Below are 81162 nucleotides of genomic sequence, written 5' to 3' on the forward strand. Positions count from 1 at the left end.
TGTCTTCCCGATTGTATGGCGGTGTAGCTCAGCTGGCTAGAGCGTCCGGTTCATACCCGGGAGGTCGGGGGTTCGATCCCCTTCGCCGCTATAATGATCTTGTTGGACCTTTAGCTCAGCTGGTTAGAGCTCTCGGCTCATAACCGAGTGGTCGTAGGTTCAAGTCCTACAAGGTCCATGTTTTTTTGTATACTGGAGGATTACCCAAGTCCGGCTGAAGGGAACGGTCTTGAAAACCGTCAGGCGTGTAAAAGCGTGCGTGGGTTCGAATCCCACATCCTCCTTTTTGTTGAATAATACTATCGCGGGATGGAGCAGCTAGGTAGCTCGTCGGGCTCATAACCCGAAGGTCGTAGGTTCAAATCCTGCTCCCGCAATAAGGCTCGGTAGCTCAGTTGGTAGAGCAATGGATTGAAGCTCCATGTGTCGGCGGTTCGATTCCGTCTCGCGCCATATTATTGAATAAGCGGGTGTAGTTTAGTGGTAAAACTACAGCCTTCCAAGCTGTTGTCGCGAGTTCGATTCTCGTCACCCGCTTTGAACGAAAGGTTCATACCAAGTTTGTAATAACTTGGGCGCGTAGCTCAGGTGGTTAGAGCGCACGCCTGATAAGCGTGAGGTCGGTGGTTCGAGTCCACTCGTGCCCATTTTATAGTTGGAGAATTACTCAAGAGGCTGAAGAGGACGGTTTGCTAAATCGTTAGGTCGGGTAACTGGCGCGGGGGTTCGAATCCCCCATTCTCCGTCAATAGGGAGTTTAGCATTTGCTATCTCCTTTTCTTGTATTTTGTTGTGATTTTGTAGGTATTGTGATGAAAAAATTTAAAAAATCAAGATTAATTGTAATGATCATTGTTTTAATTTTAACTGCTTCAGCTTTGTTACTTTCTACCTATTCTACTTGGTTTGTAAATGGGACATCAAATGCTTTAAGCCTTGTTGATAATGTTTTGTCAAAGCCATTCCACTTACTTACTGATGTGAAAAGTGATTTGGAGCATTTGGTTAATACTTATCATGAAAATGAAGAGTTAAAAGCTACTTTAAATGAAATTGATTCAGCGTCAAATGAGGTTTCTGATTTAAAAGAAGAAAATGCCCAACTTCGAGAAATGCTGGATATGAAGAATTCTATTAATAGTAATGTGAAACTATCTGCTGATGTTATTGCTCGCACTCCTGCTTCATGGTCTAATGAGTTGACAGTTAATGTAGGATCAGAAAATAAAGTAGCTTCAACCATGCTTGTTGTTGGCAATGGTGGCTTGATTGGGAGTGTTGATCAAGTGAATGAACATTCTAGTAGAATTAGTCTATTAACGAATAAAAAGAATAGCGAAAATATATCTGTTAGAATACAAAGCGGCTCAAAAACTATTTATGGTATTATTGTAGGGTATAGTGAAAAAAAGTCAGCCTTTATTGTTAGTCAGCTGAATACTTCTGATGAGATTAAAGAGGGATCAAAAGTTGTTACAAGTGGCTTAGGATCTTATCCCGTTGCAAATATTTCTGTTGGGAAAGTATCTTCTGTAGCTTCAAGTAGTGACTATTTGACAAAAGAAGTATATATTAAACCAAGTGCTGATTTTTCTGACATTCGTGTGGTAACTTTGGTGGGGAATTGATATGCGACTTTTTAAACAATATGTGGGAATACCGTTGTTATTGCTTTTTTTAATGTTATTAGATGGCCAGATTTCAACCTTAATTGCTTCCTTTTTACCTATAAGTTTCCATTTAGTTTGCCATTTGGTGTTGATCTTTCTGCTATTTATTTCAGTAGAAGTGTCTGATGTAACAGCATTTACAATATTCTTAGTGATAGGTATTCTTTATGATGCTTACTATTTTCATGTAATTGGAATTGCCACATTATTACTTCCTCTATTGAGTGTATTAGTCAATAAATATAATACAATTATGATGGGCAATAAAATCACTAGATTCTTGTCCGTTTTAATACTGGTATTCTTGTTTGAATTTGTTTCTTTTTTATTAGCTAATCTAGTTTCTTTAACTAGTATGGAAATAAGTAGTTTTATAGTGTATAGTTTAGCTCCGACAATGGTTCTTAATTCCCTGCTTTTACTAATTTTGCAACCAGTTTTGGAAAAAGTTTATTTATGATAAAAAAGAAGAAATAAAAATGTAATAAAGGCGTAACATATTCTACGTCTTTTTCTGTTATACTTATTATTGTCTTATTGGATAGGAGTAGAATTATTTATGAAGAAAAAAATTATCACTTCGATGTTATTAAGTGCTTTGGTTCTTACTCAAGGTGCTAGTCTAGTGAATGTGCATGCCGATACAACAGATGACAAGATCGCTGCACAGAACAATAAAATTAATAGCTTAAATGCTCAACAACAAGCTGCACAAGCTCAAGTTGATCAAATTCAAAGTCAAGTATCAGCAATTAAATCACAACAAGAAAAGCTTCAAGCTGAAAACGAAAAGTTAACAGCAGAATCTGAAAAACTTTCAGCTGAAATCGATGAATTGTCAAAAAACATTGTAGCACGTAATGAGTCATTAGCAAACCAAGCTCGTAGCGCTCAAACAAGTGGAACTGTTACAAGCTATATTAATACGATTGTTAACTCAAGCTCTATCACTGAAGCAATTTCACGTGTGACAGCTATGAATGAAATCATCTCCGCAAACAATAAAATGTTGGAACAACAAAAAGCGGATAAAGAAGCAATTGCTGAGAAACAAATTGCTAATAACGAAGCAATCAACACAGTTATTGCTAACCAACAAACCTTGGCTGATGATGCTCAAGCGTTGTCAACTAAAGAAGCTGAACTGAAGGTTGCACAAATCAATCTTGCAGCTGAAAAAGCAAGTGCCGAAGGTGAGAAAAATTCTCTTTTAGAACAAAAAGCAGCAGCACAAAAAGCAGCTGAAGCAGCGGCAGCAGCTGAAGCTGCTTACCGTTCACAACAAGCTTCTCAACTTCAAGCAATTCAAGCATCTGGTAATACAAACCTCTCAGCACAAATACAAGCTGTTTCTGGAGGTACTCCTGCTGCAGCAGCACCTGCACCAGCAGCGACGGTGTCTAATGTATCTTATTCTTCAGACGCTTCTACTTACCCTGTTGGACAGTGTACTTGGGGAGCTAAAACATTGGCACCTTGGGCTGGTAACTACTGGGGTAATGGTGGTCAATGGGCAGCAAGTGCAGCAGCGGCAGGCTTCCGTGTAGGTTCTCAACCACAAGTTGGAGCGATTGCATGTTGGACTGATGGTGGTTATGGACACGTGGCTGTAGTAACAGCAGTTCAGTCTTCAACTAGCATTCAAGTATCAGAAGCTAACTATCTTGGTCAACAATCAATTGGTAACTACCGTGGTTGGTTTGACCCAACAACTGCACAAGGTACAGTAAGTTACATTTATCCAAATTAATAAATTTAGAAGGTTGGAATTTCCAACCTTTTTATATTTAGCACAAGATTAAGTATTTGTAAGACTATTCAAATATTTTTTGTAAAACGCTTTATTCTAAATTGAAATATTCCTTAAAAAGGGTTAAAATGTAAATGGAATAAATTTTCGGAGGCAAACATGTCATTTTCTGATTTAAAGCTCTTTGCTCTTTCTTCTAACCAAGAGTTGGCCAAGCGGGTAGCCAAAGGGATAGGAATGGAGCTTGGAAAGTCGACGGTACGTCAGTTTTCGGATGGGGAGATTCAAGTAAATATTGAAGAATCAATTCGAGGCAAGCATGTTTTTATTTTGCAGTCTACGAGTTCACCTGTTAACGATAATCTGATGGAGATTTTGATTATGGTGGATGCGCTTAAGCGAGCAAGTGCTGAATCTATCAATGTGGTCATGCCTTACTATGGTTATGCTAGACAAGACCGTAAGGCCCGTGCTCGTGAACCGATTACTTCTAAACTAGTAGCAAATATGCTAGAAATTGCTGGTGTTGATCGTTTGCTGACAATTGATTTACATGCTTCACAGATTCAAGGCTTCTTTGACATTCCGGTTGATCATTTAATGGGAGCGCCTCTCATTGCTAATTACTTTGAACGTCGTGGAATGATTGGAAGTGACTATGTTGTTGTGAGCCCTGACCATGGTGGTGTCTCACGTGCTAGAAAATTAGCAGAATTTCTAAAAACACCGATTGCTATTATTGATAAACGTCGTAGTGTAGATAAGATGAACACTAGTGAGGTCATGAATATTATTGGTAACGTTAAGGGCAAAACCTGTATTTTGATCGATGATATGATTGATACTGCAGGAACCATCTGTCACGCAGCAGATGCTTTAGCTGAAGCAGGTGCAGTTGATGTTTATGCTAGTTGCACTCACCCAGTCCTATCTGGTCCTGCAATGGAAAATATTCAGAAATCTGCTATCAAGAAATTAGTTGTTTTGGATACAATCTATCTTCCGCAAGAACGTTTAATTGATAAGATTGAGCAGATTTCTATTGCTGATCTTCTTTCAGAAGCAATTATTCGTATCCATGAAAAACGTCCTCTTTCTCCTTTGTTTGAAATTGGCAAAAATTAATATTATAAAAATGTTACAATATTACACATTTCTGAAATGCTTCCCCCTGACCACAAGATAAGGGGGATTTTTTATTGAAACGAAGCCGTTTCTACCATATGATGAATTTCAAAATAATAAAAAAAACTATTGACAAAAATAGGGCAAATATATATAATATAGGTAGTAACTCCGAGTTACGAATAATTTTTTTAAAAAGAAAAAGGAGATAAAACGATGAAAAAAGTTTTATTGTCAAGCGTGGTAGCACTTACATTATTTGCAGCTGCAGCACCAGTTTTCTCTGCTGATGAAGCTACTGATGCAGCTCGTAAAAACGACGGCGCATACTACCTTCAAACTCAATTCACAAATGCTGATAAAGTAAACGAATACTTGGCTCAACATGATGGTGAAATCCGTGCAGAAGCTGCTGCAGATCCAGCAGTAGTAGCTGCTAAAGCTGCTCTTGATGCAGTTGAAGGTGGAAGCCACAATTATGGTGAAGTTAAAGCAGCTTATGAAGCAGCATTCAACAACGCTTTCAACGCTGTACGTAACAAATATGTACAACAATTCCAAGCTACATACAACAACGCTACAGAACAAGAAGGCAAAACATACATCCAAGGTGAAACTCCTGAACAAGCTAACGCTCGTTACTTGAAACGTGTTGGTGCAGCTAACAACCAAAACCCAGCTGCAGAAGACAAAGGAGCTACTACTCCTGCTTCTAAAGAAGAAGCTAAAAAATCAGAAGCTGCTGCTAAAAACGCAGGTAAAGCTGCAGGTAAAGCACTTCCAAAAACTTCAGCAGTTAAATAATTCTTTATTGATACTGATGTAAACAATATCACTGGGCCATTGGTTCAGTGATATTTTCTTAGAAAAAAATGGGGAATACTTAAATATTATGAGTCAAAATGCTAAAAGACAAACTAAGAAGGCTCCAAATAAGAATTTAAAACTATTTGGTGCTTTATTAGGTATCATTGTTGTTGCTGTTGCAACTGCAATGCTGATTTTTAATCCATTTAAGTCAGCGCCTAAGTCGAATACGACTGCTTCTACTAGTCAAGTAACAAAAAGCTCTACAAAGAATACTTATCAACCAAGCAAGGAAGAAAAAGAGTATTTAGCGAAGCGCTTTGCAGATTTAAAGGCTATTAATAGTGAAGCTATTGCTTATGTTTATGCTCCAGGTACAAAATTAGATGAACCTGTTGTACAGACGAAAGATAATTCTACTTATCTTGATAAAACCTTTGAAGGCGGGAATGAGCCTTACATGGGAACAGTCTTTATGGACACAGATAACAAGAAGGACTTTAGTGATCGCTTGACTTGGCTTTTTGGTCATGCTCGTGGAAGCAAAGTAGCGGACAATCGTATGTTTAACGATGTCAACTTCTATGATAATCAGGAATTTTTCGATCAGCACAAGTATGTTGTTGTTGAAACACCTGAGCGTAAGTTCTACTATGAAGCAATGGGCTTGGTTATTGTACCAGAGGAGACTGCTTTCTATCGGACTAGCTTCGATGGAGATAAGGACTTTACAGATCAGCTGAGCAGTATCTATGAAGCATCTAGAACTAAAAACAAGGACATTAAGGTAAAAGCAAGCGACAAATATCTTGTGCTATCAACCTGTCGTGAAGAGGATGAGACAATTCGTTCTAACCTCTACCTACGTCAGATTCCAGATTCTGAAATGAGTGATTTCCTTGCGAAACATGGTTCAGAATTAACATATACTCCTACTAGATAGGCTATTAAAGAGGCGGAATTTGTTTTCGCCTTTTTTATATTTTTTAAACATGTTATAATGAAAGCAGAGGTGGACACTATGATTAAAAATTTGGTTTTTGATTTAGGAAATGTTTTGATTGAGTGGAATCCAGATAAGATATTCAGGCATTTTGAAGCGGATGAAATGCGACGACAATCCCTGAGAGAAGCGATTTTTGATTCACACCTATGGCACCAAACGGATTGGGGGTCCTTGTCTTTGGCGGAAGCTTGCAAATTAGCTCAACAGAATCTAGATCCATCTTTTGAAGCTGTAGTTGAAAAAATATTTTTTCACTGGTATGAGGCTGTGGATGTCTACCAAAATTTGCAAGAAAAAATAGAGCAATGGTCAAAGTTAGGCTATCATATTTACATTTTATCAACAACCTGTGAGATATTTTATAGGATTGAACAGGCAGGATTATTGCCAATTTTTCCTCTTTTGTCAGGTTATATTCTCTCTTCAGAAGTTAAAGTAGTAAAACCTTACAAAAAAATATACCAGGAACTCCTTGAGAAATATAATCTTAAACCAGAAGAGTCGGTCTTTATGGATGATATTCAGGTCAATTTGGATACGGCAAGGGAAATGGACTTTGAGACAATACTAGCTAAGAGCGAATTGGAAAATATTGAGGCGCTGGATTGTTTATTACTTTCTAAGGGAATGTTTGGTTCAGTGGGATTAAGCACAAATCTTGACATAGAGTCGTGATTGCGCTATCATAATATACATATATGGGAGTCTGTGTACAGTCTGAGAGGAAGTGTAAACTTCGACCGCACCTGATCTGGGTAATGCCAGCGTAGGGAAAAGTATTTGTAAAAACCTTGTGGTTTTACTAAAAGTGGCGAGCGATTCGCCTATCTTTAGGATACTGATGCATGCTACACCTTTTCCATATTGGAGAAGGTGTTTTTGTATGAAGTGCAAGGTTTTTATAAAGAGAGCTTGCGATCTCTTTCATTAGGGAAAGAACGGTCTGGTTAGTAAATGGAATCGTATCTGTATGCATCATTCTCAGATAGAGTTTGAATGCAGGGAGGTGAAGAGATGAAAGCGAGCATTGCTTTGCAAATTCTGCCTTTGTCAATTGATAAAGGACGGTTGGCAGTCATTGAAGACGTGATTGAGTATCTGCAGAAACAGCCCGTGAGGCAGTTGGTAACTCCTTTTGAAACAGTTTTAGAAGGAGAATGGGAAGATTTGTTTCCTATATTGGGAAAGACAATAGAATTGGCTGGCAGTCAAGCAGATAATGTATTTGCAAATGTGAAGATAAATTATGGAGAGATTTTGTCTATTGATGAGAAACTTGAAAAATATTCTGCGCCAGCAGATTAGTCTTTTAGGGATGGTGGTTTTACTTGCCGTTTGGCAGGTCATGGGCTGGCTCAAGCTCTTGCCTAAGTTTATTCTGCCAACACCTCTGGAAATATGTCAGGCTTTTGTTAGGGATGCAGAATTGTTGGCTATACACAGTTGGGCGACCTTAAAAGTAGCCTTGTTGGGTTTGCTGCTGGGAGTTATTATAGCTTGCTTGCTGGCAGTGCTCATGGATAGTCTGAGCTGGCTCAATGATTTGATTTATCCCATGATGGTTGTGGTGCAGACGATTCCGACCATTGCGTTAGCGCCAATTCTGGTTCTCTGGCTGGGTTATGGGATTTTGCCCAAGATTGTGCTTATTATTTTGACGACGACTTTTCCGATTATTGTCAGTATTCTGGATGGTTTTCGGCATTGTGACAGAGATACCTTGACTCTCTTTGAACTCATGCGGGCCAATCGATGGCAGATTCTCTGGCATTTTAAGATTCCAGCTAGTTTACCTTATTTCTATGCGGGTCTGAGGGTCAGTGTTTCCTATGCTTTTATCACGACCGTAGTTTCTGAATGGCTGGGCGGTTTTGAAGGACTGGGTGTCTATATGATCCAGTCTAAGAAGCTTTTCCAGTATGACACCATGTTTGCCATTATCGTTTTAGTATCAGTTATCAGTCTTCTGGGTATGAAGCTGGTAGCTATTAGTGAAAAATTTGTCATCAAGTGGAAATAGGGGCTTAGCTCTGCTATTTTCAAAAAAAGAAAAGAGGATTATGATGAAAAAAAGTTGTAAATTATTCCTTGCAGGTTTGGCTGCAGTATCGCTCTTTGGTCTGGTGGCTTGCGGTCAGTCGAAATCTACGTCTGAGAGCAAGGACAAAAAGATTGATTTTATTCTGGATTGGTCACCCAATACCAATCATACAGGGCTTTATGTGGCTAAGGAGAAGGGCTATTTCAAGGAAGCAGGAGTGGATGTTGATATTAAGTTGCCACCAGAAGATAGCACTTCTGACCTGATTATTAATGGCAAAGCTCCTTTTGGAATTTACTTCCAGGATTCTATGGCTAAAAAACTGGATAAGGGCGCAGAAATCACAGCTGTTGCGGCTATTGTAGAACACAATACTTCAGGTATCATGTCTAAGAAATCTGCGGGGATTAATGGCCCCAAGGATCTGGCTGGGAAGAAATATGGCACTTGGAATGATCCTGTGGAGTTGGGCATGCTGAAGACATTGGTAGAAAGCCAGGGTAGCAAGTTTGATGATGTAGAGAAGGTTCCGAATAATGATTCTAACTCTATCACACCAATTGAAAATGGTTTGTTTGACGCAGCGTGGATTTATCATGGCTGGGATGGTATTATGGCAGAGACTCAGGGCATGGACACTAATTTCTTTTATATGAAGGACTATGTCAAGGAGTTCGACTATTATTCTCCAGTCATCATTGCTAATAATGACTATCTGAAGAAGAATCCGGACGAGGCAAAAAAAGTCTTGCAAGCTATTAAAAAAGGCTACCAATATGCTATGGAGCACCCTGAAGAAGCAGCAGACATTTTAATCAAAAATGCACCAGAATTGAAGAATAAACGTGACTTTGTCTTGGCTTCTCAAAAATATTTGTCTGAGCAATATGCGTCAGATAAGAGCAAGTGGGGTCAGTTTGAGGCTAGCCGTTGGAATGCCTTTTACAAATGGGCCAAGGATAAGGGTCTTGTAAAAAATGACTTGAGTGACAAGGGATTTAGCAACGATTATATAAAATAATGACAGTAATTAAACTTGAAAATGTAAGCTATGCTTATGATGAACAGCAAATTTTAAAAGATATCAACCTAGAGGTGGAAGCTGGCCAAGTAGTGGCAATCTTGGGTCCTAGTGGCGTTGGGAAATCGACTCTTTTTAACCTCATTGCTGGGATTTTGGTGGTCCAGTCGGGCAGGATTGTTCTAGATGGGCAAGAAAATCTTAAGGGCCAGGTGAGTTATATGCTACAGAAGGACTTGTTGCTGGAGCATAAGACGGTGCTGGGTAATGTCATCTTGCCCCTATTAATCCGAAAAGTATCCAAAAAGGAAGCGACGGAGCAGGCAACTCAGATTTTGAAGGAGTTCGGGCTCTTTGATGTGGCAGACAAGTATCCACATGAGCTGAGTGGGGGGATGCGACAGCGCGTGGCACTTCTAAGGACCTATATGTTCGGCCACAAGCTATTTCTTCTGGACGAGGCCTTTAGTGCTTTGGATGAGCTGACCAAGATGGAGTTGCACGCTTGGTATCTGGACATTCATCGTAGGCTGGGTCTGACGACTCTTCTCATCACGCATAGCATTGAGGAGGCTCTGGCTTTGAGCGATAGGATTTATATTCTGAAAAATCGGCCGGGGCAAATCGTCGCGAATCTCCAGATGACTTGGTCAGACAGCGAGGATAAAGAACTGCAGAAGCTCCGTTATAAGCGGGAGATTTTAAAGCTCTTGGGAATGTGAAGTAAGTGACGGGATTCCTCATGAAGAGTTTTCAAGTAACAAAAAATCAAGTCTTTTGACTTGATTTTTTGTATGAGACCCTTTACTTTTGACTTTATTCATGGTACAATAGCCTTTGTGTGAAATAGCAGCGGGAAAGCATGGAGCTCGTCAACAGAACATCAGCTATAAAAGTAGCCTTAGCTGTTTGGGCGAAAATGTTCTGCACGAATCAGGGCTTTCTAAGTGACTATTTCCTCAAAAATATTTTTTATAGGAGGACATTTTTATGTCACGTTATACAGGACCATCTTGGAAACAAGCTCGTCGTTTGGGGCTTTCTCTTACTGGTACAGGTAAAGAATTGGCTCGCCGTAACTATGTACCTGGTCAACATGGACCAAACAACCGTAGCAAATTGTCAGAATACGGTTTGCAATTGGCTGAAAAACAAAAACTTCGTTTCACTTACGGTGTAGGTGAAAAACAATTCCGTAACTTGTTCGTTCAAGCTACTAAGATCAAAGAAGGAATCCTTGGTTTCAACTTCATGCTTCTTTTGGAACGTCGTTTGGATAACGTTGTTTACCGTCTTGGTCTTGCGACTACTCGTCGTCAAGCACGTCAATTCGTAAATCACGGTCACATCCTTGTTGACGGAAAACGCGTTGATATCCCATCATACCGCGTAACTCCAGGTCAAGTGATCTCAGTTCGTGAAAAATCATTGAAAGTTCCTGCAATCCTTGAAGCTGTTGAAGCTACTCTTGGACGTCCAGCATTCGTATCATTCGACGCTGAAAAATTGGAAGGTTCATTGACTCGCTTGCCAGAGCGCGACGAAATCAACCCAGAAATCAACGAAGCACTTGTCGTTGAATTCTACAACAAGATGTTGTAATATTTTATTGAATAAGATAGGCTGTAAAGCCTTGAAACTAAGCACTTTGGGGCGCTTTCCCTTAGTGCTTTTTTGATTTTACTAACCTTTTAGTTACCCATAACTAATTTTAGGTATAGTAATAGGTTAGTCTAACGGGGCATCTGTTGTACTTTAGCAAGCAAGATATGCTATAATGCTTTTATTAGAGGGTGGGCGATGAGATACAGTCAACAAGTATTAGATATGCTATAGATAGCAGTCACTGGTCAGATTGATAATTTTGGTGACTTTTCTTTTAAGTTTAACGTTCTTTTTGGAGAAAATTAGGAGTTTTCTGAGGCTTGGGATAATGAAAATCTTGAATGTTTGATGCTCTTAATGACTTTGAACTAATGATGTTTTTAGAGGGGTATGACCCAAGTGATTAGCAAGGATTTATCAACTTCCTAGCGCCTTACTACGAAAAGGCAAAGCAATTCGCCAACATTGAAAGGAGGAAGTAAAATGAAGCTCTGGGAATTCAACCGAACATATGTAGTTATATCACTAAAAAGTGGCGAGCTAGTTAAAGGATTTGTGGAGGACTATTGTGACGCATCTGACAATGCCGAGGAGATGTACTCCTTACTTGTGGATGTCAACTGCACTCTTTATGAATATTTTGAAGATGAAATCGTCAGCGTTTTAGTAGCTTAGCGTATAGAACAGTCCGGGCGCTTTTATCGACTAAATATCAAAAGCATAAGAACTATCGAGAAATTAGTAGAGAGGAAAATAAATGAGTAAGCAACTTTGGAATTATTTGCGCTCAAGAATTCAGGTGGTAACTGATGATTGCAAGATAATCAAGGGGCTTGTCATAGACTTTGTTGATGAAATGGACAATGATGAGCAAGATGAAATCACTATCCTCATTGACAATCCTAGCCCTGATGAAGCAACTGAAATTTCTCTCTTTGAGAGTGAGATTATCTCGATTAAAACAATCTCATAGCGCTTAGAACAATCTAGGTACTTTTATCTACCTTATTTGAAAGAAAACACTATGGAAAAGGATTTAGATTTATATGGCAATATTAGATGAATTACAATTATTGTATGACAATGGTTGGGATGCCTCTTTTGATTATAATGGTCAAGTATGTGGGATTTTTCCTAATTCTGTTAATGACATTATAATAGTGATTGGAGAAAAGGAGTATAGAGCGTCGTCATTTGATGAGCTGATTTCTCTAAAAATTGACGATAAGACTTTAATAAATATTATGGATGAAATTGAAGTACAGTATTATTAAAATAAAAAGCACCCATTTTACTGAACTCATCAATTTTGCTCCCCTTAAAGTGCTTTTAATGCAGTCTCATAGAATGTGACTGCTTTTTTGTCTTCTCTTTTGAGAGGTATGCATCCATAGTCATGGGTAAGGTGAAGTTACCTAGAAATGGCTGTTTAAGAAGCATTTCCATTAGCTGATAAATGTGTTAGGAGTCGAGTCATGCCAGAGTGATTTTTAAGAATCTAGTGAGAAAGCCAGCTGTCATCTGACAAAAAGTTCATGACATTTTAAAAAAGAGCAATTAAAAATGAGGAACATCTGAGAAAAAAAGTTTGGCAAGTCGCCAATAGACTATCATTCAGGTAGGTTTTTTTATTATCATAAATTCATCAAGTATAAATGCATATGGAGAAAGGTTTTTATGAAATTTAGGAAACGGCATTACAGAGCACAAGTTGATACTAGGGATTGCGGAGTGGCAGCTCTGGCTATGGTTTTTGGTTATTATGGATCGTATTTTTCCTTGGCTACACTGCGAGAAAAGGCAAAAACGACTAATGATGGCACAACAGCTTTGGGTTTGGTAAAAGTTGCTGAGGGCTTAAATTTTGAGACAAGGGCTTTTAAAGCTGATATGGGAATCTTTGATCTGGAAGATGTATCTTATCCTTTCATCGTTCATGTACTTAAGGAAGGGAAGCTCCTGCATTATTATGTTGTGACGGGCCAAGATAAACACACGATTCATATTGCAGACCCAGATCCTCAAGTTAAGATGACAAAGATTTCGCGAGAGCGTTTCGAACAGGAGTGGACAGGAATTACCATTTTTCTGGCTCCTAGTCCGGCCTATAAGCCTAGTCAGGAAAAGAAAAATGGGCTTTTAGACTTTATTCCCTTATTGATTAAGCAGAAGGGATTGATTGCTAATATTGTACTTGCAACGTTGCTGGTAACGTTGATCAATATTGTTGGATCCTACTACCTTCAGTCGATTATTGATACTTATGTGCCTGATCATATGAAAACGACGCTAGGTATGATTTCTATCGGCTTGATTATTGTCTATATTTTGCAGCAATTTTTGTCTTACGCCCAAGAATATTTGCTTTTGATTTTAGGGCAACGCCTATCAATTGATGTGATCTTATCCTATATTAAGCATGTTTTTCAGCTACCTATGTCATTTTTCGCGACAAGGCGGACAGGGGAAATCGTCTCTCGTTTTACAGACGCCAATCGGATTATTGATGCCTTGGCCAGTACAATCTTGTCTATTTTCTTGGATGTGTCAATTGTGTCGATCATTGCGATTGTTCTTTTTTCACAAAATAGCAGTCTTTTCTTTTTGACCTTGCTAGGAATCCCAGTTTACGCGCTCATTATTTTTCTTTTTATGAAGCCTTTTGAAAAGATGAATCATGAGACGATGGAAGCAAACAGTCTGTTGTCGTCTTCCATCATTGAAGATATCAATGGGATTGAAACGATCAAGTCTTTGACTAGTGAAAAGCAGCGTTATCAGAAGATTGACAAGGAATTTGTGACTTATCTGAAAAAGTCTTTTGCATATGGACGTTCTGAGAGTCTGCAAAAAGTCTTGAAAGCAGCAGCTCGTTTGATTTTAAACGTCTTGATTTTATGGCTAGGAGCTACACTTGTCATGGATCAAAAAATCAGCCTTGGTCAGCTCATTACTTATAATACGCTTCTAGTCTACTTTACTAATCCTTTAGAAAATATTATCAATCTGCAAACGAAGTTACAGTCTGCACGAGTGGCTAATGAGCGCCTCAATGAGGTTTATTTGGTGAAGTCTGAATTTGAAGAAGAGAAGCTTATCAAGGACTTGAGCCACTTGCAGGCTGACATCGATTTTCGTGGAGTCAGCTATAAATATGGCTATGGGGCCAATGTATTGTCAGAAATTGACTTGCATATTCCTGCTGGAAGTAAGACAAGCTTTGTTGGTGTATCAGGATCGGGAAAAACAACCTTGGCCAAGATGATGGTGCATTTTTATGGTCCGAATCAAGGGGATATTTGTCTGGGAGGAGTCAATCTCAATCAGCTGGATAAGCAGGCACTGCGCCAATATATCAACTATCTTCCCCAGCAACCTTATGTTTTTAATGGGACTATTTTGGAAAATTTACTCTTAGGTGCGCGTGAAGGCACGACTCAAGAAGATATTCTGCGGGCGGTAGAATTGGCAGAAATTAGGTCGGATATTGAGCGGATGCCTCTCAATTATCAGACAGAGCTGTCTGCAGATGGAGCAGGAATCTCGGGTGGTCAACGTCAGCGTATTGCTCTAGCAAGGGCGCTCTTGACAGATGCGCCAGTGCTTATCTTGGATGAAGCAACAAGTAGTCTGGATATTCTAACGGAGAAGCGGATCATTGATAATTTGATGGCGCTTGATAAGACGATTATTTTTATTGCGCATCGTTTGACTATTGCAGAGCGTTCGGAGCAGGTGGTCGTTTTGGATCAAGGTAGGATTGTTGAGAGTGGAAGTCATAAGGAGCTGATCGAAAAAGAAGGCTTTTACCACCATTTGGTCAATAGTTAGGGAGAAAATATGAATGAACAATTTTTAGAAAGTGCAGAGTTTTATCAGAAACGTTATCATAATTTTGCAAGTTGTTTAATTGTGCCAAGTCTTATTTTACTAGTATTTCTAGTTGGTTTTTCCGTGCTGGCTAAAAAGGAAATTACGATTTCTAGTCGTGCTTCTGTAGAAGCTAGCCGAGTACTAGCTCAGATTCAGTCGACTAGTAACCAGCCTATCATTGCGAATCATTTGGCAGAAAATAAGGAGGTCAAAAAAGGGGACCTGCTAATCCAGTATGCAGTAGAAGGAGAGGGGGCTCAGGAACAGAAGTTTTCCAGCCAGCTTGGCTTACTCAAAGATCAAAAAGAAAAACTAGAGATTTTGCGTTCCAGTTTAGAAAGTGGGGGGAATCAATTCTCTGAGCCAGACAGTTATGGCTACGAACAGAGCTTTAAAGACTACCAGAACCAGGTAGCGAGTATGACTAGTTCTGTGAATCAGCAAAATGCTACGATTGCTTCCCAAAATGCAGCAGCCAGTCAGTCTCAGGCGGAACTTGGTGGTGTTATCAGTGATGTGGATAGCAAGCTAAATGACCATCGAAACTTAAAAAATGCCATTCAAAGCGGGGCAGGTATAGATGCATCGCATCCTCTTTACTCCCTGTACCAGTCCTATCGTGATCAGTTGAGCCTGGCGGAGGATAAGGCAACAGCTCAAAGTCAGATTGTAGCTCAATTAGATGGGCAAATCTCTCAATTAGAAGCAACAGCTGCGACTTATCGTGTCCAATATGCTGGTGCTGGCGCCCAACAAGCCTATGCTAGCAATTTATCTAGTCAGTTGGCTTCACTGAAAGCCCAGTATCTGGTCAAGGTAGGACAAGAATTGACCACTCTGACTCAGCAAATTTTGGAAGCCGAGAGCAATCTTAAACTTCAAGAAACAGTCTCTAAGCGAGGTCAGATTTTGGCTGAAATGGATGGCTTGCTTCACTTAAATCCAGAAGTACAAGGATCTACTCTGGTGGCAGAAGGAACTGCTTTGGCTCAGATTTACCCCAAAATCACTAATGAAAGAAAAATCAAAATTGTCACATATGTTTCTTCCAAGGATGTATCTACTATTAAAAATGGAGACAAGGTGCGCTTTATCACTGCTGATGATGCTAACAAACAAATGATTTTGACATCCCAAATTTCCAGTATTGATGCTAATGCTACCCAAACCAAACAGGGAAATTTCTTTAAAGTAGAATGCGAAATGGCTGTTAGTAAAGATCAAGCTAAGAAGCTCCGCTATGGCTTGGAAGGTAAATTTGTCATGGTAACTGGGGAAAAGACTTATTTCAGCTATTATATGGAGAAGTTTTTTAATCTTGGTTGAAGAACGTAGTTTAGTTTGTGATAAAAGAAGGGCGAGAAGCCCTTTTTTGTAGTTCGCTGGATGTTTTACAGTAATATAAAAAAGCCCTCCGAAATAACGGAGGTGCTAAATGATAGGGTTAATTTGGGTAGATATAGGAAACCGTGCCCTGAGCGATGGTTGGGTCAAACCAGCCACGGAAATTAGCGATATAGCGCTGTCCAGCGTAGTTGGATTCCTGAATTTGGATACGCTTATGTGAATCAACATGCGTGACGACGCCGACATGTCCGTATCCACCGTCAGTCCAGCAGGCAATGGCTCCGACCTGAGGTGTGGATCCTACACGGAATCCTGCTCGGCGAGCACTGGCTGCCCAGTCCCCACCATTTCCCCACCAGTTTCCTGCCCAAGGAGCGAGAGCCTTGGCACCCCATGTGCATTCACCAACAGGGTAAGTATTACTTGGGTCGGTCGTATGGTTAAGAGGTTTTCTCACAGCTACCGTTGGGCGTGTTACTTGAAAATTAGAGGCCATGACACCCGTTACTTTCCCGCCAGATTGTCGATAGACATGGACATGATAGAGACCGTCACCGATATGATTGTTGGCGTTGAAATCTAACGAATAGCGCCCATTACCAAGAGAATTAGCTGTATACCAGCGGAGGTCGTCTTGGCCATTAATATCTGACCAGATGGGGAAGAGGATATGGCCGTCACCGAAACTATTTTGTAAGATAACTTGATAGGTCGATTGGCCTTTATGAACCACTTGCAGACTCGGAGTTAGTGGTTGGGGTGCTGGCTGAGGCAGATTGACATTTTCAGCAACATAGCCAACTCGGCTACCGTCTTCATAGGTAATGTAGACGTGATTGATATAGTTGCCGTAAATCTGCTGGTGATTTCGGATATCGAATTGAACGGAGAAGCTTCCGTTGCCTGTTTTTGAAGCCTCATACCATTTAAGATTGCTTTGATTAGCGGTGCTCCAAATAGGTACCTGTATACTTTTTATTCTCTTAGAATAAGGACTTTCTTGGACCCTTACGGTATAGGTTCCATTTTCCTTATTAATATTGGTAATACTGATGAGTGGTTTGCTGTCTCTGACAGGCTCTGCGGGCACTCTAGCAGCTGAAGCTTGCAGAGGTTTGTTGTTGTTTGGCTTTGCCTGAGGGGGCGTCGCCTTTGGGTCAGCTACCTTTTGAGGAGGAAGAGATTTGTTTCGATCTTCGACTTTTTGATAGGAGTTCCGAGGATTTTCAACTCTATTGGTCGCGGGGGCCGGAGCTGGAGAAGGAGCTGGGTTAGTTGGCTTTGGCTCAGCAGGAGCTTGCGGTGTAGCATTGTTAGACGAGGTGCTATTTTGCTGTTCAGGGACATTTTTTTCGGCTGATTGAACCGGCTTGTTTAGAAAGACCGATTTACTACTTAAGTGGTATTTAACACCATTCACATTGAGATAAGTCTCGATGTGAAATTTGCCCTGGCCCTTGTGCTGAGACAAGTCAATCCTGGTCGCGCTTTGATCAGCTGAATACCAGACAATATCGTCTTGGCCTCCCTCCTCAGACCAGACGGCATGTTGGATGGGATAAGCTTCTTGCGCAGCGGTCGGTTGGTACTGAACAATCGCTGTTTGTCCTTCAAGCTGAACGGAAACTTCGCTGATCATAGCCGTCAGTTGGGATGGGCTAAACTGTTCATTCGCTGCAGCTAAGGGAGCGGATAGTGAGGTCAACAAGGTTGCTGAAAGCAGTAAGAAATTTTTGTATTTTTTCATACATCTCCTTTACAATATTTTTTTTGGAAAACTCCACTTATATTATTCGGGAAATTTATTGGAAAAATCAAAGTTTAGAGATTCTCAAGCTTCTTCTAGTATATTTCTTTCGTTTCAAATAGCATAAAGCGAACGATTGTGGTATAATTTAGATGAATAATTCGTAAAAATGGCAATGATTTTTACGTGGTGTGTTAGCTTGGTGCGTAAGCGCCTATGATATGAACATAGAGGTATCTTAGCTATGAAGCTTTTAGTTGTGGGTTCGGGCGGTCGTGAGCATGCGATTGCTAAGAAGTTATTGGAGTCTCGGGGTGTGGAGCAGGTGTTTGTCGCACCTGGAAATGATGGTATGACCTTGGATGGGTTGGATTTAGTAAATATTGGAATTTCCGAACATTCTAAACTGATAGAATTTGCCAAGGAGAATGATATTGCTTGGACCTTTATCGGACCAGATGATGCCCTGGCCGCTGGAATTGTAGATGATTTTAACCAAGCTGGACTCAAGGCTTTCGGTCCATCTCGTTTAGCAGCGGAGCTGGAGTGGTCCAAGGATTTTGCCAAGGAAATCATGGTCAAATACGGTGTGCCGACAGCAGCCTATGGCACATTTTCCGACTTTGAGGAAGCCAAAGCCTATATCGAAAAGCAGGGAGCGCCTATTGTGGTCAAGGCGGATGGCTTGGCTCTGGGCAAGGGTGTAGTCGTAGCGGAGACCGTGGAGCAGGCGGTTGAGGCAGCTCACGATATGCTCTTGGATAATAAATTTGGCGACTCGGGTGCGCGTGTGGTTATCGAAGAGTTCCTGGACGGCGAGGAGTTCTCCCTTTTTGCCTTTGTCAATGGCGACAAGTTTTACATCCTGCCGACGGCTCAGGATCACAAGAGGGCCTACGATGGGGATAAGGGTCCCAATACAGGTGGTATGGGAGCTTATGCGCCAGTGCCTCACCTGCCACAAAGCGTGGTGGACCAGTCAGTTGAGTCGATTATTAAGCCCGTTCTCAAAGGTATGATAGCTGAGGGCCGACCTTATCTGGGCGTGCTCTACGCTGGGCTGATTCTGACAGCCGATGGTCCTAAGGTTATCGAATTCAACTCGCGCTTCGGTGACCCAGAAACCCAGATTATCCTGCCACGCTTGACGTCTGACTTTGCGCAGAACATCACGGACATTTTGGACAAGAAGGAGCCTGTTATCACTTGGTTGGATGAAGGCGTGACCCTTGGCGTGGTTGTCGCATCAGAAGGATACCCGCTGGACTATGAGAAGGGCTTGCCTCTGCCAGAGAAGACAGACGGCGACATCATCACCTACTATGCTGGGGCTAAATTTGCGGAAAATAGCAGAGCACTGCTGTCGAATGGTGGCCGAGTGTACATGCTGGTCACCACAGCAGATACCGTCTCAGCTGCGCAGGAAAGAATCTACGACCAACTAAAAAAACAAGACACAACAGGACTTTTTTATAGACATGATATTGGTGGTAAGGCTTTGTAAATCAAATCTATGAAACTTTTAGCCGTGAGACTTAAAAATAGACTTCAGGTATTTGAAAAATGAAAAATAGGTTGCTATTTTTAGAAGGTTCAAGCTTGACCTCACGAGAAACTTTGACAGTTTTGTTGAAAGAAGGCTATAAAATTGATGTGTTATCTCCTAGAAGATTTTCCATTGCACACTTCAGTCGTCTAACCCATAGAGTTCCGATAGTTGATGTGAATCGTTTTCCTGTAGATTATCTGAGACAGGTTAGTCAGTTGCTTCATAAAACCAATTACAAGGCCATTTTGCCAACACATGAAGAAGGCTGGTTATTGGCAAATGGGAAACAATTTTTGCCTCAATCGCTACCAATCGCCCTTGCTGATCAAGAGCAGTTTGAAAAGTTGGCTGGGAAGATTGCTTTTGCTGAAACTGCGGATTTATTAGGACTGCCTACACCTAAGTGGGAGTACGTGAAAGATGCAGACTCTATCCTGCTAGACTATCCTTATTGGCTGAAAGCAGATTATGGTACTGCCGGTCGCTCGGTTTATAAGATTTCAAGTAAGAAAGATTTGGATGAAGTGACGAGCAAATTAACAGCGAGTGATGAGGAATGGATGGTTCAGCAAGACATAGTTGGAGACTATGGTCAGGTTCAAGCAGTGTTTGATCATGGAGAATTACTCGCAGTGCATTCTAGCGTAAAAGTAGGTTCTGGTGCGGGTGGTTCGGCTGCGGCAAGATTAAGCATAGAATCTAAAAGAACGAGAGAGCATGTTGAAAAATTAGGACAATATATACAATGGCATGGTTGCCTAACCCTAGATTTTATACGTAGGGGAGACCAATTCTACTATATAGAGTGTAACCCTAGAATGGTAGAGCCTGCTAACGCCTATAAAGCAGGAGTTAATTTTCCAAAAATCATGATAGAACTAGCCAGTCACAGCTACGCTAAATCTGAGGTCATTCTTGGTCAAGCAGGCGTTGAGACGCATAGTCTGATGGCTTTGATTATTGGAACAGCTGAGAAGACGAAAAGTAGAAGAAAAATATTGCAGACAATAAAGTACTGGCTTTTAAGACGTGATAGTGAAGAAGTGTTGACACCTGTCTGGAAGGATTTGCCAAGCATTATACCTCTTGTGACAATTATACTTCGTTTATTAATAAAACCTAAGAGCGTTGAAAATCTGGTTAATCAGACTGTTCAACATTATAGTGTTGAATCAGCCACTGTAAAAAATATTGAGCAAAAGAATTAGTTTATTCAGAGGAGAAAATATGAAACCAATTATTTCCATCATTATGGGCTCCAAATCCGACTGGGCAACCATGCAAAAGACAGCTGAAGTCTTAGACCGTTTTGGTGTAGCCTATGAAAAGAAAGTCGTCTCTGCCCACCGCACACCGGACCTCATGTTTCAGCATGCCGAAGAAGCTCGCAGTCGCGGTATCAAAGTTATTATTGCAGGTGCTGGTGGTGCCGCCCATTTGCCAGGAATGGTAGCAGCTAAAACCACTCTGCCTGTTATCGGTGTACCGGTCAAATCACGCGCTCTCAGCGGTCTGGACTCTCTTTATTCGATTGTGCAGATGCCAGGCGGTGTGCCAGTGGCAACTATGGCTATTGGGGAAGCAGGAGCAACAAATGCGGCTCTCTTTGCCCTCCGCCTTCTTTCAGTAGAGGATCAGGCTATTGCGACAGCTTTGGCAGATTTTGCAGAAGAACAAGGAAAAATCGCAGAGGAGTCTACAAATGAGCTCATCTAAAACAATCGGGATTATCGGTGGCGGTCAGCTGGGACAGATGATGGCCATTTCTGCTATCTACATGGGGCACAAGGTCATTGCGTTGGATCCTGCGGCGGATTGCCCAGCCTCTCGTGTAGCGGAAATCATCGTGGCTCCCTATAATGATGTGGATGCCCTGCGTCAGTTGGCTGAGCGTTGCGATGTCCTCACTTATGAGTTTGAAAATGTCGATGCTGACGGTTTGGATGCCGTTATCAAGGATGGTCAACTCCCTCAAGGGACAGACCTCCTTCGGATTTCGCAAAATCGGATCTTTGAAAAGGACTTTCTTGCAAACAAGGCACAAGTCACCGTGGCACCCTACAAGGTCGTGACTTCTAGTCAAGGCTTGGCAGATATTGACCTGTCGAAAAATTATGTCCTCAAGACTGCGACTGGTGGCTATGACGGACATGGGCAAAAGGTCATTCGCTCAGAAGCAGATTTGGAAGGAGCCTATGTGCTAGCGGATTCAGCAGACTGTGTTTTGGAAGAGTTTGTAAACTTTGACCTTGAGATTTCTGTCATTGTATCAGGCAATGGCAAGGATGTGACGGTTTTCCCAGTTCAGGAAAATATCCACCGCAACAACATCCTGTCTAAGACCATCGTGCCAGCCCGCATTTCAGAAAGCCTGGCAGACAAAGCCCAAGCTATGGCAGTGCGGATCGCAGAACAGCTCAAGCTGTCTGGAACGCTCTGCGTGGAAATGTTTGCGACGGCTGATGATATCGTCGTCAATGAGATTGCCCCGCGCCCACACAACTCAGGCCACTACTCAATCGAAGCCTGCGACTTCTCGCAATTCGATACTCATATTCTGGGCGTTCTGGGGGCACCATTGCCAGCTATCCACCTACATGCGCCTGCTGTCATGCTCAATGTTCTCGGTCAGCATGTCGAGGTCGCTGAGAAATATGTCACAGAAAATCCAAGCGTCCACCTCCACCTGTATGGTAAAATAGAAGCGAAGCACAACCGCAAAATGGGACATGTGACTTTGTTTAGTGATGCGCCAGATAGCGTGGTTGAGTTAGGGAAAGGGATTGATTTTTAAAATGATGGAAGAATTCGATGATGTATTTGAAGATGATATTACTACTCTGACATTTACTTATGCGGATGATGTAGTCATTCCAGAAATTCCGGATGCAGAAGGCATTCATATTGTAGAGATAACAAATAATCAGCTAGTTATAGAGCATACGTGCGATGATGATGAGGTCTATGATTATATAAAGAGTTTTGGATTAACAAGTCGCCCTATAAAACTTTCTATTGAATTTTGTGTTTATGAAGATTCTGAGGAAGAAGAAAATTTTTAGAATTTAATGGAGAAAATCTATGATTCAAATCATTGTCAATGCTTTTGTGGAGAAGGACAAGACTGGAGCTGTCGTAGAAGTCTTGTATGCTAGTAGCAATAACGAAAAGGTGAAAGCCAACTATGAAGAGCTAGTTGCTCAATACCCTGAAAACTATTTAGCGATTTATGATTTACCACTTGATACAGATTTGAATAAACTAGATCACTATCCATCTGTGTTTATTGGGAAAGAGGAGTTTGAGTAATCTTTACCGATTATATAGTGGGTGAGATAGTATAAATGATAGAGAAATTATTGTAGTAGATAGAAAATAGAGAGTTTTAAATAATGGAAGTTTTTGTTGCAAAGTTAAATGTTGAACCTACAGTGCTAGATTTGTATGAAGAAACAAATTTATTAGAGACTGTTATTCCAACTTCTTTAAATATGATTTTTGATAGGTTAGATGAAGACAAAGGTATCATAGGTTACAGAATAACTAATGATATTGAATCAATAAAGAAATCTAAATTGTATCAAGAAATATTGCAATATAGAGAAAATTTGATTTCTGAATATTACAAGGTTGTGGCTATTTTTGAAGATAGTGGTGAGATTGTCTATAGTAAAGCCTATATGTCTTTAAGATCAATGCTTAAAGCGAAAATAGATGAACTATTTGTAACTTTTCCATTTTTAAAAAATTCAGAAGAAATCAAAGTATCATCATTTTCTAAGGGTAAAATTTCGGAAATACAAATGGGAATAACTTATATTGATAGAGTTAATAGGATTGAAAAATTTTTATTTTATAATTCTAAAGATATAAGGGTGATTAATTTTTACTATGATACTTCATGTGAATGGATTTATATTCCTGTATCGATGCTAATTACTGATGATATTGTAAATGAACTAAATTCTATTGTTAGTGAAATTGAAGATAAAATTAATAATTTTAAAAATATAACAGATATTGGTAATGTTTCTGTAAATCTAGTTTATGACGATTTCAAAATTAAACCAGGAAAGTATAAAGAAATTATAGTTACGAAAGTGTACCCTAATGGACATCCTGCATTGGATAGAGGAAAAGCCTTAAGAGCTGCTAGAATCGAGACAAAATATAAAGCGGCTCAAGGAGAAACATTTAACGAATTAGAAATTGAGGATGAGACAAAAATAGATGCAGAAAAAGGCTATTTATCTTCTATTTTTGCTAGAGGTAAAAATCTTATTGAAAATACAATTTTAAGAAGAAATATTAGGGAGGATTAATATGTCTGAACTAGAAAAATTTAATAGAGTAGAGATAAATAAATTTAAAATTGTGTCTCGTGTTTGGAAAAAACAAATTTTTCCAAAGTGGTTAATTTATAGCTGGGTATTAATTTCTATATCGATATTTATTCTTAGATTATTGTCTCAGATTTTTAGTTGTATTCAAATTCAATGGATAAGTTTTTCTAGTTTTATATTTCCGGGAGTGACAGGACTTTCTTTTGCAGTAACTATGCTTAATGCCACAAGAAATCTTTTTAGCACAGAAGATTTAGTTGCAATGTTTAATTATTGTGATTCAAAAGATAAGGACACACTACAAAAGGGGGATTTATTTTATAGAACAATTACTCCATATATAACAGCCTCATTTCTTTGGTTAGTTATATCAATTATCGCTTTGATAAGTAGTTTAATTGATATAACTTTCCCTTTTATAGTTAAAGAAATACTAAATTTAATTTTTTATAGCTTAGTTATTGCAGGTCTATTAAATTTATGGTTTTTGGTAACTGTACATTTGGATGATATTTCAATAAAAGTTAATGATGAGCTAGATAAACTTGAAGAATGAAAACATTACTAAAGAAGTAAGGTAATCTATACTAGATTTTCAAGAAAATAGAAAAAGGAGGATAAAACAACATGATCAACCGTTACTCTCGCCCCGAAATGGCGAATATTTGGACTGAGGAAAATAAGTATAAGGCTTGGCTGGAGGTAGAGATTCTGGCTGATGAGGCCTGGGCTGAGTTGGGTGAGATTCCCAAGGAAGATGTGGCCTTGATTCGTGAAAAGGCTGGCTTTGACATTGACCGCATCTTGGAGATTGAGCAGGAGACGCGCCACGATGTGGTGGCCTTCACGCGGGCGGTTTCTGAGACACTGGGTGAGGAGCGCAAGTGGGTTCACTATGGACTTACCTCGACCGATGTGGTGGATACGGCCTACGGCTACCTCTACAAGCAGGCCAATGACATCATCCGTGAGGATCTACGTCGCTTCACTGACATCATTGCAGAGAGGGCGCGGGAGCACAAGTTCACCATCATGATGGGACGGACCCACGGAGTGCATGCAGAGCCGACGACTTTTGGTCTTAAGCTCGCGACTTGGTATAGCGAAATGAAGCGCAACATTGAGCGTTTCGAGATTGCGGCTACGGGTGTGGAAGCCGGGAAAATCTCTGGTGCGGTTGGGAACTTTGCCAATATTCCGCCATTTGTGGAAAGTTATGTCTGTGAGAAATTGGGCATCCGTCCGCAGGAGATTTCGACCCAAGTCTTGCCACGTGACCTCCACGCTGAATACTTCTCAGCTCTAGCCTTGATTGCGACATCTATCGAGCGCATGGCAACTGAGATCCGCGGTCTGCAAAAGTCTGAGCAGCGCGAAGTCGAAGAGTTCTTTGCCAAGGGGCAAAAGGGTTCATCTGCTATGCCTCACAAACGCAATCCAATCGGCTCTGAAAATATGACTGGTCTGGCACGTGTCATTCGTGGCCACATGGTGACAGCCTTTGAGAATGTTTCTCTCTGGCATGAGCGCGACATTTCTCACTCATCAGCTGAGCGGATTATCGCACCGGACACGACTATCCTCATCGACTATATGCTCAACCGCTTCGGTAATATCGTCAAGAACCTGACCGTCTTCCCAGAAAACATGAAGCGCAACATGAACTCAACCTTTGGTCTTATCTTTAGCCAGCGGGCTATGTTGACCTTGATTGAGAAAGGCATGACGCGAGAGCAAGCTTATGACTTGGTGCAGCCAAAGACCGCCCATTCTTGGGACAATCAAGTGGACTTCAAGCCTCTGCTCGAAGCGGATCCAGAAGTCACTTCCCGTCTGACTCAGGAAGAGATTGATGAAATCTTCAACCCGGTTTACTATACCAAGCGCGTAGATGAAATCTTTGACCGGATTGGATTGTGAGAGTAGATAATGAATGTAGATAATATACTAAGTTGGTTTGCTAATATAATTAAAACAACGCCAGATGGAGTAATTCAGGGCTTAATTGCAAGTGGTGCATTCTTTATTTTAAACAAAGTATTGAAGAAACTACCGGTGATAGGTCCAAGGTTTTCTGAATGGAGTAATAAACTATCAAACTTTTTTAATAAGAACTCACTAGAAATTTCAGAAAATACAATAATAATTCCAACGCCTAGATATAAACCAGGATTGGATTTTAAATTTATAAGAAAGAAACCTAAGCAAGATCAAACTAATAAAAATATGAGTGATGATGATTTTTGGGGAATTATTATTTTATCGTTAATTGGTATTGTTGGAATAGTTTCTATGTTTATAAAGTATAAAAATGAAATTTCACTAGTTTTAAAATGGTATGGTTTAGTTCCTCTAATTTTCTCAATAGTAATTTTATTCATTGTTGCGATTAGTGGCCGTATCCAAAAATCTACATTAGTTTATCTTTTTTATTCAATACCTATCTCTATGCTAACTATTTATTATGGAGTTAACCTATTAACAATCTCTGAAGGGATGTCAGCAGCATTGACAAATAGCGAGTTTATTCAAAGTGCGTATAAAATAATTGGTTTATTAATTGCAATTGTCCAACAATTCCTGGCATATGCTATGATGTTTAGAAACTTGTTAATTCATTTTGCAAGAAAAATAAAAGTTCCTGAATTTATAAAAAGAGTTATACATAATACAGCATTTTTGGAATCGCAAATTGTTCTATTTACTATGATTATTTTATTTTCTTTGTTTTCATACTTGATGACTTCGGGTATACTAATCTCGTGGATCCAGGATTTTTCAAAATAATATAGCATACATATTATAAATCTTTAAAAATCATCAATAAGCAAATTTGCTATGCCACAAAAACGCGTGGATGAAATCTTCAAGCGCGTGGGGTTGGATTAGACATAAAAACGAGCCTGGGCAAAAAGTCCAGGCTTTTGAATCTAAATTAGAAAAAATAGATGACGCAGTGGTTGATTGGCATCTTCCTTCGCTTTGTAAGCTCTAAAGATGACCTAATCAACTGTGCGGGGGTGGGAAGACGAACTTTTTAACTTGTTTGAAGTTCTTTCCCACTCCCGTTTTCTTTATCTTAAATTTGACTGGCCAGCTGCCCGATTTTCTTGAGCATTTCTTGGCGTTGTTGGTCTGTTTTGCGTTCTACTCCGTTGAGCTCGGTCAGTTTGACTGGAGAAATGCCACAAAGTTTCAGTATCTGATTTTTAAGCACCTTGCCGTAGTCTTGGACGAAAGGCAGGGCAAAACCTGGTGTGTTGTGGCTGACGATAATCCAGGCAGACTTCCCTTGCAAGTGGCCTTGCATGCCGATTTTCTTATAAGAGTAGGCAAAGTCAGCCGCAAAGACACGGTCAATAAAGCCTTTGAGAATGGCCGGCATCCCGCTCCACCAGATAGGGAAAATGAAAACCAGATGGTCTGCCCAAGTAATCAAATCTCGGTATTTGGCCATTTCAGGATCTTTGTGCAGGTCACGGCGTCTATGTTCTTGGTCAAAGCGCAAAATCGGGTCAAAATTTTCAGCATACAAGTCTAAGGTTTTTACCTCGTGCTTCGTAGAAAGGTTGCTTTGAACCTCTTTGAGAATAGCAGCATTGAAGCCAGTTGGGCTGGGGTGGGTGTAAATAATCAAGGTTTTCATGATCGTTCTCCTTTGATATAAATGTCAAGCATGTGCTCGATCGTGCTTTGGATGGCTTGAGGATCAAGGTCTTGTCCGATAGGACTGTTGGCCAGAACAGCTAGACCCGTGATAAAGCTCCAAAAGTGAAAAAGACTTTCCGCTTCGCTATTGCTAAAATTTTCCTCCTTACGAAGCTTTAAAATAAGCCCCTTAAATTTATCAAATCCAGGCAGATCAGACTCCAAGAGAATGGTGTCCTGCGTCACCTTCATATATTTAAAAGGAAATTTGATAAAGAGAGCTTCGAAAAAATGTGGGTAGGTCTTGGCAAAAATAATGAAATTAAGTCCAAGCTGGGTCAGCTGATTACGCGCAGAACCTGTCGCATCAATGCTCTGATTGATTTCCTGATTGAGAAAGAGCGAAAGCTGGGTCAAAACCACCTTGAGGAAGCCTTCCTTGCTCTCAAAATGGCGGTAAGGGCTGCCGTGAGTCACACCGCAGGCCTTGGCAACAGTCCTGAGCGAAAGCTGTTCAATTCCATGTTTTCCGATTTCTTCAATCCCTGTTTGAATAAGCTGTTCTTTCAGCTGGCCAGTATTGCGTTTCATTCATCTCCTCCAAAAGTATACACTGTCTACTTATCTATCTTTAGTATACACTGTCTACTTTTGTTTGTCCAATTGAAAGTGATGATAAGTGTTAAAAAATAATTGACAAGTAATCAATGTGATGATAGAATGATAGTGAACGATATCTCTTTATAGAAGGTTTTGTTTATAATTACGGTTTTTTTAAGAATGTTTTATGTGTGGCCTATTATCATATAATGGGCAGGAGTGAAGTTTTAAACTTCAAAAAATCAACATCTGTCTAGATGTTGATTTTTTATTTTTTAGTAACTGATGTTATCCAATCTACTTCAGGCTTCATTAGAAGTCTAGCATTTTTATATGCCATATCCAAAGTAAAAATTGTATTTACACGGTATCTTCCATTAATACTTTCAACTGCTAAAGACATTAACTCGTTATCAATAGTAACTGGTAAAAGATATGTTACTCTTCCTCGATAATATTGAGGAACAACAATACGATAATTTCTTTTACATTTGGTGATTGTAAGGTCGAGTGCATTATTTAGAAGAGCATGAATATAAGATTTACCTTTAGCTTGCAAATCTTCACTAAATCTTGAGAAATTATCATCTAAAATATGATCTAAATTCTTGACTAATTCTTTATTTGGATCAAAATATAAATCAGCAGGGTTACTAAAATAATGCGGAACTTTGGGAGTGACTGAAAACTCAGCTAAAAAATCCCAATCAGATACTTTACGGAATCCATATAGATGCCAATGATAATCAGCACTACTGTCAAAAGTATTAAATAGACAAATGATATCCTCTCCATTATCTGTTAATAAACCTGTATTGAAACAAGCATATTTTTCTGCTTCGTTAACAACAACGTATTCAGTTCCCAGTTCAAAAGCTCTATTAAAAGTATGGATTAAATAACTATACAAAATATTATTATGCTTATCTGAATTAGCTGATGTCCAATTTTCCTCTTCAGCTAGTTCTGCTAGTTCTTGAAGTTTTGAATTTAAATTCTCTTGTTTACCTAAAAAAGCAAATTTCCAAATTATTTCATCAGTATCTTTATCTATTAAATAATCACTAAGATTTTTCATTCCAATCATTTACCCTTCTATTTTGTCATTATTATATCATACATCTAAAAAATATTCTAATAACATAGAAACCGCCTCATTTTCTCTAATAACACAAAAACGCTCTAGACATATTGTCTAGAGCATTTTCTATATATCCGAACATCTAATTTATTTCACAAAAAATGTAGTCAAAAATGTAGTCATTCGGTTGATTTTTATTGCAATACATTGAAATTTGAAAATTCAAGAATCGCGTTAAATCAAGGTTTTTTCGTTTCTACTGAAACGTAATGACCCACTATTTAACTTCTGTAAACACAACGTGTTTGCGAAGTTTTGGTGAGTATTTCTTCAATTGAAGACGGTCTGGAGTGTTACGTTTGTTTTTAGAAGTAAGGTACAAGCGTTCACCAGATTCTTTGTGTTCAAGTGTGATATTTACGCGCATGGTATCTCCCTTCTATTATTCAGCTGCAGCAGCTTTAGCGATCTTACGTCCCTTGTAGTATCCTTTAAGTGATACACGGTGAGAACGTGAGTAATCTCCAGTAGTTTCGTCAAAAGTTACAGATGGAGCTGTTACTTTGTAGTGAGTACGACGTTTGTTTTTCTTCGCTTTTGAAGTGCGACGTGCAGGTACTGCCATTGTTTGTTTCTCCTTTTAGTTTATGATTTCGATTCAGTTTGATGAGTTACATCAACTTTAACAGTATATCAAAAGTTTTTTGTAAAGTAAAGTTACTTGACAGATTTTTTTATTTAATTTGAAAATAGCAGAGCAATTATTTTTATAAAATTCTGAAAATTTAAAAATTTCCTCCTGTTCATTTGAGGGCAAGTGTGGTATAATATAGGACACAAAGACCACTGATAGGAAGGGAAAAGACATGACAGATAAGCTAGAAAATCGTCATAGAAGTAAGATTTACGATAGCATGGTTAAATCACCAAACCGTGCCATGCTTCGGGCGACAGGAATGACGGATAAAGATTTTGAAACACCTATTGTAGGGGTGATTTCGACTTGGGCAGAAAATACCCCTTGTAATATGCACCTGCACGACTTCGGTAAGCTAGCAAAAGAAGGGGTTAAATCTGCTGGCGCATGGCCTGTGCAATTTGGCACGATTACCGTTGCGGACGGGATTGCCATGGGAACACCAGGGATGCGCTTCTCTTTGACCTCTCGTGATATCATTGCGGATTCTATAGAAGCTGCCATGGGCGGGCACAATGTGGATGCCTTTGTAGCTATTGGTGGCTGTGACAAGAATATGCCAGGCTCTATGATCGCCATTGCCAATATGGATATTCCTGCAATCTTCGCTTATGGCGGAACGATTGCGCCTGGAAACCTTGACGGGAAAGATATTGATCTGGTTTCCGTATTTGAAGGAATCGGAAAATGGAATCACGGGGATATGTCCGAGGAGGACGTGAAACGTCTCGAGTGTAATGCTTGCCCTGGCCCTGGTGGCTGTGGTGGTATGTATACAGCCAATACCATGGCTACAGCCATTGAAGTTCTGGGTATGAGCTTGCCAGGATCCTCTTCTCACCCAGCTGAATCGGCTGACAAGAAAGAGGATATCGAAGCGGCTGGACGTGCGGTTGTTAATATGCTTAAGATGGGGTTGAAACCGTCTGATATCTTGACGCGCGAAGCCTTTGAAGATGCGATCACAGTGACCATGGCTCTGGGTGGTTCTACAAATGCTACCCTGCACTTACTGGCAATGGCTCATGCGGCCAATGTCGAGCTGACACTGGACGACTTTAATGTCATTCAAGAGAAGGTACCGCATCTAGCTGACTTGAAACCATCTGGTCAATATGTCTTCCAAGACCTTTATGAGGTTGGTGGAGTGCCTGCTGTTATGAAATATCTCTTAGCGAATGGCTTCCTGCACGGAGATCGCATCACTTGTACTGGTAAGACTGTGGCGGAAAATCTGGCAGACTTTGCGGATCTGACACCAGGTCAAAAAGTCATCATGCCACTTGAAAATCCAAAACGTGCAGACGGTCCATTGATCATCTTGCATGGTAATCTAGCTCCAGACGGCGCTGTTGCTAAGGTTTCTGGTGTTAAAGTACGTCGTCACGTCGGACCAGCCAAGGTATTTGACTCAGAAGAAGCCGCTATTGATGCAGTGTTGGCCGATGAAGTAGTCGATGGTGATGTGGTTGTAGTTCGTTACGTTGGACCAAAAGGTGGCCCTGGTATGCCTGAAATGCTGTCACTTTCTTCTATCATTGTAGGGAAAGGTCAAGGGGACAAAGTTGCCCTTCTGACAGACGGCCGCTTCTCAGGTGGTACTTACGGTTTGGTTGTCGGACACATTGCTCCGGAAGCTCAGGATGGTGGCCCAATCGCTTATCTCCGCACAGGCGATATAGTAACCGTTGATCAAGATACCAAGGAAATTTCCATGGCTGTCTCTGATGAAGAGCTGGCGAAACGCAAGGCAGAAACAACGATTCCACCGCTTTATAGCCGCGGGGTACTTGGTAAATATGCCCATATGGTATCCTCTGCTGCTAAAGGTGCTGTGACCGACTTCTGGAAACCAGAAGAAACCGGCAAGAAATAGCCTATAGATAACAAAAGAACCCGCTGGCTTTCTAGCGGGTTCAATATTTTATTTCAATGTTTTTCTATTTAGGGCTGATCCCTAGTGCAATACGGCCGAAACGGCTGATACGGGTGATCTTCCAGGCAGGTGACCAAGTAACCTCGACAGAGACACTTTCGATCTCATCAATCTTCTTCAGAGAGTCCATGATGGCGATGGGGAGGCTCTCAGCACAGTCGCAGGCTGTATCAGTAAAGGTCATGACAATCTTGCAGTGGCCACTTTCATCTAGGTTAATCTCATAAATCAGACCTAGGTTATATACATCTAGCTCTACATCTGGATCGTAAATGCGCTCGAGTTTTTCTACTAGTTTATCCTGAATGGCAGCTGCTCGGTCGTTGATTTTGATATCGTCTCTCATAGGTATCTCCTTCTATCTAGCTGGAATTGTTTTTATTTTCTCACAATTCTGACATTTTTTCAAGATATTTTCTATAATGAAAACGGATTTACTTCTTACTGTTGGAAAATGCCATTTGTACTCCTAAAAATGCTGGACTTGTGGTAAAATATAGGTACTAAAGAAGACAGAGGTGAGAAGATGAAATTACAAAAACCAAAGGGAACTCAAGATATTCTCCCACAAGAGTCTGCCAAGTGGCAATATGTCGAAGAATTTGCCCGTGAGACATTTAGGAAATACAATTATGCTGAGATTCGTACTCCTATTTTTGAGCATTATGAAGTTATCAGCCGTTCTGTTGGAGATACGACAGACATTGTGACCAAGGAAATGTACGACTTTTATGATAAGGGCGACCGCCACATCACCCTTCGTCCGGAAGGGACAGCTCCTGTCGTTCGTTCTTATGTGGAAAACAAGCTCTTCGCGCCGGAAGTTCAAAAGCCTGTCAAGCTCTACTATATGGGCTCTATGTTCCGCTATGAACGTCCACAAGCTGGTCGTCTGCGGGAGTTTCACCAGATTGGAGCAGAGTGTTTTGGTTCTAGCAATCCTGCAACAGACGTAGAAATGATTGCTATGGCAGCTCAATTCTTCAAGGAAATTGGCATCACCAATGTCAGCTTGGAGCTAAATACACTGGGGAATCCTGAGAGCAGAGCGGCTTATCGTCAGGCTTTGATTGATTATCTGACTCCACTGAAGGCTAAACTTTCAGCTGATAGTCAACGTCGCTTGGAAGAAAATCCCCTGCGCGTGCTGGATTCTAAAGAGCCTGAGGATAAGGTAGCAGTAGAGGGGGCTCCGTCTATTCTGGACTATCTGGATGAGGAGAGCAGTGCTTACTTTGTGGCCGTTCGCTCTATGTTAGAGACTTTACAGATCCCGTATGTTATCAATACCAACATGGTCCGTGGTTTGGATTATTACAACCACACGATTTTCGAGTTTACGACTGAGGTGGCTGGCAGTCAGTTGACCATTTGTGCGGGTGGCCGTTATGATGGGCTGGTTGCTTACTTTGGTGGTCCTGAGACTCCAGGTGTCGGCTTTGGTATGGGCTTGGAACGTTTGCTTCTCGTCTTGGACAAGCAAGGTGTAGAGCTTCCGATTGAGACGGGTCTGGACGCTTATATTGCTGTTTTGGGAGCTGGTGCCAATGGCAAAGCTTTGGAATTAGTCCAGTCTCTCCGAGCTCAAGGTTTTACGGCTGAACGGGACTATTTGGACCGCAAGATTAAGGCCCAATTTAAATCAGCGGATATCTTCCAAGCGAAGACCATTATTACCCTTGGAGAGAGCGAGCTGGAAAGTGGCGAGCTGACTGTCAAAAATAATGAGACACGTCAAGAAGTGACAGTGTCGCTTGATGCTATTAAGACAGATTTTCAGGCTGTTTTGGCCCAAATTGGACTCTAAGCAAGTGAAAGCAACAGGTGCTGGAATTCTATTCCAGCCCTCTGTTTTACTTGAGCAACTACAAACGATCATCTACAAAGGAATATTGAATGAAAAAAATAGTCATGCTCTCCCTTATTCAGGCAGTAGCTTTATTTATCATAACGGGTCTTCTGTGCCTATTTATTAGGGGAGATTTCTTTTCCCGCTATCTAGCTCCTATATTTGGCTTGGCGGCAGGTCTTTTTCGATTTTTAACAGCTATGGTCAGCAAGGCCTTGGCACCTGCTTTATTTGAAAAGGGCAAGAAGGAAGACTAGGCTTGAATTGACATATTGTAAGGTCTGCTATTTAACAAAAATGATTTTTCTAAAAAAATCTTGAGGGACAAGCTTATCCCTCTATCTTTATGGTAAAATAGAACAAGAATTAAAAGTTTGGAGAAAAATAATGAAACGTTCGATGTATGCTGGACGTGTTCGCAAGGAGCACGTAGGTCAAGAAATCACTTTGAAAGGCTGGGTTGCTCGTAGACGAGACTTGGGTGGCTTGATTTTCATTGATTTGCGAGACCGTGAAGGCATCATGCAGCTGGTTATCAATCCTGAGATTGTTTCAAAGGATGTGATGGAGACAGCAGAAAGTCTGCGCAGTGAGTTTGTCCTTGAAGTGACAGGTCAAGTGGTAGCCAGAGAGCAAGCTAATGATAAATTGGCAACAGGTGCTGTAGAATTACACGTGCAAAGCCTGGAGGTTCTAAACACCGCTAAAACAACTCCTTTTGAAATTAAAGACGGCATTGAAGCCAATGACGATACACGTTTGCGTTACCGCTATCTCGATCTTCGTCGTCCAGAGATGTTGGAAAATCTTAAACTTCGTGCTAAAGTGACCCACTCTATCCGCAACTACTTGGATGAGTTGGAATTTATTGATGTGGAAACACCCTTCCTTTCCAAGTCAACACCAGAAGGGGCGCGTGACTATTTGGTGCCATCTCGTGTCAATAAAGGTCATTTCTACGCTCTTCCTCAAAGTCCACAGATTACTAAGCAATTGTTGATGAATGCTGGTTTTGATCGCTACTACCAAATCGTTAAATGTTTCCGTGACGAAGACTTGCGTGGCGATCGTCAGCCTGAGTTTACCCAGGTCGACTTGGAAACTTCCTTCCTTAGTGAGCAAGAAATCCAAGACATCACAGAGGGCTTGATTGCGCGCGTCATGAAGGAAACAAAAGGAATCGAAGTGACGCTTCCATTCCCTCGTATGAAGTACGATGATGCAATGGCCCTATATGGTTCTGACAAGCCAGATACTCGTTTTGACATGTTGCTTCAGGACCTGACAGAAGTGGTCAAAGGTGTAGACTTCAAAGTCTTTTCAGAAGCTCCGGCAGTAAAAGCAATCGTCGTCAAAGGCGCTGCAGACAACTATTCACGTAAAGACATCGACAAGATGACCGAAGTAGCCAAGCAGTATGGAGCTAAGGGCCTTGCTTGGGTCAAGGTTGTGGATGGAGAATTAAACGGACCCGTTGCTAAGTTCTTGACTGGCATCCAAGAAAGCTTGATAACAGCACTTAGTCTTGAAGATAAGGATTTGGTTCTCTTTGTAGCGGATACGCTTGAGGTAGCCAATGCAACGCTTGGTGCCCTTCGTGGCCGTATCGCCAAAGAGCTTGACTTGATTGATAACGATAAATTCAATTTCCTTTGGGTTGTTGATTGGCCAATGTTTGAATGGTCTGAAGAAGAAGGCCGCTACATGAGCGCCCACCATCCATTCACTCTTCCACAGGCAGAGACCGCTCACGAATTAGAAGGTGATTTGGCCAAGGTTCGTGCCATTGCTTATGATATCGTCTTAAACGGCTATGAGCTTGGTGGTGGTAGTCTTCGTATCAACCAAAAAGACCTTCAAGAACGCATGTTCAAGGCTCTTGGATTCTCAGCTGAGGAAGCAAATGACCAGTTTGGATTCCTTCTCGAAGCTATGGACTATGGTTTCCCACCACATGGTGGTTTGGCTATCGGGCTTGACCGTTTTGTGATGCTCTTAGCAGGCGAAGAAAATATCCGTGAAGTGATTGCCTTTCCTAAGAATAACAAGGCGACTGACCCAATGACACAGGCTCCGAGCCCTGTGGCTGCAAAACAGTTAGATGAACTGAATTTACAAGTGGAAGTAAATGAAAAAGACTAAGTTTTATAAGATCCTACGCTATAGGATTCGCCGATTGGCCTATAATTTTCGGCTCTTGAAAGTACTACAGAGCATTTCTAAGGAAAAGTATGATGAGAAAATCTCGGCTTCGATTGTCTATGGTTTTCTCTCAGCTGTTGCTGTGAATTTCTTTTTTCAGCCTGGGCATGTTTATTCTAGTGGGGCAACAGGTCTAGCTCAGATTTTTTCTGCCTTGAGTGAGAGATTTATTGGGATGACAATTCCAGTTTCCCTTACCTTCTATTTAATCAACATTCCGCTGATGGTTGTGGCTTGGTATCAAATTGGACATAAGTTTACAGTTTTCACCTTCATAACTGTCAGTATGAGTTCCTTTTTTATCCAGATTGTTCCAGAGGTGGTTTTAACACAGGACCCTATTATCAATGCTCTTTTTGGGGGCGTCGTGATGGGGACAGGTGTTGGCTTTGCTTTGAAAAATAATATTTCTAGTGGCGGAACGGATATTGTCAGTTTGACTGTTCGTAAGCGGACAGGCCGTAATGTCGGTAGTATTTCCTTCGTGGTGAATGGGGTGATTATGCTGATTGCAGGTCTGACTTTTGGATGGACCTATGCACTTTATTCGATGATTACCATCTTCGTATCCAGTCGGGTAACAGATGCTGTATTTACTAAGCAAAAGAAAATGCAGGCCATGATTATTACCAGTTGTCCAGATAAGGTTATTGAGAAAATCCACAAACGATTGCATCGGGGAGCTACCATGATCAATGGTGCAGAAGGAACCTACAATCATCAGGAAAAGGCAATTCTGATCACAGTAATTACTCGGGCTGAGTATAATGAATTTAAATACATTATACGTAAAACCGACCCGCAAGCCTTTGTCTCTGTTTCAGAGAACGTCCATATCTTAGGACGTTTTGTGGAGGAATAGGCAAGTAATCGTTGCTTGGATATAGCATAACAAACGCACCTTCTATTAGAAGGTGCATTTGTTTTATCAATAAAAATAATATGAATGAAACAGTAGATGATTCTAGGTCTTTAATGATTTAGTTAGAAAATACTATACTAAAAAAGCTAAGTAAAGCTGGATGAATTAGAATTCAGGCTAGTTGAACAAATTAAAAATGCGCTCTTTAGAGCGCATTTTTAGCTTCTTACATTTTTTCTGGAGCATCAACACCAAGTAGGCGGAGAGCTTCTTTTAGGACTACGGCAGTAGAGTAGCTGAGGGCCAAACGGCTATCGCGTTCTGGGCTTTCGTCCAAGATCCGTGTGTGTGCATAGTATTTGTTGAAGGCTTGAGCCAAGCTAATAGCATACTTGGCGATCAATGATGGCTCATAGTTATCTGCAGCGCGTTTTACAACACGACCGAAGTCTTGGAGGAGCTTGATGATTTCCCAGCTTTCAGCATCGTTTAGACGGTAGTCAGCATTTGCATCAGGTGTGAAATCTGCCTTACGAAGGATAGATTGGATACGAGCATAAGCGTATTGGATATAAGGGCCTGTTTCTCCTTCAAAGGATACCATAGCTTCTAAGTCAAAGTCATAACCATTGCGACGGTCTGTTTTCAAATCGTAGAATTTAACCGCACCGACCCCAACAGCATGAGCAACCGCTTCTTTGTTTTCAAGTTCTGGATTCTTGTCTTCAATTTGAGATTTTGCACGGCTGATCGCTTCTTGCAAGGTTGGCTCAAGAAGAATGATATTTCCTTTACGTGTAGACAGTTTTTGACGGTTCTTAGTAACAAGACCGAAATCTACGTGAGTCATATCATCGCTCCAGTCAAATCCCATCTTCTTAAGTACAGCTTTGAGCTGGCGGAAGTGGTTAGACTGTTCTTGTCCTACGACATAGATACTTTTGACGAAGTTGTAGGTACGAGCTCGGTACATAGCGGTTGCAATATCACGAGTGATGTAAAGCGTAGCTCCGTCAGATTTTTTGATCATAGCTGGAGGAAGGTTGACATCATCAAGGTTGACAATGCTAGCACCTTTTGATTCTTCCAAAAGACCTTTTTCTTCAAGGATTTTAATCCCTTCATCCATCTTGTCGTTGTAGAAGGCTTCTCCATTTAAGCTATCAAACTCAACCCCAAGAAGTTCATATATACGGTTGAATTCCACCAAGCTTTCGTCACGGAACCATTGCCAAAGTTCAGTTGCTTCTGGATCACCATCTTCTAGCTTTTTAAACCAAAGGCGTCCTTCGTCATCCAAGGCAGGGTCGTTTTCGATTTCGGCATTGATACGGACATAGAGTTGTAGCAGCTCGTCGATAGGATTTGCTTCGACAGCTTCCTTGCTTCCCCATTTTTTATAAGCGACCATGAGAAGACCGAATTGTTTACCCCAGTCGCCCAAGTGGTTGATTTTGATGGTATTGTAGCCCATTTTGCGGAAGATGTTAGAAAGAGCATCTCCGATAACGGTAGAGCGCAAGTGACCAACTGAGAAAGGCTTGGCAATGTTTGGACTTGAAAGGTCGATAGTAACATTTTCGCCCTTGCCTTCATTTTGTTGCCCGTAGTCAGCCCCTTCTTTGACTACTTCTTTAATAACTTGACCAGAAATCTCAGCTTTGTTTAAGAAAAAGTTGACATACGGTCCAGTCGCAACAACCTTGTCAAAGTGAGTTGTGTCAATCTTTTCGACAATATCAGCTGCAATAGCTTGAGGAGCCTTGCGTTCTACTTTGGCCAATGAGAAAGCAGGAAAGGCGATATCTCCTAAATCAGAACTTTTTGGCTGTTCGAGTAAATTTAAAATAGCGTCTTGGTCCAGGCTGTCAATCACCTTGGCCAATTCGCTGGCAATGATTTGTTTATTATCCATAGGTGCTCCTTTGAGTCTTTTAATATTACTATTTTATCACATTTTTAAAGGAATCTTCAAATTTTTTGGGTATCATAACAATTTTTTGGTATAATTTAGAGTATAAATATACAACTACCGAGGGGAAAATGAAAAAGAAAAAACGTCATGACTTAATCAAGAAAATGATTAAAGAGGAGAAGTTAGGGACACAAAAGGATATCCAGACACGTCTGGAAGAAGAGGGTATTTATGTAACTCAGACGACTTTATCCCGTGATTTGCGAGAAATTGGTCTAATTAAAGTCAAGAAAAATGGCCAGCTCTATTATGTTTTAGCTCAAGAAACGGCTCGAATTGATTTGACTGAAGTTTTGTCTTACCATCTTAGAGGGGTAGCCCGTGCAGAATTCACCTTGGTTTTGCACACACGCTTGGGAGAGGCTGCAGTGCTGGCTAACATCATTGATGAAAATAGGGATGAGAGGATTTTAGGTTCCTTAGCAGGTGCCGATACACTCTTATTGATTTGCCGTAATCAGGACACTGCCAAAGAAATCGAAGAGCAGATTTTGGCAAAGATGTAAATTGAAGAATGAAAAAGGGCTGAGACAAAAGTTTCAACCTTTTTCTATTTATGGTAAAATCAGGTAAGATGATTCTTGGGTAACCATTAGAGTTCATGGTATAGCAAAAGGTGCTCAGGATTTAAGTGACTAGAGAGTTGGAGCCTACAGGCCTAACTTGTCAACGAGAGAGGAAACTATGGCAACAGAAAAAATATCGCCAGGTATGCAGCAGTACTTGGATATTAAAAAAGACTATCAGGACGCCTTCCTGCTGTTTCGTATGGGTGATTTCTATGAGTTGTTTTACGAGGATGCTGTTAATGCGGCACAGATTCTCGAGATTGCCCTGACTAGCCGTAATAAAAATTCGGAGAATCCCATTCCAATGGCGGGTGTACCTTATCATTCTGCCCAGCAGTATATTGATGTTTTGATTGAGTCTGGTTATAAGGTTGCCATTGCGGAGCAGATGGAAGATCCTAAACAGGCAGTAGGTGTGGTCAAACGCGAGGTGGTACAGGTTATTACACCGGGTACGGTAGTGGATTCTAGTAAGCCAGCCGGAGAAAATAACTTTTTGGTTGCTTTGGATAGGCAGGAGCAAGCTTATGGCTTGGCTTATATGGATCTGGCTACGGGAGAATTTCAGGTGACCAGCCTGGCAGATTTTGACCAAGCTTGTGGAGAAATTCGAAATCTCCGAGCTCGGGAAGTGGTCGTAGGCTATTGCTTGTCAGAAGATGAGCAGCAGGTTTTGTCAAAACAAATGAATTTACTCCTGTCAGAAGTCGAGGAAGCAATGGAGGACGTTCAGCTCTTAGGAGATGAGTTATCATCTTTAGAAAAGCAGACGGCAGGGAAGCTTCTGGCCTATGTTTTTCAGACGCAGATGCGGGAGCTCAGCCATCTCAAAAAGGCCCATCATTATGAGATAAAAGATTTTCTGCAGATGGACTATGCGACAAAGACCAGCCTGGATTTGACTGAAAATGCCCGTACGGGTAAGAAGCATGGTAGTCTTTTTTGGCTAATGGATGAAACAAAAACAGCCATGGGAGGACGCCTACTTCGTTCTTGGATCCAGCATCCCTTGATTGATAAGGGACGAATTATCAAGCGTCAAGATGTTGTTCAGGTCTTTCTGGATTATTTCTTTGAGCGGAGTGATTTGGCAGATAGTCTCAAGGGCGTTTATGATATTGAACGCCTGGTAAGTCGTGTGTCATTTGGCAAGACCAATCCCAAGGACCTCCTGCAATTGTCTTCTACTCTGAGCCATGTTCCTCAGATTCGGTCAATTTTAGAAACGATTGAAAGCCCAGCTTTGGAGAGTTTGGTGGCAAGGCTAGATGCAATTCCTGAGCTGGAAAATCTAATCAGCTCTGCTATTGACCCAGATGCTCCACAAGTAATTACTGAGGGCAATATCATTCGAACTGGTTTTGACGAGACCTTGGACCAGTATCGTTTGGTCATGAGAGAGGGGACTAGCTGGATTGCAGACATTGAATCCAAGGAGCGAGAGGCAAGTGGTATTGCTAATCTGAAAATTGATTATAACAAGAAAGATGGTTACTATTTCCATGTCACCAATTCTCAACTAGGCAATGTTCCTAGCCATTTTTTCCGCAAAGCAACCTTGAAAAATTCTGAGCGTTTTGGTACGGAAGAGCTGGCGCGCATTGAAGGCGAGATGTTGGAGGCGCGTGAGAAGTCTGCTAATCTGGAATATGAGATCTTCATGCGCATTCGTGAAGAGGTCGGAAAATATATTCAACGGCTACAAGCCTTAGCTCAAACCCTAGCTACGGTCGATGTTTTACAGAGCTTTGCGGTTGTGGCTGAAAGTCAACACTTAGTCCGTCCAAGTTTTACAAGCAGTCGTAGTTTGCAGATTAAAAAAGGCCGTCATGCGGTTGTCGAAAAAGTCATGGGAGCCCAAAGCTACATCCCAAATAGTATCGAACTGGATCAAGAAACAGATATTCAGCTGATTACTGGACCAAATATGAGCGGGAAGTCAACCTACATGCGACAGCTGGCAATGATTGTCATCATGGCTCAAATGGGATCGTATGTACCGGCAGAAGTAGCCAGTCTTCCGATTTTCGATGCTATCTTTACACGAATAGGTGCGGCGGATGATTTAGTTTCTGGGCAGTCGACCTTTATGGTAGAAATGATGGAGGCTAATCGGGCCATTCGACAAGCAAGTGAACGCTCTTTGATCCTTTTTGATGAACTGGGACGGGGGACTGCGACTTATGATGGGATGGCTCTGGCGCAAGCAATTATTGAGTATATTCATGACCGTACCAAGGCCAAGACTCTTTTTGCAACCCATTATCATGAGTTGACAGACCTGTCAAGTAGCTTGACACGATTGGAAAACGTCCATGTGGCAACTCTAGAAAAAGATGGCCAAGTGACATTTTTGCATAAGATTGAAGCAGGACCTGCTGACAAGTCTTACGGGATTCATGTGGCCAAGATTGCTGGATTGCCAAAAGATTTACTGACAAGGGCAGATGAGATTTTGACAGATTTGGAAAATCAAGAGAAAAGAGAGGCTTCTCTTCCAGCGTCTAGAACGGACTCCCAAAAAGTGTCTGAGCAGATGTCGCTTTTTGTAGAAGAAACGGAAAATCCAGTCCTGACTGAACTCCGAGACTTGGACATCTACAATATGACTCCCCTAGAAGTTATGGCAGCAGTGGCTGAGTTGAAGAAGAAGTTGTAAAAACAAAGAACAGACTTGTTAATGCCTCAAGTCTGCTCTTTTTATTTCTCACGATTTGCTAGACAAACCGCTATTGATTTTTTGAATGTTGCGGTAAGTGTGGTAGTAGATGGCGCCTGAAATGATTAGATAGATAAGGGTGAATTCCCCGACAGCAGTCAGTGTCAGGCTAATTATTTTTTCTCTTGGGAAAAATCCGGCTAGATTTGCCAAAAGTGCAAAGGTCAGAATCATCACGCCATAGTGGCTGACGACGGAGCGCAGGATGCTCCAGTCTCTTTGGAAGAAGCTTCCGCTCCATCTGAAAATAGCTCCCATGATAAACCAGATAAGCAGGCAGTAGAGCATAATGAGGGAAACATGGACATGCTGGCTCAAAAAGAAGTGGCCGATAGGAGAGCGAGGGTGCAGCGGTAGATAAGCTGGATTGTAAAAATAAGAAACAATCATGGAGAAGAAGAGACCGATGAAAATCCCTCCAATCCCTCCGAAAAAGAGTTCTTTAAGACGAGTTTTCATAATTGCAACCTTTCTTTGATAGATTTAAGATAGCGGCGGGACGAGTATGTCTGATCACCGTTTTTCAGAAATATTTGAATCAGACCATTTGGAGTCAGCTTGAGGTGGCTGATTTGTCGGCTGTTGATAATCTCCGACTGAGAAATCTGCAGGAAATAGTCCGGCAGGACCTGCAGCAACTGATAAAGAGCTTGTTGAACTCGATAGCCATCTTTTGCTGTTCGAACCTGAACCTGGCGATTTTCTGTATAGATTCGGTGGATTTCCTTAGCATCCAGCAGATAGATTTCATCTTCTTTTTTGACATGAATCTTGTCTTCTTTGCCTAGATGTTGAGCAAAGTGGACCAATTCCTGAATGCTTTCTGTCATGAGGCGAGCCTCAATGCTGACGGAGTCTTCGGTGACTTGAGAATCGATTCTTAGCTTAACTTTCATAACTTCCTCCTTTCACCTTTATTAAACCGCAACTTGGCAGCGAAAACAAGCCCCTTTGTCTATGTGGCAGCTATTTGTGTCTATCTGGTTTGTCTTGTGAGCAGAGTGGTTGAGAAAAGGCTGCCTTCTGATAGAAAGAGCCCAATGTGTTATAATAGATAGCAGAACAAATACGGAGAAAATGATGTCAAAAATTATCGAACTTCCAGAAATTCTAGCCAATCAGATTGCGGCCGGTGAGGTCATTGAGCGACCTAGCAGCGTGGTCAAGGAGCTGGTGGAAAATTCACTTGATGCGGGTGCTAGCCAAATTACCATCGAAATCGAGGCGGCCGGACTCAAGACTATCCAGGTGACGGATAATGGCGAGGGCATAGATCACGAAGATGTCCCTCTGGCCCTTCGCCGCCATGCTACCAGTAAAATCAAGAAACAGGCGGATCTCTTTCGGATTCGGACACTGGGTTTTCGCGGCGAGGCCATTCCTTCCATTGCTTCTGTCTCGCGTTTTACCATTGAGACTGCAACAGAAAATGGCCAGCACGGGACTTTGCTAGTTGCCCAAGGCGGTGAGATAGAAGAGCACGAGCCTACCAGCAGTCCAGTGGGAACGAAAATCAAGATAGAAGATCTTTTCTTCAATACTCCCGCCCGGCTCAAGTATATGAAGAGCCAGCAGGCTGAGCTATCCCATATCGTTGATGTGATTAATCGGCTTAGTCTGGCCCATCCAGAAGTGGCTTTCACCCTTATCAGCGACGGCCGAGAAATGACACGGACTGCCGGCAGTGGTAATCTGCGTCAGGCTATTGCAGGCATCTATGGTCTGGCAACAGCTAAGAAAATGGTGGAAATCTCTGCTTCAGACTTGGACTTTGAGGTGAGCGGCTATGTCAGTCTGCCTGAGCTGACTCGTGCAAATCGGAATTATATTACGATTCTCATCAACGGTCGCTATATTAAGAACTTTCTGCTCAATCGTGCTATTCTGGACGGCTACGGCAGCAAGCTTATGGTAGGTCGCTTTCCACTCGCGGTCATCAATATTCAGATTGACCCCTATCTGGCCGATGTCAATGTCCATCCGACCAAGCAAGAGGTGCGAATTTCTAAAGAGCGGGAACTCATGGCCTTGATTTCGCAAGCCATTGCGGCTAGTCTCAAGGAGCAGGATCTTATCCCGGATGCTTTGGAAAATCTAGCCAAATCAACTGTTAAGCGTGCGACTAAGCCCGAACAGACCAGTCTTCCGCTGAAAGAAAATCGCCTCTACTACGATAAGGAGCAGAATGACTTTTTCCTCAAGCCACAGGTGGCCGAGCAGCAGCTATCCTTTGAAGAATCAGCAGGGCCTGTTCATGAAGCGACAAATGAAAAAGCAGAGCCACAACCAACTTCAGTCAAATTTGCAGAGAGAAAGTCAGTTAGCTATGACCAACTAGACCATCCAGAGCTAGACCAGGCCAGTCTGGAGCGGGCTGTGGATAAGTTGGAACAGGAAGAGAAATCAAGCTTCCCAGAGTTAGAATATTTCGGTCAGATGCATGGTACCTATCTCTTTGCTCAGGGCAAGGGCGGTCTTTACATTATTGACCAGCATGCTGCCCAGGAGCGGGTCAAGTATGAGTATTATCGGGAGAAGATAGGGGATGTGGACAATAGCCAGCAGCAGCTCTTGGTGCCCTATATCTTTGAATTTCCAGCGGACGATATGTTGCGAATCAAGCAGCGGATGGAGCTGTTAGAAGATGCAGGCATCTTTTTAGAAGAGTACGGAGCCAACCAGTTTATCCTCCGCGAGCATCCCATTTGGTTCAAGGAAGAGGAGATTGAGGCCGGAATCTATGAAATGTGTGATATGCTTCTCCTGACCAAGGAAGTTTCCATCAAGAAATATCGAGCAGAGCTAGCCATTATGATGAGCTGCAAACGCTCCATCAAGGCCAATCACAGTCTGGATGACTACTCTGCGCGTGACTTGCTCTTTCAGCTGTCCCAGTGTGACAATCCTTATAACTGCCCACACGGCCGGCCGGTCTTGGTTAACTTTACCAAGTCGGATATGGAAAAAATGTTCCGCCGCATTCAGGAAAATCATACTAGCCTGCGGGAGTTAGGGAAATACTAAACTTTATAGAAAATCAAACAGCCCTAGTTATAGAACTAGAGCTGTTTTGAATTTTTAAGCTGAACTTGTGTTCCAGTAAGTAAATCAGCTGGATGGCGTTTGTCCTTGCGAAGTAGTCCCATTAGCAGAAAGGCCAAGAAGAGAATCCCTGCTGAAGTTGACAAGAAAATTGACAGGGCATCTGCTTGATAAGCACTACGGATAGCTCCCAGATGTCCCAGCTGCCAAGGGAAAAACTTGATAGCAGATCGCAAAAGGCTGTGGGAAAGGTTCCTGTGCTTGTAAACCAACTGTAAACCTGCCCAACGCTTGCCAAAACTTCCTTTTCGATAGTCTAGCCAAGCAAAGATGATAGTTAGAGGCAGGACGGAGCTAGAAAAAGCCAGAAGCTGGCTCTGGGCTTCAGTGAATGCAGGAATGCCTCCTAGAACTAGATTGTAAAAGCCCATAGCTAGTAAAAATAAAGAAATGAGGTAGCCTGAGATGAAGAGCCAGTCGCCAAAGAGTTCTTTCAGACGAGTTTTGACAGGTATGGGATTGTCAGTTTTTAGTTTCATCTTTAGCACCTTCTTTCTTAGAATCCTCATCAAGGCCTATAACCTTGTCCAGATACTTTTTCTTAATCTTTAGCGCCTTGTTAATAGCTATTGCGGATGCGATTAAGAGGAAAAAGCTCAACCAGACCAGGGCAGTGAATTTTGCTGGAAAACTAGAACCTGCAAAGAAGAGAAAGATAGCTAGGGCTGATACAAAAATATACAGAACCTGCCAGAAGCCATAAGATTTTACTTGCTTATAGTAGCGATCTTTTTCGTCTTCTGAGAGGACGGGTTTTATTTCCGGCTTGTCGCTGTCTTCTAAAAGCAGATAATCTGTCGTCACCTGGAAAATCTTGCTCAGCTCTACAATTTTTTCCAGCTCTGGCAGTGCTTGGCCAGACTCCCACTTGGAAATGCTTTGGCGAGAGACATTGATTTGTTCTGCCAGCTTTTCTTGTGACCAGCCTTTTTCTTTTCTTAGTTCAAATAATTTATCAGCGAGTTTCATCATCACAGCCTCCTTTTTTTTCTATCTCTATCCTAACAGCTTTTATTTATCTTGAGAATACAGCTTTCTGTACATTTTGTCAACCAATGGTTGCACTTCTGTTTGCAGTTTCCAGACAGAAAATATGGTATACTAGATAGGCAAAATGATACAAAAAGAAGGAAGATTATGTACGAATATTTTAAAGGAATCATCAGTAAAATTACAGCCAAGTACATCGTATTGGAAGTCAACTCTATTGGCTATATTCTTCATGTGGCCAACCCTTATGCATACTCAGGGCGTCTTCATCAGGAAGCTAAGGTCTATGTGCACCAGGTGGTGAGAGAAGATGCAGAGCTCCTGTACGGTTTTGCGACCGAGGAGGAGAAGCAACTCTTTCTCAGCTTGATTTCAGTCTCAGGTATTGGCCCAGTGTCTGCCCTGGCTATCATTGCTGCAGATGATAATGCTGGCTTGGTACAAGCTATTGAGCAAAAAAACATCACCTACCTAACCAAGTTTCCTAAGATTGGTAAGAAAACAGCCCAGCAGATGGTGCTAGACTTGGAAGGTAAGGTGGTAATAGCTGGTGACGATCTTTCTGCCAAGGCTGTAGTGCAAGCTAGCAATGAAAACCAAGAACTGGAAGAAGCCATGGAAGCCATGCTGGCTTTGGGCTATAAGGCTGCTGAGCTTAAGAAAATCAAGAAATTCTTTGAAGGAACGACGGATACAGCAGAAAACTATATCAAGTCTGCTCTTAAGATGTTGGTGAAATAGGAGGAAGATATGACCAAACGCTGCGGCTGGGTAAAAATGAACAACCCCTTATATGTGGCCTATCATGATGAGGAGTGGGGCAAACCTCTCCATAATGATCAGAAATTATTTGAATTGCTCTGCATGGAGACCTATCAGGCTGGACTTTCTTGGGAGACCATTCTGAATAAACGTCAGGCTTTTCGGGAAGCTTTTCATTTCTATGATGCCCAGAAAATTGCTCAGATGACGGATGCGGATCTGGATGGTTTGTTGGACAATGCCGATATCATCCGTAACAAGATGAAAATTTATGCAACTAGGGCTAATGCCCAAGCTTTTTTGGCTGTTCAAAAGCAGTTTGGCTCTTTTAATGACTATATCTGGTCCTTTGTAGATTTCAAAACGATTGACAATCAAATTACGAACTACGAGGAAGCCCCAACTAAGACCGAGCTTTCAGAAACTATGTCCAAGGCGCTGAAAAAGCAAGGCTTCAAATTTGTCGGTCCAGTTTGTGTCTATTCATTCTTAGAAGCAGCTGGCCTTATCAATGACCATGAAAATAATTGTGATTGGAAGTAGAACAATGAAAACAAGAAAATTCCTCCTTATTTTTATCACCCTCTATACAATCTTCTTTTTAGGTAGAGGCTTGGAACTGCTTGGGATAAATTGGTTGATTTACCCAGTTTATTTCCTTTTATTTATTTTGGGAATCTTAGCTTATCGGGAAGAATTAAAGGAGCAGCTAGCCTTGATTCTGACTAAGAAGAAGGAATTTCTAAAAACGATTTCCTTGTATATGGTCTTTGTTTTCCTCCTGTCCATTGCCTGCAACTTTCTTTCAGCCTTCATCAAGTATAGTCTGGGCCTGCCACTGCAGGGGCAGAATGATGCCAATATTCAAGGTGCCTTGTTGAAAAATCCCTTTCTAATCTTGGTTTTCGGTTCCTTTATCGGGCCGTTCGTTGAAGAGTTTTTCTTCCGCCGCTTTTTCCTAGGCACTTTCTTGGCAAAATTCTCTGACTGGCTAGGTATTGTGTTGACAACCATTCTATTTGCCACTCTTCATATGCACAGCTGGGCCTTATCAGAGTGGGTGACAGCTATTTCCTATATTGCCGCAGGTCTTCTTTTCTCGCTCTTGTATCTGAGAAAGGACAAAAATATCTGGTATCCAATTGCCCTTCATTGTTGCAACAATATCATTGCTTTCATCATTACCTTATTGTCTATAAATAAATGAAAACCTAGACGTCTGGAACTTCTAGGTTTTTTGTTGTTCTCTATATCTCCTCATTCTTCCTTCTGCATCCAAATCTTTTCCTTGATAAAGATGCGCAGTTCATAGAATAGCATAAAGAGGGTGGAGATGAGGAAGCCAGCCATAAAGATATGGTGGAAGTAGGCAAAGACACCAATATAAACCAAGATGGAAAAAAGGTAGAGGATAACTAAATAATGCCATTTCTTGGCCTTGCTGTCTTCGATGACCTTTTTCTCCAAACGCCCGTCCTCCTTGATGAGTGTGTCCAGGCTGATATCAAATTCCCGACTGATAGCGATGAGATTTCCAATTTCAGGGATACCTTTTTTGCTTTCCCAGCGAGCAATGGCAGAGCGGGAAACCTTGAGCCTTTCCGCCAAGGCCTCCTGAGTGAGTTGATTTTGTTGACGAATATCTTTGAGTACTTGTGAAATTTTCATGATGATCTCCTTTCTTCAAATAAAATTATTTAGCTGATTTCCTTTTTTCATCTTTATTATAAAAATAATGAAACCATTTGCCAATAGCATTTCCCTAACAATCCAGTTATTCTCCATAACAGATAACTTTCCAAAAGTTTTCCACAACATGTTGACAAGTCTGTCAAGCAAGTTGACAAACTATTTAACTTCTTAAAATGAAAATCAACTTTTTTGCTTGTTTTTGTGATAAAATAAAGCCAATTCCGAATAGTAAGGTAGGAGGTTCTATGAAAGCAGAAATTATTGCTGTGGGCACCGAGATTCTGACAGGTCAGATTGTCAATACCAATGCCCAATTTTTATCTGAGAAACTGGCTAGTCTGGGGATTGATGTCTATTTTCAGACAGCTGTAGGGGACAATGAAAATCGTCTCCTCTCTATCCTAGAGATTGCAAAAGGACGTAGTAATCTAATTATCTTGACAGGAGGCTTGGGGCCAACAGAGGATGATTTGACCAAGCAGACCTTGGCTAAGTTTTTAGGTCGAGAGTTGAGTTTCGACCCTGATGCTGTGGAAAAGTTGGATCGTTTTTTTGCCAGCCGACCAGATTATGCTCGAACGCCCAACAATGAGCGTCAGGCCCAGCTAGTCGAAGGATCAACTCCTTTACCAAATGCGACTGGTTTAGCTGTTGGCGGTTTAGTAGAAGATAATGGGGTGACTTATGTAGTTCTGCCTGGTCCGCCTAGCGAGCTCAAACCTATGGTCAATAACGAGTTGGTTCCCATCTTATCCACAGGTCAAAAGTTGTACTCACGAGTGTTGCGCTTCTTTGGTATCGGCGAGAGTCAGCTAGTGACTATTTTGTCAGAGATGATTGATCAGCAAAGTGACCCCACCATTGCTCCTTATGCAAAGACAGGGGAAGTTACCCTACGACTGTCCACCAAGGCCTTGAGTCAGGCAGAAGCCGACACCAAGTTTGATGCTGTGGAAAAGGAAATTTTGTCACATAAGACTTTTGAAGACCAGTCTCTGTCAGAGATTTTCTATGGTTATGGGGATGACAATTCCTTGGCTCAGGTGGCTTTTGACTTGCTCAAGAGTCAAGGAAAGACGATTTCAGCAGCAGAGAGTCTGACAGCAGGTCTCTTCCAAGCGACTTTGGCAGATTTTGCTGGAGCTTCAGCTATTTTTTCAGGTGGCTTCGTCACCTATAGCATGGAGGAAAAGAGCCGGATGCTGGACATTCCGCTGGGAGAGCTGGAGGAACATGGGGTTGTTTCAGCTTTTACGGCTGGGGAAATGGCAGAGCAGGCTAGAAAGCTGACCGAAAGCGACTTGGCTGTCAGTCTGACAGGCGTGGCTGGACCAGATTCACTGGAAGGCCATCCAGCAGGGACCGTTTTTATCGGTTTAGCTAGTGCTGCAGGAACGGAAACTATTAAGGTCAATATTGCTGGACGCAGTCGCCGAGATGTACGAAAAATCGCTGTTCTGCACGCCTTTAACCTAGTGCGAAAGACTTTATTAAATAGTTAATTTTTGATATAATTAAAAGATAGCCAAAAGATATTTTTAGAAAAAATAGGAGAAATTAATGGCAAAGAAACAAAAGAATCTAGATGATATTACAAAAAAATTTGGAGACGAACGCCAAAAGGCTTTGGACAACGCCCTGAAGAACATTGAAAAGGACTTCGGTAAGGGAGCGATTATGCGTCTGGGCGAGCGAGCAGAACAAAAGGTTCAAGTCATGAGCTCAGGATCTTTGGCCTTGGATATCGCCCTTGGTGCCGGTGGTTATCCTAAGGGACGTATCATTGAAATCTACGGTCCAGAGTCTTCTGGTAAGACGACTGTTGCCCTTCATGCTGTTGCTCAAGCGCAAAAAGAGGGTGGTATTGCAGCCTTTATTGATGCAGAGCACGCTTTGGATCCATCTTACGCGGCTGCTCTAGGTGTCAATATTGATGAGCTGTTGCTATCTCAACCAGATTCTGGTGAGCAAGGTTTAGAAATTGCAGGAAAATTGATTGACTCTGGTGCAGTTGATTTAGTTGTCATCGACTCCGTTGCAGCTCTTGTACCACGTGCGGAAATCGATGGCGATATTGGAGATAGCCACGTTGGTCTGCAGGCTCGGATGATGAGTCAGGCCATGCGTAAACTGTCTGCTTCTATCAATAAAACAAAAACAATTGCCATCTTTATCAACCAACTTCGCGAAAAGGTTGGGGTTATGTTTGGAAATCCTGAAACAACACCAGGTGGCCGTGCCTTGAAATTCTATGCTTCTGTACGTTTGGATGTTCGTGGAAATACTCAAATTAAAGGAACTGGTGACGCTAAGGATACAAACGTTGGTAAGGAAACCAAGATTAAGGTCGTGAAAAACAAGGTAGCTCCGCCATTTAAAGAAGCCTTTGTGGAAATCATGTACGGAGAAGGAATTTCTAAAACTGGTGAACTTATTAAGATTGCAACAGACTTAAATATCATCAAAAAAGCAGGTGCTTGGTATTCTTATAATGATGAGAAGATTGGTCAAGGTTCTGAAAATGCCAAGAAATATTTGGCAGATCACCCAGAAGTCTTTGACGAAATCGACCGTCAAGTCCGTGTCCGTTTTGGCTTAATTGAAGATGATCAAGAAGGGGAAGCAACTGCGGCTGAAACAACAGGGAAAATCACTGAAAACATTGAAGAAGTGACTCTTGAACTAGACGATGCTATAGAAATCGAGGAGTAATTTTTCCAAAATAGGTCGCAAGACCGATGGTTTTTGTGGTATAATAGACTACGATAGTAGTATCGGGTACTGAAAGGAGTCCTTACATGATTACAATTTACACAGTTTCAAGTTGTACAAGCTGTAAGAAAGCAAAGACCTGGCTTAATGCCCATCAATTAACCTACAAAGAACAGAACCTCGGCAAAGAGGGAATCACAAAAGAAGAAATTTTAGATATTTTGACCAAAACTGAAAATGGCGTTGCGAGCATTGTCTCTTCTAAAAATCGCTATGCAAAAGGTCTTGGTGTTGATATTGAGGATTTAAGTGTGAGTGAAGTGATTGATATTATCATGGAAACCCCACGTATCTTGAAAAGCCCTATCTTGGTTGACGATAAACGCCTCCAAGTTGGCTATAAAGAAGATGACATTCGTGCCTTTCTTCCACGTTCTGTCCGTAACGTTGAAAATGCAGAGGCTCGTTTGAGAGCAGCTCTATAAATAGCCCATTATAAAGAAAAAGGAGTCTGAACAAGCCGATTTGCTAGTGATAGTGAATGGGCGGGTTTTCAGACCTTTTTTACTTTACGAATTTAGCGTTGACAGGAGTTATGAGTGTGGTAAAATAGGCGTAGGAGGCTAAAAAATGAAAAAGATAGTGCTATTGTTAGGCCTTGTTTTACTTACACTGACGGCCTGCGGTCAGAAAAAATCACATACTGCTTCGTCCGCTTCAACTTCTGAGGATAAGTTGGATACAACCTTGCCGATTATTTCAAATGCGGAAAAGAACACAGTAGTAACAAAGACCTTGGTCTTTCCAAAAACTGAGAATGGCTCACAGCAAAAGCAGGTAGTGACTTATAAAGACGAGCAATTTTTAAGTTTAAGTATAGAGCAGGTTAGTCCAAATGCAGATGATTTAAAGCAAGCGATAAAGGAATATGGTGTAGAAGAAGCTCAAGCAGTACTCAATAGATCCTTGGAAGCAGATGAACATTATCAACAAGTAAAGGATTTGCCAGGTTTCTCTATGTCCTTACAGATTTTAAATGAGAATGAGCTCAAGCGTGTGACTAATCTGGATTTTCAAACCTTGGATGTAGATAAGGCTGCAGAAACAGAATATTTAAAAGCTTTAAAGCTAAAAGAACTGCTGAAGATGAATCCAGCTCAGTATGTTGAAAATCAACTTTTGAATGGCGCAAAAGAAGAATAGTAGAAGACCGTCATTTTTGCTTATTTTATGGGCTGATATTGATTTGTAACATTTGTGAAAAGATCTGAAATATGGTATAATGATAATATTCTAACGAAAGAGGGTGTAATTGTGGGATTTACAGATGAAACAGTACGTTTTAATCTCGACGATTCAAATAAAAAAGAGATTAGCGAAACGTTGACGGATGTTTATACATCGCTGAATGAAAAAGGCTACAATCCAATCAACCAAATCGTTGGGTATGTTCTCAGTGGGGATCCTGCGTACGTACCTCGTTATAACAATGCTCGCAATCAGATTCGCAAATATGAACGAGATGAAATTGTTGAAGAATTGGTTCGTTATTATTTGAAAGGGCAGGGCATCGATCTTTAATGAGAATTATGGGATTGGATGTGGGCTCTAAGACAGTGGGAGTGGCTATTAGCGACCCGCTTGGGTTTACAGCTCAGGGTTTGGAAATTATCCAGATCAATGAAGATCAGGAAGAGTTTGGTTTTGAGCGCCTTGGTGAGCTTGTTGCTGAATACAAGGTTGATAAGTTTGTCATCGGTCTTCCTAAAAATATGAATAATACTAGCGGTCCCCGTGTAGAAGCTAGTCAGGCCTACGGAGCTAAAGTAACAGAGTTGTTTGGCTTGCCGGTTGAGTATCAAGATGAGCGCTTAACAACAGTGGCAGCTGAGCGAATGCTAATTGAGCAAGCAGATGTTAGTCGGAACAAACGCAAGAAAGTGATTGATAAATTAGCGGCCCAGCTGATTTTGCAGAATTATTTAGATAGAAATTATTAGAAAGATTGAGGGAGATGAATATGGCACATGATCATAACCATGACCACGAACATGAAGAGCGCGAATTGATTACTTTGGTGGATGAGCAAGGCAATGAAACCTTGTTTGAAATTCTCTTGACCATTGACGGTATGGAAGAATTTGGAAAAAATTATGTCCTTCTTGTACCAGCTAATGCTGAAGAAGATGAAAATGGTGAAGTTGAAATTCAAGCATACTCATTCACAGAAAATGAAGATGGAACTGAAGGTGACCTTCAGCCTATTCCAGAAGATGCTGAAGAAGAATGGAATATGATTGAAGAAGTTTTCAACAGCTTCATGGAAGAGTAAGAGTATTTCAGCCTTTGTCAAATAAAAAAGCAAGGCAAATCTAGAGACTGCCTCAGTTCGCTCAATGAGCGAGGCTGGTTTAGATGTTCTGGATAGATTAATTTTGTTCTGGTTAAAAGGGACGAATACTTAAATTTGTTAAACAGATAGTTTATTGTTAACTCGGAGTCTCAAACGTAAGCTATATGATTAATTGAAAAAAGAGAGCTGGTTGATCATTCACTCGGCTCTCTTTTTACTAGGAGTAAAGATGGAGAAGATAGAAAACTGGCTGGATAGCCGAATTGGGCTAAATTTTCGGACTGGACTTGGGCGAATGGAGCAGGCAATCCGTTTGCTCGCTCATCCAGAAAAAGCCTACCCAACCATTCATGTAACTGGAACGAATGGTAAAGGATCGACAGTAGCCTTTTTGCAAAACTTATTTGACCAACATCAAAAGAAAGTTGGGACTTTTACTTCACCTCATATGGAGACTGTTCATGATCGGATTTGCTTAAATGGGCAGCCGATTTCGGAGAGTGATTTCTCTAGGTTGGGTGATCAAGTGCGCAAGATGGAGCAAAACGCACTGATGCCCCAGGATCAACTTTCTTATTTTGAAATCCTCAGTTTAATTGCCTTTTTGTATTTTGCAGAGCAAGAGGTGGATGTAGCCTTGATTGAGGTGGGAATAGGTGGTTTGTTAGATACAACGAATGTTATCACAGGAAGTGTCTCAGTCATTACATCGATTGGCCTTGATCATCAGGAGACCTTGGGAACGACACTTGAGGAGATTGCAGAACAAAAAGCGGGGATTTTTAAAGTAGGTAGTCCGGCTGTTATCGGACCTCTGCCAGAAGTTGCAAGACAAGTTTGTCGAGAGCGGGCAAAGGAGTTGAAGATCGACTTATATGAGTATGGCCAAGATTTTTCTCTCAAGAACAAGGAGCTTCGGGCTCGTGATTTCTCCTGGCTAGATGTAGAATTGGGCTTGTCAGGGACCTACCAGGAAGAAAATGCGGCTGTGGCTGTGGAAGCTTTTCTTTTATTTATGGAGCGTCAGTCATGGAATCTAGATCTGAGTTTAGTAAAAAAAGCTTTAGCTCAAACTAGCTGGGCAGGCCGTTTGGAAAAAGTCTGCGATGGCATTTATTTAGATGGAGCCCATAATCTACCTGCAGTTGAGCGCTTGGTCGAGTTTATTAAGCAAGAAAAGGACAAAGAGATTCTGATCTTGTTTGGGGCTTTAAAGCGAAAAGACTATTCGGAAATGCTTCATTATTTGCAAGAGGAACTACCCCAGGCAAGCTTGTTGCTGACTAGTTTTTCATATGGCGAAACGATAGGCGAGCAAGAAGCAGGGGAACTTCCCTTTATCAGGGATTATAGAGATTTTCTAAAAGACTATTTGCAGGATGATAATCCTCATCGTTTATTGTTTGTAACTGGGTCTCTCTATTTCATTGCGGAGGTCCGTCAGTTTTTAAAAGGAGAGATAGATTGACGGTTGGAAAAGGTCTTTGTTATAATGAGGATGGAACTAGCAAAAAGTAGGCAAAACATACTTCTGTGCCAGCTCTAAAACCCCCTATGATTAAAGGAGGAAGGATTATGACTTTTTCAAAAAAAGCGACGATTTTATCCCTAACAGCTATAGTAGCTCTTGCTTTGGCAGCTTGTAGCAATGGTAATAGTCAAACTCAGCCATCTCAAACCAGTCAAGCTTCAAACTCTTCGGCATCTTCAAGTTCGACGTCAACTTCAACTTCTGCTTCAAGTTCAAGTAGTGCAACGACTTCGACCTCTTCTTCGTCAGCAACAACCGCTGCAAGTACAGAATTGGACGGAACCTATACAGCTACGCATGAAGGCGATCAATTGACCTTGACGATTTCATCTGGTAAAGGAACCTTAACTACCTTGGAGCGAGATGGTGAGAAAGAAATTGAACAAGTCGAAATTGATAGCACAAATCAGCGAATGATTATTGGTGACGATGTTCATCGCTACTATGTCAATGGCAATCAACTGACTGTTGAAGATATTGATCAAGAGCAGGATCAAGATGACACAATTGTCTTCACTAAACAATAAGGCTTCACAAGACTGGGTACTCCAGTCTTGTTTTTTTAATATCTATCAGAAGACCAGTCTGTTTTTGCTTGATTTATTGAGAAGGCCCCGCTATACTTAAATATAAGAAAATTGAGGAGTGGGTGTGTGAGAAAGTTTCGCTTATTGATGTCAAAATATGGTTTTAGCATCATTGTCATGCTACTGGAACTCTTCTTTATATTTTGGCTTTTCTTTTATTTAGGTGAAATTAATAAGGATTTATGGATTCTTGTAGTCACCTTATTAACAGTTGGTACGATTTTTTCGATTGTCAATCGTTCTATGACACCTGAAAGCAAAGTAACCTGGCTTTTGGTTACTTTTATCCCAGTTGTAGGGCCTCTGATTTATCTTATGTTTGGAGAACGCAGGCTGTCTCGAAAAGAAATGAAGCAGTTGCGCAGCATGGACTCCATGAAGTTTCGTGAGGACAATAGTTATGAGCTGAGATTGGACCTGAAAAAGAAAAATAAATCAGCTTTTGGGATAGTTAAGTCCTTGCTTAGTATGGACCATAATGCGGATGTTTACGACGGGACTGCGTCTCAGTATTTTGCCTTGGGAGAAGATATGTATGCTGCTATTTTAGAAGACCTGAAATCAGCAGAAAAATTCATCTTTCTGGAATACTATATTATCGAAGAAGGCAAGATGTGGAATAGTATTCTGGAGATTCTGAAGGAAAAGGCTGCTCAAGGAGTAGAAATCAAGCTCCTCTATGATGACATCGGCTGTATGGCGACTTTACCAGGAGATTATACGGAAACTTTGCGTTCCTTGGGGATTAATGCACATAAGTTCAATAAGGTGATTCCGCGTATGACGGTGGCCTACAACAACCGAGATCATCGTAAAATTCTTGTGATTGATGGTCAGATTGGCTACACAGGTGGTATCAATATGGCTGACGAATACATTAATCATATTGTCCGCTTCGGCCATTGGAAAGATGGTGGGATTCGCTTAGATGGTCGGGCCGTTAAGGCGCTGACCAGGCTGTTTCTAATGAATTGGTACATCAACCGAGGTGAAATTACGGATTTTGATAAGTATCATTTAGAAAACAAAGCAGTAGAAGGCAAGGGGCTCTATATTCCATATGGGAGCGGACCTAAGCCCATGTATCGAACACAGGTCGGGAAAAATGTTTACCAGAATATTATCAGTCAGGCAACGGACTATGTCTATATCACCAGTCCTTATTTGATTATCGACTATGACTTAACCGAAAATATAAAAAACGCTGCCATGCGGGGAGTGGATGTTCGGATTGTCACGCCTTATATTACAGATAAGAAGCTTATTCAACCGATTACCCGAGGATCTTATCGTGAGCTTTTAGAGGCCGGTGTGCGTATTTACGAATACACACCGGGATTTGTTCATAGTAAGAATGTGATTGCGGACGATGAACTAGCAGTAGTAGGCACCATAAACTTTGACTACCGTAGCTTGGTCCATCACTATGAGAATGCTGTGCTTTTATATAAAGTACCTGCTTTAGCAGACATAAAAGCCGATTTTGAAAGTATCTTTGAGGTGTCAACAGAGGTTCATGACGGTGTCTTTAAATCTACTTGGTACCAAAATCTTCTGAAAGAGATCGTTCAGCTTTTTGCGCCAATGCTTTGATCATGATAAACCTAATGAGAAGGATTTGTTTTACCCTATTGAGGGTACAAATTTCCTTCTCATTTTTTTACGAATAAAAAAGTAAAAGGAATTTTTCATGAAATTAGAGTTTGTTCAAAGAAAAGCAGAAAGGCCGTTTTCAAAAATCTACCTAAGATTTCGGGAATTAGAAACCTTGGCAAAGTCTAAAGCGACCAAAGACAAGCAGGTCTTAAAGCTAGAAGTAGATTCTGCCAAGTGGTCCAGTCTTTCGAGAGGAGTGTAAATGGAAAACTGACAGACAGAAGACTTTTTGATATACTAAGTAAAGACTATATCGAGGAGAGTTATTATGTTTGATGAATTCAACAATCAAGAGGCAGAAGTGCAACTTGAAGCGAAAATAGAAGAAAAAAAAGAACAAGAAATCCAGCCAGAAGAAGCGAAAGCAGGAGTACAACTTCAGGAAGAAAGCTTGAAGCCTGCGAGTGTTCCTTTTGGGAAATTGCTACTCTGGAGTTTCATAGCTAGCTTCTTCAGCGTGGCCAATCCCTTATTTGCCTCGTTGGCGACAAATCTACAGACGCAAAATCTATATGCCGGCTGGGCAATGACCCAGGGCCAAGTAGCTTACGGTCAATTTTATGGCACGAGTGGCATGTTGTATTATGTGATAGCATGGTTAGGGAATCTTTTTATGGGAAGTCTTCTTTTTGCTGTCCTGCAATTTTTAGCACTCTTTATAGCTGGAATTTTCCTTTTTCAGTTTATCTATCAAATGACTGGAAAAAAGGTTCTGGCGCAGCAACTGCTTCCGCTTTTTTATCTCTTGGTCATCACTCTTGGTTTTGGTGGCCTCTATGCAAGTATTTTTGTCCTTCCTTTTATTATGTGGAGCCTAAATTTCTTAACTCGCTATGTCAATGATCGAGTGGGGGATAATGGTTTCATCTTGCTGGGAGCTATTGGAGCCTTGGCTTTCATGGTGGATCCATTCACTAGTATTGTCTTCTATGGTTTGGTGTTTCTTGTTTGGACCATTTTTCATATTGCTCGTAAACGCTTGGCCCGAGGATTTTATCAATTTTTAGCTAGTTTACTTGGTTTTTCACTGGTCTTTTATCCGCTGGGATATTACACTGTTTGGAAGGGAACTTTTGGTGTAGCAATTAGCCAAGTGACGTACAGCTTTGAAAGTTTAGGATTACAAGTATCCGATCTTCCTACTTTACTCATAATGGGCGGCCTGTTTGTTGGTCTTGGTTTTCTAACAGCCTTGGTTATGGGAATGGTATCTTTGGTAGATAAAAATGCAAAACCTTTCCGATATTTGGGGGTTTTAGGAATTTTAACTCTGTTCTTAGTAAATATCTTTCTGCCAAGTCAGGGAAATTTCCAGTTATTGCCTATGATTCCTTTTGTGATGATTCTCTTGGCGATTTGGTTTAACAAGAATTTTTCAGAGGGACGTCATACGAGAAAAAGGCGGACTCCTTCTATTTGGAAAAATTATTTTGCTGGAAATTTATTTTTACCTGTGTTAGCGATGGCCTTTTTAGTCGCATCACCAGTTGTTCAACGCTATCTATTAGCTGGTGAGGAAGAAGCAGAACGGGCTGTGGTTAGCAAGTATATCCGTGAGGAGTCAGCTAAGGACGATAAAATCTATGCTTGGGACAGCACAGCTAGCCTCTACCAATCAACCGGCCGTTTGTCTGCGGCAACCATCCTAAGTCCTAAATTATACTTAGATACCGAAGAGAATAAGATTTTATTAGGAAATCAGCTAGATGCGAATCTACCACGCTATATTGTGGTCAACAAAAAAGTCCCTCTACTAGGGAAAGTCAAAAAAATAATATCTTCAAATTATAAGAAAATTGGCCTAGATACTAGCCAGTTCAAGCTTTACGAGCTCAAATAACATTATCAATATCTTGTGTTTTAATTAAAAAAATTAAAAATATTACACAAGATATTGATTTTTTATTTTATAGTGTTATAATGAGTCATGTACGAACGGAGGATAGGAAATGATTACTTTAAGAGAAGAAACAGTGACCTGTATTCCTAATATTTATGTAGTTAAACGCGATGGACGGCGCGTGAATTTTGACGTTGACAAGATTTATAAAGCCTTGGTCAAAGCGGCCTGTGAAGTGACGCCCATGTCTCCTTTGCTTGAAGCCAAGCTTGAAGGAATTACGGAGAAGATTGTTGCTGAAATCACTCATCGTTTTTCTCGGGATGTGAAGATTTATGAAATCCAAAACATCGTTGAGCATGAGCTTTTGAATGCCAATGAATATGCTATTGCCAAGGCCTATATCTCGTATCGAACCCAGCGTGACTTTGACCGTTCTCAGGCAACCGATATTAATTTTACTATTGACAAATTGCTCAATAAAGATCAAACAGTGGTCAACGAAAATGCCAACAAAGACAGCGATGTTTTTAACACCCAACGGGATTTAACAGCGGGTATTGTTGGTAAGTCTATCGGTCTTAAGATGCTACCTCCTCACGTAGCCAATGCCCATCAAAAGGGCGATATCCACTACCATGATTTGGATTATAGCCCATATACACCAATGACCAACTGCTGCTTGATTGATTTTAAGGGCATGCTAAAAAATGGTTTCAAGATTGGAAATGCCGAAGTAGAGAGTCCTAAGTCTATTCAGACTGCGACAGCTCAAATCTCGCAGATTATTGCCAATGTAGCTTCTAGTCAGTATGGAGGCTGTTCAGCTGACCGAATCGATGAAGTCTTGGCTCCTTACGCAGAGCTCAATTACGAGAAGCATTTAAGAGATGCCAAAGATTGGGTGCTAGCTGATAAAAGAGCTGATTACGCTTGGGAAAAAACTAAAAAAGATATCTATGATGCTATGCAGTCCTTAGAGTATGAGATTAACACGCTCTTTACCTCTAATGGACAAACCCCCTTCACTTCTTTAGGTTTTGGTCTGGGGACCAATCGCTTTGAACGCGAGATTCAAAAATCAATTCTCAACATCCGTATCATGGGCTTGGGAAGTGAACATCGGACGGCTATCTTTCCTAAGTTGATTTTCACTCTTAAGCGTGGCCTTAATTTAGAGCCTGGAAGTCCCAACTACGATATCAAACAGCTGGCGCTAGAATGTGCGACGAAACGGATGTATCCAGATGTCCTTTCTTATGATAAAATCATTGATTTGACGGGCTCTTTCAAGGTTCCGATGGGTTGCCGTTCTTTCCTTCAAGGTTGGAAGGATGAGAATGGCGAAGAAGTCAATTCCGGCCGTATGAATCTGGGAGTTGTGACTGTCAACCTACCTCGGATTGCACTGGAAGCTGAAGGAGATAAGGATAAATTCTGGTCCTTATTTGCTGAGCGAATGGCAATTGCTAAGGATGCTTTGGTCTATCGGGTAGAGCGAACCAAGGAAGCAACACCTGCTAATGCTCCAATCTTGTATCAATACGGTGCTTTTGGTAAACGCTTGGGCAAATATGATCAAGTCGACCAGCTCTTTACTCACCGCAGAGCAACAGTTTCACTTGGTTATATCGGTCTTTACGAAGTTGCAACTGCCTTTTATGGAGGAGAGTGGGAAGACAACCCAGAAGCTAAAGAATTTACGGTGGATATTGTCAAAGAAATGAAGCGTTTGGTTGGTGAATGGTCAGACGAATATGACTATCATTTCTCTGTTTATTCGACGCCATCTGAAAGTCTGACCGACCGATTCTGCCGGTTGGATACTGAGAAGTTTGGGCTTGTTCCAGATATTACAGACAAGGAATACTATACCAACTCTTTCCACTACGATGTGCGTAAAAATCCAACACCTTTTGAAAAATTGGACTTTGAGAAAATTTATCCAGAAGTGGGGGCCTCAGGTGGCTTTATCCATTACTGTGAATACCCTGTTCTGCAACAAAATCCCAAGGCTCTGGAAGCTGTCTGGGACTATGCTTATGACCGAGTTGGTTACTTAGGTACAAATACGCCAATTGATCACTGTTACAAGTGTGACTTTGAGGGAGATTTCACGCCGACGGAGCGTGGCTTCACCTGTCCAAACTGTGGCAACAGCGATCCTAAGACAGTTGACGTAGTCAAGCGGACTTGTGGTTATCTAGGAAATCCGCAAGCTCGTCCGATGGTTAATGGCCGTCACAAAGAGATTTCTGCTCGGGTCAAGCATATGAACGGCTCGACTATTAAATTTTCAGGAAATGAAAACTGATTGAAACTAAATAAGAAGCGGGAGTGATACAGAACATCCGTGTGATGTATCGCTCTTTTTCATTAATCATTAGGAGAAAAAATGGGAAAATATCAACTAGACGATAAAGGTAAGGCTCAAGTAAGACGTTTTCATGAAAAACATTCTACAGGAGCTAGAAATAAAAAGGCGCGAGTGACTAGCCTGCGGGAGCAATTTCTGGCAAAGGCTGGCAAGAAGAAGTAAAGTATGGTAGAGAAATGGATGTAGAATTAAGGAAACCAAGACTAGAGGATAAGGCCACTATTTTGGAAATGTTAGCAGATTTTGAAGCGACTGGTGGCCGGCATGACGGCTTCTTTGGCGGAGCTGATTTTGTCTACGAGGATTGGCTGGAAACCATTCAGCTGGCAGAAGCCGGGCTGGGTTTGCCAGAAGGTTTTGTGCCTTACATTCAGCTTGTGGCTTTTGCTGCGGATGGTCAGGCTGTGGGCTTTCTTAATTTGCGTTTGCTACTCAATGACCATCTGCTCCAAGAAGGTGGGCACATTGGTTACAGTATTCGTCCGTCTGCGCGTGGCAAAGGACTGGCAAAAGAGCAACTGAGACAAGGCTTGCAAGTAGCTAAAAGTAAAAATATAAAACGGGCTCTAGTGACCTGTGATAGGGATAATGCTGCCAGCCGAGGTGTGATTCTTGCTAACGGTGGAGCTTTAGAGGATATTCGAGGTGGGAAAGAGCGTTATTGGATTGATATAGATTGAGGAAAGCCTATGAAGTTACGACGACCAACTTTGGAAGATAAAGACGCTATTTTGGAGATGATTGCGGAGTTCGATGCAGCAAAATCCTATATGCACGGTGGCATGGGCTCCACTTGGAAACGAGCAAAGGATTATGAGGATTGGTTAAAGATTGTAGAGCAGCAGGAGGATGCTGCTAATTTGCCAGCAGGCTGGGTTCCTGCCATCCAATTTTTATCCTTTGATGAGACCGGCTTGCCTCTGGGCTTTTTAGCTCTGCGCTTGTCCTTAAATGACAAATTATTTGTGGAGGGTGGACATATTGGCTATTCTATCCGCCCCAGTCAACGCAGAAAGGGCTTGGCCAAGCTGCAACTAGAGTTAGGGCTGGCAGAGGCTCGAAAGCAAGGATTAGAACGAGTGCTGATTACCTGCGATGAAGACAACGAAGCCAGCCGACGCACGATTCTCTCCGCTGGCGGTATTTACGAAAATACAATCGACAGAAGTCAGCGTTATTGGATTGATATAGATTGAGGAAAGCCTATGAAGTTACGACGACCAACTTTGGAAGATAAAGACGCTATTTTAGAGATGATTGCTGAATTTGATGCTGCGAAGTCTTATATGCATGGTGGTGTGGGCTCCACATGGAAGCGGGCTAAGAATTATGAGGATTGGTTAAAGATTGTAGAGCAGCAGGAGGATGCTGGAAATCTGCCAGAAGGATGGGTACCAGCAATTCAGTATATCTCGGTTGACGAGGAAAACCGCCCACTGGGCTTCCTAGCATTGCGTCTCTTGTTAAATGAAAAACTCTTTGTTGAGGGTGGGCATATTGGCTATTCAATTCGACCGGGGGAACGAGGCAGGGGCTATGGGCAGGAGCAGTTGCATCTGGGCCTTATAGAGGCGAAGAGAGCTGGTTTGGACTTTGCTCTGATTACCTGCGATGAAGAAAACGAAGCTAGCCGGCGAACGATTCTTGCTAATGGTGGCGTCTATGACAATACCATTCAAGGAAGCGAGCGCTACTGGATAGAGCTAGATGGAGAAGTGGCATGAATAATCCCAAACCCCAAGAATGGAAAAGCGAGGAGCTGAGTAAGGGCCGCATCATTGACTATAAGGCTTTTAACTTTGTGGATGGCGAAGGTGTTCGCAACTCCCTCTATGTTAGTGGCTGTATGTTTCACTGTGAGGGCTGCTACAATGCAGCAACCTGGTCCTTCAACGCTGGTATTCCTTATACCCAAGAGTTGGAGGAGCAGATCATGAAAGACTTGGCGGAGCCTTATGTGCAGGGGCTGACCCTTCTAGGCGGCGAGCCTTTTCTCAACACAGGCATTCTACTACCCTTGGTCAAGCGGATTCGGCGAGAGCTTCCAGACAAGGATATCTGGTCCTGGACGGGCTATACTTGGGAGGAGATGATGCTGGAAACGCAGGATAAGCTGGAGTTGCTGAGTTTGATTGACATCTTAGTGGACGGCCGTTTTGACATTACCAAGAAGAATCTTATGTTGCAGTTTCGTGGCTCGTCCAATCAGCGCATTATTGATGTGCAGAAGTCCCTTCAGTCTGGACAAGTAGTTATCTGGGATAAGCTGAATGATGGGAAAGAAAGTTTTGAACAAGTTGATCGGGAAGGCCTCCTCTAATCACGATCAACCAGAGCAAAGATGCCCATGATAGAATATAAAAAATGGTTCCTGTTATATGGGACCATTTTTTGTAAACAAATCCTTGAGACCTCTATAAAATACTCTATATTTATGCATTTTGATTTGTTTATGACGTATTTGCTTTTGTTTTCTTAAGTTAATCAAAGATGAAGAGAAAATGGTTTGGCTCTTTACTATGATTTCTTAAAAATTTCTTAAAAATAGGGCAGAATCTAAATATTTTTGTGATATAATAGGATGGAGTAATTATATATAGGAAGTGTTTTTAGCATGTCTCGTAGAAAAAGCAATGGAACTACCGCTAAATCAAGACGTTTTAAAATCTTAAATGTTAGTTTATTCATCATTTATGTTTTATTAATCTCTGTCTTGATAGTTTATATATTTAGGTATAATATTTTAGCTTTTCGTTATTTGAATATTATTTCAACCTTTGTGATGATACTAGTAGCAGTTCTAGCTGCTCTTTTCATTTGGTTTAATAAGGCTCGGATTTTTACAACAGTATTATTGGTTCTGTCCTTGCTGATTGGGTCAGGAACCATGTACGCTGTCAAGGAAATGGTGGACCTGTCTACTGGTTTGAATTCTACCTCTAACTATTCTGAGTATGAAATGAGCGTTGTAGTAGCAGCGGACAGCGACATTAAAGATATCAAAAAAGTAACCAATGTTTTAGCTCCAACCAATAATGATGGTGAAAACATTGCGGCCTTAACAGATGAACTGGCTAAGACCAAGAAAGTCCAATTGACAGTGGACTCAGCGAGCTCTTATCTAGCGGCTTATAAGTCCTTGCTTGCTGGAGAGACAAAAGCTATTGTTATCAATAGTGTATTTGAGGATACCCTACGAAGTGAAGATCCTGACTATGCGTCCAAAGTTAAAAAGTTATATTCTTACAAACTAACGAAAAAGGTTGAGACTGCAACTAAGAAGCATGATGTTAATGCAGATGTCTTTAATATCTATGTCAGCGGGATCGATACTTATGGTGGTATCTCATCAGTTTCTCGTTCGGATGTGAATATCATTATGACGGTTAACCGTAAGACCAAGCGCGTGCTTTTGACAACCACACCGCGTGACGCCTATGTACCTATTGCGGATGGTGGTGCGGATCAGCCTGATAAACTGACCCATGCGGGTATTTATGGTATAGATGCTTCGGTTCATACTCTAGAGAAACTTTATGGTATCGATATTCAGTATTATGTACGTTTGAATTTCACTTCCTTCCTCAAATTGATTGACCTTTTGGGTGGTGTTGATGTGTATAACGATCAAGAATTCACAAGTCTTCATGGGAATTACCACTTCAAGGTTGGAAATGTTCATCTCAATTCTGAGCAAGCACTGGGCTTTGTTAGGGAACGGTATTCATTAACGGGTGGTGATAACGACCGCGGAAAGAATCAGGAAAAAGTTATCGCTGCTGTTATTAAAAAGCTGACCTCAACAGATGCTCTGAAGAATTACAATAGTATTATTTCAGGCTTACAAGATTCTGTTCAGACAAATATGAGCTTAGAAACCTTGATGAATCTTGTGAATACCCAGTTGGAAACAGGTGGGAATTATACAGTTACGTCACAAGCTTTGACTGGAAATGGAAAAACTGGTCTGCCTTCATATGCTATGCCAGAAGCTGCCCTTTATATGCTGGAAGTTGATCCGGCAAGCCTGGATCAAATGAAGTCTGCAATTCAGACCGTTATGGAAGGGAAGTAAGCCATGATTGATATTCATTCACATATCGTTTTTGATGTTGATGATGGACCAAAAACAATAGAAGATAGCAGGGCCTTGCTGGAGGAAAGCTACCGCCAAGGGGTGCGAACGATCATTTCAACTTCTCATCGTCGGAAAGGGATGTTTGAGACTCCAGAAGCAAAAATTGAAGAAAACTTCAAACAAGTCCAGGAACTGGCTAAAGAAATTGCGGATGATTTGACTATTCTTTACGGGGCTGAAATATATTATACAAGTGATATTTTGGATAAGCTGGAGCAAGGAAAGATTCCACGCTTGGCAGATAGTCAGTATGCTTTAATTGAATTCAGTATGATCACGCCTTACAAGGAAATTCATACAGCTCTGAGCAACGTTTTACGCTTGGGCGTTACACCTGTCGTCGCTCATATTGAGCGCTATCATTGTTTGGAAAATGATGAAAAGAAGGTACGCGACTTGATCAATATGGGCTGCTACACCCAGATTAATAGTTCGAGTGTTTTAAAACCAAAGCTGTTTGGAGACACTTATAAATTCATGAAAAAAAGGGCCCAGTTCTTTCTGGAGAAAGATCTGGTTCATTTCGTGGCCAGTGATATGCACAATTTGGATCCACGACCGCCTTATATGCAAGAGGCCTACCAGATCATCTCCAAGAAGTATGGGGAATCTCATGCAGAGCAGTTGTTTAGAAAAAATCAAGAATTATTGCTAAGAAGTGAATACATATAGGCTTCGCTCTTAGTATAGAGGAAAAGGAATATGAATAAAGAAAATCAACTAGTCGAAATTGACGTACTGTCTCTAATCAAGACGGTATGGAAAAGAAAGTTTATCATTCTGTTGATAGCGTTAGTGGCAGCTGTCTTAGCTTTGGGTTATAGCCTTTTTATTGCTAAGCCCTCTTATCAAAGTACGACACGGATTTACGTTGTCAACCGTCAGCAGACAGATAATAACACTCTGACCAACCAAGACCTACAAGCAGGGTCTTACTTGGTTAAGGACTATAAGGAAATCATTTTATCACAGGATGTATTGTCTACGGTTATTTCAGAATTAAAACTACCTGGGACAACAGCTGAATTAAGCAAGTCTGTAAGTGTTTCAGTGCCGACAGATACACGGATTGTGTCCATCACTGTCAAAAATAGCGATCCTAACCAAGCTAGCCGAATTGCCAACACCTTGCGCGAAGTGGCAGCTGAAAAAATCATTGCCGTTACTAAGGTTTCAGATGTAACGACCTTAGAAGAGGCAGAAGTTCCAAAATCACCATCTTCTCCAAATATTCGCCGGAATGTCATCCTAGGCTTCTTGGCAGGAGCCGTGGTGATGATTGTTATTGTCTTGATTGTAGAGATTTTAGATGATCGAGTGAAAAAGCCAGAAGACATCGAAGATGTGATGGGAGCTACACTACTAGGTGTTATTCCAAACCTAAAGAAATTGTAAGAAAGGGACCTCATGGCAACGTTAGAAATTATTAAAAATAAATTGGCGGAGATGCATCAGGCGGAAGAATACTTTAATGCATTGAGTACAAATATCCAGTTGAGTGGTTCTGATATTAAGGTTGTAGCGGTTTCTTCTGTTCAGCCAAATGAAGGAAAGTCAACTATTTCCATCAACTTAAGCTTGGCCTTCGCGCGGGCAGGCTATCGAACACTCTTGATTGATGCTGATATTCGAAACTCCGTTATGACAGGGGTTTTCAAGAGCCAAAGAAAAGTAGAAGGTTTGACAGAGGTCTTGTCTGGTAACGCTGATATTAGTCGAGCTTTGGCGGACACTGATTATCCAAACCTAGATGTTTTCTTGTCAGGACAGGTATCTCCAAACCCAACAGGGCTCTTACAAGGGAAAAATTTTGAAGTCATTATGGGTGTATTGAGAGAACATTATGATTATATTGTTGTCGATACACCACCAATCGGGATGGTTATTGATGCAGCGATTATTGCTCAGCGTTGTGACGGTAGCTTCTTAGTATCAGCTTCGGGAGCAGTTAGTCGCAAAGCTGTACAAAAAGCTAAAGAGCAGTTGGAACAAACAGGAACTCCATTCCTCGGTGTTGTTCTAAATAAATTTGATGTTAAATCAGAAAAATATGGTTCCTATGGTAATTATGGCAATTACGGGAACTATGGTAATTATGGGAAAAAATAGATTATAAGGAAGGTTACTAATGGGAGAGGAGAGAAGAGAATTTGAGAATTTCAAAATTGTTATTTTTCAAAGTCTAGCCGTTTTATTTTCAGCTTATATAGTTAGTCTTTTCAAAGAAGCAGAATATACTTCTCAGACCATTGCTATTTTATATCTTCTGCATTTCATTGTTTTTTATATCAGTAATTTCTCTTTTAAATTTTACACAAGGGGTTATTTAGAAGAATTACTGCAGACTATAAAATATAACCTGGTATTTTCAATTGCAATTACCTTTACTTCTTTTATGCTGAAGGAACCTTTTTCTATCTCAAGAAGAGGAATGGTCTATTTCTTTTTGATAAATTCACTAGCTATTTATCTGATGGACTCTATCATCAAAAAATATAAACAGTCCATTTATTCAAGATTTAAAAATCGGAAAAAATTGTTTTTGATTACAGCAACCAGTCGATTGGAAAAGGCTTATGAACGTTTAACCTCATCTAAATACTCTACCCGGGAATTGGTAGGCGTGACCATTATGGATGATACGACATTTAGCCAAGCCCAGGTGGCCATCGTTGCTCCTCAAGATATGGTAGACTTTGTAACAAAAGAGGTTGTCGATGAGGTCTTCATTAATCTGCCGAGTGAAGATTATGATATTGGAGATTTGGTTTCTCGTTTTGAAAGTATGGGAATAGATGTTTCGGTCAATCTGAATGCTTTCGACTTTTTATCTCTAGGTGAAAAGCGGATTCAAGAGGTTGCTGGAATGAGTGTAGTAACATTTTCAACGAACTTTTATAAGCAAACCCATGTTATAGCTAAACGTTGCTTGGATATTGTTGGTGCCCTGTTTGGTCTTTTGATTTGTGGTTTGGTTAGTATCGTTCTAGTCCCAATCATTCGTAAGGATGGAGGCCCAGCCTTCTTTGTTCAAAAACGAGTTGGGAAAAATGGCCGTTTCTTTAAATTCTATAAGTTCCGTTCTATGAGAGTGGATGCCGAGGAAATAAAAAAAGAATTAATGGAACACAACACCATGACTGGCGGTATGTTCAAGATGGATAACGATCCTCGAGTGACACCGATTGGACGTTTTATCAGAAAGACGAGTTTGGACGAGCTCCCTCAATTTTATAATGTTTTGATTGGAGATATGAGCTTAGTCGGTACTCGTCCGCCTACTGTAGATGAATATCGAAACTATACGCCTGAGCAAAAAAGACGTTTGAGCTTCAAGCCTGGGATTACAGGTCTTTGGCAGGTCAGTGGTCGTAGCGCTATCACAGATTTTGATGAGGTTGTAAAGCTGGACCTTGCTTATATGGACGGTTGGACCATTTGGCGGGACATTAAGATTTTGCTCAAAACCATAAAAGTTGTATTTAGGAAGGAAGGTGCTAAGTAGAAGCGCCTTCCTCTGATTATATATATTTGAGGAATAAATGAAGAAAGCTGTATATATTATAGGTTCAAAAGGAATCCCAGCCAAGTATGGTGGCTTTGAAACCTTTGTTGAAAAGTTGACGGCTTGTCAGCAAAGTCAGCATATCCAGTATTATGTCGCCTGTATGCGGGAAAATTCAGCAAAGTCAGGCATTGCAGAGGATGTATTTGAGCACAATGGTGCTATTTGTTATAATGTGGATGTGCCAAACATTGGACCAGCTAGGGCGATTTTTTATGATATCGCTGCGCTCAATCGAGCGATTGAAATGGCTAAAGAACAAAAAGACAAGGAGCCGATTTTCTATGTATTGGCTTGTCGAATCGGCCCTTTCATAGCAGGGATTAAAAAGAAAATCAAGGCTATTGGTGGCACCCTCATAGTCAACCCGGATGGCCATGAATGGTTGCGAGCAAAATGGAGCCTTCCAGTTCGTAAGTACTGGAAATTCTCAGAGCAACTCATGGTCAAGCATGCTGATTTACTAGTATGTGATAGCAAAAATATCGAAAGATATATCCGAGAGGACTATAAGCAGTACCAACCAAAGACCACCTATATTGCCTATGGAACGGATACTATTCCTTCAATCCTGAAAGCAGAAGATGCCAAAGTTCGGGATTGGTATCAAGAAAAAGGAGTCAGCGAAAATAGCTATTATCTAGTGGTGGGACGATTCGTTCCTGAAAACAACTACGAAACCATGATTCGTGAATTTATCAAGTCCAAGTCTAAGAAGGACTTTGTCCTTATCACAAATGTGGAGCAGAATAAATTTTACGACCAGTTGTTACAAGATACTGGTTTTGACAAAGATCCTAGGGTTAAATTTGTCGGTACGGTCTATGACCAAGAGTTGCTCAAGTACATTCGTGAGCATGCTTTTGCTTATTTCCATGGACATGAGGTTGGAGGGACCAATCCTTCTCTACTGGAAGCCCTAGCATCCACAAAACTGAATTTGTTGCTAGATGTTGGCTTTAACCGTGAGGTTGGTGAAGATGGGGCCATTTATTGGAAAAAAGACGAGTTGGCACGCGTCATTGAGGAAGTTGAAGGATTTGATCAGGCAGCAATTACTGGCTTGGATTTCAAGTCAAGTCAAAGAATCCTCTCGGCTTTCACGTGGGAAAAGATTGTGTCAGATTATGAAGAAGTGTTTAAAGGATAGGGAATGAAACGGATTTTATACTTGCATGCTGGTGCAGAAATGTATGGATCGGATAAGGTTTTACTGGAATTAATCAAAGGATTAGATCGCCAAGAATTTGAAGCTCACGTCATCCTACCAAATGATGGTGTTTTAGTCGAGGCCTTGCGTCAGGTTGGAGCTCAGGTCAGTGTGTTGGATTATCCGATTTTACGAAGGAAGTATTTTAATCCCAAAGGTATTGTCGACTATATTCGCTCTTATAATTTCTATGCTAAGCAAATCGCCCTCTACGCTCAAGAACACAGTATTGATATTGTTCACAATAATACAGCGGCTGTTTTGGAGGGCATCTATTTGAAACGCAAGCTCAAGCTACCTTTGATTTGGCATGTTCATGAGATTATCGTCAAACCCAAAGCTATTTCTGACTTTATCAATATGCTTATGGGACGATATGCAGATAAGATTGTGACAGTGTCTCAAGCGGTTGCCAATCATATCAAGCAGTCTCCCTTTATCAAAGATAGCCAAGTGAAAGTGATTTATAACGGTGTGGATAATACTGTCTATTACCCAATGGATTCGTCTTCTATTCGTGAAAAATTTGATATTGCTCAAGATGCACTTGTGATTGGCATGATTGGTCGGGTCAATGCTATCAAAGGACAAAATGATTTCATAGAAGCAGTCGAGCCACTTTTGGAAAAGAATGAGCAAGCGGTGGCTTTCCTAGCTGGAGGTGTTTTTCATGGTGAAGAATGGCGTCTAGAAGAATTAGATAAGAGAATAGCTTCTTCATCTGTTGTGTCACAAATTCATCGTATTGATTACTACGATAAGACTTCTGAACTTTATAATATGTTTGATATCTTTGTCTTACCAAGTATAAAACCTGATTCCTTACCTACAGTAGTCCTAGAAGCCATGGCTTGTTCAAAACCAGTTGTTGGTTATAACAATGGGGGAATAGCTGAAATGGTAGTAGATGACAAAAGTGGTTGCTTAGTCAAACCAAATCGTCCTCAAGAACTTTCTAATGCCATTTCTCTCTTACTAGATAGTTCTGAAAAAAGAGAAAAATTTGGGCGAGTAGGATATCAGAGACAAAAAGAGCTGTTTTCTTTGGAGAGTTACATCAAGAACTTCTCGGAATTTTATGATAATTTACAATAAGGGGTATAATGGAAAATTTAATCATTTTAGACAGTGAGCTGCAAAAAAAGAATGAAGAGCATTATCAATCTCTTCATGGCGGGAGCCGAGTAGTTTATACCAACTATGAAAGTCCACTTATAAGAAGAGTACGTAATTTCAAATACATCGGTAGTGCTTTGTATCATTTTTTAATGTGGAAAATGTCCTATGATTATGCTCGGAAATTCATAAAATATGATGTCAAGAAAATTATTTGTGTAAATCCTCTTGTAGGTATCTTTTTAGGAATTTTAAATAAAAGTGGCAAGGAAATTACATTAGCAGGATTTTTGTTTGAGAATAAGAAAAATAAAATCTATTATTATTTACGAAAGCAACTTGTGAAAAAGTCTTTCCAGAATATCAGAAATATCATAGTCTATGGTTCAAAAGAAATTCATTATTATTCGGAACTCTTTCCAGAATTTCAGGAGAAATTTAAATTTATTCATTACGGCTTAGATTATGATAATCAACTAACTTATCAAGGTTCTTTACCAACTAAGTATATCTTTTCAGGTGGAGGTAGTAACCGAGATTATGAGACTTTAGTCAAGGCAGTGGAGACTTCAAACCTTTCAATGCCGTGTGTGATTGCAACTCAGCCATGGAGAGTTCCTACGCATGGTTCAAACATTCAAGTTTTATCTGATGTAGTAGTAGAAACCTTTGGAGATGTATTAGCTAAGTCTGATTTCCTTGTCCTATCGTTAAAAGATATTGATTTATCCGCTGGTCATATGGTTATGCTTCAAGCAATGTCTTTAGGAGTTCCTATCATTGTAAATGATATTCCTTCTGTTCGAGACTATGTTAATGAATCGCTAGTGACTTTCTATCCGTCAGGTGACTTTGAAAAACTAGCACAAATTATAGAAGATTTTGATCCTTCAGTTGATGAGGTGCTTCAAAAGGTTGCGAAGGCGAAGAACCTATATTTTGAGCAATATACGTCTATTAAATTGATGGAAAGACTGTTAGATTTTTAAATAGGAGAGACTGAATGGTAGAAAAGATTGATTTTGTTGTCGCATGGGTTGATGGGAATGATCCGGTTTGGAGAAAAAAGAAAGCACAGTACGATGGAACAATTAATACCTCTAAGGAAGGCATGAATTCGGATAAGGCTTATCGTGAATGGGGAACCTTTAAATACTGGTTTAGAGGGGTAGAAAAGTTTGCCCCTTGGGTCAATAAGGTCTATCTTGTGACTGACAATCAAAAGCCAAGTTGGTTAGAGTTAAATAGCGATAAATTGGTCTTGGTAGATCATACAGAGATTATCTGTAATGACTATCTACCAGTTTTTTCTGCCAATCCTATCGAAAGCAATATTCATCGGATTCCAGGTCTTTCTGAGTGCTTTGTGTTCTTTAACGATGATGTTTATCTCACAGCTCCAGTTGAACCGACAGATTTCTTTTCAGATGATGGTTTACCAAAGTATGTTACGGCTTTAGCTCCTATTACAACGGAGAGATATGGCACTGGCCATTTCCAAATGAATGATATGGGAATTATAACAACACATTTTACTCGTGAGGAAATTTTAAAGAATGGCAAATTCTTCTCAATTAAACAAGGTGTTAAAGGTATTGCTAAATCTTTGTTGTATAGACACAGCAAATTTATTTGTGGTTTTTGGGAGAATCATTTAACGCATCCACTCTTAAAGTCAACAATGGAATTGGTATGGGAAAAGGAAAAAGATGTCTTAGAAAAAACATCTGCTAGTCGCTTTAGAAGTCCATCTGATACCAATGTTTGGCTCTTTAAGTATTGGCAGATTGCTAGTGGTCAATATGCAATTGGAAATCCTAAGTTAGGCGGTCTCTTTTCATTAGATAATGCTGGGCCAGATTTTTGGAAACTTCTAAATTCTAGGAAATATAAGGTTATGTGTATTAATGACGGTTTTAATGTCCAAAATGAAGATCAGGTGATGGATGACTTTATTAAAGCTATGAATCAACTTTTCCCAGATAAAAGTTCATTTGAGATTTAAATATCTAACTGAGTAAGAGAAAGAAAAGAAAATATGATTTCAGTAATTGTACCTATTTATAATGTAGAGGACTACCTTCATTATGCCATGGAAAGCTTGGTCAATCAAACCTATAAAGATTTTGAAGTTATCTTAGTTGATGATGGTTCCACGGATGATTCTGGGAAACTATGCGATCAATATGCAAGTGAGTATGATTGGGTATCGGCCTATCATAAAGAAAATGGTGGCTTGTCTGATGCTAGAAACTATGGTGTCACAAAAGCTAAAGGGGAATGGATTGTTTTCCTAGATCCAGATGACTATTTTGAGCCTTGTGCACTTGAACTTTTGGTGGAACTTCAAAAACGTACAGGTGCTAGGATTGTTGCAGGCAAAGGTAAGGATGCCTATGATCATGATTCCTACCAAAACTACCAAATAAATGAAGAAATGCTAGCGAAAGCTACCCTTCTTTCTTCTGAAGAAACTTTAATAGAGATGCTTTATGGTACAATTGCCACGGTCTCTGCTTGGGCTAAACTCTTTCCCAGAGATATCGTAGAAAAATACCCCTATCCAAAAGGGAAAATCTATGAAGACATATATGTTATCAGTGACTACTTGAAAGAAGTGGAATCAGTTTGTGTGATTGATTTAGGTATCTATCATTATTATCGTAGACCAAACAGTATTACCTTATCAAACTTCAATAGTAAGCACTATGATTTTTATGATTCTATGGATCATTTGGCAGAAGTTGTCCAGAAGGACTATTCTGCCAATACAGAACTTGATGATGCTATCATCGCCCGTTTGTTCATCGGTAGTCTCCACATTTTCATCTTAATCTCAGATTCTTCCAAAGAGGAAATCGTTCGCATTCAAAGAAGGATTCGTCCTTATCTAAGAAGAATCTTGAAAAATAAGCGGATTAACTTGAAAAACAAGGCGATTTATCTTATGTTATCATTGGTTCCAGGTCTGTATTATCAATTTAAAAAATTAAAAAAGCCTCAATGAAATAAAAGAGGTTAGAGATTAAAAAAGGAAAAAGAAAATGTTAAAGATAGAACGTGATAAATTGCTCGTGACAGCAGTTTTATTTGTGATAATTTCTATAGATATGATAAACACTTCAATGTTAGCACCTGTATTACCTAGTATACCTAATTTTGTTCCTTTCTTTGCAATCATGTTACTAGCTGTGCGTTTTTTATATATTCGTAACTATTCTTTGAGTTTTTTAATATTTGCACCTACCCTCATTTTAGTTGGAAGTATGGTTTATTATAAGGCAGGAAACTTAAATGGTTTAATGTTTTTGCTGTTGATTGTTTTTCTTTACAAAGCAGATATAGAGTCTATACTTAAAATTTATACTTGGACGAGTTTATCTTTTATAGTTCTTATTATTTTACTATCGTTAGTCAATGTTATTCCTAATTTACAGTTTGTTCAAACTCGCCCCGTGGGAGTGGTTGTACGTAACTCTTTTGGTTTTATCTATCCAACCGACTTTGCCTCTCATTGTTTCTATCTCTTTACTGCCCTTTCCTATCTCCTTAGAAAGAAGTTTATCTTCCTAAGAACCCTATCAGGTGTAGCCTTGGCGGCCTTTATTATTGTTTATTGCGATGCCCGTTTAAATGCAGGCTCCATCTTAGCAGCAACAGGAATTTTTCTATACTTTTATTATCGTAACAAGACTGAATGGCGCTTATTTGGCCTACTGCCTTTTTCGGCTGGTATCGCTTCTTCGGTCATGATTTATCTATCCAACAAGTTTAGTTGGTCTCATCCAATATATGTTTCTCTGAATAACTTTTTCGGCATGCGATTGTATTTGGGACATGAAGCGCTTAAGAAATATGGCGTACAGTTATTTGGAATTCGTGGAATTTCCTTTGTTGGATATGGAGGAAAGACAGAAACGGTTTTGAACTATGACTATGTAGATTCGTCTTATGTACAAATGTTATTTACTTACGGTTTGATTCCAGTTGTTATGTTGGTATGCCTATACATGGTTCAGTCTTGGACTCTCTATCGTAGGAAGAACTATTTATTGTTAACCTGCCTGGCCTTAGTAACAGTCAATTGTATGTTTGAGGCCTTCTGGGTTCGTCCATCATACAATATTTTTATGTTCCTTCTTTTTGCTACCATCCCAGCGATGGAATTTGAAGGAGAAAAATTTGAGATGGGGGAAGCCGTGTGAGAGTTTTAAAAAATTACTTGTACAATCTGTCCTATCAGTTACTTGTCATCGTCCTACCAGTGATTACAACTCCCTATATCACCCGAGTTTTCTCTTCGGATGATTTGGGGTCTTACGGATACTATAACTCTATCGTGACTTATTTTATCCTACTAGCGACGCTGGGAGTAGCCAATTATGGGACCAAGGAAATTTCCGGCCATCGTAAGGAAGTTGAAAAGACCTTCTGGGGTATTTACAGTTTACAAGTCCTTTCAACCTGTTTAGCGGTTATACTTTATATAATTGTTTGTTTGCTTGTACCGTCAATGAACAATCCAATTGCTTATATTCTTGGCTTTAGTTTGCTGTCTCGTGGTTTTGATATCTCTTGGCTCTTTCAAGGGTTAGAAGATTTCAAAAAAATCACTGCTCGTAACACAATGGTCAAACTTCTAGGTGTTGTATCGATATTCCTATTTGTTAAGAAACCATCTGACTTGTACTTGTATATCATCCTCTTGGTTGCCTATGATCTACTAGGTCAGTTGAGTATGTGGCTTCCTGCTCGGGAGCACATTCGCAAGCCGCATCTGGATATAGCCTATGCCAAAGAGCATATCAAACCAGTCATTCTCTTGTTTCTGCCACAGATTGCCATTTCGCTCTACATCACGCTAGATCGCACTATGTTAGGTGCCTTGTCTTCGACCAAGGATGTCGGGATCTATGATCAAGCCTTGAAATTATTGAATATTTTGTTGACTTTGGTAACGTCGCTTGGTAGTGTTATGTTGCCTCGGGTCTCCAATCTCCTCTCATCAGGTAATCAAAAGGCGGTTAACAAGTTACATGAAATGTCTTTCTTAGTGTATAACTTGGTTATCTTCCCGATGATTGCGGGGATTTTAATTGTTAACAAAGATTTTGTCAATTTTTTCCTGGGGCAAGACTTCCAAGATGCTCGCTATGCGATTGCCATCATGGTCTTTAGAATGTTCTTTATTGGCTGGACCAATATAATGGGAATTCAAATCTTGATTCCTCACAATAAGAATCGTGAATTTATGCTATCAACAACTATTCCAGCTGTTTTTAGTGTGGGCTTGAATCTCCTCTTGATCCCGCCTCTGGGCTATATTGGGGCGTCGATCGTATCTGTTGCGACTGAAGGTTTGGTCTGGCTGATCCAACTCTACTTTACACGTTCGTATCTAAAAGAGGTCAAGATTCTACCGTCCATGCTAAAAATACTTCTAGCAGCACTACTGATGTACGGCGCTCTGTATTCTGCACAAGCTTTCATGCACTTCTCGTCTGTGGTGAATGTCTTGATTTATGCTGCCCTTGGCTTCCTAGTCTATGGTGGCTTGGTTTTGCTCTTACGTGTCTTGGATTTTCAAGAACTAAAAAGTGTTTTAAAGAAATAAGGAGATTTTATGTACGATTATTTGATTGTCGGTGCTGGCTTGTCAGGTGCAATCTTTGCCTACGAAGCTAACAAACGTGGCAAGAAGGTGAAGGTGATTGATAAACGAGAACATATTGGTGGGAATATCTATTGCCAATCTGTTGAAGGAATCAATGTCCACAAGTATGGGGCTCATATCTTCCATACATCTAATAAAAAGGTATGGAAATATGTCAATCAGTTTGCGGAGTTTAACAATTATATCAATTCTCCTATTGCCAACTATCAAGGACATCTTTACAATCTGCCTTTCAATATGAACACTTTCTATGCTTTGTGGGGGACAAAGACACCCCAAGAAGTTAAGGACAAGATTGCTGAGCAGACGACACACATGCAAGATGTTGAGCCTAAAAACTTAGAGGAACAAGCCATTAAGTTGATTGGTATGGATGTCTATGAAAAGCTAATCAAGGGCTACACCGAAAAGCAATGGGGGCGTTCTGCTACTGAACTACCACCCTTTATCATCAAGCGTTTACCTGTTCGATTGACCTATGATAACAATTATTTCAATGACCGTTACCAAGGAATTCCGATTGGTGGTTACAATGTCATCATCGAAAAGTTGTTGGAAGGAATCGAAGTAGAGCTTAATACAGATTTCTTTGCTGATCGGGAGAACTTGGAGGCTTCAGCAACTAAGATTGTCTTCACAGGGATGATTGATCAGTTCTTTGACTACAAGTTTGGTGAACTAGAGTATCGTAGTCTCCGTTTTGAGCATGAGATTTTGGATCAAGAAAATTATCAAGGAAATGCTGTAGTCAACTATACTGAACGTGATATTCCCTATACGCGAATCATCGAACACAAACATTTTGAGTTTGGGACTCAAGCCAAGACCGTTATTACTCGTGAATATCCAGCAGATTGGAAAAGAGGAGATGAACCTTACTATCCAATCAATGATGCCAAAAACAATGCTATTTATGAGCAGTATCTAGCAGAAGCTGAGAAAAATGGGCGCGTTATTTTCTGTGGGCGCTTGGCAGATTATAAATACTATGATATGCACGTGACTGTTGAACGTGCATTGGATGTGGTAGAAGAAGAACTAGGGAGTATCTAAGAACATCACGGATAAAGGGGAGAAAAGGTGAAATATTATCTGAAAGATTCATTTCTGCATAATGCACACGAAAAGAATGCAGGGAGTAAGGCACGAAATGACGTGGAAGCTATTCTAATCTCAGAGGGTTATGAGGGCTTGGAGCTCAAGGTTGAGAATTGGTATAAGATGAATTTCTTTAAAGCTCAACAACACAAATATCGTGCGACCAAGTCTGTGTTTGATCAGTTGGGAGCCGGAGATGAATTGGTCATTCAGTTCCCGATTATCCACCATACATTTTTCATCTCACAACTCATTAAGCAGGCGCAAAAAAGAGGAGCTAGATTCTATCTCTTGATCCATGATATTGAAACCTTGCGTCATGCAGCAGGTTCGGAAGTGAAATTCCGTCATAAAGTGCGCAATTACTTCCAAGAAAAGAAAGCTTTGATGTCAGTGGATGGCATTATCGTTCATAACGAGATTATGAAGAAAGTTCTGGTAGGTCAAGGAGTGCCAGCAGATAAAATGGTTAGCTTGGAGATTTTTGACTATCTGATTCCAAACTTTGCTGAAAAACCAAATCTCCAAAAAGACCAGCCTATTATCGTAGCTGGAAATTTGAACCCTGCAAAGTCAGGTTATCTTTATAACTTGCCAGACCAGCCAGCCTATAACTTGTATGGAGTGGGCTATGATGAAAGTCGTGCATTGAAAAACACCACCTACTTTGGTTCCTTTATGCCGGATGACCTCCCAGCTGCTCTTGAAGGTAGTTTTGGTTTGGTCTGGGACGGAGACAGCTCAGAAACCTGCCAGGGTTCTTACGGAAACTACCTACGTTTTAACAATTCACATAAGGCTTCTCTTTATTTGGCTTCGGGCTTTCCTGTCGTAGTTTGGAAAGAGTCGGCGTTGGCTCATTTCATATTAGAGAAGAGTTGTGGTATAGCGGTGGCTTCTCTGCATGATTTAGAAGCAGCTTTGGAAAATCTAACTGAAAAAGAGTATGCAGACTTGTCAGAAAATGCCAGGAGAATTGGAAAGGACTTAAGGGAAGGTTATTACCTAAGGTCTGCCTTAAAAAAGTTGAATGATTAATTTTTGTATTAAAGATATGCATTACAAAGATCCTATGAAGAAAGGGATTGCTGAGATGTAATTTTTGTAGAAATAGAGTCATTAGAGTCCGCGATTAGTGGGCTTTTTTTGATTATAGAAACCTTAGGTGAATTGTTAGTAATTTCCCTTTTCAGCTCAAGTTTCTTGTGCTACAATGGAGGTATATTGAAATTCGTGCCAAAGAGGGAGTTACATGAAAAAGAAGGATTTTATTTATTATGCTAGTGCGGCATTGCTACTAGCTGTTTCAGTTCAACCTGCTTATGCAGATGAACAAGAGTCCGCTTTACAGCCTATCCAAGTAAAAGCTGAACAGGCTCAAGATACAGTGGGAAAGACAGCTTCAGGTGATTCAGAAACAGTCGAGTCAAAGGGAGAGACCAGCACATATCATCAGGAAGAGCAAGAAAAATCACAAGCTGAACAAAAGACTGAAAATAGTCAGTCAGTACCAGCTTCTCTTCCAAAACAGTCGGAAACTAAGGTTGAGAACCAGTCGGCTAGTATTGAAGAAACTGCCCAAAGAGAAGAAGCTAGCAAGGTTGATGGGGCTGCATCGAAAAAAGAAGCTGTTGGGACCACAACCTTTTATAGCACTGGACATGCTGGGCCAGCTAGTCGTTCAAGTGATGTGGCTGTTCAACCCAAAACATTTGTCGATGTCAGCAGTCATAACGGAAGCATAAGCGTCAATGACTATCGCACTCTTGCCAACAAGGGAGTTGGTGGAGTTGTCGTGAAACTAACAGAAGGCACCACCTATAGGAACCCTTACGCAGGAGAACAAGCTCGCAATGCCCAGTTGGCTGGTTTGCAAGTGTCTGCCTATGCTTTTTCACATTATACTAGTGAAGAGCAGGCAAGAGCAGAAGCTCGCCACTTTATCTCAGAGGCTAGAAATCTTAATCTTCCAAAGAATACGGTCATGGTTAATGATATGGAAGATGCCAAAATGAAGGATAACATCAACCGTAATACCCTTGCATGGGCTGATGAAATGCGTAAGAACGGCTATACAAATCTTATGTATTATACCAGTGCCAGCTGGATTGATGAAAATAATCTAAGAGGGAAAGGGCCTGTCAAGACAGCCCAGTTTGGTTTGGAAAATTTCTGGGTCGCTCAATACCCAACAGCTAAACTTTCAGCTAACGATGCGAAGACTCTCCGCTATAATGGGCGGGCAGGGGCTTGGCAGTTTACCTCCCAGGCTGAATTGTTGCCAGGTAAGCATGTTTTTGACCATAGTGTAGACTACACTGGCCGTTTCACTTCTCAAGCTAAACCAGCACCAGAAGTAGCCAAAGGACCTCTGAGCGGGAAGATTACCATTGAAAATAACGATTCTCTTGCAGGTCGTTTTGATGTTGTCATTTCAAATGTCTTGGCTCCTCAAGGTGTAGCCAGTGTTTCTGTACCAGTTTGGTCGGATGATAAAGGCCAGGATGATTTGGTTTGGTATCATGCCACGCGTCAGCAAGATGGTCGCTATCGCGTAACGGTGAAAGCCAGTGACCATAAGAATGCTACAGGTAAGTATCACGTTCATCTCTACTATACTCAACTAAATGGTGAGCAGATAGGAGTAACTGCAACAACTACTGAAGTTTCTATTGGAAAGACAGCAAATAAGGGGAAACCTAGTGGAAAAGTTATCATTGAAAATAATAACTCTACC

At 40.9% G+C, this 81162-nt stretch carries 84 protein-coding genes, 8 tRNA genes, 1 pseudogene and 1 riboswitch; of the genes and pseudogenes, 80 read left to right on the forward strand and 13 right to left on the reverse strand.

What is annotated here, in order from left to right:
* The first annotated feature begins 17 nt into the window (after positions 1–17).
* The 26 genes and pseudogenes from O3640_RS09605 to comB all read left to right on the forward strand — a co-directional run bounded on the left by O3640_RS09605 (position 18) and on the right by comB (position 16224).
* Positions 18–91: transfer RNA gene (locus O3640_RS09605), tRNA-Met, on the forward strand.
* A 13-nt stretch (positions 92–104) separates the two neighbouring features.
* A tRNA-Ile gene (locus tag O3640_RS09610) sits at positions 105–178 on the forward strand.
* 16 nt (positions 179–194) lie between these two features.
* A tRNA-Ser gene (locus O3640_RS09615) sits at positions 195–284 on the forward strand.
* 19 nt (positions 285–303) lie between these two features.
* Positions 304–377: transfer RNA gene (locus tag O3640_RS09620), tRNA-Met, on the forward strand.
* A 3-nt stretch (positions 378–380) separates the two neighbouring features.
* Positions 381–453: transfer RNA gene (locus O3640_RS09625), tRNA-Phe, on the forward strand.
* A gap of 13 nt (positions 454–466) precedes the next feature.
* Positions 467–537, forward strand: a tRNA-Gly gene (locus O3640_RS09630).
* Positions 538–573: 36 nt separating this feature from the next.
* Positions 574–647: transfer RNA gene (locus O3640_RS09635), tRNA-Ile, on the forward strand.
* A 10-nt stretch (positions 648–657) separates the two neighbouring features.
* A tRNA-Ser gene (locus O3640_RS09640) sits at positions 658–745 on the forward strand.
* A gap of 67 nt (positions 746–812) precedes the next feature.
* Positions 813–1628, forward strand: coding sequence for a rod shape-determining protein MreC (gene mreC / locus O3640_RS09645; protein WP_020992755.1), 816 nt, complete (start codon positions 813–815; stop codon positions 1626–1628).
* Between the two features lies 1 nt (position 1629).
* Positions 1630–2130, forward strand: a complete 501-nt coding sequence (mreD, locus tag O3640_RS09650) for a rod shape-determining protein MreD (protein WP_008810023.1) — start codon at positions 1630–1632, stop codon at positions 2128–2130.
* A 99-nt stretch (positions 2131–2229) separates the two neighbouring features.
* Entirely contained in the window at positions 2230–3420 is a 1191-nt protein-coding gene (gene pcsB / locus O3640_RS09655; RefSeq protein ID WP_008810022.1) for a peptidoglycan hydrolase PcsB, read from the forward strand.
* 159 nt (positions 3421–3579) lie between these two features.
* The gene (locus O3640_RS09660; RefSeq protein WP_008810021.1) at positions 3580–4545 is read left to right on the forward strand and encodes a ribose-phosphate diphosphokinase; all 966 of its coding nucleotides are present in this window, start codon (positions 3580–3582) and stop codon (positions 4543–4545) included.
* A 216-nt stretch (positions 4546–4761) separates the two neighbouring features.
* Positions 4762–5349 carry an amylase-binding adhesin AbpA gene (gene abpA / locus O3640_RS09665; protein ID WP_045504766.1) on the forward strand — a complete coding sequence of 196 codons (588 nt, stop codon included), beginning with the start codon at positions 4762–4764 and terminating at the stop codon, positions 5347–5349.
* Positions 5350–5437: 88 nt separating this feature from the next.
* Positions 5438–6295, forward strand: coding sequence for a class B sortase, LPKTxAVK-specific (gene srtB, locus O3640_RS09670; RefSeq protein ID WP_045504765.1), 858 nt, complete (start codon positions 5438–5440; stop codon positions 6293–6295).
* 78 nt (positions 6296–6373) lie between these two features.
* On the forward strand, positions 6374–7033 hold the full coding sequence (locus tag O3640_RS09675; RefSeq protein ID WP_125397315.1) for an HAD family phosphatase: 660 nt from the start codon (positions 6374–6376) through the stop codon (positions 7031–7033).
* A 13-nt stretch (positions 7034–7046) separates the two neighbouring features.
* A riboswitch (TPP riboswitch) is annotated at positions 7047–7148 on the forward strand.
* Between the two features lie 224 nt (positions 7149–7372).
* On the forward strand, positions 7373–7663 hold the full coding sequence (locus O3640_RS09680; protein WP_268723103.1) for a thiamine-binding protein: 291 nt from the start codon (positions 7373–7375) through the stop codon (positions 7661–7663).
* Positions 7626–8378 carry an ABC transporter permease gene (locus O3640_RS09685; protein ID WP_061596029.1) on the forward strand — a complete coding sequence of 251 codons (753 nt, stop codon included), beginning with the start codon at positions 7626–7628 and terminating at the stop codon, positions 8376–8378. Before O3640_RS09680 ends, O3640_RS09685 begins: the two co-directional genes overlap by 38 nt.
* Positions 8379–8418: 40 nt before the next feature.
* Positions 8419–9420: an ABC transporter substrate-binding protein gene (locus O3640_RS09690; RefSeq protein ID WP_125377819.1), complete on the forward strand. Its 1002-nt coding sequence runs from the start codon at positions 8419–8421 to the stop codon at positions 9418–9420.
* Entirely contained in the window at positions 9420–10142 is a 723-nt protein-coding gene (locus O3640_RS09695; RefSeq protein WP_268723102.1) for an ABC transporter ATP-binding protein, read from the forward strand. Before O3640_RS09690 ends, O3640_RS09695 begins: the two co-directional genes overlap by 1 nt.
* 268 nt (positions 10143–10410) lie before the next feature.
* Positions 10411–11022: a 30S ribosomal protein S4 gene (gene rpsD / locus O3640_RS09700; RefSeq protein WP_008810013.1), complete on the forward strand. Its 612-nt coding sequence runs from the start codon at positions 10411–10413 to the stop codon at positions 11020–11022.
* A gap of 234 nt (positions 11023–11256) precedes the next feature.
* A pseudogene (locus O3640_RS09705) lies at positions 11257–11507 on the forward strand (hypothetical protein).
* A gap of 1 nt (position 11508) precedes the next feature.
* On the forward strand, positions 11509–11700 hold the full coding sequence (locus O3640_RS09710; RefSeq protein ID WP_223344621.1) for a hypothetical protein: 192 nt from the start codon (positions 11509–11511) through the stop codon (positions 11698–11700).
* Between the two features lie 82 nt (positions 11701–11782).
* Positions 11783–11998, forward strand: coding sequence for a hypothetical protein (locus tag O3640_RS09715; protein WP_061599733.1), 216 nt, complete (start codon positions 11783–11785; stop codon positions 11996–11998).
* A 73-nt stretch (positions 11999–12071) separates the two neighbouring features.
* Positions 12072–12299 carry a hypothetical protein gene (locus tag O3640_RS09720; protein WP_061599735.1) on the forward strand — a complete coding sequence of 76 codons (228 nt, stop codon included), beginning with the start codon at positions 12072–12074 and terminating at the stop codon, positions 12297–12299.
* Between the two features lie 403 nt (positions 12300–12702).
* A complete protein-coding gene (comA, locus tag O3640_RS09725; protein WP_268723101.1) occupies positions 12703–14856 on the forward strand; it encodes a peptide cleavage/export ABC transporter ComA in 2154 nt (717 codons plus the stop codon).
* A 9-nt stretch (positions 14857–14865) separates the two neighbouring features.
* Positions 14866–16224 carry a competence pheromone export protein ComB gene (gene comB, locus O3640_RS09730; RefSeq protein WP_268723100.1) on the forward strand — a complete coding sequence of 453 codons (1359 nt, stop codon included), beginning with the start codon at positions 14866–14868 and terminating at the stop codon, positions 16222–16224.
* 118 nt (positions 16225–16342) lie between these two features.
* On the opposite strand, the gene O3640_RS09735 is transcribed toward comB, so the two are convergent.
* Positions 16343–17992, reverse strand: coding sequence for a GBS Bsp-like repeat-containing protein (locus O3640_RS09735; RefSeq protein ID WP_268723099.1), 1650 nt, complete (start codon positions 17990–17992; stop codon positions 16343–16345).
* A 244-nt stretch (positions 17993–18236) separates the two neighbouring features.
* Here O3640_RS09735 and purD point away from each other — a divergent pair, with 244 nt between their 5' ends.
* From purD to O3640_RS09785, 10 genes are all read left to right on the forward strand, one after another.
* Positions 18237–19496 (forward strand): phosphoribosylamine--glycine ligase, encoded by a 1260-nt coding sequence (purD, locus tag O3640_RS09740; protein WP_268723098.1) that lies wholly within the window; start codon positions 18237–18239, stop codon positions 19494–19496.
* A gap of 59 nt (positions 19497–19555) precedes the next feature.
* Positions 19556–20749: an ATP-grasp domain-containing protein gene (locus O3640_RS09745; RefSeq protein ID WP_268723097.1), complete on the forward strand. Its 1194-nt coding sequence runs from the start codon at positions 19556–19558 to the stop codon at positions 20747–20749.
* 19 nt (positions 20750–20768) lie between these two features.
* On the forward strand, positions 20769–21257 hold the full coding sequence (gene purE / locus O3640_RS09750) for a 5-(carboxyamino)imidazole ribonucleotide mutase (RefSeq protein ID WP_045504741.1): 489 nt from the start codon (positions 20769–20771) through the stop codon (positions 21255–21257).
* Complete coding sequence (gene purK / locus O3640_RS09755) at positions 21244–22335, forward strand: 5-(carboxyamino)imidazole ribonucleotide synthase (protein ID WP_268723096.1); 1092 nt, start codon at positions 21244–21246, stop codon at positions 22333–22335. The genes purE and purK overlap by 14 nt, the downstream gene beginning before the upstream one ends.
* 1 nt (position 22336) lies before the next feature.
* Positions 22337–22603 carry a hypothetical protein gene (locus O3640_RS09760; RefSeq protein ID WP_268723095.1) on the forward strand — a complete coding sequence of 89 codons (267 nt, stop codon included), beginning with the start codon at positions 22337–22339 and terminating at the stop codon, positions 22601–22603.
* 19 nt (positions 22604–22622) lie between these two features.
* The gene (locus O3640_RS09765) at positions 22623–22850 is read left to right on the forward strand and encodes a phosphoribosylaminoimidazole carboxylase (RefSeq protein WP_268723094.1); all 228 of its coding nucleotides are present in this window, start codon (positions 22623–22625) and stop codon (positions 22848–22850) included.
* Positions 22851–22933: 83 nt separating this feature from the next.
* Positions 22934–23863 carry a hypothetical protein gene (locus O3640_RS09770; RefSeq protein ID WP_106383804.1) on the forward strand — a complete coding sequence of 310 codons (930 nt, stop codon included), beginning with the start codon at positions 22934–22936 and terminating at the stop codon, positions 23861–23863.
* A 1-nt stretch (position 23864) separates the two neighbouring features.
* Positions 23865–24440: a hypothetical protein gene (locus O3640_RS09775; protein WP_268723093.1), complete on the forward strand. Its 576-nt coding sequence runs from the start codon at positions 23865–23867 to the stop codon at positions 24438–24440.
* Positions 24441–24511: 71 nt separating this feature from the next.
* Positions 24512–25804 (forward strand): adenylosuccinate lyase, encoded by a 1293-nt coding sequence (gene purB, locus O3640_RS09780; RefSeq protein WP_268723092.1) that lies wholly within the window; start codon positions 24512–24514, stop codon positions 25802–25804.
* A gap of 9 nt (positions 25805–25813) precedes the next feature.
* Complete coding sequence (locus O3640_RS09785) at positions 25814–26671, forward strand: hypothetical protein (RefSeq protein ID WP_268723091.1); 858 nt, start codon at positions 25814–25816, stop codon at positions 26669–26671.
* Between the two features lie 292 nt (positions 26672–26963).
* On the opposite strand, the gene O3640_RS09790 is transcribed toward O3640_RS09785, so the two are convergent.
* The 5 genes from O3640_RS09790 to rpmF form a co-directional block, all read right to left on the reverse strand.
* Entirely contained in the window at positions 26964–27530 is a 567-nt protein-coding gene (locus O3640_RS09790; RefSeq protein ID WP_268723090.1) for an NAD(P)H-dependent oxidoreductase, read from the reverse strand.
* Complete coding sequence (locus tag O3640_RS09795) at positions 27527–28123, reverse strand: TetR/AcrR family transcriptional regulator (RefSeq protein ID WP_268723089.1); 597 nt, start codon at positions 28121–28123, stop codon at positions 27527–27529. The genes O3640_RS09790 and O3640_RS09795 overlap by 4 nt, the downstream gene beginning before the upstream one ends.
* Before the next feature lie 277 nt (positions 28124–28400).
* On the reverse strand, positions 28401–29219 hold the full coding sequence (locus O3640_RS09800) for a DUF3825 domain-containing protein (RefSeq protein ID WP_268723088.1): 819 nt from the start codon (positions 29217–29219) through the stop codon (positions 28401–28403).
* A 271-nt stretch (positions 29220–29490) separates the two neighbouring features.
* On the reverse strand, positions 29491–29640 hold the full coding sequence (gene rpmG, locus O3640_RS09805; RefSeq protein ID WP_001265622.1) for a 50S ribosomal protein L33: 150 nt from the start codon (positions 29638–29640) through the stop codon (positions 29491–29493).
* A 15-nt stretch (positions 29641–29655) separates the two neighbouring features.
* Positions 29656–29838 carry a 50S ribosomal protein L32 gene (gene rpmF, locus O3640_RS09810; protein WP_008809991.1) on the reverse strand — a complete coding sequence of 61 codons (183 nt, stop codon included), beginning with the start codon at positions 29836–29838 and terminating at the stop codon, positions 29656–29658.
* Positions 29839–30079: 241 nt separating this feature from the next.
* Here rpmF and ilvD point away from each other — a divergent pair, with 241 nt between their 5' ends.
* Complete coding sequence (gene ilvD / locus O3640_RS09815) at positions 30080–31786, forward strand: dihydroxy-acid dehydratase (protein ID WP_008809990.1); 1707 nt, start codon at positions 30080–30082, stop codon at positions 31784–31786.
* Between the two features lie 64 nt (positions 31787–31850).
* Here ilvD and O3640_RS09820 read toward each other — a convergent pair whose 3' ends face one another.
* A complete protein-coding gene (locus tag O3640_RS09820) occupies positions 31851–32192 on the reverse strand; it encodes a metal-sulfur cluster assembly factor (RefSeq protein WP_012131031.1) in 342 nt (113 codons plus the stop codon).
* Positions 32193–32372: 180 nt separating this feature from the next.
* Between O3640_RS09820 and hisS the strand changes: the two genes are divergently transcribed.
* The 4 genes from hisS to O3640_RS09840 all read left to right on the forward strand — a co-directional run bounded on the left by hisS (position 32373) and on the right by O3640_RS09840 (position 36759).
* Positions 32373–33653 (forward strand): histidine--tRNA ligase, encoded by a 1281-nt coding sequence (gene hisS / locus O3640_RS09825; RefSeq protein WP_371586849.1) that lies wholly within the window; start codon positions 32373–32375, stop codon positions 33651–33653.
* Between the two features lie 89 nt (positions 33654–33742).
* Positions 33743–33952 (forward strand): hypothetical protein, encoded by a 210-nt coding sequence (locus O3640_RS09830; RefSeq protein WP_371586850.1) that lies wholly within the window; start codon positions 33743–33745, stop codon positions 33950–33952.
* A 130-nt stretch (positions 33953–34082) separates the two neighbouring features.
* The gene (gene aspS / locus O3640_RS09835) at positions 34083–35837 is read left to right on the forward strand and encodes an aspartate--tRNA ligase (RefSeq protein ID WP_371586851.1); all 1755 of its coding nucleotides are present in this window, start codon (positions 34083–34085) and stop codon (positions 35835–35837) included.
* A complete protein-coding gene (locus O3640_RS09840) occupies positions 35824–36759 on the forward strand; it encodes a YitT family protein (RefSeq protein WP_061593896.1) in 936 nt (311 codons plus the stop codon). Before aspS ends, O3640_RS09840 begins: the two co-directional genes overlap by 14 nt.
* Before the next feature lie 226 nt (positions 36760–36985).
* On the opposite strand, the gene argS is transcribed toward O3640_RS09840, so the two are convergent.
* Positions 36986–38674 carry an arginine--tRNA ligase gene (gene argS, locus O3640_RS09845; protein WP_008809984.1) on the reverse strand — a complete coding sequence of 563 codons (1689 nt, stop codon included), beginning with the start codon at positions 38672–38674 and terminating at the stop codon, positions 36986–36988.
* Between the two features lie 128 nt (positions 38675–38802).
* Between argS and argR the strand changes: the two genes are divergently transcribed.
* Positions 38803–39240: an arginine repressor gene (gene argR, locus O3640_RS09850; RefSeq protein ID WP_008809983.1), complete on the forward strand. Its 438-nt coding sequence runs from the start codon at positions 38803–38805 to the stop codon at positions 39238–39240.
* A 178-nt stretch (positions 39241–39418) separates the two neighbouring features.
* A complete protein-coding gene (mutS, locus tag O3640_RS09855; protein WP_371586852.1) occupies positions 39419–41962 on the forward strand; it encodes a DNA mismatch repair protein MutS in 2544 nt (847 codons plus the stop codon).
* A gap of 48 nt (positions 41963–42010) precedes the next feature.
* Here the strand turns inward: mutS and O3640_RS09860 are convergent, their stop codons facing one another.
* Together O3640_RS09860 and O3640_RS09865 are read right to left on the reverse strand one after the other, a co-directional pair.
* Entirely contained in the window at positions 42011–42481 is a 471-nt protein-coding gene (locus O3640_RS09860; protein WP_008809981.1) for a DUF3021 family protein, read from the reverse strand.
* Entirely contained in the window at positions 42478–42918 is a 441-nt protein-coding gene (locus tag O3640_RS09865) for a LytTR family DNA-binding domain-containing protein (RefSeq protein WP_008809980.1), read from the reverse strand. Before O3640_RS09865 ends, O3640_RS09860 begins: the two co-directional genes overlap by 4 nt.
* A gap of 184 nt (positions 42919–43102) precedes the next feature.
* On the opposite strand from O3640_RS09865, the gene mutL reads away from it, so the two are divergent.
* Positions 43103–45046 carry a DNA mismatch repair endonuclease MutL gene (mutL, locus tag O3640_RS09870; RefSeq protein ID WP_371586853.1) on the forward strand — a complete coding sequence of 648 codons (1944 nt, stop codon included), beginning with the start codon at positions 43103–43105 and terminating at the stop codon, positions 45044–45046.
* Positions 45047–45081: 35 nt separating this feature from the next.
* Here the strand turns inward: mutL and O3640_RS09875 are convergent, their stop codons facing one another.
* Both O3640_RS09875 and O3640_RS09880 read right to left on the reverse strand, forming a co-directional pair.
* Complete coding sequence (locus tag O3640_RS09875; RefSeq protein ID WP_061596048.1) at positions 45082–45603, reverse strand: RDD family protein; 522 nt, start codon at positions 45601–45603, stop codon at positions 45082–45084.
* A complete protein-coding gene (locus O3640_RS09880) occupies positions 45587–46093 on the reverse strand; it encodes a helix-turn-helix domain-containing protein (protein ID WP_045634808.1) in 507 nt (168 codons plus the stop codon). Before O3640_RS09880 ends, O3640_RS09875 begins: the two co-directional genes overlap by 17 nt.
* A 168-nt stretch (positions 46094–46261) precedes the next feature.
* Here O3640_RS09880 and ruvA point away from each other — a divergent pair, with 168 nt between their 5' ends.
* The 3 genes from ruvA to O3640_RS09895 are packed head-to-tail and all read left to right on the forward strand — an operon-like array spanning position 46262 to position 48083.
* Positions 46262–46855 carry a Holliday junction branch migration protein RuvA gene (ruvA, locus tag O3640_RS09885; protein ID WP_045634768.1) on the forward strand — a complete coding sequence of 198 codons (594 nt, stop codon included), beginning with the start codon at positions 46262–46264 and terminating at the stop codon, positions 46853–46855.
* A 9-nt stretch (positions 46856–46864) separates the two neighbouring features.
* Positions 46865–47419 (forward strand): DNA-3-methyladenine glycosylase I, encoded by a 555-nt coding sequence (locus O3640_RS09890; RefSeq protein ID WP_045634769.1) that lies wholly within the window; start codon positions 46865–46867, stop codon positions 47417–47419.
* A gap of 4 nt (positions 47420–47423) precedes the next feature.
* Positions 47424–48083 (forward strand): CPBP family intramembrane glutamic endopeptidase, encoded by a 660-nt coding sequence (locus tag O3640_RS09895; RefSeq protein ID WP_045634770.1) that lies wholly within the window; start codon positions 47424–47426, stop codon positions 48081–48083.
* 50 nt (positions 48084–48133) lie between these two features.
* Here the strand turns inward: O3640_RS09895 and O3640_RS09900 are convergent, their stop codons facing one another.
* Positions 48134–48544 (reverse strand): helix-turn-helix domain-containing protein, encoded by a 411-nt coding sequence (locus O3640_RS09900; protein WP_045634771.1) that lies wholly within the window; start codon positions 48542–48544, stop codon positions 48134–48136.
* A gap of 269 nt (positions 48545–48813) precedes the next feature.
* On the opposite strand from O3640_RS09900, the gene O3640_RS09905 reads away from it, so the two are divergent.
* From O3640_RS09905 to O3640_RS10065, 33 genes are all read left to right on the forward strand, one after another.
* Positions 48814–50070: a competence/damage-inducible protein A gene (locus tag O3640_RS09905; protein ID WP_045634772.1), complete on the forward strand. Its 1257-nt coding sequence runs from the start codon at positions 48814–48816 to the stop codon at positions 50068–50070.
* A gap of 58 nt (positions 50071–50128) precedes the next feature.
* A complete protein-coding gene (recA, locus tag O3640_RS09910) occupies positions 50129–51280 on the forward strand; it encodes a recombinase RecA (RefSeq protein WP_012131014.1) in 1152 nt (383 codons plus the stop codon).
* A gap of 86 nt (positions 51281–51366) precedes the next feature.
* Positions 51367–51765: a transcriptional regulator Spx gene (gene spx / locus O3640_RS09915; RefSeq protein ID WP_008809970.1), complete on the forward strand. Its 399-nt coding sequence runs from the start codon at positions 51367–51369 to the stop codon at positions 51763–51765.
* Positions 51766–51910: 145 nt separating this feature from the next.
* The gene (locus O3640_RS09920) at positions 51911–52483 is read left to right on the forward strand and encodes an SP0191 family lipoprotein (protein WP_012131013.1); all 573 of its coding nucleotides are present in this window, start codon (positions 51911–51913) and stop codon (positions 52481–52483) included.
* A 111-nt stretch (positions 52484–52594) separates the two neighbouring features.
* A complete protein-coding gene (locus tag O3640_RS09925; protein ID WP_008809968.1) occupies positions 52595–52861 on the forward strand; it encodes an IreB family regulatory phosphoprotein in 267 nt (88 codons plus the stop codon).
* Positions 52861–53280: a Holliday junction resolvase RuvX gene (ruvX, locus tag O3640_RS09930; RefSeq protein ID WP_012131012.1), complete on the forward strand. Its 420-nt coding sequence runs from the start codon at positions 52861–52863 to the stop codon at positions 53278–53280. Before O3640_RS09925 ends, ruvX begins: the two co-directional genes overlap by 1 nt.
* Before the next feature lie 20 nt (positions 53281–53300).
* The gene (locus tag O3640_RS09935) at positions 53301–53612 is read left to right on the forward strand and encodes a DUF1292 domain-containing protein (protein WP_008809966.1); all 312 of its coding nucleotides are present in this window, start codon (positions 53301–53303) and stop codon (positions 53610–53612) included.
* Positions 53613–53862: 250 nt separating this feature from the next.
* Positions 53863–55101 carry a folylpolyglutamate synthase/dihydrofolate synthase family protein gene (locus O3640_RS09940; RefSeq protein ID WP_227955272.1) on the forward strand — a complete coding sequence of 413 codons (1239 nt, stop codon included), beginning with the start codon at positions 53863–53865 and terminating at the stop codon, positions 55099–55101.
* 107 nt (positions 55102–55208) lie between these two features.
* On the forward strand, positions 55209–55691 hold the full coding sequence (locus O3640_RS09945) for an SP_0198 family lipoprotein (RefSeq protein WP_227955274.1): 483 nt from the start codon (positions 55209–55211) through the stop codon (positions 55689–55691).
* A gap of 147 nt (positions 55692–55838) precedes the next feature.
* Positions 55839–57344, forward strand: a complete 1506-nt coding sequence (gene cls / locus O3640_RS09950) for a cardiolipin synthase (RefSeq protein WP_227955291.1) — start codon at positions 55839–55841, stop codon at positions 57342–57344.
* Between the two features lie 97 nt (positions 57345–57441).
* The gene (locus tag O3640_RS09955; protein ID WP_182311017.1) at positions 57442–57609 is read left to right on the forward strand and encodes a hypothetical protein; all 168 of its coding nucleotides are present in this window, start codon (positions 57442–57444) and stop codon (positions 57607–57609) included.
* A gap of 66 nt (positions 57610–57675) precedes the next feature.
* Positions 57676–59247, forward strand: a complete 1572-nt coding sequence (locus tag O3640_RS09960) for a glycosyltransferase family 39 protein (protein WP_227221658.1) — start codon at positions 57676–57678, stop codon at positions 59245–59247.
* Positions 59248–59356: 109 nt separating this feature from the next.
* A complete protein-coding gene (nrdD, locus tag O3640_RS09965; protein ID WP_227221659.1) occupies positions 59357–61561 on the forward strand; it encodes an anaerobic ribonucleoside-triphosphate reductase in 2205 nt (734 codons plus the stop codon).
* Positions 61562–61642: 81 nt separating this feature from the next.
* A complete protein-coding gene (locus tag O3640_RS09970; RefSeq protein ID WP_227221660.1) occupies positions 61643–61786 on the forward strand; it encodes a hypothetical protein in 144 nt (47 codons plus the stop codon).
* 14 nt (positions 61787–61800) lie between these two features.
* Positions 61801–62304: a GNAT family N-acetyltransferase gene (locus O3640_RS09975; RefSeq protein WP_227221661.1), complete on the forward strand. Its 504-nt coding sequence runs from the start codon at positions 61801–61803 to the stop codon at positions 62302–62304.
* A 9-nt stretch (positions 62305–62313) separates the two neighbouring features.
* Positions 62314–62820 (forward strand): GNAT family N-acetyltransferase, encoded by a 507-nt coding sequence (locus tag O3640_RS09980; RefSeq protein WP_227221662.1) that lies wholly within the window; start codon positions 62314–62316, stop codon positions 62818–62820.
* A 9-nt stretch (positions 62821–62829) separates the two neighbouring features.
* Positions 62830–63348: a GNAT family N-acetyltransferase gene (locus O3640_RS09985; protein ID WP_227221663.1), complete on the forward strand. Its 519-nt coding sequence runs from the start codon at positions 62830–62832 to the stop codon at positions 63346–63348.
* On the forward strand, positions 63345–63944 hold the full coding sequence (gene nrdG, locus O3640_RS09990) for an anaerobic ribonucleoside-triphosphate reductase activating protein (protein ID WP_227221664.1): 600 nt from the start codon (positions 63345–63347) through the stop codon (positions 63942–63944). Before O3640_RS09985 ends, nrdG begins: the two co-directional genes overlap by 4 nt.
* Before the next feature lie 294 nt (positions 63945–64238).
* Complete coding sequence (locus O3640_RS09995; RefSeq protein ID WP_268709828.1) at positions 64239–65699, forward strand: LCP family protein; 1461 nt, start codon at positions 64239–64241, stop codon at positions 65697–65699.
* 3 nt (positions 65700–65702) lie between these two features.
* Positions 65703–66434: a capsular polysaccharide biosynthesis protein Cps4B gene (gene cps4B / locus O3640_RS10000; RefSeq protein WP_046164516.1), complete on the forward strand. Its 732-nt coding sequence runs from the start codon at positions 65703–65705 to the stop codon at positions 66432–66434.
* A gap of 30 nt (positions 66435–66464) precedes the next feature.
* The gene (locus O3640_RS10005) at positions 66465–67157 is read left to right on the forward strand and encodes a Wzz/FepE/Etk N-terminal domain-containing protein (protein WP_268709829.1); all 693 of its coding nucleotides are present in this window, start codon (positions 66465–66467) and stop codon (positions 67155–67157) included.
* Positions 67158–67169: 12 nt separating this feature from the next.
* Positions 67170–67871: a tyrosine-protein kinase gene (locus O3640_RS10010; RefSeq protein WP_008809952.1), complete on the forward strand. Its 702-nt coding sequence runs from the start codon at positions 67170–67172 to the stop codon at positions 67869–67871.
* Between the two features lie 19 nt (positions 67872–67890).
* Positions 67891–69267, forward strand: coding sequence for a sugar transferase (locus O3640_RS10015; protein ID WP_105026466.1), 1377 nt, complete (start codon positions 67891–67893; stop codon positions 69265–69267).
* Between the two features lie 37 nt (positions 69268–69304).
* Positions 69305–70477 carry a beta 1-4 rhamnosyltransferase Cps2T gene (gene cps2T / locus O3640_RS10020; RefSeq protein ID WP_371586854.1) on the forward strand — a complete coding sequence of 391 codons (1173 nt, stop codon included), beginning with the start codon at positions 69305–69307 and terminating at the stop codon, positions 70475–70477.
* Positions 70478–70480: 3 nt separating this feature from the next.
* Positions 70481–71632, forward strand: a complete 1152-nt coding sequence (locus tag O3640_RS10025) for a glycosyltransferase family 4 protein (RefSeq protein WP_371586855.1) — start codon at positions 70481–70483, stop codon at positions 71630–71632.
* A gap of 8 nt (positions 71633–71640) precedes the next feature.
* Complete coding sequence (locus O3640_RS10030) at positions 71641–72642, forward strand: glycosyltransferase (RefSeq protein WP_223362064.1); 1002 nt, start codon at positions 71641–71643, stop codon at positions 72640–72642.
* A gap of 14 nt (positions 72643–72656) precedes the next feature.
* Positions 72657–73658, forward strand: a complete 1002-nt coding sequence (gene wefF, locus O3640_RS10035) for a receptor polysaccharide phosphotransferase WefF (protein ID WP_371586856.1) — start codon at positions 72657–72659, stop codon at positions 73656–73658.
* 33 nt (positions 73659–73691) lie between these two features.
* The gene (locus O3640_RS10040) at positions 73692–74660 is read left to right on the forward strand and encodes a glycosyltransferase family 2 protein (RefSeq protein ID WP_371586857.1); all 969 of its coding nucleotides are present in this window, start codon (positions 73692–73694) and stop codon (positions 74658–74660) included.
* 37 nt (positions 74661–74697) lie between these two features.
* Positions 74698–75858, forward strand: a complete 1161-nt coding sequence (locus tag O3640_RS10045) for a polysaccharide polymerase (RefSeq protein ID WP_268703518.1) — start codon at positions 74698–74700, stop codon at positions 75856–75858.
* On the forward strand, positions 75855–77267 hold the full coding sequence (locus tag O3640_RS10050) for a flippase (protein WP_268709833.1): 1413 nt from the start codon (positions 75855–75857) through the stop codon (positions 77265–77267). The genes O3640_RS10045 and O3640_RS10050 overlap by 4 nt, the downstream gene beginning before the upstream one ends.
* 9 nt (positions 77268–77276) lie before the next feature.
* Positions 77277–78380: a UDP-galactopyranose mutase gene (gene glf, locus O3640_RS10055; protein WP_268709834.1), complete on the forward strand. Its 1104-nt coding sequence runs from the start codon at positions 77277–77279 to the stop codon at positions 78378–78380.
* Positions 78381–78407: 27 nt separating this feature from the next.
* Positions 78408–79463, forward strand: coding sequence for a galactofuranosyltransferase (locus O3640_RS10060; RefSeq protein WP_268709835.1), 1056 nt, complete (start codon positions 78408–78410; stop codon positions 79461–79463).
* Positions 79464–79677: 214 nt separating this feature from the next.
* Positions 79678–81162: GH25 family lysozyme (locus O3640_RS10065; protein WP_371586858.1), on the forward strand; the 1485-nt coding region annotated here is incomplete at its 3' end.

Source organism: Streptococcus sp. 27098_8_75 (assembly GCF_041432475.1).
GTDB classification, from domain to species: domain Bacteria; phylum Bacillota; class Bacilli; order Lactobacillales; family Streptococcaceae; genus Streptococcus; species Streptococcus gordonii.

Excerpts from the sequence above, each read along its gene's own strand:
- mreC (WP_020992755.1), top strand. The coding sequence starts at position 813 with ATGAAAAAATTTAAAAAATCAAGATTAATTGTAATGATCATTGTTTTA.
- mreD (WP_008810023.1), top strand. The coding sequence starts at position 1,630 with ATGCGACTTTTTAAACAATATGTGGGAATACCGTTGTTATTGCTTTTT.
- pcsB (WP_008810022.1), top strand. The coding sequence starts at position 2,230 with ATGAAGAAAAAAATTATCACTTCGATGTTATTAAGTGCTTTGGTTCTT.
- O3640_RS09660 (WP_008810021.1), top strand. The coding sequence starts at position 3,580 with ATGTCATTTTCTGATTTAAAGCTCTTTGCTCTTTCTTCTAACCAAGAG.
- abpA (WP_045504766.1), top strand. The coding sequence starts at position 4,762 with ATGAAAAAAGTTTTATTGTCAAGCGTGGTAGCACTTACATTATTTGCA.
- srtB (WP_045504765.1), top strand. The coding sequence starts at position 5,438 with ATGAGTCAAAATGCTAAAAGACAAACTAAGAAGGCTCCAAATAAGAAT.
- O3640_RS09675 (WP_125397315.1), top strand. The coding sequence starts at position 6,374 with ATGATTAAAAATTTGGTTTTTGATTTAGGAAATGTTTTGATTGAGTGG.
- O3640_RS09680 (WP_268723103.1), top strand. The coding sequence starts at position 7,373 with ATGAAAGCGAGCATTGCTTTGCAAATTCTGCCTTTGTCAATTGATAAA.
- O3640_RS09685 (WP_061596029.1), top strand. The coding sequence starts at position 7,626 with ATGAGAAACTTGAAAAATATTCTGCGCCAGCAGATTAGTCTTTTAGGG.
- O3640_RS09690 (WP_125377819.1), top strand. The coding sequence starts at position 8,419 with ATGATGAAAAAAAGTTGTAAATTATTCCTTGCAGGTTTGGCTGCAGTA.
- O3640_RS09695 (WP_268723102.1), top strand. The coding sequence starts at position 9,420 with ATGACAGTAATTAAACTTGAAAATGTAAGCTATGCTTATGATGAACAG.
- rpsD (WP_008810013.1), top strand. The coding sequence starts at position 10,411 with ATGTCACGTTATACAGGACCATCTTGGAAACAAGCTCGTCGTTTGGGG.
- O3640_RS09710 (WP_223344621.1), top strand. The coding sequence starts at position 11,509 with ATGAAGCTCTGGGAATTCAACCGAACATATGTAGTTATATCACTAAAA.
- O3640_RS09715 (WP_061599733.1), top strand. The coding sequence starts at position 11,783 with ATGAGTAAGCAACTTTGGAATTATTTGCGCTCAAGAATTCAGGTGGTA.
- O3640_RS09720 (WP_061599735.1), top strand. The coding sequence starts at position 12,072 with ATGGCAATATTAGATGAATTACAATTATTGTATGACAATGGTTGGGAT.
- comA (WP_268723101.1), top strand. The coding sequence starts at position 12,703 with ATGAAATTTAGGAAACGGCATTACAGAGCACAAGTTGATACTAGGGAT.
- comB (WP_268723100.1), top strand. The coding sequence starts at position 14,866 with ATGAATGAACAATTTTTAGAAAGTGCAGAGTTTTATCAGAAACGTTAT.
- O3640_RS09735 (WP_268723099.1), bottom strand. The coding sequence starts at position 17,992 with ATGAAAAAATACAAAAATTTCTTACTGCTTTCAGCAACCTTGTTGACC.
- purD (WP_268723098.1), top strand. The coding sequence starts at position 18,237 with ATGAAGCTTTTAGTTGTGGGTTCGGGCGGTCGTGAGCATGCGATTGCT.
- O3640_RS09745 (WP_268723097.1), top strand. The coding sequence starts at position 19,556 with ATGAAAAATAGGTTGCTATTTTTAGAAGGTTCAAGCTTGACCTCACGA.
- purE (WP_045504741.1), top strand. The coding sequence starts at position 20,769 with ATGAAACCAATTATTTCCATCATTATGGGCTCCAAATCCGACTGGGCA.
- purK (WP_268723096.1), top strand. The coding sequence starts at position 21,244 with ATGAGCTCATCTAAAACAATCGGGATTATCGGTGGCGGTCAGCTGGGA.
- O3640_RS09760 (WP_268723095.1), top strand. The coding sequence starts at position 22,337 with ATGATGGAAGAATTCGATGATGTATTTGAAGATGATATTACTACTCTG.
- O3640_RS09765 (WP_268723094.1), top strand. The coding sequence starts at position 22,623 with ATGATTCAAATCATTGTCAATGCTTTTGTGGAGAAGGACAAGACTGGA.
- O3640_RS09770 (WP_106383804.1), top strand. The coding sequence starts at position 22,934 with ATGGAAGTTTTTGTTGCAAAGTTAAATGTTGAACCTACAGTGCTAGAT.
- O3640_RS09775 (WP_268723093.1), top strand. The coding sequence starts at position 23,865 with ATGTCTGAACTAGAAAAATTTAATAGAGTAGAGATAAATAAATTTAAA.
- purB (WP_268723092.1), top strand. The coding sequence starts at position 24,512 with ATGATCAACCGTTACTCTCGCCCCGAAATGGCGAATATTTGGACTGAG.
- O3640_RS09785 (WP_268723091.1), top strand. The coding sequence starts at position 25,814 with ATGAATGTAGATAATATACTAAGTTGGTTTGCTAATATAATTAAAACA.
- O3640_RS09790 (WP_268723090.1), bottom strand. The coding sequence starts at position 27,530 with ATGAAAACCTTGATTATTTACACCCACCCCAGCCCAACTGGCTTCAAT.
- O3640_RS09795 (WP_268723089.1), bottom strand. The coding sequence starts at position 28,123 with ATGAAACGCAATACTGGCCAGCTGAAAGAACAGCTTATTCAAACAGGG.
- O3640_RS09800 (WP_268723088.1), bottom strand. The coding sequence starts at position 29,219 with ATGATTGGAATGAAAAATCTTAGTGATTATTTAATAGATAAAGATACT.
- rpmG (WP_001265622.1), bottom strand. The coding sequence starts at position 29,640 with ATGCGCGTAAATATCACACTTGAACACAAAGAATCTGGTGAACGCTTG.
- rpmF (WP_008809991.1), bottom strand. The coding sequence starts at position 29,838 with ATGGCAGTACCTGCACGTCGCACTTCAAAAGCGAAGAAAAACAAACGT.
- ilvD (WP_008809990.1), top strand. The coding sequence starts at position 30,080 with ATGACAGATAAGCTAGAAAATCGTCATAGAAGTAAGATTTACGATAGC.
- O3640_RS09820 (WP_012131031.1), bottom strand. The coding sequence starts at position 32,192 with ATGAGAGACGATATCAAAATCAACGACCGAGCAGCTGCCATTCAGGAT.
- hisS (WP_371586849.1), top strand. The coding sequence starts at position 32,373 with ATGAAATTACAAAAACCAAAGGGAACTCAAGATATTCTCCCACAAGAG.
- O3640_RS09830 (WP_371586850.1), top strand. The coding sequence starts at position 33,743 with ATGAAAAAAATAGTCATGCTCTCCCTTATTCAGGCAGTAGCTTTATTT.
- aspS (WP_371586851.1), top strand. The coding sequence starts at position 34,083 with ATGAAACGTTCGATGTATGCTGGACGTGTTCGCAAGGAGCACGTAGGT.
- O3640_RS09840 (WP_061593896.1), top strand. The coding sequence starts at position 35,824 with ATGAAAAAGACTAAGTTTTATAAGATCCTACGCTATAGGATTCGCCGA.
- argS (WP_008809984.1), bottom strand. The coding sequence starts at position 38,674 with ATGGATAATAAACAAATCATTGCCAGCGAATTGGCCAAGGTGATTGAC.
- argR (WP_008809983.1), top strand. The coding sequence starts at position 38,803 with ATGAAAAAGAAAAAACGTCATGACTTAATCAAGAAAATGATTAAAGAG.
- mutS (WP_371586852.1), top strand. The coding sequence starts at position 39,419 with ATGGCAACAGAAAAAATATCGCCAGGTATGCAGCAGTACTTGGATATT.
- O3640_RS09860 (WP_008809981.1), bottom strand. The coding sequence starts at position 42,481 with ATGAAAACTCGTCTTAAAGAACTCTTTTTCGGAGGGATTGGAGGGATT.
- O3640_RS09865 (WP_008809980.1), bottom strand. The coding sequence starts at position 42,918 with ATGAAAGTTAAGCTAAGAATCGATTCTCAAGTCACCGAAGACTCCGTC.
- mutL (WP_371586853.1), top strand. The coding sequence starts at position 43,103 with ATGTCAAAAATTATCGAACTTCCAGAAATTCTAGCCAATCAGATTGCG.
- O3640_RS09875 (WP_061596048.1), bottom strand. The coding sequence starts at position 45,603 with ATGAAACTAAAAACTGACAATCCCATACCTGTCAAAACTCGTCTGAAA.
- O3640_RS09880 (WP_045634808.1), bottom strand. The coding sequence starts at position 46,093 with ATGAAACTCGCTGATAAATTATTTGAACTAAGAAAAGAAAAAGGCTGG.
- ruvA (WP_045634768.1), top strand. The coding sequence starts at position 46,262 with ATGTACGAATATTTTAAAGGAATCATCAGTAAAATTACAGCCAAGTAC.
- O3640_RS09890 (WP_045634769.1), top strand. The coding sequence starts at position 46,865 with ATGACCAAACGCTGCGGCTGGGTAAAAATGAACAACCCCTTATATGTG.
- O3640_RS09895 (WP_045634770.1), top strand. The coding sequence starts at position 47,424 with ATGAAAACAAGAAAATTCCTCCTTATTTTTATCACCCTCTATACAATC.
- O3640_RS09900 (WP_045634771.1), bottom strand. The coding sequence starts at position 48,544 with ATGAAAATTTCACAAGTACTCAAAGATATTCGTCAACAAAATCAACTC.
- O3640_RS09905 (WP_045634772.1), top strand. The coding sequence starts at position 48,814 with ATGAAAGCAGAAATTATTGCTGTGGGCACCGAGATTCTGACAGGTCAG.
- recA (WP_012131014.1), top strand. The coding sequence starts at position 50,129 with ATGGCAAAGAAACAAAAGAATCTAGATGATATTACAAAAAAATTTGGA.
- spx (WP_008809970.1), top strand. The coding sequence starts at position 51,367 with ATGATTACAATTTACACAGTTTCAAGTTGTACAAGCTGTAAGAAAGCA.
- O3640_RS09920 (WP_012131013.1), top strand. The coding sequence starts at position 51,911 with ATGAAAAAGATAGTGCTATTGTTAGGCCTTGTTTTACTTACACTGACG.
- ruvX (WP_012131012.1), top strand. The coding sequence starts at position 52,861 with ATGAGAATTATGGGATTGGATGTGGGCTCTAAGACAGTGGGAGTGGCT.
- O3640_RS09935 (WP_008809966.1), top strand. The coding sequence starts at position 53,301 with ATGGCACATGATCATAACCATGACCACGAACATGAAGAGCGCGAATTG.
- O3640_RS09940 (WP_227955272.1), top strand. The coding sequence starts at position 53,863 with ATGGAGAAGATAGAAAACTGGCTGGATAGCCGAATTGGGCTAAATTTT.
- O3640_RS09945 (WP_227955274.1), top strand. The coding sequence starts at position 55,209 with ATGACTTTTTCAAAAAAAGCGACGATTTTATCCCTAACAGCTATAGTA.
- cls (WP_227955291.1), top strand. The coding sequence starts at position 55,839 with ATGTCAAAATATGGTTTTAGCATCATTGTCATGCTACTGGAACTCTTC.
- O3640_RS09955 (WP_182311017.1), top strand. The coding sequence starts at position 57,442 with ATGAAATTAGAGTTTGTTCAAAGAAAAGCAGAAAGGCCGTTTTCAAAA.
- O3640_RS09960 (WP_227221658.1), top strand. The coding sequence starts at position 57,676 with ATGTTTGATGAATTCAACAATCAAGAGGCAGAAGTGCAACTTGAAGCG.
- nrdD (WP_227221659.1), top strand. The coding sequence starts at position 59,357 with ATGATTACTTTAAGAGAAGAAACAGTGACCTGTATTCCTAATATTTAT.
- O3640_RS09970 (WP_227221660.1), top strand. The coding sequence starts at position 61,643 with ATGGGAAAATATCAACTAGACGATAAAGGTAAGGCTCAAGTAAGACGT.
- O3640_RS09975 (WP_227221661.1), top strand. The coding sequence starts at position 61,801 with ATGGATGTAGAATTAAGGAAACCAAGACTAGAGGATAAGGCCACTATT.
- O3640_RS09980 (WP_227221662.1), top strand. The coding sequence starts at position 62,314 with ATGAAGTTACGACGACCAACTTTGGAAGATAAAGACGCTATTTTGGAG.
- O3640_RS09985 (WP_227221663.1), top strand. The coding sequence starts at position 62,830 with ATGAAGTTACGACGACCAACTTTGGAAGATAAAGACGCTATTTTAGAG.
- nrdG (WP_227221664.1), top strand. The coding sequence starts at position 63,345 with ATGAATAATCCCAAACCCCAAGAATGGAAAAGCGAGGAGCTGAGTAAG.
- O3640_RS09995 (WP_268709828.1), top strand. The coding sequence starts at position 64,239 with ATGTCTCGTAGAAAAAGCAATGGAACTACCGCTAAATCAAGACGTTTT.
- cps4B (WP_046164516.1), top strand. The coding sequence starts at position 65,703 with ATGATTGATATTCATTCACATATCGTTTTTGATGTTGATGATGGACCA.
- O3640_RS10005 (WP_268709829.1), top strand. The coding sequence starts at position 66,465 with ATGAATAAAGAAAATCAACTAGTCGAAATTGACGTACTGTCTCTAATC.
- O3640_RS10010 (WP_008809952.1), top strand. The coding sequence starts at position 67,170 with ATGGCAACGTTAGAAATTATTAAAAATAAATTGGCGGAGATGCATCAG.
- O3640_RS10015 (WP_105026466.1), top strand. The coding sequence starts at position 67,891 with ATGGGAGAGGAGAGAAGAGAATTTGAGAATTTCAAAATTGTTATTTTT.
- cps2T (WP_371586854.1), top strand. The coding sequence starts at position 69,305 with ATGAAGAAAGCTGTATATATTATAGGTTCAAAAGGAATCCCAGCCAAG.
- O3640_RS10025 (WP_371586855.1), top strand. The coding sequence starts at position 70,481 with ATGAAACGGATTTTATACTTGCATGCTGGTGCAGAAATGTATGGATCG.
- O3640_RS10030 (WP_223362064.1), top strand. The coding sequence starts at position 71,641 with ATGGAAAATTTAATCATTTTAGACAGTGAGCTGCAAAAAAAGAATGAA.
- wefF (WP_371586856.1), top strand. The coding sequence starts at position 72,657 with ATGGTAGAAAAGATTGATTTTGTTGTCGCATGGGTTGATGGGAATGAT.
- O3640_RS10040 (WP_371586857.1), top strand. The coding sequence starts at position 73,692 with ATGATTTCAGTAATTGTACCTATTTATAATGTAGAGGACTACCTTCAT.
- O3640_RS10045 (WP_268703518.1), top strand. The coding sequence starts at position 74,698 with ATGTTAAAGATAGAACGTGATAAATTGCTCGTGACAGCAGTTTTATTT.
- glf (WP_268709834.1), top strand. The coding sequence starts at position 77,277 with ATGTACGATTATTTGATTGTCGGTGCTGGCTTGTCAGGTGCAATCTTT.